This is a genomic window from Limosilactobacillus caccae, assembly GCF_900156885.1.
Classification (GTDB): domain Bacteria; phylum Bacillota; class Bacilli; order Lactobacillales; family Lactobacillaceae; genus Limosilactobacillus; species Limosilactobacillus caccae.
Map to the genome: position 1 here is coordinate 230220 of NZ_FTOY01000011.1, position 115343 is coordinate 345562.

Below are 115343 nucleotides of genomic sequence, written 5' to 3' on the forward strand. Positions count from 1 at the left end.
TAACGAAACTTCAGCACCATCCTGAGTTGGTTAAGCAGATCACTGCCCGCTACACTAACACGGTGATGATTTTATTTGATGATTCGCTAAAAATTGCTAATTCATCATTTTATTTTCCGGTTGACCGGCTGATGGTTAACCGCCTGGCAGGGGAATTTGTTGCCAAAAATGGTGACTTGCTTGAAGAATACTTTGCGATGACGAAGAGCACTAAGGCGAATTACCATGATGTATGGGCGACGACAAGCCATATTCCAGCAAAAAAGGTCTTTTTGTTAGAGTTATCATACGAATAGTCATAAAATGAACAGAGGCTAGGGAGAAATCGCTAGTCTCTTTAATGTTTTAAAATCGTAAATGAGCGTCGTGGTTGGGAGGAGAAAGAAGATGATCGTTTCATTAGCAGTGTTGTTAGTCGCTGCTGTAATAAGCAGTATTATTGCAAGTTTTATTCCACGCTTTTCAATTAATTATCTTAGCATTATTATCGGTGGCTTAATTGGCCTGATCATTCCCTTAAACCACCTGGTTGCACCATTTAAGTCTGAGATTTTTATGTATATTGTGGCGCCATTGATTTACTTTGAGGGACAGACAACACGGATAAATTTAATTGGGCAGGGCGTCCGAAGAATTATTGAAATGACAGTCCTGCTAGTTGTTGTGGGGATGACCCTAGCAGGATTATCCCTAACGATGCTGGGAATTCCCCTCGCGTTTGCTTTCCTAATGGGTGCCTTGAGTACGCCGACCGATGCGACGGCGACCGAATCAGTTTCGGAAGGGTTGATTGTCCCGCAACGACAGGAAACCTTACTGAAAATGGAAGCACTATTTAATGATGCGTCAGGGATCATTCTCGTTAGTGCAACAGCGCTCTGGGTTGAAAATGGCTATCTCAATTATCGTCAAACGGGGATTGAATTTCTTCGTTCTGCTCTTGGTGGGATAGTGGTTGGAATCTTAGCGGCAATTTTAATGATCAGTTTTCGCCAGCTCATCAATCGCTACAATTCGAGCGCAACTAATGCCCAAAACATGATCTTTATCATTGCCCCTTTCTTTATCTACTTTATTGCGGAAGAACTACATGTATCAGGGATTATTGCGGTTGTTTGTGCGGGCCTGATGCAAAATAGTGAGAGTGCACGGAGCAGGTTCATCACTTCCCGGCAGTACCATAACGGGATTGTTCTGATGAACTTAATGCGTGAGGTGTTAAATAATATTGTTTTTGTTATTCTTGGTATTTTAATTATCCGGATCGTGCAAGCGGACCTAATCAACGGGAATCCTAATTGGAAATGGGTTGCGATTGGGGCTATTTTATACTTGGCAAACGTGGTTGTTCGCTACGGGTACGGCCTAATGATAAAGCTAGGCTGGAAAGGGAGCCTTATTTTTGCGCTTGGCGGAGTTCACGGCGCAGTAACACTGGCGTTAGTCTATACGGTTGCTAAACGGGTTACTGATAGTCAGTTTGATGTACTCGTCTTAGCAGAAACGTTAATGATTATTTTAAGCATGGTGGTGCCGTCAGTTGTTTTTCGCTTTATTCTTAAACGTGACATCTCGGTTAAAGAGGTCAATGAGGAAACGAAGCGGTTGCGAAAAGAGATGGTTGCCCAAGGAGAGCTGGCAATTGAAAAGATTTACCTGCCTGCTGATATTCGGGAAAGTGTCTTATATGACATTCGTGACCAGAATGCTGCTAATTCGTTTAAGGAGTTTTGGCAGCAATGGGCGCAGGCAAGCCGGCGTGTTGAATGTGCACCAGAGGAGCGGGAGCTTGAACAGCGGGCCTTGCTGTGGGCTTTCCGGGCTGAACGGCAATACCTTGATATGGTGTCACAAAAGGAAAATTTGCGGCAGTATGTGTATGAGCTGTATAACGATGTGCTGCTAGCAGAATCAATTGTGATTGATCCGGATAATAACATTACTAAAAAATGATTGACAAATAATTGTAAATAACGTATAGTTTATCTTGTACGTTATTGCCCGCTGGTCAAATTGGTTAAGACGTCGCCCTCTCAAGGCGGAGTTACGGGTTCGATCCCCGTGCGGGTGATTTTTTTATTTCCTAATGCTTTTGTATCTGCTTAAAAGGTTGATATAAAGGCATTTTATTTTTGAAAAAATCATGCTCTTCTCCTGGCGGAAAAGTAATGGTGGATGACTGTTAGCGCGGTTTATCATGCAGTGCAAAGTTTCCCAGCGTTTCTTGCCAGTTGGTGCCACTAACGAGATAATGTAAAATATCTTTAATAAAAGGGTAAAGCATGTTACAAATGATTGTGGTATGATATAACATGGTTTTAACTTTGCCCATTAAAAGCAGTCACGATGGTTTATCTACCAGTGATTAGCTCCTTAACCGTATTTTGCTAGAGCGGAAAAGTCAGAGTGCTTGTAGTGGGGAAACGTAGAGTAGGTCTGGTAAGCCCAGATGTGGCTGTCAGATTTGTTGTCTCAGCGTCAAATTAGTAATTAATATTAAGAAAAGGACTAATTGATGCTATGATATATTAAGTTAGAGAAATAAATAGGGAGATATTGGTGAATAAATTATGCGAATAATGAATTTGATGATCGTATTAGCAGTTATTGCGATTGTCGTGTTAGCGGCACAATACATCTCACAGTTACGTAAAAATCGTAGCGGCAATAACTTCGTCAGCGGCGGCCGAGTATTTCTTAACTGGGTACTAGCAATTGTCCTGGTTGTGTGTGTTGTCGGGATCGGAGTTGGCAGTTTTCATTCTCACAGACAAGCAGCCAAGCCAGCGGAGAGTGAAAAGACAGAAAATGTTAAATATGTGTCATCAAGTGATGAAGCCTTAGGCGATGTATCCGTCCAGTTTGATAAGAAGGTCAAGATGGACGATAACGGCGAAGTAAAGGTCAAGTTCAAGGTATCACCACAGACAAAGCTAACGATTCGCGGTCATAAGACGAAGGGCATCGTTAAGGTGTTTAAGGCAAGCAAGGGTACTGAGATGGCTAAGCACAGTTACACCTTTGACGTTGCGGGCACCTATGACATCATTGCCCAGCGTGGTGATCAAAAGGTAACGAAGAAGCTAAAAGTTGAAGCAAATGACAACGATAATGCTAGCGATGACAGTTCATCATCAAGCAGTGTCGCAAGCAGCAGTTCTTCAACGGCATCAAGTACAACTGCAAATTCCTCATCATCTGCTGTTAGCTCTAGCTCTAATACTACCTCAAGTACTAGACGGTCTAATGATTCAGGAAATACTGGAACGTCAACGTCACGTAATTATGGGAATGGTTATAACCGGAATCCTCAGTCAGGAACAACTCCGCGGCCAGCACACCCTGGAAATGGTAATATTACCGGTGGTCCAGAGCAACCAGTTGACCCTGTTTCAGATGAGCCGTAATATGAATTAGTGAGAGACTTCACCCGTTTAGGCGAGTGAAGTTTTTATTATTTTAAAATCCAAGATTAATAGAGAATATAAAGGCACAACAAAAGATAAAATCTTCATATGATAGAATAATCATACGAAGATTTTGTTATCGGGTGACAAGGAACGGAAACCTTAGATTATCAAGCTTTATAACAGGGAGTTATAACCCCCAAAAGTCGTGGATTAGTTATCAATGTTGAAATCAAAAATAGAGAATACTATACTCAATAATGTAATATATAGTTATCAAAGTATAAAAGAAATCTAAGGGGGATTAAAAATGCTTGAGACAGATGAAAAACAAACAGGGGTAGTTAGTGTGGACCTTGTAACCACCGAGGCTGTCGGGGAAAACGTCACCGCTAAAAAGAGCATGTCTGCTTCAAGTGCTGCAACGGCAGTGTTAGGCAAAACAGCAGCAATGGAAGGAAGTGTTTCCGATTTTGCTGCCCGGCAAGCAACACTGAACGTTACAGAACCAGCAATTAAGAACAATCCAGTATTGGGGCCTTATCAACTGAACGATGAGGAAGGATTGCAGCACGGTACTTACCTGGAAGCAACTAACCAAGAAAGTCACAAGAAGAGCCGTTCACAAGCGAGCCGCTTTGAGATGAAGGAGATTGCTTCCCTTGTTAACTATAAGGCAGCCAGTGACTTGACTGGCTTTGGTCACGTGAAGAACACGACTGATGTTGCCAAGTCAATCGAAGTGGTTTACACAATGCCATCATTTGAAACAAACGCTAACAGCAATATCCAATTGGTAATTGATGGCGACCGGGTTAATGAATTTGATGGCTTACAATATAAGGATGAAAAGGGAAACGTTATCCCTGGCTTTGACATTACTTATAGTTACCAGGGACACGATGGTGAATATTCAACGATTGATACCCTGAAGCAACGCAATGACTTTAGCTGGGATAAGGTAACGGCAGTGATGGTCTTTGGTTCCTTATTGCCAAATAGCTCTTACCGGATTAGTTTTCCGTTTAAGTTCGTTAAGCGTGAAGCGGCGAATACGCTTGGCCAGGCTAATTACTCCCTTAATGAGTATGCCTTTTATGACTTAACTGCTAATAAGCACGTTAATTCCCGGCTTAACTTCCGTTTAAGTACACCAGTCTTCTCATTAAATGATTATGGTGATACCCGGTTTGCAGGGCTTTTTGAAGAAAATGATGAATGGCAACAACTGCCAGAAGATATCCAGCAGTCAATGCCAACTCTTGCAGAAGTTCCAGCTGTTATTAGTAACTTTAGCACCACAGCAGCACTACCTACTGCAGCGGTGGAGCAAGAAGAAAAGGTATTGTGGCAAGGGGGCTACTACTTCTTTGCCCTTGCTCCGGTACAAAATATCGTGCAAGAATATGGTTACTCCGTTAACGTTAATGAGACGGGGCGGCAGTTAATGACGGCCTATGCCTTTTCTGCTGATGTTGACCGGGCAGTTGAAAATAATCCGGAATTTACGCCATATATCGTTCTCCATCACCTATTACAAACAAAAGAATTTACGCTCAAGACTGAGAAGAAAGATAGCTGGACACATAATGATGCAATTGTGAAGGCGTGCGGCTTAACTGCTGAAAACGACGAATTCGCCGTTGATCCGGAACAAACATTTATTGTTGATGATTCTGAAATTGACGAAAACCAAGCTGGTGAATACCAACTTATCATCGGTTACTACCTTAATGGTAGCGAAGATGAAGAGATGCTGATTACCTGCCCAACAAAGGTCCGGTTAGTCGAAAACAAGCAGACAATCAACATTTACTACGTGGATATTGTTTCTGCTGAAGGAAAGAACAAGGATAATCTGCAACCAGCTGATGGGGCCCTTCTAAAGGAACATACCCAGTCCATGACTGGCAAAGGTGACACAAGCTACCATAACCAACTGTGGGGTGCAGCTTCCGGCTACGAGCTTTATCAGTATGATCCTGCAGCAGAAGATGGGACCTATGTCGGTGGCCAGCAAGCAAAGGACTACTACGTATACTTAACCCACAAGGTTGAAAAAGTTGCTGAAGAACATAAAATTACCCGGGAAATAACCTTCAACATGCCCGGTGGCGCTAGGCAGGTAGTTAAGCAAGTGGGCCTTATCCAACGTAATGGGATGGTTGATAAGGCAACTGGTGAAAAGAAATGGGGCGCCTGGACGAAGGCAACTTTGCCAGCAATTACCGCGCCTGCAGTTGCTGGTTATACCAGCGATGCGGTGGAAGCGGAGCCAGTTACCTTAACCAGTAAGAGCAGCAGCTTGATGGTTGATTACCAGCCAAAGAAGGCGCGTGTGACGGTCGACTTTGTTGATGAGCAAGGGAAGTTAATTTCCTCACAGACGCTTGAAGGGCAAACCGGCGAAGTAATTGACTTTACAGACCTGGATAAGGCCATTGAGTTAGCCGATGAAGGTTACACAGTGATTAAGAATAACCTGATCGGTGGTGCCCGCTTTACTGCTGACAGTGACCAAAAGTATGAGGTTGTCCTTAGTAATAAGAATGCTGAGGAACAGTTGGTATACGTATACTACATTGATGTTCCGTTCGAACAATTACCACTGGTTAAGCCAACGTCAGGTAAAATGATTGAAGCACAGACCCAAAAGTTCCAGGTCACGGAGGGTGATGACTACCATAACGACCTATGGGACTTTGCGAAGGCTGGTTATGACCTCTTCCAAGCCGATGAGGGCGCCACTAGTGGTAAGTATGTGGCAGGTAGTCAGGCACAGCAATACTATGTTTACTTAACCCACAAGGTGATTCCATTGGAAGACCACCACACTGTTGAACGGACGATTAACGTTGAAATGCCGGACAAGACGATGCAGGTTGTTTCACAAACTGCAACGGCCACTCGGGTTGGTTACCATGATGAGGTTACCAATCAAGATGTTTGGCAAGAATGGCAAAAGTCAGTCTTACCAGAATACCAGCCAGCTAAGTTAGCCGGGTATAAAGTTGACGGGGTAGCTGAAGTGGAAGTAACCCCCGAAAGCACTGATAGTGAAGAAAAACTTAGCTACGTTGCCCAGCCTGCCCACATGACGGTGAAGTTTGTTGACCAACAAGGGGAGACACTTACTGAAAAGAAACTGGTAGGAACTACTGGTGAGGCATTTGAATATGATCCTAGTGATGAAATTGAAGAATTCATTACGGAGGGCTACCAGCTGGTCGAAAACCAGCTCCCCGCTGACCAGCACTTTGCTGCAGGCACACAAACTTACACGATTAAGTTTAATAAGTTTGTTGCAGTTCAACCACACAGCGATGCAAAGATCGACGAAGTGACTGCTAATCCTGAAGAAGCAGTAGAAGAGACGCCGAAGACGGATGCCGAAAGTAAAAAGGGTATTTTCTCGACACTAAAGGGCTTCTTCTAGGACGATTACCGCTATTATCATGATATATAAAAAGCAAGAGATCAGATTGTTCATTGATCTCTTGCTTTTTATTATTAGCAATCAGTTCTCGTAATTACCAGTGACCGGGTTCATTTCCTGCAACTGATTGGTTGTGGGATCATACTGGTAGGTCCCGGTAAGGTGAGCGATGTTCGGGTCGCCACCTTCATTATTTCTTACTTCAATCTGGTAACTGTTGTCGTTATTTTTGTTGACATAATAATGATTGCCATCTTGTTGCACGCCACTTGTCTTGACAAAGTTTGTTAAGACTTGTTGGTCATTGTTGTGATTACTTACCGGCTGACTTGTGTTTGCCTGCTGGTCAGGATTAGCAGCTTGATTATCGGTAGTTGTGGCAGTTGCCTGTGGGGCTGCCTTTGCGGTATTTACCTTCTTTGCGGTCTTCGTCGAGGATTGCTTTACCACCTTTGCATTGGTAGTAGTGGTCTTACTTGTCGTGGGGGCCGCTGCGCTGTTAGCACAACCCGCTAACCCGAGCGCGGTTAAAATTACTAATGAACCTGCTAATGCTTTACTTGTCACTTTTGTCATTTTAATGACCCCCTCAAATTCTCTCTTATGGTTATTGACTTCATTTACATTATACCGCTTTTTGAAATATTTTTGTAACATTTTTAACTTTTTTGTTACATTGATTCCTGAAAACGCGACTAATTATTTCCTATCGCTGAGAGATAGGGTAAAATAAGGGCGTTTAAATAAGTGATAAGGAGTGGTCGCTGATGGAAAAGTATTCATTAACAATTACAAAACTGCGGCAAATGGTTAAGGAGGGGATCATCCCTGGAGTAAGCTATTTGATCTTTGACGGTTCCCGGGAGATTCGCGACGTGCAGGGACTGGCACAGGTGTACCCTGAACCGGCACCGCTAAAACCGGGAATGCAATACGATCTTGCTTCATTAACAAAAGTGGTGGGGACAGTACCCGTTATCGCAATGCTCCTTCAGCAAAAGCAGCTCCAGCTAGACGACCCGGTTAATAAGTACCTTCCAGAATTTACTGATTCTCGCCCAACGATCCGCAACCTCCTTACGCACACCTCGGGAATTAGCGGCTATATTCCTCATCGCAATGAATTAACGGCTCCTGCGTTGAAGCAGGCCTTCTTAACGGAAATGCATGTCGATGATACCTTAAACCGCCAGATTAGGTATGCCGATGTTAACTACCTGTACCTTGGCTGGATTATCGAACGAATCCTATCCCTTCCCGTACAGGACGTGATTGCCCAGCGGGTATTACAACCCCTAAAAATGACCGGAGCAAGTTTTACGCCGGCCCCCGAAAACTGTGTACCGACAGAGGTCCAAGCAAAGCGGGGAGTTATTAGGGGGAAAACTCATGATCCAAAGGGGTATATTCTCGGTAAAGATTGTGGCTGTGCAGGATTATTTGCCACCCTCGATGACTTGGCAAGATTCGGCCGGGCACTAATTGAAACAAACTTCGGGGGACTTCTGCACCCCGCGCTTGTTGACGCAATGTTTGTCGACCAGACCTTAATTCCGGGGCCACATTCGCGGTCGCTTGGCTGGAAACTGCTCCATTCCCGGGCCCGCGACAAGCACCTGTTGATTAGCCACACAGGTTTTACCGGGACCTGGATGGTTCTTGACAAGCAGACTGACCAGGGCTTTATTGTGTTGACTAACCGGGTTCACCCGACCGCCCAAAACCAAGAATACCTTGATGCCCGCGACCACCTGCTGGCAACTTATCTTAAAGAAAAAGAAAAAATTATGGAGTAAATATGCGTAATTGTGGATAAAATGGTCCGTAATATCTCCTTCGGTGGATATTTCGGAAGATTTCCTTATAATAATTATTTTCCTTTGCAAATAGTCCTACAAAAAGCGCAAAACGCCTTTTGACAACGCTTTCAGCTACCGATATGATGAAAGGAGAATAAATAAGGAGGGAGCTAACATGCAACAGCCAATCCATGTAATGTCAGAGATCGGAAAGCTGAAAACGGTGATGCTTCACCGCCCTGGTAAGGAGATTGAGAATGTTTATCCCGCAATCTTAGAACGGATGCTGGTTGATGATATTCCGTACTTGCCAATTGCCCAACAAGAACATGATTTATTTGCGAAGACACTGCGGGAGACGGGGACCGAAGTGCTGTACTTGGAAGATTTGCTGGCGGAGTCGCTCACTAGTCACCAGGAAAAAGAGGCATTCCTAGAAACGATTATTACGGAGTCAAACATTGGCCCTGGCCCAGTCCACGATGGTTTGCTGGCTGCCCTGCTTGACCTACCGCCGCGAAAAATGGTCGACAAGGTGATTGCCGGGGTTCGCAAAGATGAGATTAAAACCGCCCACACCTCGCTAGCTGAGCTGGCTGAAGAGCGGGATTATCCATTTTACCTTGACCCGATGCCCAATGTATATTTCACCCGCGATCAGCAGGCCTGTATTGGGGATGGGTTAACGATTAACCGGATGGCATTTAAAGCACGGCGGCGTGAATCCCTATTTATGGAATACATCATTAACCACCATCCCCGTTTTGCGGGCGAACAGATTAATATTTGGCGGAATCGTTACGCCAAGGGCCGCCTTGAGGGTGGTGATGAGCTGGTATTAAATGACCACGTACTGGCGATTGGTATTTCCCAGCGGACATCCGCAAAGGCAATTACTGAGCTAGCAGAAAGCTTATTTGCACATTCAAATTACGATACGATTGTTGCTATTCATATTCCGCATAATCATGCAATGATGCACTTAGATACCGTCTTCACGATGATTAATTACGACCAGTTCACTGTCCACCCAGCGATTCTCAGTGACCAGGGGCACATTGATGCCTTCGTCATGCACCCGGCAAAGGATGGGGAGATCGCGATTACTCATGAACGGGACTTACAGCAGGTTCTTAAACAAGTCCTCAACAAATCTTCAATTGATTTAATCCCTACTGGTGGTGGCGACCCGATCATTGCTCCGCGTGAGCAGTGGAATGACGGTTCCAATACCTTAGCGATTGCGCCGGGGGAAGTAATCACTTATGACCGTAACTATGTCTCCAATGAATTGCTGCGCGAACACGGCATTTTAGTTCACGAGATTCGGTCCAGCGAGTTATCCCGTGGGCGTGGTGGTCCGCGCTGTATGTCCTGTCCGCTCGTCCGGGAAGATATTTAAGCAGGGAAGCAACGAAGAAGGAAAGTAGTTTAACCTTTTTTCTCATTGCTTTTTCTTGTATTATTATTAGTATCAATGAATATTTAAAGAAGGGGACGCGAATGGATCGAAAGGGAAGACGTAAATTTATTGAACAGGTTGTTAACGACCAGAAGATTGAGACCCAGGACGAATTGCTGCGGTTGTTAGCGGACGCGGGGTTTGTCACGACCCAGGCAACAGTTTCGCGGGACATTCATGCGCTAAATATTGTGAAGGCCAATGACGGTAATGGGCACACTCATTATGTCCAGTTACACGTAAAGCCGGAGCATAATTATGACCGGCTCTACCAGGGAATTTATGATAATGTGCGGACGATTGAAACAGTCCAGTTCATCAACGTCATTAAAACGGCCCTCAACTCAAGCTATGCGACGATCCTAGGGGGGATGTTTGATGAGTTGGACTTGCCAGGAGTTGTGGGGACCCTGGCGGGAAACGATACGTTGATTGTAATTAGTAAGAATAACGATGATGCTAAACAAATCTATGAACTAATCACTAGCCATATGCGGTCCTAGTGATTGTGGAAAATTAAAAAGTGGCTGACGAAAAATCATCGTCAGCCACTTTTTTGTAATTACATTAGTTGGGATTTTAACTGGTCCATTTGGTAAATAACCACGGTTTCAATTAGCGTAATCAAGCTTACCAGCAGCACCGTAAAATGGGTGTTTGCGACGAATAAGAGGATGATTAATATCCACGAAAGCCAGTTCCACCGTCGCTCGTGTTGCATCACCCGGGTGAACTTGGGAGTAACCTTGGCTGGATTGTTGATTGCTAATTGCTGTAATTGGGAAAATAAGCGAACCTCCCAAAAACTTTCGAGTAAGAAAATAATGGTAAAGATAAATGTTAATAGTTGGTCCACAATTTCTCCTTAATTTAGAATGTTGCCTTAATCTTCAGCTCCCGCTGCTTGCTAAGGTCAGCGTCAGGATACTTATGCTCAAGGGCGGCCAGTAAGATCTTCTTAGCGATTTCACCATTTCTTGTCAGAATTGGACCGTGGAAGTAGGAACAGTAGGTGTTCTTATAAATGGCGCCCTCGGTGTGGTCTTCACCATTGTTACCATTTCCTGAAACAACTTCCCCAAGCGGCCGTTCACCTTTGCCGAGAAAGGTCCGGCCGTTATGGTTCTCAAAACCGTGGTATTCTTCCCCGGTTTCTTGATTCTTGATTGTGATATCCCCGATAAAGCGGTGGTTGTCCTGGCTAAGGGTATAGTGGTCAAGGATTCCAAGGCCGGGGATCTTTTCACCATTAGCCCCGATATAATAATGACCGAGTAACTGGTAGCCACCACAGATGGCAAGGACTGGTTTGCCAGTATTAATAAACTTCTCAAGCCCCGCTTTTTTATGTGGGAGGTCCTTTGAAACGACAAGTTGCTCGTAGTCTTGACCGCCACCAAAGAGGGCAAGGTCAAAGTCATCGGGGTTAAAGTGGTCATCAATACTGATCACCTTAACATCAATGTCGGCGTCCATTTGCTTTGCGTAGTATTTTAAGGCAATAATATTGCCGACATCACTGTAGGTGTTGAGTAAGTCGCCATACAGGTGGGCAAGTCGCAAGTGATACTTCGCCATTAGTCCATTCCTCCTTTGATGTAGCCCTTTTCCGCCAGCTGTTTCCGCAATTGTAAGACCGCCGTGTAGGTGGCAAGAATATAGACGTGTTCAGTTGGCATGTCCTTAATCTTATCGACGACCTTTGTCAGGTCCGGCTCGTGCCACATATTTTCGATTCCGGCCATCGTCAAGCGGGTAGTGATGTCCTTGTAGCGTTCGCCCCCGGTCATGTACTGGGGAATTTCGTGCTTCGTTAGTTTTTCAAAGTCGCCGTCCCAGATCCAGCTGGTATCAATCCCGTCAGCATAGTTGGCATTTAAAAGAAAGGCAAAACTAAACGGCTTGTCGTCAGTTTCGATCATGTCGAGGACCTGGTTTAAGCCAACCGGGTTCTTAACAAGGATCAGGGTAACCTGCTTGCCGTCGACGTTAATCACCTCTTGGCGGCCGAAGACCCGTTCGTCGGCTTCAAAGGCATCCTTAATCTGCTCCTGGCTGACACCGAGAAAGCGGCCAAGTGAATAGGCAGCCAGGGCGTTATAGATGTTATAAAGACCGCCAATGCCAATTTTGTACTGCTGACCGTCGATTTCAAAGGTCGAGTTAGTCGGTGTTAGCTTGCTAATCTTGGTGACGGCGTAAGTTAATTCCGGACGGTGGAATCCGCAGTGGGGGCAAAAGTAATTACCCAGGCCAGCGTATGTCCGCATCCGGTACTTTAAGATGTGCTGACACTTGGGGCAGAGTAAGCCGTCGGTATTCGCCGGGGCGTTAAACGCTTCTTTTTCTTCGTGGTTAAAACCATAGTAGATAACCGGGTTAGGTAAATCCTTACTATTAAAAAGCTGCTCATCCCCGTTAGCAATAATTGTTGCCTTAGGGGCTAATTTAACCCCCTGGAGAATCTTATCGTAGGTGGTGTAAATTTCACCATAGCGGTCCATTTGATCACGGAAGATATTAGTGAAGACAAAGGCAACCGGGGTGATGAACTTACAGACCTTAACGACATTGGCTTCGTCAACTTCTAAGACTGCTAACCCTTTTTGCTTTGGTCGGGGGGCAGTGATAAAGGTGGTTACAATTCCTTGTTCCATGTTGGAGCCGGTCGGATTTGTCAATACTTGATCGTATTTTTCACGCAGGACGCGAACGCTTAGAGCAGTGGTCAGCGTCTTCCCGTTAGTCCCGGTAACGATTACCAAGTCATATTTTTTACTAAAGGCTTGAAGAATGTTGGGATCAAGCTTAAGGGTTAACTTGCCGGGAAGTGAGCTACCACCATGCATAAAGGTATGTAGAAACCAGTAGCTCGACCGTCCAGCGAATTCAGCGATTGAACTTCGAACTGTCATGAATAAGTGCAATCCTTTCTGTTTGATATCTTAATTAGGTTAGTAATTTTTTGGTTGATTAAATCACCGTTTAATTTTAAGCTTTACGATGGTAAAAAGAAAGCGATTGACCCGAAATTATTATTCAGGAACGATAAAAGGGTGATCGGCAAGTAGAACTATTTAAATGTTAAGAATTTTTGGATATAATGAAGAGTACTATGCAAACAAAAAGGAGCAATCGTAGTGGCACAATTATTCTTTAAATACGGCGCGATGAATTCTGGTAAGTCAATTGATATTTTGAAGGTTGCCCATAACTATGAAGAACAGGGGAAGCCGGTTGTCTTGATGACCAGTGGGGTCGATGATCGCTCTGGTCGGGGCGTTATTGCCAGCCGGATTGGCCTTGAGCGTAAGGTCGCACCGATAATGGATGATACTAATATCTATGATTACGTCAACGAGATGGATCATAAGATTTACTGTGTGTTGATCGATGAAGCCCAGTTTTTAAAGAAAAAGCATGTCTTACAATTAATCAAAATTGTCGATGAGCTCAATATTCCAGTAATGACATTTGGCCTCAAAAACGACTTCCGGAATGAATTGTTTGAAGGGTCGAAGTACTTACTAATCTATGCCGATAAGATTGAAGAGATGAAGACAATTTGCTGGTTCTGTCCGCATAAGGCGACGATGAACCTGCGAATTAATAATGGCAAGCCGGTATATGAAGGTGAGCAGGTACAAATCGGCGGTAATGAGTCGTATTACCCCGTTTGCCGGAAACATTATTTTCATCCCCAACTAAATGATGGACAGGAGGAAAAGTAGAGAATGGAAATGGAAGAAATTTTTGACAAGCTCCAGGCAGTTGCTGACCGTTATGATGAATTAAACGAACTGATCAGTGACCCAGAAGTAATCGCTGATTCCCAACGGTTTATGAAGCTTTCTAAGGAAGAGGGGAGCTTGCGGGAGACCGTTGAAAAATACAACGAGTATAAGCAGGTAGCCCAGACCATTAAGGACGACGAGGAAATGTTGCGGGAGATTGACGACCCCGACCTGACCGCCATGACCAAGGATGAGTTAGCGGAAGCAAAGGAGAAGCAGGCAACGCTGGAAAAGGAACTAGAAGTCTTGCTGATTCCGAAGGACCCTAACGACGATAAGAACATCATCATGGAAATCCGTGGTGCTGCTGGTGGGGATGAGGCCAGTCTTTTTGCGGCCGACTTGTACAACATGTACCTCCACTACGCTGAAAAGCAAGGGTGGAACGTTGAAGTCGTTGATAAAAATGAAACCGAAGTCGGTGGTTTTAAAGAAATCGCCCTGATGATTACTGGTGATAAGGTTTACTCGAAGTTGAAGTTTGAAAACGGGGCCCACCGTGTTCAGCGGGTTCCAGTCACCGAGTCAGCCGGGCGGGTCCATACCTCAACCGCGACTGTCGGGGTTATGCCAGAAGCAGAGGACGTTGACGTTGACATCGATCCAAAGGATATCCGGGTTGACGTTTACCGTTCTAGTGGTGCTGGTGGTCAGCACGTCAACAAGACGTCATCAGCTGTCCGGATGACCCACTTGCCGACTGGAATCGTTGTTGCGATGCAAGATGAACGATCACAGCAACAAAACCGGGCAAAGGCAATGCGGATTTTGAAGTCCCGGGTATATGACTACTACCAACAACAAGAACAAAGTGCCTACGACCAAAAGCGGAAGGACGCAATTGGGACTGGTGACCGTTCCGAGCGGATTCGGACTTACAACTTCCCGCAAAACCGGGTTACTGACCACCGGATTGGCTTAACGTTAAATAAGCTTGATAAGATTATGGCTGGTGATTTGGATGAAATCATCGAAGCACTGATTGTTGCTGACCAGACGCAGAAGTTGGAGCAGTTGCGTAATGAGTAGTTTTACCGCGGGCAACTACTTTATGGCCCAGCGGTGGGCAAAAGAACAACTTGCGGGGACGGATGTTGATCCACAGGCCCCACAATTTTTGCTCCAGCAGCGTCATGGCTGGGATGCGACCCACTTATTACTACACAACCGTGACCAAATGCCAGCAGACGAAGTGACGTGGTGGCAAGATGCAATTAGGCGGTTGCTAAATCATGAGCCTGCTCAATACATTATTGGGCAGGCCCCATTTTATGGTCGCCTTTTTACGGTGAATAAGGATGTCTTGATTCCTGAAGCGGAGACAGCGGAGTTGGTTGACTGGGTTCTTGAAGAGATGCCAGTGCGGCCAATGAAAGTTCTTGACCTGGGGACCGGGAGTGGGGTAATTGGGATAACCCTTGCCCTTGAGAGACCGCAATGGCAGGTAACACTAAGTGATATTTCGTCAGCGGCAATTGCGGTTGCCAAGCGAAACATGGTCCGACAGGGCGTTGACTTAGCGATCATTGAGAGTGACCTCTTTGCAAACATTACTGACCGCTATGACTTAATTGTCACTAACCCGCCGTACATTGACCGCGATGATATTGCGGTAATGGATCAGGCGGTCTTAGAAAATGAGCCAGCCACGGCGCTCTTTGCTGACGAGCATGGTCTTGGCTTTTACCACCGGCTATTTGCCACAGTTGCTAGCCATCTCCAGCCGGGCGGCCAGCTCTTCGGTGAGACCGGCTATGACCAAGAAGAATCAATTCAACGACTACTGCACCAAGTTGATGCACACGCACAGATAAGGCCACGGCATGACGTGGCAGGAAAAATGAGGATGATACACGCATGGGATTTTTCAGACGCAGGAGGAAGATAGCAAGAATGGATACAAGAATTTATCGGCATGGTGAAATTGACCAGGCAGCCGCCGCAATTAAGCGCGGTGAGTTAGTTGCTTTTCCAACTGAAACTGTTTATGGCCTCGGGGCAGATGCCACGAATGCAGAGGCGGTCAAAAACGTTTACCTTGCAAAGGGCCGGCCAAGTGACAACCCGCTGATTGTCCATGTCAATTCAATTGCGATGGTTGAACAGTATGCGGCGGAGATACCGGCCAATGCCCGTAAGCTAATGGAAAAGTTTTGGCCTGGTTCGTTGACGATTATTTTAAAAATAAAGAAGCGAGCCCTTTCCAAGACGGTTACCGGGGGCTTGAATACAGTTGCTTTCCGTTTTCCTGACTGCCAGCCAACCCTTGACCTGATTGAAGCAGCAGGAGTGCCAATGGTTGGCCCGTCAGCCAATACTTCGGGAAAACCTAGCCCGACGACTGCCCAGCACGTTTACCATGACCTTCACGGTAAGATTGCCGGCATCCTCGATAACGGACCAACGCGGGTGGGGGTTGAATCAACCGTCCTTGATATGTCAACTGACCAGCCGGCAATCTTGCGTCCCGGGGCGGTTACCAAGAAGGACATTGAATCCGTTATCGGCTCAATTGATGTTAACCACCATAAGGTTGGCAAGCACGAAACACCAAAGGCACCGGGGATGAAGTACAAGCACTATGCTCCCAATGCCCAGGTTTACATCGTTGATAGTGAAAGCGACTGGGATAAAGTAGTTGCGTGGATCAAGCAGCAGCCATTCGATGTTGGAATGATGGCAGAAGAAAAAATCTTACAAAAAGAAGTCTTACCGATGAACGCCATCCAGTTTTCACTCGGTAAGAATGTCCAGGATGCTAGTGCGCGCTTGTTTGACGGCTTACGCCAATTTGATGACCAGCCAAATGTTAAGGCAATTGTCACCCAGGCATTCCCTGACCACGACCTTGGTGGGGCGTACATGAATCGGTTAAATAAGTCTGCTGGTGGTGTTCACTTTGACCCTAATGCGGTAAAATAAAATAGATGATAATGTTGCGGTTATTTTTCTCGTTGCTTTGGAAAAATAGCCGCTTTTTTAAGGAGATGGTATCAATGAACTATGCTGAAAAAGATCCCCAATTATGGCGAGCAATTGATCGAGAAGAACAACGCCAACAAGAGACGATTGAGCTGATCGCCTCAGAAAATATTGTTTCGGATGCGGTTCGTGAAGCGCAAGGTTCAGTCTTGACGAATAAATACGCGGAAGGGTACCCGAAGAAGCGCTATTACGGTGGTTGTGAATACATTGACCAGGTTGAACAACTGGCGATTGATTACGCTAAAAAGTTGTTTGGGGCAGAATACGCGAATGTTCAGCCTCACTCTGGTTCACAGGCAAACATGGCCGTTTACCAGGCCCTCTTAAAGCCTGGTGACACAATCCTGGGGATGGGGATGGATGCCGGTGGCCACTTGACGCACGGGGCAAAGGTTAACTTTAGCGGTAAGATGTACAAGACTTACGGTTACGGCCTTGACGCAACAACAGAAGAATTAAATTATGACGAGATCGCTGCCTTAGCACGCGAGGCGAAGCCACAGTTAATTGTTGCGGGGGCATCTGCTTACAGCCGGATTATTGACTGGCAAAAGTTCCGGGAAATTGCGGATGAGGTAGGCGCCTACTTGATGGTTGATATGGCCCACATTGCTGGCTTGGTTGCGACCGGTGCGCACCCGAGTCCAGTTCCAGTAGCAGATGTTGTGACGACAACTACTCACAAGACGCTCCGGGGCCCACGGGGTGGGATGATCCTTTCCAAGTCAGCTGACCTTGGCAAAAAGATTAATTCTGCTGTCTTCCCGGGAACCCAGGGTGGTCCGTTAGAACACGTAATTGCGGGGAAGGCCCAGGCATTTTACGAGGACCTGCAACCCCAGTATGCCGACTATATTGACCAGGTTGTTAAAAATGCGGCAGCAATGGCGGCCGTTTTCAACCAGACGGATGACATCCGGGTAGTATCTGGCGGAACCGATAACCACTTGCTAGTCCTTGATATAACCAAGACCGGTTTAACCGGTAAAGAAGCCCAAAACCTCCTCGACGAGGTTCATATTACGACAAATAAGGAGTCAATCCCCAATGATCCGCGAAGCCCGTTTGTAACAAGTGGGCTACGGTTGGGAACCCCAGCGGTGACGAGTCGTGGCTTCAAGGAAGATGACGTGAAAAAGGTTGCGGAAATTATCACGATGGTCTTGACCAATGCCACGGATGAAGAGAAGCGCCAAGCAGCCAGTGCAGCCGTCCATGAATTAACGACCAAGTACCCAATCGACTAGTTATTTTAGTAATATATGAAAAAGTTCTTAAGATTTTTTGTCAGGCCTTGCGTTTTCTGGTAGAATAGTGAAGAAATTCAAAGGAGTGTATTTTAGCATGGGTAAATTTGAAGTTATTGATCATCCGTTGATTCAACATAAGTTAACAATGATTCGGGATAAGAATGTGGGGACAAAGTTTTTCCGTGAAACGGTAAAGGAAATCTCAACATTAATGGCATACGAAGTCGCTCGTGACATGCCAGTAAAGGACGTTGAGATTGAGACCCCAATTGCTAAGACGACTCAAAAAGAACTAGCTGGGAAGAAAGTGGCAATTATTCCAATTCTTCGGGCTGGTTTGGGAATGGTTGATGGGATGACCAACTTAATTCCCGCTGCTAAGATCGGCTTTATCGGGATGTACCGTGACGAAGAGACGTTAAAGCCACATGAATACTTTGTTAAGCTGCCTAACGACATCACTGAACGACAATTATTTATTGTTGACCCAATGCTTGCAACTGGTGGTTCAGCCATGATGGCAATTGATGCATTGAAGAAGCGTGGCTGCAAAGAAGAAAACATGAAGTTTGCTTGCTTAGTTGCTGCTCCTGAAGGGGTCAAGGCTGTTCGGGAAGCTTACCCTGGCGTTGACCTTTATACGGCCGGCCTTGATGACCACTTAAACAAGGATGGTTACATCGTTCCTGGATTAGGGGATGCCGGTGACCGCTTGTTTGGGACCAAGTAAGCATGAAAGTTGTCCGCTGCTTGTTAGATAAAGAGCTAACAAGCAGCGGATTTTTTTATTATAAAGTGTTTTGCGCTGAAAAGGTTTTCACTTATAATAAGATTGGATTAGAAAAGAGGGATTGAGTTATGGTAACCCGAATTAACGGTATTGCAGCAAGTGATGGTGTCGGCATAGCGCCAGTCTACCTGCTGACGAAGCCAAACCTAAGTTTTGAAAAATACCATATTAGTGATGCACCGGCGGAAAAGGCCCGCCTGCACCATGCTTTTGATGAGATTGTTAGTGAATTAGCAAAGTTAAAGGACCGCCTGACGGGGAAACTCAGTGATGATGACTTGGCGATCTTTGATACTCATATTGCAATCTTAAATGACCCTGAAATGATCAAACAGGTAGAAAACCGGATCACTAACCAGCGACTAAATGCCGAGTCGGCGTTTGCAGAAGTCATTTCAAAGATGGTTAAGACCTTGCAGGCGATGACGGGAAATGAATACATGCAAGAACGGGCCACGGACTTTCAAAACATCCAAGACCAGGTCCTCGCCAAGCTTGAAGGAAAGGAACTACCTAACCTCCGTTCGCTTGACCATCCGGTGGTGGTGGTTGCCCACTCGATTGGGCCGTCAGATACTTCCCAGATGGATGCCCGCTTTGTCAAGGGGATTGTAACAGACCTTGGGGGGCGGACAAGTCACGCGGCAATTATGGCCCGGTCGCTCCAAATTCCCGCCATTGTCGGCTGTAGTAATATTACCGAACGCGTTGATAATGGCGACCAGCTGATTGTCGATGGCTTCGCCGGGACAGCCATCATTGCGCCGACACCGGATGAGGTTAAGAAGTACCAACGGGTTGCCCAGCGCTTTGCGAAAACTCGTCAGCAGTGGCAGCAAATGATTGACCAACCATCAGTGACGGCGGATGGTCACCGGTATAAGATTGCGGCCAATATTGGTTCATCTGCCGATATTCCGGCGGTTAACGAAAATGGCGCCGATGGGGTCGGCCTTTTTCGTACCGAGTTCCTTTACATGAAGAGTGACCATCTGCCAACCGAAGAAGAGCAGTTTGTGGCTTACCGGCACGCTGTTGAGCAATTAGCCGGCAAACGATTGGTTGTGCGGACCCTTGACATTGGTGGTGACAAGCCGTTGAAGTTCATGCCCCTGCCAAAGGAGATGAATCCCTTCTTAGGCTACCGGGCAATCCGGATTGCGCTTGATCGGCCAGCGATGTTTCGGACCCAGATACGGGCGCTGATTCGTGCGTCAGCATATGGTGATATTAGCATTATGTTTCCGATGATTACGACCCTTGAGGAACTATTGGCGGCAAAGAAGATTTACTTTGAAGAGCAGCGGAAACTAGCTGCTGACCATCCCCACATCGGTGAGAATATCCGCTTGGGCATGATGATTGAAGTCCCGCTAGCGGCGCTAAATGCTGACCGGCTTGCGGCAGAAGTTGACTTCTTTAGCATTGGGACTAATGACCTTATCCAGTACTGTTTTGCGGCCGACCGGGGCAATGATTCCGTTTCATACCTCTACCAGCCGCTTAACCCGACATTTTTGCAACTGATTAAGCATATCATCGATGCTGGCCATGCTCATGAGACCACGGTTGCGATGTGCGGGGAGATGGCTGGTGACCGCTATGCCTTGCCACTATTAATTGGGATGGGCCTTGACGTTTACTCGATGAGCGCCAGTTCGATTTTACGGACGCGGTCAATGATGAAGGAGTTAGATCGCCACAAGTGTGAACAGTTATACCAGACGGCAATTAGCGCTTGCGACACAATGCCGGAAGTAAAAGAACTGGTTAAACAGTGGCTTCTTGAAGGCTAGGCAAAAGGATTTAGGGAAAAGTTAAGTTTTTCCTTAAATCCTTTTTTTAGAGCTGCTTTAGAGTAGAATGGAAAACCGAAACAAAAGCTAAGCAAGCTTTAATGATGAGGAGATGGCAGGCAGTGGTTAAGCAATCGTGGACTAGGCAAAAGACATGGCTGCTAATTATCTTAGTAGTTGCCGGCATCGGCGCGATGCTTTTTACTAGTCACAATGAACAGCTATACCAGCGACCAATTGCGAAGGTAACTAGTGAACAAACTGTTGCCCGGCGGCAGACAAAGGATCAATTTCAAAATGTCGACCACCAAACGGACCAGCGATTAACGGTGACACTGATGAATGGAAAGTACCGCGGCCAGAAACTGACGGTCCAGAATACGTATAGCGACTCGCAGCCGATGGACCAGCGGTTTAGCGTGGGTGATAAGCTCTTCTTGAGCCAATTGCACCGGCAAAATGGCAAGTTAGTGGCGAATGTCAATGGTTATAAGCGGGATACGGTAATCGTCTTTCTTAGCTGGCTAGTCATATTGTTGTTACTGTTAACGATGGGCAAGGCAGGGTTGCTCGCCCTTGTCAGCGTTGTAATTAACGCCTTACTGTTCCTTCTTGCGATTAATATTGACCTGCAGCAAAATGGGCAGCACATAATCTTGCTGTTTAGTATTTTAGCGATTGTCTTCACCTTTATTAGCCTACTGCTTGTGCTCGGCTTTAGTAAACGAATGCTCGCGACGTTTACCGCCACGGTAATTGGAACCTTTGCGGCGATGGGAATTAGCCTGGTAGTCTTTAATTTGACCCACGAACGCGGGGTCTTTTATGAGTCGATGGAGTACGTCACCCAGGTACCACGGCCGTTGTTTTTAGCAGAAACTTTGCTCGGGTCACTGGGGGCGGTGATGGATGAGTCGAGTGATATTATTGCCACCCTCTTTGAACTAAAACGTCTTAATCCCCAGGTCACGAGGAAGCAGCTCTTTATGTCTGGGCGGACTGTCGGCAAGTCAATTATGGGGCCGTTAGTCAATGTGTTATTCCTCATTTTTATGGTCGACACGTTTACCGGAAGCCTGCTGTACATTAAAAATGGTAATTCCTGGGGTTATACGTATGCGATGAACATGAGCTTAGGGACAGTGCAGAGCCTAATTAGCGGTATCGGGATTGTTTTGGCGATCCCCCTGGTCAGTCTTTTGGGAGCATTATTATTAGGAAGGAGAGGGCAAGTATGACAACGATTACGGGTCTCGGCCTGGTATTAATGATTTTGATGATTCTGGTCGGTGGTAAGCAGGGGTGGACGGCCTTTTTAAGTCTCTTGCTTAATTTTGGCTTTTTGTATTTTGCAATCGTCCTCGTTGCCTTTCATGTGCCACCGTTGTTTGTGACGGTGACAGTTGGTGTGATTATCCTCGCCGTTACCATTTTCATGGGAGAAGACGATCTACGGACGACCGTCACGGCATTCTATGCTTCACTAATCGTGATGGCCTTTTTGCTGGGCTTAATCTTTTTTGTCGAGCACTGGGCAATGGTGCAAGGCTTTGGGACAGAAGATAGTGATGAACTAGAAGGGATGTCGATTTTAATTGGCATTAGTTACTTGAAAGTATCGGTAACCGTCACGATTCTCAGTACCCTGGGGGCAATTGCGGAAGCAGCGATGGCAATTGCTTCGGGGCTAACGGAAGTCCTTGAAAACCATCCGCACAGCAGCGACCAGCAATTGATAAGCAGTGGGATGTCAATTGGGCGCCAAATTATTGGGACCACATTTAATACCCTCTTCTTTGGCTTCTTTGGGGGCTTTTTAGCTCTATTTATTTGGTTTATCGGCCTCCACTATTCCTTTGGCACCATCATGAACAACAAGATCTTTGTGGCGGAGATGATTGAAATTTTAATTTCATTTATCGGGGTGCTAATTACTGTGCCAATGACAGCATGGGTGATGACTAAGCGGCGAAAAAACATTATTGATAACCCAACGAAAATTAAGTAGGATGCAGATAAAAAGTGGCCGTGGAGCGAGTGGCTCCATGGCCGCTTTTTTGATGATCATTGTAAAGAAGGGGAGCGTCTTTTGACTAGTAACGGTGAAGGATGCGCAAGTTAACCGGCGAAATTTGGTAGATGTTTAGCAGGACGAATTTCTCTTTTTGGTATAACTATTCACAGATGTTTTGTTGAAAAACAATTAGCAATAAAAAGTTCATCGGCATCACTGACAGCGCTTTCTTTTGGCCTTTATCAACCGATTAGCAGCGCTCGGCTTATCAATTATTTTTTTGAATTTTGTGTGAAATAATGATATATTAACATTCGTAACTTGGGCTAGTTCGTTATTTTTGCAACGTTCATCCAACTTACAAGCCAAATTATTGTTATAAGGAAAGAGGTGGAATATGAATGGGCGGTGATGCTTTAACTTTTAAGCTTTTCGGACTTACATTCAATACAACGAATATCGTGTCTGGACTGATTATCTACGCAATCGTGTTCTTCACTCTTTACGGGATGTCACGAAAGATTCAAATGAAGCCGACTGGCGCACAAAACGTTTTTGAATGGCTAGTTGATTTCACCAACGGAATTGTTCGAAGTCAGATGCCGGCATCTGAACAAGGTCATTATAGTTTCTTAGCCTTTGTTTTATTTGTCTTTATCTTCTTCGCTAACCAATTTGGGTTGATTTTCCAATTCCATTGGAATGACGCGGAAGTGCTTAGAAGTCCAACGGCAGATCCAGTTGTTACATTAACGTTCTCGTTGATGGTAATGGTATTAGCACACGCTGCTGGGGTTGCCCACAATGGTCTTGGTGGCTACCTGAAAGGGTACACGAAGCCATTTACGTTGATGCTTCCTGTTAACATCATTGAAGACTTTGCTAACTTCTTAACGTTGGGTCTCCGTATCTTTGGTAACATTTTTGCCGGTGAACTGTTGATGAGTTTAATTGCCAACATGGCATTCTCACATGGTGCCTTGACGATTATTCCGGGATTACTCCTGGAACTTGCATGGCAAGGATTCTCAGTCTTTATCGGTTCAATTCAGGCATATGTCTTTGTAACATTAACGACGGTTTATATTTCTCGGAAGATTTCCGAATAATAATCCCTAAGGAGGAATTTTAAAATGGCATTAGGAGCAATTGCTGCAGGACTCGCGGCTATGGGTGCCGCTATCGGTGGTGGTATCGGTGACGGTATCTTAATTGGACACACTGTCGACAGTATCGCACGTCAACCAGAATTACAAAGTAGATTACAAGCAACGATGTTTATTGGTGTTGGTTTGATTGAAGCCATGCCTATCATTGCCATCGTTATTGGCTTCCTTGTTATGAACAAGTAATTATAAATTGAGTTTTTAATTTTAGATAAGGAGGTGTCAATAGATGTTTGTAAACAGTGTGTTAGCTGAATCAAACAGTTTATACATTGGTGACTTAGTATTCTACATCGTTACATTCATCATCTTGATGTTATTGGTTAAGCACTTTGCGTGGAAGCCAATCACAGACATGATGCAAAAGCGTGCTGATAAGATCGCTAGTGACATTGATAATGCTGCTAAATCACGGGAGAGCGCGGAAAAGATGGCTGCCAAGCGGCAAGCTGAATTAAACAACTCTCGCCAGGAAGCTGCTGACATTGTAAGCAATGCCAAGAAGTCTGGTGAGACCCAACGTGCACAAATCGTTGAAGCAGCACAAAATGACGCGCAAGCTCTTAAGCAACAAGCACAAAAAGATGCTGAGCAAGCACGGCGTGACGCATTAAATGGTGCTAAGGATGACGTTGCAAACTTATCTATTGAGATCGCTACTAAACTCATTCAAAAAGAATTAAAGGCAGACGATCAAAAAGAATTGATCGATTCCTATATCGAAGGGTTGGTAAAACATGAGTCTTGATAAGAAGACAGTCGCTGAGCGCTACGCAAAGGCACTGTTTGAATTGGTCGATGAAGATAACGAACTCGATCAAACTTATCAAGAATTGATTGCTTTACGCCAAGTCTTTGAGGACAACGAGGGATTGGACGCCGCACTTGCTGGTGTTCAACTGTCACTTGATGAAAAGAAATCATTGATTGAGGATTTAAAGCAGGGTGCTTCAAAGTACGTTGCCAACTTGATCCAAATGGTTTTTGATTACGGCCGCATTGACTGCATGGTCGCAATTATTGATGAGTTTGAACGGCGGTATGACCGGAAGAATAAACGGATGCATGCTGACGTTATCACAGCGATCCAACTCGATAAACAACAACAAGATCAACTAAAGGCCAACTTGGCCAAGCGCTTTGATGCTAATGAAGTAGTGTTAAACGAACAAGTTGATCCAGAAATTTTAGGTGGGGTTATTATCCATGCTGATAACAAGACATTGGATGGTAGTCTCAGCTCAAAGATTAAGCAAATTCGTCGTTTACTAGTTAGATAAAATAGATCTTTTTTCAAAGAGGTGAGACCTTTATGAGCATTAAAACTGAGGAAATCAGTTCACTCATCAAGAAACAACTTGCCAACTACCAAGACAAAGTATCTGTCGAAGAAACGGGTACTGTTACCTATGTTGGTGATGGGGTTGCTCGTGCCGACGGCTTGGAAAATGCCATGGCAGGTGAGTTGCTCGAATTTAGTAACGGGGTCTACGGGATGGCGCAAAACCTTGAAAGTAACGATGTTGGTATCGTTATTTTAGGGGATTACACCGGCATCCGCGAAGGCGACACCGTTAAGCGGACGGGTCGAATCATGGAAGTACCCGTCGGTGATGCATTATTAGGACGGGTTGTTGACTCATTAGGTCGTCCAATTGATGGCTTAGGTGAGATCAAGACTGATAAGTCACGTCCGATTGAACGTAAGGCTCCAGGTGTTATGGAGCGGAAGAGTGTTAGTGAACCACTACAAACGGGGATTAAGGTTATTGATGCCTTAGTTCCAATTGGTCGTGGTCAGCGTGAATTGATTATTGGTGACCGGAAGACTGGTAAGACTGCCATTGCTTTGGACACCATCATTAACCAAAAGGGCCAAGACGTAATTTGTATTTACGTTGCAATTGGTCAAAAGGAATCAACCGTTCGTGCCAGTGTTGAAACATTACGGAAGTACGGTGCATTAGATTACACCATTGTTGTTTCCGCTAGTGCTTCAAACCCTGCGCCAATGTTATATATTGCGCCATATGCAGGGGCAGCGATGGGTGAAGAGTTCATGTTCAATGGCAAGGATGTTTTGATCATTTATGATGACCTTTCAAAGCAGGCCGATGCTTACCGTGAACTTTCCTTAATTCTTCGTCGGCCTCCTGGTCGGGAAGCTTACCCTGGTGATATTTTCTATACTCACTCACGGTTGCTCGAACGTGCTGCTCGTTTGTCTGATGACCTCGGTGGTGGTTCAATGACCGCTTTACCAATCATCCAGACGCAAGCTGGTGACGTTTCAGCATATATTCCAACTAACGTTATTTCAATTACTGACGGCCAGATCTTCTTGGATTCTGATGAATTCTACGCTGGTCAACGTCCAGCCATCGATGCCGGTACTTCTGTTTCCCGGGTTGGTGGTGACGCCCAGGTTAAGGCCATGAAGAAGGTTGCCGGGACATTACGTTTGGATATTGCTTCATACAATGAATTAGCATCATTCGCTCAGTTCGGTTCTGACTTGGATGCTGCGACCCAGGCTAAGTTAGCCCGTGGTCAACGGACGATGGAAGTCTTAAAGCAAGGCTTACACCAACCACTACCAGTTGAAGAACAAGTTGTGACATTATTTGCCCTTCAACAAGGATTCATTGATAAGATTTCAATGGACGATGTTCAACGTTTCGAAAGTGAATTGGCTGCATTTATGCATGCTAACCACCAAGACCTCTACGACAGCATCAAGAAGACTGGTAAGTTACCAGAAGGCGATGACTTGCTCAATGCCGTTACGGAGTTTGCAAACCAATTCCAACCTAGTGACAGCAATAAGCAAGCTGCCGAAGATAAGTAATTAAATGATGATTAGTCGAAAGGACGGTGAGATTTAGTGCCAGCTTCACTCGCTGCAGTTAAACACAAGATTGATTCCACGAAGAGTACTCGTCAGATTACTTCGGCGATGCAAATGGTTTCAACCGCAAAACTGAATCAAATTCAACACCACACTCAGACCTACGAAGTATATGCTGAGAAGGTTAAGCAAATGTTGTCTGATCTGGTTAAATCTCACAGCGCAACATCTGCAGCTTCGCAAGATGATGTTTACGCTGCACTGTTTAAAAAGCGCGCAGTTAAAAAGACTGGGGTGCTTGTGATTACGTCTGATCGGGGATTGGTTGGTAGTTACAACAGTAACATTATCAAACAAACCCTCGATATGATGGCTAAGCACAATCTTGATAAAGACAACACCGTTTTTCTGACAGTTGGTAAGACCGGGACAGAGTTCTTCAAAAAGCGGGGAATGAATGTTATTTACGAATACGCAGGAGTAAGTGACGTCCCAACTTACCGTGAGGTTCACGGGATTGTTAAGACAGCTGTACAAATGTATAATGACGGGGTATTCGATGAAATGTACATGGCCTTTAGCCACTACGTTAACCGGATTACTTCCCGGGTTATTATTCATGATGTTTTGCCAATTACCGAACACTCATTAATTGATGAAGAAGCTGTAACTGAAGAAGGACACGAGGAATTAACTAATTCTGACGTTACTTCTGCACCGGTTTCTGCTGAATATGAGTTTGAACCGTCAGATACGGAAATCGTTTCTGCATTGGTTGCCCAATATGCAGAAAGTTTGATTTACGGAGCGATTCTTGATGCGAAGACATCAGAACACTCCTCAAGTGCTAATGCAATGCGCTCAGCAACGGATAATGCTGATGACATTATCTCGACGCTCGAATTGCAATATAACCGAGCACGGCAGGCTGCAATTACCACCGAAATTACTGAAATTACCGGTGGGATGACAGCCCAAGAATAATATTTCTAACGTAGGAGGAAACAACATGAGTTCTGGTAAAGTTTTACAAGTTATCGGACCAGTTGTCGATGTTGAATTCCCCTTAGACGGAAAGCTTCCTGAAATTAACGATGCCTTGAAGATTAAGGAAAGTGATGACAAGGTCTTAACAACAGAAGTTGCCCTTGAATTAGGTGACGGGGTTGTTCGGACGATTGCCATGGACGGTACTGATGGTCTTCAACGGGGAATGGAAGTTGAAAACACTGGTGCATCAATTAGTGTGCCAGTTGGTGATGATACTCTGGGACGAGTATTTAACGTCTTAGGTGAACCAGTTGACAATGGACCCGAATTTGGTCCTGATGCTAAGCGGATGCCAATTCACCGTGACGCACCAAAGTATGATGACTTAAACAATGCCACTGAAATTTTGGAAACAGGGATCAAGGTTATTGACCTCTTAGCTCCATATGTTCGTGGTGGTAAGATTGGTCTATTCGGTGGTGCCGGTGTTGGTAAGACCGTTTTGATTCAGGAATTGATTCACAATATTGCCCAAGGTCACAACGGTATTTCTGTCTTCACAGGGGTTGGTGAACGGACCCGTGAAGGTAACGATATGTACTACGAAATGAAGGCTTCTGGGGTTCTCGAAAAGACAGCCATGGTTTATGGTCAGATGAACGAACCACCTGGTGCCCGGATGCGGGTTGCCTTGACTGGTTTGACCATTGCGGAATACTTCCGTGATGTTAAGGGCCAAGATGTGCTGTTATTCATCGATAACATCTTCCGGTTTACCCAGGCCGGTTCAGAAGTTTCTGCCCTGTTAGGACGGATTCCTTCAGCCGTTGGTTACCAGCCAACGTTGGCGACTGAAATGGGTCAGTTGCAAGAACGGATCACTTCTACCAAGAAGGGATCAATTACGTCTATTCAGGCCGTTTATGTTCCTGCCGATGACTACACCGACCCTGCTCCAGCAACAACGTTTGCCCACTTGGATGCGACGACTAACTTGGAACGGCGGTTAACCCAGATTGGTATTTACCCTGCCGTTGACCCATTGGCTTCAACTTCAACTGCCTTAACTCCTGAAATTGTTGGTAAGGAACACTACGAAGTTGCAACCCAAGTTCAGCACGTTTTGCAACGGTACCATGAACTTCAAGATATCATCTCAATCTTAGGGATGGATGAATTATCTGACGAAGAAAAGACGATCGTTGCGCGTGCACGGCGGATTCAAAACTTCCTTTCACAAAGCTTTAGTGTTGCTTCACAATTTACCGGCTTGCCTGGTAAGTATGTTCCATTGAAGGAAACAATCAAGGGCTTTAAGGAAATTCTTGCTGGTAAGTATGATGACCTGCCAGAAGAAGCATTCCGGTTGGTTGGACCAATTGAAGACGTTGTCGAAAAGGCAAATAAAATGAAGGCTGATACTGACGATAGTTCAGAAGATTAGGAGGGATAATCATGGCTGATAGTCAATTTAAGGTCACCATTATTACTCCTGATGGCACCGTTTATGATAATGATGCGGTCACGATGCTCGTGATGAACACTTCTGGTGGTCAGATGGGGATCATGGCTAATCACGTGCCATTAATCGCTGCTCTTGAAATCAGTACAGTCCGGATTAAACATTCCGAAGGCACTGATGAAGTTGCCGCAGTTAATGGTGGGATCATCCAGTTTGATGGTCACGATGCCTTAATCGCAGCTGATAGTGCCGAAATGCCTGAAGCAATTGACGTTGAACGGGCAAAGAAAGCGAAGGAACGTTCCGAAGCTGCCATTGCCAAAGCAAAGAAGAATAATCAGCAAGGGGACTTGGCTCGTGCCGAAGTTCACCTCAAGCGGGCAATTAACCGTTTGAATGCTGCTTCAAAACAACGTGGTATTTAGGCAAAATAACTTCAAAGATAAAGAGGCTAAGGGAAAAATTCACCCTAGCCTCTTTTATTTTGCTTAACATAACGTTAAGCTTTTTCGATAACGGCCACCAAAATCCTATGTTATGATAAGATTAAAATTAGTTTTTAAAAGAGGGTGATCGTTTGCAAATAATGGGCATTAAGGCGTTGATTGAAATTATTGTTCAATTTGCCTTTGTATGGCTATCGTTTGCTGCTATTCAGGGGATGCACTTTGAACGGTTCTTTAACCGACCACCACGGACGCTGCCGTTGCTGATCGTTTTGCTGGCGACGGGATTGGGCTACCTCTGTGCGACCTTTTTCCTGAGTATTCTTAGTGCAATTGGCAATTTAACCTACTTAATTCGATAGTTGATAGTGGAGGAACTTATGGAAAAAATAATTATTAGGGGCGGTCACCGGTTAGCTGGTCGGGTAAAAGTTGAAGGAGCGAAGAATGCGGTGCTGCCAATTCAGGCGGCCGCCATCCTGGCTTCTAGTGGAAATATCGTCCTAAGCAACGTACCACTCTTAGCTGATGTTGCGACGATGAACCAGTTATTGCGCTTTTTAAACTTAACAGTTGACTTTACCACCGAAAAGCATCAACTGGTAATTGACGCAACAGCCCCCGTGTCATCGGAGGTTTCCCTGGAATACGTTAACCGACTGCACGCATCAATGGTGGTGCTTGGTCCACTACTGGCCCGGACAGGGCATGCTAAAATTGCTTTGCCAGCTGGTGGCGTCGATGGCTCGCGACCAGTTAGTCTCCAAATAAAGGGACTGCGCCAGTTAGGAGCAGTTATTGAGCAGCAAGATGGTTTTATTGAAGCACATGCGGACCACCTGGTGGGTCAACGGATCTGCCTCGATTTCCCAAGTGTGGGAGCGACAGAGAGCATCATGATGGCGGCGACCCTCGCAAGTGGGATTACGACAATTGAAAACGCGGCTCGTGAACCAGAAATTGTTGATTTAGCTGCAGTTCTCAATAAGATGGGGGCCCGTGTCCATGGGGCAGGAACCGACGTTATCCGGATTCAGGGAGTTAACTTCTTGCATGGCTGTGAACATGTTGTTATTCCTGACCGGATTGAAGCGGGAACGTACATGATTGCCGCGGCGGTTACTAACGGTGACGTTGTTGTCGAAGGGGCAATCCCCGAGCATAATGCTGCCTTGATTGCGAAACTCGAAGAGATGGGGGTAACGGTGATAAGGCAAGATGATGGTATCCGGGTATTCGGGACTGCTGTCTTGATCCCTGCCGCCATTCAGACGCTGCCATACCCGGGCTTTCCTACTGACCTCCAGCCCCCAATGGCGGTCCTTCAGCTGTTGGCAAACGGGACTAGTAGCTTAGCGGAGACAATCTTTAAGCATCGCTTTGTCCACCTAAAAGAGTTACGGCGGATGAATGCGCACTTTCAGCTTAATGGGGACACGGCCGTTTTTAGCGGACCAACCCACTTTCGCGGTGCAGAAGTGGCGGCCACTGACCTCCGAACAGGCGCTGCATTAGTGCTTGCTGGTTTAGTAGCTGATGGACTTACCCAGGTGCAAAATCTCCAGTATATTGACCGGGGATACTACCATTTCGACCAAAAACTACGGCAGCTCGGTGCGGAGATTGACCGGGTTGATCGCGATGACAAAAATAGCCAATAAAATGAATGCGCCCAGTCAAGACTAAGCGCGAGATTGGGCTGATTTTGTGGTATAATTACGAACGATTAACGAGTTAAGTTGCAATACTTGACTAGCTAGAAGGAGAAGAAATAATGGCAAAGGATATTGGAATTGATTTAGGGACGGCCAATGTTTTGATTTACGTTCAAGGCAAGGGCGTTGTCCTAAATGAACCGTCAGTTGTTGCGGTTGATACAAAGACCAATAAAGTATTGGCTGTTGGGTCGGAAGCTTACCGGATGGTTGGCCGGACGCCAAGTAACATTCGTGCTATTCGCCCATTAAAAGATGGGGTAATCTCTGATTTCGATGTTACCCAAGAGATGCTTTCCTACTTTATCGGTAAGTTGAGTGTGAAGGGCTTTATGTCCAAGCCAAATATCATGATTTGCGCACCAACGAACATTACCGACATTGAACGCAAAGCAATCATCCAGGCTGCTGAACAATCCGGCGGCGGAAAGGTTTACCTCGAATACGAGCCGAAAGTTGCCGCGATTGGTGCGGGCCTAGATATCTTTAAACCACGGGGAAACATGGTTATTGATATGGGTGGTGGTACCAGTGATATCGCCATTCTTTCACTAGGGGATATCGTCTCAAGCCAGTCAATTCGGATGGCCGGTGACAAGATGAATGCCGATATTGCTAACTACATTAAGAACAAGCATGGCCTGGTAATCGGTGAGCATACGGCGGAAAAGATTAAGATGGATCTTGGGACCGCCTTGCGGGTAGATGACCCGGCAACGATGGATGTTCGTGGACGGGACGTTGCTAGTGGGATGCCAAAGCAAATCACGGTGAACGAAAACGAGATTGAAGAGGCGCTACACGATACGCTGGAACAAATTGTTGCAGCCGCTATTCATGTCCTCGAGACGATTCCACCAGAGCTTGCGAGTGACATTATCGATCGTGGGATCATGCTCACTGGTGGGACGTCGCTATTAAAGGGAATCGACCAGCTATTTAGTGCACGGTTAAAGGTGCCAGTTGTTGTTTCACAAGACCCACTAGACAATGTTGCTAGGGGTGCTGGTGAGATGCTTGAACGGATGCAAAAGACAGAACGAAAGAAGTAATGCTGAATGGTCAGGGGACTATGTAGATTGATCCGGTGGTACCAGCAGGGCATTTCTGCTAGGCGACCGCTAAGGGTTTGCCGTTATTACCCGAGTTGTTCGCAGTACATGATTGAGGCCTTACAACGCTTCGGTATGAAGGGCCTCCTATTGGGGATGGCGCGGATTTTGCGTTGCCAGCCATTTGTTCGTGGCGGCTATGACCCTGTACCAGTTCGCTTTACCTTTCGGCGTCAACGATATTAATGATTATTAAGGGTGAAAAAGTGTCAAAGAAAGATAAAAAAATTGAAGTCAGCGTTAAAGACATTGAACGGCGTAACCAGCCAGTCCAGCAAATCTTTATTGGTGAAAAGCTGATTGGTGAAGTTGTTACCGATAATGAACGATTCAAGGCTATGCTGATGGGCGATCAGAGCGAATTTTATGTTCGTTCACAAGAAGAGGGATTAGAAATGGTCCTTCAACAATATCATCTTCACCAACACTAGATTGGTGGACCATCCTCTTTGATTAATAATTCGTAAAGGAGTTTGGTAATGCAACGTTCACAAAATGAAGTAGAGAGTCGGATTGACTGGGGGATTATCTTTTGTGTCCTCTTGTTAGCCTTGATTGGGCTCGGCTCGATTTATGTGGCGGCAGTTCACGACCAACAACCAACTAGTGTTGCAAGACAAGTAATTACCCAGTTAGTGTGGTATGCCGTTGGGACGATTTTAGTGGTCGTGATCATGCAGTTTGACTCAGAGCAGCTGTGGAAATTAGCACCGATTGTTTATTGGCTGGGTGTTTTTCTCATGTTTGCTATCCTCGTGTTTTATAGTCGGGCGTACTACGCCAGCACAGGGGCAAAGAGCTGGTTTGCGATTGGGCCATTTACTTTTCAGCCGTCCGAAATAATGAAGCCTGCCTATATCCTGATGATGGGGCGGGTAATTACCACTCATAATAACCGCTATAGTGTCCATACGGTGGACTCTGATTGGCGATTAATTGGGACAATGTTTTTATGGCTGTTGCCAATTCTCGTTTCGCTTAAATTTCAAAATGATTTTGGGACGGGATTAGTTTTCTTCGCAATCTTTTGTGGAATGGTCCTTGTCTCCGGGGTTACTTGGCGAATTATTGTTCCTGCCGCAACGGCATTAGCGGTTATCGGTGGTTCGGCCTTGGCAATGGTGACGAGTACGTTTGGCCGGCGGATCCTTGAAAATATTGGCTTTCAGGCGTACCAGTTTGACCGGGTCGACACCTGGTTGCATCCGGAACAAGATACGACTAACCAGGGTTACCAGCTTTGGCAGAGTATCAAAGCAGTTGGTTCTGGGGGGATTACCGGGACCGGTTTTAATAACTCAAAGGTTTACGTCCCAGTCCGGGAATCAGACATGATTTTCTCCGTCATTGGGGAAAATTTTGGCTTTATCGGCGGGGTATTGTTAATCTTGATATACCTGTTGCTAATCTACTTGATGGTCCGGGTGACGTTTGATACGAAAAATGAATTTTATGCCTATATTTCAACCGGGGTTATTATGATGATCTTATTCCACGTCTTTGAAAACATTGGGATGAATATCGGACTCTTACCGTTGACGGGGATCCCGCTTCCTTTCATCAGTGCGGGGGGATCGTCGTTAATTGGTAACCTGATTGGGATTGGGTTGATAATGTCAATGCGTTATCACCACCATTCCTACATGTTTAGTAGTAACCGAGAATTTAGATAGGGAGGCCAAACAAGATGGCAAAAAACTACTTTTGGGTAAAAGAACAAGCTGATGGTAGCAAGTTAGTTGGCTTAAATGATCAGGGTCGTGATGACCTCGGAGCAATTAGCTTCATCGATGTTCCAGCAGCAGGGGCAAGCTTAGCAAAGAACGGCAAGTTTATTGCGGTTGAAGCTGAAAAGGCCGTTACCGATATTGATAGTCCGGTTGATGGGACAATCACTAAGGTAAATGAGGCCATCATTGATGATCCGGCAGGCCTTAATTCAACTGACGAAACACAAAACTGGATTGTCGAAGTTAAATAAATTACGCGGGGGTTGGTTAGCCAACCTCTTTTTTTGTGGCGCGGTTCATGTTATACTTAAGGTTCTAGGAAATCGGATAAAATAAAAAATTTAAGGTGGTATTTCACATGACCAAAAAATTACATATCGCATTATTGTTTGGCGGGAACTCCTCTGAACACGATGTTTCAAAGCGGTCAGCACACAATATCTATGACGCCCTTGATAAGGATAAGTACGATGTAAGTATTTTTATGTTTACCAAGGACGGGATCCTATTAAATAACGAAGAATCACAACGAATCTTCGACGGTGAACCAGAAGATAAGGTCGTTGAAGAGGCATATGCCAAGATGGATTTGACTAAGCCACTGGCCCCAATCATGGCATTGAATGAACTGCAAGATATTGACTTCTTCTACCCGGTCATCCACGGTAACCTGGGTGAAGATGGGACGATCCAGGGGCTCTTTAAGCTCCTTAATAAGCCATACATTGGCTCAAATATTGCAGCAAGTGCGATTTCCTTTGACAAGGACTTGACCAAGAAGATCCTTAGCGAAGCAGGAATCCGGAATACACCATACGTATTGGTTACGCCAGAGACGCGCGACCAATACCCTTGGACGCAGGTTGAAGAAAAGCTCGGTAACTTAACGTTTGTTAAGCCGGCTAAGCAAGGGTCATCAGTGGGAATTCACAAGGTTACCAATGCTGATGAGTACGAAGCAGCATTAGATGATGCCTTTAAGTATGACTACAAGGTATTAGTTGAGCAGGGGATTGACCACCCACAAGAAATTGAGATTTCAATCCTGGGGAATGAACACCCAATCGCTTCTAAATTGGGGGCTGTCCGGGTGCCAAAGGGTGATGCTTTCTATGACTATGACAATAAGTTTGTCGACGCTAGTGGGGTTATCTTTGAGTTACCAGTTAAGCTTCCCCAGTATTTAGTTGACGAAATTACTGATATGGCATTGAAAGCATACCGGGCGCTAGGAATGAAGGGGTTAGCCCGGATTGACTTCTTGGTTGATGCAAATAATGTGCCATACCTTGGTGAACCAAACACGTTGCCTGGTTTTACCAACATCAGCCTCTATCCACAAATGTGGGAAGTTTCCGGAATTTCATACTCGGAATTAATTGATCGGTTGATTCAGTTAGGCTTAGACGAATTTAAACGAAACAGCAAGATTCGTTATGACTTCCAAGAACTAGGGACAGAAAAAGTCGGTCAAAAGAAATATAACTAAGATTAGTAAACGGGGGCCAGTTGTGGCTCCCTTTTTCTATTAAAAAATTTTATAAATCCAATATATTAGTTTTACGGCGGTAGCTTTATATAATATAATGTTATATACAATGGCTTTTATAAAGCGGTACCAAGCTAATGGATATTAATTAACTTTCTTAACGCAATTGGCTAGTGGCAGGACCACTAGGGGGAAGCCACGCAACGAGTAAATGATTAATTCTATTAGTAAGATAATAGCTGTCACCACTGCTTTGATGGTATAATAGCAATCGGCAATGGTGCTGTCTATTAATATTTGAATTATTTTGAACTATTCACTATATAAGAATAAGGAAGGGAAAAAGATGAAACTCCGAGGAGACGTATTGAAACAAATTCGTCGAAAGCGCGGATTGTCTCAGACCGCCTTAGCTGAGGGAATTTGCACCCAAGCGACAATTAGCTTAATGGAAAAACAGAATCGTTTACCTAAGATGGATATTTTAACGGCAATTTGTGAGCGCTTAAACATCTCTTCTGATCGCATTGTCGAAAATGAAGTCAGTGGGATAAATGAAACCTTTAATCAAATTGTTGATAACTTAATTTCTCGTGATTTTGATACGGCATCAGCACTGTTAAAGAAGATTCACGTAAAGAATCTGGAGAGTGATTTTGATAAGCAGCGCTACTACTACCTATTGGGGATGGTTCAAGTAGAAAGCGACCAGCTTGATGAAGCAATTTTTAATTTCGAACTTGTCCTGACCCAGTTCGCCACCACGAGTGCTAATATCTACTTGGCAATGACGACTGCCGGGATGGCGCTAGCGTACTTAAAGCGGGGCGACCGTGAACGGGCTGCTCGGCTGACCACCCGGTCGGTTCGACTGATTGACAATAAAAAACTGATTGGGAGCCTCCACCAGTGGGCCTCAATTGATTGTCAGATTGCCGAATTATACCTCGCGCTCGACGACCCCGATAATGCAATTCACGTTGCTAACCAGGGGGTTGAACTTTGTCGGGAGCATGACTCATTGTTCCTGCTCGATGAACTATACTTAAACATCGGCCGTGCATACCTGGCAAAGGATGATAAGCAAAACGCCAAGGAAGCCCTTGAGGTGGCAAAGAGTTTAAGTATTGCCCGCAACGGCGAGGTAACAGAGCAGGGAATTTTAACAGCACTTGCCAGCATTGAGAATAACTAATAATCGGAATGGAGCGATTGCCAGTTTGGCGTCGCTCTTTTTTTATTTGCTAAAATTCATCCGAACAAATATGGGAGATAAATAACAAATATTGGCTCGCAATAAGCATTCCAGCACTTGTTTTGCAGATCAATAACCGTTTTGACCAGCTATCCGCACAAATATCAGCTAAAATTAATTTGGAATTCTTTTCACAAGCTTTTCGGACAACAATATAGTGCCACACCAGCAATCATCAAATAACTTTCCTACGTATTTCACAATTGATAAGTACTTATTTTTAAAATATGTATTGATTTGTACGTACAAATATACTATCATAATAATTGTTAAATGAAAGCGCGTTCATGTTAATGAAACATATTCTTGAATTTTAGGAGGATGAATGTCATGGCAAAAGCCGAAAAGAAAATCTCAAGTGCATTTATCTACTTCTTCGGATCATTTGGGGGAATCCTATTTGGTTACGATATTGGTGTTATGACCGGGGCCTTGCCCTTCTTACAGGCCGACTGGCACCTAGAAAATGCAGCAACCCTTGTTGGGTGGATCACTTCCGCTGTTATGTTTGGGGCAATCTTCGGGGGTGCCCTTGCTGGTCAGCTTTCTGATAAGTTTGGTCGGCGGAAGATGATTTTAATGTCTGCAATCGTCTTTATGGTCTTCTCCGTATTATCTGGGGTATCTCCAGACATGGGCGAAGCAAGTGCTTACTACTTAATTATTGTCCGGGCCCTCTTAGGGTTAGCCGTTGGGGCTGCTTCCGCCCTGGTACCGGCGTACATGTCAGAAATGGCGCCTGCTAATGCGCGGGGCCGGTTATCCGGGTTAAACCAGACGATGATCGTTTCGGGGATGTTACTTTCCTACATCGTCGACTTCTTACTCAAGGACCTTCCTGGTGAATGGGCATGGCGGTTAATGTTAGGGTTAGCTGCGGTTCCTGCCTTAATCTTGTTCCTCGGGGTTTTACGGTTACCAGAATCACCACGGTTCTTAATTAACCACGGTGATGAAGCTGGTGCACGTCAAGTCTTAACTTACATTCGGAAGGACACTTCTGAAATTGACCAAGAATTAAAGAGTATTAAAGAAACGGCTGCACAAGAAAGCCAAGCGAACAAGAAGGCTTCATGGTCAACCTTGTTCAATGGTAAGTACCGTTACCTCGTGATTGCCGGGGTGGGGGTTGCTGCTTTCCAACAATTCCAAGGTGCTAACGCGATCTTCTACTACATTCCATTGATTGTCGAAAAGGCGACTGGTCAAGCTGCTGCATCTAACTTAATGTGGCCAATTATCCAGGGGATCATCCTGGTTGCTGGTTCATTAGTCTACATGTGGATTGCTGAAAAGTTCAACCGGCGGACATTATTAATGCTCGGTGGGACGGTCATGGGGCTCTCATTCATCTTGCCAGCGATCCTCAACTGGATCATGCCAAACATGAACCCAATGACAATCGTTGTCTTCTTATGTATCTACGTTGCCTTCTACTCATTTACCTGGGCACCACTTACATGGGTATTAGTTGGTGAAATCTTCCCATTAGCTATCCGGGGCCGGGCATCAGGTTTAGCATCATCATTCAACTGGATCGGTTCATGGTTAGTTGGGTTAGTCTTCCCAATCATGACTGCAAGTATGTCACAAGAAGCAGTTTTCGCCATCTTCGGTGTAATTTGTATCCTCGGTGTTCTCTTCATCAAGACCCGTGTTCCAGAAACACGTGGTCACACCCTTGAAGAAATTGAAGCACAAGGGACGAAGCACGCAAGTAAGTAATCCTAGACTTAGGAGGAATATTTAATGAATTTACGTGAAACAGCTACGCAAATTGAAAACGGCCAAGCATCGTTAGGGATTGAATTAGGTTCAACCCGGATCAAAGCTGTTTTGATCAACACGGATTATGAAACGATTTCCTCTGGTAGTTATACCTGGGAAAATCAATTTAAGGATGGAATCTGGACGTACCCATTAGATCAGGTATGGGAAGGAATCCAAGCAGCATATTCCAAGATTAAGGCAGACGTGCAAAGCAAGTACCACGTTAGCTTAACTAAGATTAGTTCAATTGGTGTCAGTGCGATGATGCACGGTTACCTCCCATTTGATAAGAATGATCAGTTACTGGTGCCATTTAGGACATGGCGGAACAATATTACTGAAGAGTCGGCGGACAAGTTAACGGCATTGTTTGACTTCAACATTCCACAGCGGTGGAGCATTGCCCACCTTTACCAGGCAATCTTAAACGACGAACCGCATGTTAAGGATGTTGACTTCATCACCACCCTTGCCGGTTACGTACACTGGAAACTATCTGGTGAAAAGGTACTTGGTGTTGGGGATGCCTCCGGGGTATTTCCAATTGATGACCAGACCCTTTCTTACCGCCAAGACTTCCTCGATAAGTTCAGTGCATTACCAGAAGTCGCAAAGTTCCCGTGGAAGATTGATGAAATCTTGCCAACGGCGATCATTGCTGGGCACGGCGCTGGTAAGTTAACTGATGAGGGGGCCAAGCTACTTGACCCGAGCGGGACGCTTAGTGCTGGTAGTCTAATGGCTCCTCCTGAAGGGGATGCTGGTACCGGGATGGTCGGGACCAACAGTGTGCGAAAGCGGACCGGGAATATCTCCGTCGGCACTTCTGCCTTCTCCATGAACGTTCTCGATAAGCCACTGAAGAAACTCCACCGCGATATCGATATCGTGACGACTCCAACCGGGGAACCGGTAGCAATGGTCCACGTTAATAACTGCTCATCAGACATTAACGCCTGGGTCGGCTTATTCCGTGACTTTGCGGATGCCATCGGTGCCAAGATCGATACAAATACGCTGTATGAAACATTATTTGACTCAACGGTTCACTCTGACCCAGACGCCGGGGGCTTAATCAATTACAGTTACCTCTCTGGTGAAAACATTACCAAGATCCAAAACGGCCGGCCACTCTTTGTGCGGACGTCAAACAGTAAGATGAACCTGGCTAACTTCTTCTTGACGCAACTGTACGCTGCCTTTGCGCCATTAAAGATTGGGATGGACATTCTCCTTAATGAAGAACACGTCCAAACTGATGTGATGATTGCCCAGGGTGGTTTGTTCGGCACCCCTGTGATTGGTCAGCAAATCCTCTCCAACGCCCTGAACATTCCAATCACCATTATGAACACTGCTAGTGAGGGTGGTCCATGGGGAATGGCGGTCCTTGCTAAGTACGCTGAGACCGGTGCGAAGGAATCATTAGCGGACTTCTTAGATGAAGAGGTCTTCAACGATCCAGAAAGCATGACCTTAATGCCGGAACCGGCCGGAGTAAAGGGCTACGAAAGCTTTATCAAACGTTACCAAACTGGTTTACCAGTTGAAGCCCTTGCCGGTAAGGACATTAGCGAACGCGACGAGTAGAAAGGATGGATGCACGAAATGCTAGAAAAGTTAAAACAAGAAGTTTATGAAGCCAACATGAAGCTTCCTAAGTTAGGCCTTGTTACCTTTACTTGGGGGAATGTTTCCGGGATCGACCGGGAAAAGGGGCTTTATGTAATTAAGCCATCTGGTGTGCCATATGAAGAATTAACGCCAGATGACATGGTAGTTGTTAACTTGGATGGTAAGGTTGTTGAAGGGGACTTGAACCCATCAAGTGATACCCCGACGCATACCTACCTTTACAACCACTTCCCGAAGATTGGTGGGATTGTTCATACCCACTCACCATGGGCCGTTTCATTTGCTGCTGCGCACATGGATGTACCGGCAATGAACACTACGCACGCTGATACTTTCTACACGGATGTGCCGGCAGCAGATGCCCTTACTAAGGAAGAAATTGAAGAGGACTACGAAGGAAACACGGGGAAGGTCATCGTCCGTTCATTTAAGGAACGGGGCCTTGATTACGAAGCAACTCCCGCTGCCTTGGTAATGCAACACGGGCCATTTGCCTGGGGACCAACCCCGGACAAGGCGGTTTACAATGCGAAGGTGTTGGAAGTCGTTGCCGAGGAAGATTACCATACTCTTCAATTGAGTCGGGCAGACAATCACCTGCCACAGTACTTGCTTGACAAGCACTACTACAGAAAGCATGGGGCCAATGCTTACTATGGGCAAAACAATGCTCATTCTAAGGACCATGCGTCACACGCATAATTAATTTTGGTAGCTACATTTAAAAACTTATCACTAGAGCACAATAAGGAGTGTTATCTCATGAATATGAATACAGATTACGAATTTTGGTTTGTTACTGGTAGTCAATTCCTTTACGGGGAAGAACAATTAAAGTCCGTTGCAACTGATGCTGAAGACATCGTTAACAAGTTAAACGAGAGTGGCAAGTTACCATACAAGGTTGTTTTCAAGGGTGTTATGACCACTGCTGAAGGCATCACTGACTTCATGAAGGAAGCTAACTACAACGATAAGGTAGCCGGGATTATGACTTGGATGCACACCTTCTCACCAGCTAAGAACTGGATTCGTGGTACTAAGTTACTTCAAAAGCCACTACTTCACTTGGCAACGCAATACTTAAACGAAATCCCATACGACACAATCGACTTCGATTACATGAACTTGAACCAATCTGCTCACGGTGACCGCGAATATGCTTACATCAACTCCCGTTTGCAAAAGCACAACAAGATTGTTTACGGCTTCTGGGGCGATGAAGACGTTCAAGAAGAAATCGCTGACTGGCAAAACGTTGCGGTTGCTTACAACGAAAGCTTCAAGATCAAGATTGTTCGTTTTGGGGACACGATGCGGAACGTTGCTGTTACTGAAGGGGACAAGGTTGAAGCCCAAATGTTCCTTGGCTGGACCGTTGACTACTGGCCAGTAAGTGAATTGGTTGAATATGTAAATGCAGTTAGTGAAGACGAAATCGACAAGGCATACGCTGACTTAGCTGACAAGTACGAATTAGTTCAAGGTGACAACACGAAGGAACACTATGAACACTCAGTTCGTTACCAACTCCGTGAATACATCGCCTTGAAGAAGTTCATGGATGAAAAGGGCTACACTGGTTTCACTACCAACTTCGAAGACTTACACGGTCTTGAAGAATTACCTGGTTTAGCTGCCCAATTATTGATGCGTGACGGTTACGGCTTCGGTGCTGAAGGTGACTGGAAGTCTGCCGGAATGGACCGTTTGCTTAAGATTGCTGCTAACAACGTTGCTACTGCCTTCATGGAAGACTACACCCTTGACCTCCGCCATGGTCACGAAGCAATTCTTGGTTCACACATGCTTGAAGTTGACCCAACCATTGCTTCTGATAAGCCACGGGTTGAAGTTCACCCATTAGACATTGGTGGCAAGGATGACCCTGCACGGCTTGTCTTCACCGGTCGTGAAGGTAAGGCTGTCGACGTTACCCTTTCATACTTCAATGATGGCTACAAGGTAATTGGTTACTCTGTCGATGCCAACAAGCCAGAAGGCGAAACGCCACACTTGCCAGTTGCCAAGCAATTATGGACACCAACTGCTGGCTTGAAGCAAGGGGCTGAATTCTGGATGCACGCTGGTGGTGGTCACCACACCATCTTAAGCTTCAGCTTGAAGCCACAACAAATTAAGGACCTCTTTGAAATGCTCGAAGTTAAGGTTGACTTCTTAGACTAATATATTTCATTAACATGACCAAAAGGATTGCACTCGCCGAACCTCGAGACGGGTACAATCCTTTTTTAGGAGGAAAAATTAGCATGAAGACGGAAAAAGAAAAAATGCTGGCAGGGGAAGTATTCCAGGTCTACGATCCGCAATTAGTGGCAGAACGGGCACACGCACGGGAGATAGTGGAAGAGTTTAACGCCCTTGGCGAGACTGATCCGCAGCAAAGTGAGCAGTTAATCCGGCAACTCTTTGGTCACGTTGGCAAGGACTGTGAAGTTCACGCCCAGTTTAAGTGTGACTATGGTTATAACATCTATGTTGACGATGACTTCTTTGCCAATTACGATTGTGTCATGCTTGATGTCAGCCCAATTCGCATTGGCAAGCACTGCCTGCTGGGCCCCCGGGTGCAGTTATATACGGTTAACCACCCCCTTGACCCGCAGTTGCGGCGAAATGGTGCCTACGGACAGAGTTTTGATATTCGCCTAGGTGATGACGTCTGGGTCGGCGGTGGTGCCATTATTTGTCCGGGGGTAAGTCTGGGAAACAACGTAATCGTCGGCGCCGGCAGTGTTGTCACTAATTCCTTTGGCGATAACGTGATCATTGCTGGTAACCCCGCCCGTGTCATTAGGGAGAACCCGGTGAAGGAGTAAGAGCCTGAAAAGGGGACGACTGACTACGCGGTCTAGATTGCGACGAGTAATTGTCCTTATGAATAAGAAAAGCGCGGTTAGGATGAAGTGCCCTACAATTGTTAGACAAAAGTCTAATGATTGTGGAGGCACTTTTTTGTATGACCAAATATAAAGCGGAACTGAAAGCCCAAATCGTCCATGAATACCTTTCAACCTCTCAAAGTACTTATGATTTAAGTAAAAAATATAAAATTAGTGAACGACGTATCGCTGAATGGGTACAAAGATACCAGCTGAGCGGTGTCGACGCACTTAAAAAACGTCAACACAAACGAACATTCACCACTGATTTTAAATTAAATGTGATAGACTACTACCAAACTCATGAGGAATCAATGGCTGAAGTAGCGTCTCGATTTGATATTTTAGTAGCTCAAATCTCTACTTGGCGCTCACAATTTGCGCGAGACGGCATTACAGCCTTGAAGCCTCACCCGAAAGGTAGGCCGTCTAAAGTGAAACATACTAAGAAGCAGGTTCGTCAACTCGCCAATAAAAGTGAGTTAGAACGATTGAAGGAAGAATTAGCGAAGAAAAATCAAGAACTTTACGATACCAAGTTGGAGCGGGATATCTTAAAAAAATCGCTGTCCCTGTTCGGACCCTCAAAGCCAGAAAGAAAACCCAAATAGTGGATCAGATCAGGGACGATCAATCGCAACGCCCAAAGAAACAACGTTATAAGGTTGGCGATATTCTCAAAGCTATCGAACTGCCCAAGGCAACCTATCATGATGAACGTAACCGAATCGCTAATCATCATGATAAATATACTGAAGTAAAGAAAGTGATTCTTCAAATCGCGCAGCGATTTCAGTTTCGCGGGCGTTGGATCGCGGGCTATCGTCGTATTCAAATGGAACTAGATAAATTAGGAATACACTTGTCTGGTGATACGATTCGCAAGTTAATGCACGAATTAAACATTCAAGTAAGTTTATATAATCGCCATCGTAATGGTAAATATTCATCTTATCAGGGTACGATTGGTAAAATTGCGGATAATAAATTGAAACAAAAATTCAATGAGAAACGACCTTACCGTGTTATCCATACTGATGTAACACAGGTTCGCTTAGCAGATCGTCAATGGGCTTACATCTCAGTAATGATTGATGAAGCTAGTCAAGAAATTCTGGCCCTTCAGATTAGCAATAGCCCGAATAAGGATCTAATTACACGAACACTAAAAGAATTAATTAACAATTTACCTGATGCCGCTCACCCAATCATTCATTCAGATCAAGGGTGGCACTATCAGTTAGGTTACTATACCCAAAAATTAGCCGAGCATCAGTTTATTCAAAGCATGTCGCGCAAAGGAAACTGCTTAGATAACGCACCAGTTGAAAGTTTCTTTCACTTATTCAAGACTGAATTACTGGCTGGTTTCCCACCATGTAAAGACATCGCGGAATTAACCGAGCTTGCGCAAAAATATGTAGAGTATTTTAACAATGTCAGAATAACCTTAAAAACAAAAGGCATGACTCCAGTTGAATACCGGAATCACACCTTAGTAGCTTAATAATTTAATTTTGTCTAACTTTTGTCTTGCACTTCAGGATTTGCTCCTAACCGCGCTTTTGCTGTATTTAGAATTGATAATTAGTATTTAAGGTTGTATTCGTAGACAAGGGCAGGTTCCTTACCAACCCGGGTAAAGTCGTGAAGGGAGTTGATCTTCGCCATTTCCTGGTCGCTCAAGCTGAAATCATAAATATCGATGTTTTGTTTAATCCGTGCCTCGTGAACCGACTTCGGAATAAAGGCAACGCCGCTTTGTAAGTGCCAGCGCAAGACGACCTGGGCAGTCGACTTGTTGTGCGCGGCCGCAATTTCTTCGAGCAGGGGGTTGTTGAGGATTGTTCCCCGCCCGAGCGGACTCCAGGCCTGGGTAACAATGTTGTGGGCCTTATCGTAGTCGAGCAGGGGCTGTTGACTAAGGCGGGGATGGCGTTCAATCTGGTTTACTACCGGCATCTCGTGGGCCTGGGTTGCCAGGTATTGCAGGTGGATCATTTGGTAGTTGCTAACCCCGATTGAACGGGTAAGCCCTTCTTTTTTCAACTCCTCCAGGGCCGCCCATGTATCAAAGAATGCCCGTTCGATTGGCCAGTGGATGAGCAATAAGTTGACGTCATCGAGCTGCAGTTTATGCAGGGAGTCCTTAACCGACGCAATCGTTTGTTTGAAGCCCTGGTTTGGTTCGGCGACCTTAGTAGTGATAAAGAGTTCTTCTCTTGGCAGGGCGAGCTCTTTAAGGGCGGTGCCGACTTCTGCCTCGTTTTTGTAGAGCTGGGCAGTGTCAAAGAGACGGTAGCCAGCGTCATACGCGTACTTCATTGCTGAGGTAATCGTTGCCTGGTCCGTAATCTTATACATGCCAAAGCCTTCTTGTGGCATTTTTTGTCCATCTGCTAGGGTTAGTAAGTTTACTTGCTTGTTCATGTTATTTCTCCTTTGGGTGACTGGTTGATTCGCCGGTGACGATTGTTGGCTCATAGGTCTTTGATTCAACTTCATCCCCGTTGATCATGTGAAGGATCATCTTACCCGCATCTTCACCAAGCTGCCGCTTTGGGTGGTTTGCCGTTGTCAGGCTTGGCGAGATAATTTGGGCCATTTCATAGTTATCAAAACCGACAACTGAAATATCATCTGGAACAATCAGCCCCCGGTGCTCAAGGTGGCTGATGATATAAGTGGCAAGCTGGTCGTTGTAACAGGTGATGGCGGTAATGGCGGGGTTACCATTAAGGGTCATGTCGACCTTGTTAATGACACTATCGAATGAGTCGCTGGACTGGTACATAATGACGTTTGAGTCCGTCGTCGGGACCCCCGCTTCTTGGTAGGCTTGGATCATCCCGTTCATCCGGTCAACCCCTTGCTGGTCGTTGATTTGGAAAACCCCAATAATATTCCGGTGGCCAAGCTCAAAGAGGTACTTGGTCAATTCCTTTTCTGCGCCAAGGTCGTTGGTGAGAAGGGTGGGGAAACTAAAGCCCGGATAAGTTGAGTGGAAGAGGATCGTGGGGATCTGATACTCCTGGATCTGCCGGTAAAGGTCAAGGTTGGGATTAGGCATCGCACTTTCACTGGGTTCGATAATCAAGCCAGCAATCTGCAGGTCGAGCATGTTTAATAGTGACTGCCGTTCGCGGGCATGGTTATTAAGGGTGTTGCCGACAATCAGTGAGTATCCTTTTTCATTAACGACACTGTCAATTCCCGAAATGATTGACGGGAAGATATAGTCGGCCATGTGGGTACTGATGACGCCGATAATTTTATTTTTTTCATCCTTTGCCCAGTCGCGTTGCCAGTCCTGGACAAACATCCCCCCACCCTGGATGCGGTAAATATAGTGCTCATTTTCCAGGTCGCCAACAGCTCGGCGGATGGTGTAGCGGGAAACGTTGAACCGCTTCATTAAGTCGCTTTCGGTGGGCAGTTTTTCGTTGATCTTGTATTTGCCATCAATGATTTCGTTACGCAGTGTTTGCTTTACTGCTTCGTATTTAACTTCCACGGTGACTAGTGCTCCTATCTTTAAAGAATAAATAAATTAATGCACAAGCGCTAAAAAATGCCTCATACGATAGCGTTGTGCTAAAATATGAAGCATTTAACTAATTAGTGGTCTTAAATTTAGAACCGGCGCTTCTTTGGGTTTTCGATTGGCTTGTTATCGAGATCTGTCCGCACAACTAAGACATCACAAATGGCTGTCCGTGTAACAAATTCAGTAACTGAACCAATTAAGATCCGTTCAACGGCGTTTAACCCGGTGGCACCAATCATGATAAGGTCAGCACCCATTTCTTTTGGCACATCACGAGCGATAATAGTCTTTGGCGCACCGTATTCAATTGCGTAGTTTGCATTTTCTACGCCATTTTCCTTTGCGTAGTCAATGTACTTATCAAGTGTCTTCTTGGCAGTTTCAGTGACTTGCTCAACCATTGAAGTGTCAAAACTGGAGATGTTTTGGAATGCGCGAGTGTCAACAACGTGAAGTAAACGTAATTCGGTATCCTTACCATTCCGCTTTGCAACTGCAACGGCCTTCTTAAAAGCAAGTTCAGCTTCCTTTGAACCGTCTACTGGAACTAAAATGTGTTTGTATTCTTGTGCCATATTTTAGTGCCCTCCTTAAGCTTTATTTACCATTATTATACACTTTTAAGCGCTTCAGCGTAAAGCCGCATCAGTAAAACTTTAGCGTTTATTTATCTTCAAATCAGCTGCGATTGCAAAGGCCATCATTGTCTCTGCAATGCAGCCAATAACAACCATGCTGACGATAAAGGCGATGCTGTTGGTCCAGGCGGCAATGACACATAAAATACCGACAATTGTCATTACGATTCCCCACCCCTTCATTTGGCCGGGGAGGTAGTTGCTCTTTGTTGGGTCAAAGACTAAAAATGCCTTGTGGAGGTGGGTGAGGAGAAAAAGCCCTTCGAATAAGGCGACGAGGCCAAAGACAGTCATTAAAATTGATAGTAGCATAAGATCGTTCCAATCGTAGTTAGATAGTAAAAGAGGCTGGGCAGTTACCCAGCCTCTTGATATGTACGAAAACTCCGTCGGTGCCGTTAATTGTCATTCAGTGTTGACCTGTGTTTAAGACAGGTGGGGCACGGTCGTCTAATCTTCAACTACCAAGTGTAAAGGCATGCTGTCCAAAAGACTGAACACTAGCCCCAAAGTTATAAGACTGTAAGGCAAACCTGCGTTTAGACAACGCGTACACTACAGAATTTTCACCTATAATAATAGCATCTTTGTTTCCGATAAGCAATTATTTGCTTGGGTGGTGGTGACCATGCAAGGCCTGGTGCTGTGCCCGCCGTAGTTGCCAGTATTGTTGTCCTAAGGCGGTCTCAAAGCGGCCGTTTTGCTTTGGTTGGAAGTACTGGGCATCCTTAATCCGGTCAGGCAGGTATTGCTGGGCGACCCAGTCCTGGGGGTGGTCGTGAGGATAGTCGTAATCATTACCGTGCCCCAGTTTTTCCGCCCCCTGATAGTGGGCATCTTTTAAGTGGTCGGGGACATCGCCATAGCCCCCCTGTCGTACCTGGGCAATCGCTTCGTCAATTGCGCTGATCCCGGAATTGGACTTGGGGGAAAGGCAAAGTTCAATTACTGCGTCAGCAAGAGGGATCCGTGCTTCGGGGAAGCCAAGTCGCTCGGCTGCTTGAACGGCCGTGACCGCGCGCTGGGCAGCTGGCATGTTTGCCAGACCAATGTCTTCATATGCGATGACCATTAGCCGGCGGGCGATGATTGGCAAGTCACCGGCTTCGACTAACCGTGCGAGGTAGTGGAGGGCAGCGTCGGTGTCAGATCCCCGGATTGACTTTTGAAAGGCGGAGATGACATCATAGTGGGCATCCCCATCTTTGTCAGCCGTTAAGGCCTTTTTCTGGACGCTCTCCTCAATAATCGGCAGGGTTAGGTGGATTTTACCATCCTCGCTGGCGTCGGTTGACTTAGCCGCCAGTTCGAGGCCGTTAAGGGCACTCCGTAAGTCACCATTTGTGGCGGTTACTAGCTGGTCTTCGGCGTTTTCCGCCAGGTCAATTGGCATTGTTCCCAGGCCGCGTTCCTTATCTGCCAGCGCCCGGCGAACTGCAATCTTCATATCATCAACTGTCAGGGGATGGACAGGAAAAATCTGTGTCCGGCTACGGATTGCGGGGTTGATACTAATATACGGGTTTTCTGTCGTGGCCCCGATTAGGACGATCCGGCCGTTTTCAAGGTGGGGGAGGAGAAAGTCCTGCTTTGTCTTGTCAAGCCGGTGGATTTCGTCGAGCAAGAGGATAACGGTCCCACTCATCTTCGCTTCTTCAGCGACAATTTGCAGGTCCTTTTTGGTATCGGTTGCGGCGTTTAACTTGCGGAAGGCGTACTTGGTTGAGCCAGCGATGGCGCTCGCAATACTGGTTTTACCGGTACCAGGGGGGCCGTAGAGGATCATCGACGAGAGCATCTTTGCCTTTACCATCCGTGAGATAATCTTACCGGGACCGACCAGGTGCTGTTGGCCGACAACTTCGTCTAAGTTGCGGGGTCGCATCCGGTAAGCAAGTGGTTGTTGCATTTGTTAATCACGATCCTTTCTGTGAAAGAGATCATATAAAAAGCCGTGTTGCTGGTCTTTGTCGGCGGATGCTTCTTCACTTTGCGCAGCTTGTGGGTAGCGCTTGGCGACATCAACGGGGGACTGGTAGACTGCCTCTTTAGCGGCCACCACCACTGCTAAGGAGTCGTCATTTGTTTTGAATTGCGGATCAGTCTTCATTGTGAACTGTCCACCGGCCTGGGCAGCCGCCCGGACATAGGGGTGGATCTCGTCGTCAGGGAGGTTGCCGTTAATAAAGACGAGTTTACCGATCCCCCGGGCAAGTTCCTTTTGGACAGCGTCTGTCCAGTTATGCTGGCGGAGTTGGCTGACGCTAATGGTTAAACATACTCTTTCCCGAAAGGTGCCAAGATACTTGCGCTGTTCGTCTGGTTTGATTTTGGGGGTGCCGTACACCGCATTATCAATTCGTTGCTGGGCAGCGGACTTATCTTGTTCTGGCATAATATCGTCTCCTTTAACTTAGTTATGCTTACCATTCTACCATGAATAAGAAAAAGAAGCGGGGAGACTGTTTAGTAGGATAGGTAACAAAAAAGGACTGGGGAATGATTCTCCAGCCCAATTATGAGGTTAAGTCATTACTTAACGATTTCACAGAATTCAATTGTTTCACTGTTAGGTCCTTCGATGTTGAAGAACTTAATTCCCTTGTCCCAGAAGTCGAGGTGTTGGACTTCGCTATCCTTCAGGGTAAAGCCTTCTTCCTTGGCCGCCTTGAATGCTGCATCTGCATCACTGGTGTTAAGGGAGATGTGGTTGATTGCTCCGGTCTTGTGGACGGCACCGTCACCAGTCCAGATTTCTAAAGTTAAGTGGGCGTAGTGCATGAATACTACTTCGTTTCCTTGGTCGTCGGTGTCGAATTCACCGAGCTTTTTAAAGCCAAGCTTTTCCCAAAAGGCGATGGTCTTTGGCATGTCGTCTGTTGGAATTCCGATGTGTTGTACGTCGTCAAAGTAACCTGCTAAACTCTTGTTAAATGCCATGATAAAATCACTCCTATAAAATATTAATTACCAATATCAAGTGCCTGGTGCTTTAACTTCGGGAAGATGTAACGGTCTGCCCAACCGGTGATTGCCCCTTGGAAGGCGAGCGCAAATAATGTTCCCAACCCAAAGTTATAAATTCCACCTTGCATAAATGCGGCGATAATTGCCATGATTGTCGGTGGGATGTATGACATCCACATCGCGATGGTGGCATTACCGTGGCAGTAACGGAAACGGATGATCTGGAAAAGGTCATCGGCGGGGTGCAAGACGAGGTTAACCCGCTGGTAAATTGAAATCGCGGTCCCGATAAATGCGACCCCTAAGAAGTTAATGAACACATATAAGATGACCATTGGCAGCGTGGTGGCGTCAGGCATAATCCGGTTGAAAATGTCGGAGAACCACTGGATAAAAATGGAAAATGGTAACATGAAAATAAAATTACCACCGATCCGTTTCCAGTCCCACTTGCGCATTAAGATTGCGTTAAGGACGGAGGTTAACATCCCTAAGACCATGAATGCCCAGAAGAGGGTCATTGAGTTGTTACCGAGGACAGCGATCCCTAAGTTGTTTTCGGCAGCTGTCCAGTAAGCAGAACCCAAGAACTGCGGATGAACGTGTGAACTAGTAACAAGGGTTAACACGTTCCCCATTGAATTAATAACGATTGACAATGCAAAGAATGCCCAACTAGCGGATAATGAAATTGTCCGTTCGGCAACTTTACCTTGTACAGGAACTTTTTCTTGTTCCATTGTACTCTCCCTTCCAACTTGACCAATTAACTGGTGAAGTTATTCACTTTCTCTCTACGATGAACTAATTTACAACCTGAAAAAACGCTTGTCAAGCGCTTCACAAGGCCGATTGGCGCGTTTTTCACTATACCAAAAATATTGAAACGATTTACTGAAAACGCTAACATTTAATGGCGGAAAGAAATCGAAATCTAATTAGACCAATTTGCTGAAAAAGCTTACAAAAAATTTTGAAAGGGTGGTTTGAATGAAGATTATTATTGCACCGGCACGGACGATGAAGGTCGATTCGGATTCGCTCCCTTACCAGGGGATGCCCCAGTTCATTGACCAGACGCGGGAAATTCTTTCCTGGATGCGGAGCTTGTCTTATGATGAATTACACAAGTTATGGGAGAATTGTAGTACGACTTTGGCGATGAAAAATTATCGGTGGCTACAAGAAATGGACTTAAATCGTAACCTGACCCCGGCAATTATTGCCTTTACGGGATTGCAGTACCAGTATATGGCGCCAGATGTTTTTTCAGAAGACGGCCTGCGCTATGTCCAGGAAAATCTCCGGATCCTCTCCGGATTTTATGGCTTGTTGGGCCCGTTTGATGGGATCGTTCCCTACCGGCTGGGGATGGGGGATAAAACGAGCCTCGATGGCGGGAAGAGTCTTTATCAGTTTTGGGGGTCGCAATTATATGATGAACTGTACCGCGATAACCGGTTGGTAATTGACCTTGCCTCGGTGGAATATGAGCGGGCGGTGACGCCGTTTTTACAAGCGGGGGACCAGTTTGTCAAGTGTGTGTTTGGTGAGATGATTGATGGCAAGATCAAGCAAAAAGCGACCCTTGCGAAGATGGCCCGGGGAAACATGGTTCGTTACTTGGCGGAAAACCAAATTCAGACCCTTGCGGGGGTAAAGGAGTTTGCAGTGGCGGGCTACCGTTACCGCGAAAATTTATCGACTCCTAGTAGGTTGGTCTTTGAGTTGCAAAAATAATTTAGGAAACAAAAAAACACCCGTAACCAAACGATTACGGGTGTTTTTAGTTGGCAACAAGATTAGATCTTGTTGTAGAATTCAACGATAAGAGCTTCATCAATATCAGCGTTCATATCTTCACGTGCTGGAATCCGGTTAAGCTTACCTTCAAGCTTGTCAGCATCGAAGTCCACGTATGAAGGACGTGAAACAACGGCTTCAACCGCGTTCTTGATGATGTCCAAGTTCTTGGACTTTTCGCGAACGGCGATAACTTGACCAACCTTAACTTCGTATGATGGAATATCAACGCGCTTGCCATCAACAGTGATGTGACCGTGGTTAACTAATTGACGTGCTTGACGACGAGTAGTAGCTAAACCAAGACGGTAAACCATGTTATCAAGACGACGTTCAAGCAATGCCATGAAGTTGGCACCGTGAGTACCTTCCTTGATCTTGCCGGCGCGAACGAAGAGGTTTGAGAATTGACGTTCAGTCATACCGTACATGAAACGAAGCTTTTGCTTTTCACGTAATTGTGTACCGTATTCTGAAAGCTTACCGCGACGATCACGACCGTGGTCACCAGGAGCGTAAGCCCGACGTGCTAATTCCTTACCAGTACCTGAAAGTGATACGCCAAGACGACGTGAAAGACGCCAACTTGGACCAGTGTAACGAGACATAAATAAATTCCTCCAATAATTTTAGTTGGAGTAAAATAATCCGATTGTGAGCTTGGCATTCGTGCAGGCTGATTTGAATTTTTCACCCTTGCAGCTGGGTTACTAAAAACACCTATCGGCACCAGTCTGTTGACGAGCTTGCCCCTCACTGCTGCATTATTTTACACAAGGACTATCATACAATGGTTAGTGGCTACTAGTCAATTGTTTTAATTAATTCCTGACAAAATGTTTCTAGTTCGTCAACAATTGCCGGATCCGCAAACCGGCCCAAAACGGGAGCGTCGAGGTCGAACACCCCTTTTACCTGGCCGTTTTTAATTAGGGGAATAACTAATTCTGATTGGGCATCACTATCACAGGCAATATAACCGTTAAACTGGTGGACATCATCGACGACAACAGTTTCTTTCGTTGCTGCTGCAGTGCCGCAAACACCGGCACCCATTGCGATATGCATGCACGCCACCTTTCCCTGAAATGGTCCCAGCACCAATTCATTAGTTTGGGAATCATATAGGTAGAAACCGGCCCAGTTTAACTGGGGGATGGTCTGCATAATGAGGGCACTAGCATTGGCAAGATTAGCGGTTTGGTTATGTTCGCCAGCTAGGAGACTGCTTAGTTGGGCAGTTAATAATGATTTTTTGGCCATAAAATATCCTTCTTTCTTAATTCGCGTCAAGCATTACAGCTATGGTATGCTATAATTTTGATAGGATTATACGGTGATTTATTAGTAAAAATCAATCATAAAACAATAAATTTATAGTAGGTGGAAAAAGTGGTTTTTCAAATCTTGATTGGTATTTTAGTCATTATTGTCGTTGCGCTGGTCGCTTTATATGTTTTTCAGCGGCAAGCGGTAACTAAGATTAACGACTTAATGGTAAGTGAAAAGAAACTGGCCGACTTAAAGATTGACCAGCAAATAAAGAAGGCGAATACCCTGACCTTGGTTGGCGATTCCAAGAAGCAACTGGAAGCAATTAACAGCCGGTTCACTAAGCAGGTAAAGCCGGCGATTGAAGAGTTTAATAAGAAAACACCATTATTAATGGCGGAGACGCGGACAAGCAAGCTGTTGACGATCAACGGGGAGATCCGGGAGTTGCAGGCCGATCTTGCGACAATCACGGCCAACCTCCAGCGCTTGCAAAAGGAACTCCAGCACTTACAGCAGCAAGAGCACAGCCATAAGCAGGCACTTGACCAGATTAAGCAGCGTTACCGTAGTTTCCACCAACAATTAAACGAGAAGAGTTTTGAATACGGGGGGAGCGAGAAGAAGCTTAACGCAGAGTTAGATGACTTAGAAGAGCAGTTTGCTAAGTTTACGGACTTAACAAACAGGGGAGATTTAGAAGCCTCCCAGGAGATCTTGACAACCCTGCAGAGTAAAAACGAGCAATTTGCGGAAAAGCTGAAAAAGATCCCGAAGCTCTATAAGCCACTGGCAACCGAATTTCCTGGCCAGCTGGAAGAACTAAAGCAGGGGCATGAAACCCTGGTAAAGCAGGATTACCACTTTACGGAAAAGGACATTGCCAAGCAGATTGACCAACTCAAGGCCAAGCTGGACCAAACGATTGAGCAATTAAATGACCTTCAGTTAGACATTGTTGAACAGTCAAATAAGGACCTTAGCGAACAAATCGACCATCTGTATGCGGTAATGCAAAAAGAATTAGACGCCAAGGACGAGGCCCTTCACTTGATGGATGTGATGAAGGACTTTACCCGCCATGCTCAACGGCAAAATGATGAGTTGAGTGTCGAGCTTGACCGCCTAAGCCTTAATTACACCCTGACCAATAACGAACAGGAGACGGTGCGGGAATTAAATGAACAGATCCGCGCCATCTTCAAGCAGTACCGGGACGATGCGGAGGCAATTGCCAAAAAGCAGGCAATTTTTAGCCAGGTTCTTGACCGTGAAAAGAGCAACCAGACCAACCTGACAGAGATTGAAAAGAGTCAGGAAAAACTTAACGATGAGGTCGCCAAGCTCCAGACAGATGAACAACGGGCCCGGCAGATGCTGCAAAAGTATTCGGTTCAGATCCGGACAATCCACCGCCAGGTCGAACAACTAAACTTGCCAGGGCTGCCAAAGGATTACATGGATTACTTCTTCGGGGTTAGTGACGAGATTAAGAAGCTTGCTGACGAATTGAACGAATATAAGATCAATATGGATGAAGTAACGAAGCAGTTAATCATTGTGGAATCAGACCTCGACAACCTAAATGACAAGACTGACATCCTTCGGGACAGTGCGGAGTTGACCGAGCGCTTCTTACAGTACGCCAACCGCTTTAGTGACAATGATAAGATTACTGTTGCGGCTAAGAAGTCCCAAGAGTTATTCGACCGGTATGAATATACGGCTAGTCTGGAGTCGATTGCGACGGTGCTGGAAGAAGTCGAGCCGGGGAGCTATAAGCGAATTGAAGATAGCTACTACCGTGAAGTTGGCCGTGACTAGGCTGCAACCGACTAAATTTGTGAAGATAGAGGCTGGGAAAAAAGTCCTAGTCTAAAACTAAAAGCCGGACGATGAGCCATTTTTTGGTTCATCGTCCGGCTTTGTGTATACACAGGCTCTTCGTCAAGAAGTACTGATAGAAAAAATTAAATAACTTTTCAAGCAGCTCGTGCCAGACTTTTGGTATGGGCTGTTCTTTTGTTTTTCCAATTGATGGCAATGTATGAATTTGGTAAAGCGAGGAGAATACGTGCCCGAAAGTTGAAGAAGTTCCGGAAACCATAAGCAGTCCGCTTAATTACTTTGATTTTGTTGTTAGTTCCTTCAACTGGCCCGTTAGTATAGTTGTCATATTTGAAGCTAGTGATGATCTCTGCTTTGTGTATGCGCAAGGTCCGTTGAACTTTTTGAAGTGGTTGTGGCAGAAGGGTCCATTTAATAGCGAGAAGATGGTTGAGTTCTTTCTGATCGCGGTGGTTGATTGCGAGAATCAGGTCTTGGTAATAGCGATACGCCTGTCTTAGATCATCGTCGTAGGAAAGCAAGCGATGGACTACTTCAACGTCGGTTAATTGCGCATAGTGAAAGTTACGGCGCGACCAGTAATTATCGTATTTAAGGGAAGCTGATGGCGTTAAGATCAGTTTCCAGAAACGTTTTAAGGCCCGCCATTGATGAGTTCCTTTACCAGCACGATTCATTGCCTTGATTCTGATTTTGTTTAAGGCCCGGTATGCTTGTGCGACCACGTGAAAGTGGTCGGCGATAATTAACGCATGAGGGAAAAGCTCATGAATTAAATGACGATAGGGAGTATATAAATCAACAGTAACCGTTTGTACGGCCAAACGAGCGGAGCGATCATAGCGGAGAAAGTAGTTATATAAGTAACGGCTGCGTCGTGACAAAATAATGTCTAAGGTGCGTTTATTTTCAATATTCATTAAGATCATACTCATGTCACTGGGCGCAAATCGGCCAGATTTGAAGTCATCAAAGGCGATGTGGCGTGGTAACCAATGATAATTAGGCTTAAAGACTTGATCGAGGTTAGAAATGATGCGTCTGACAGTCCAATCAGAGACACCAAAAGATTTGGCAATATCAGTTTGCGATTCATTAGTTGATAATTGCATCATAATACGCTGTTTGACGGCTAAGGCGATGTGATGACGATATTTAAGATCAGTAACCTTGGCGAAATCAGTAACGGTCTTAGGACAATTTTCTGAAGGCTTACAGATATACTTCTGCTTGCGAATTGACCAAATGGTTGGCTTGTAGTGCAGCGATGGCCCTAAACTCCGCACAGTTTTAAAGCCATTCTTGCTCATTAATTGTCCGCAAAGAGGACAATGATGGGGATAACTTTGCGTAAGATGGACAACGATCAAGTTACCTTGATCCTCAATCGGGTTTTTGAAATGTTTGATATCAAGTTCAAGGTGGCGATCTTTAATTCCTAAAGCAATTTTGGTAGAATAATTCATGAAAGATGGTCCTTTCTTAAACGAAGACGGGGTCCAACCATCTTTCGTTTTTTTATTTTAAATTTTAAAACAAAATAAGCACCGATGTTAAATCCATCAGTACTTAAAATTGTAGACCCTATACACAGAAAATCGTTCCTGATATTATGTAATTACCACAAAACAAAAATAAAGGAATGATTTTCATGTATCAAAATTATATCACAGGACAAACTGAATTCGTATTAAACTTTGATTTTAACGTCCCTAAAACGCATTTAGTTCGGTTGATCGATGCCTTTGTCGACTCGATCCCGGCGGAAGTTTTATTATCAGAAAAAGTGGCGACTACCGGTCGCCCACTTTCACATCCGGCAATTATGCTGAAAATTTTATTATTTGCCTATGCTCGTCAAACATATTCGGGACGCAAGATTGAAACTATGCTGGTCGAAAACTTACCAATGCGGTGGTTAGCTCGCGATCATACCTATAGTTACCATACCATCAATAACTTCAGAAGTAGTCAACACGCTGCTAACTTGATCAAGCGTGCGTTTGTTTACTTCACGATGTCCCTAACTGATCATGGCTTGGTCAAAAAAGATGCTTTGTTTATTGATGGAACTAAGGTTCAAGCAGACGCTAATAAGTATTCCTTTACTTGGCGGAAATCAGTTGAGAAATATCATGCTAAGTTAAAGCAAGACATAAACGCAATGTATGATGAATTGATCGAGAAAAAGGTTATTCAGGCAATGAAACCAGAACTCATTGAATCATCAGAAGGCTTGGAAACGATGACTGATCAATTAGAAAAACAGATTGGGCAGCTCAACGAAGAAATAAAAAAAGAACTGAAAGTGATCAAGGGTGGTTCAGTTAAGAAACAACGACGTCGTTTCTTAAAAAAACTACATCGAAAACTTAAGCAAGATATGGTCCCGCGGGCAAAAAAATATGAGGAAGCTGAGACAGTCTTTCAGGGCCGTAATAGTTTCTCTAAAACTGATCACGATGCGACTTTCATGTGTATGAAAGAAGATTCAATGAAAAACCGCGAACTAAAGCCCGGCTATAACCTTCAGATTGCCACTCATAATCAATTTGTCCTTGATTATGCCTTGTTTAGTAATCCAACCGATACAAGGACATTAGTTCCCTTCCTCAAGCAATTCCATTGTTTAAATTTCTTTGAACACATTGTAGCTGACGCTGGCTACGGAAGTGAGTACAATTACACGACGATTATTGATCAATTTGAAAAACAACCAATTATTCCTTATACAACTTACCAGAAAGAACAGAAGCGCAAGTTCAAAAATGATTCAACTAAGCCACAAAATTGGCAGTACAACGCTAAAGATGACTATTATATAGACCATTTAGGCGTGCGTTTTGGTTTTGCTCGTTACAGTCAACGAACCGATCGGTACGGTTTTACGCGTGATCTTAAACTTTACCGTGCTGATAAACATCAATTATCGGCAGAGTTAGATCAACTAGCGAAGACTCCTAGTGGTCGTTTGCGTTACATCCAGGTCAATCCTACTTGGAACTATTTTAAAGCACAAGTCAAAGAAACCCTCTCTAGTGACGAAGGACAAGCAATTTATCGTCGACGCAAGTTCGACGTTGAACCTGTTTTTGGTCGCATGAAGAGGGATTTTGGCGTACGCCGAACCCACCTTCGCGGCCAACAGACAGTGGAAAACGATATTGGATTGGTCTTAATGGCCATGAATTTAACCAAGTTAGGCAAAATGATTACCAATTATCCGGCAATTTTAAAGAAACAAGTAAAAATCCGAACCACAATTTTTGTCAAAACAAAAATCATGGTTCGGATTTTCATATTTAGAGGCTTGAGGAATTTAGTTTTTTCCCGGCCTCTTGTTTTTTAAACTATAAAAAGGGGCTTTCCGTCAGCAGGGGGATTATTAATGCCGACCAGCCGATTTTCTGCTATAATATACAATCGTTTTAAGAAGAGTCGAATTCTTCAACAGTAACTCTGCCAAAGACTGTTGATTTTTGCAGGAGAGGTCGCTCATTTGCAACTTTCCTGCGGATTATTTAGGAAGGAAATCGGTAATGATCTATTTTGATAACAGTGCGACAACTAAAGTGTCACCAGAAGTACTTGATACTTATGATGCCGTTAGTCAAAAGATATGGGGGAACCCTAGTAGCCTCCACAACTTTGGTGAAAATGCCTGGAACTTGTTGGAGCAAGCCCGTCAGCAGATTGCCAAATTAGTAGGCGTCAAGCCTAGTGAAATTATTTTCACGAGTGGCGGTTCTGAAGGTGATAACTGGGTGATTAAGGGGACAGCCATGGCAAAGCACCGGTTTGGCAAGCACATTATTACCACAAGTGTTGAGCACGCTGCCGTTAAGAACCCGCTGGAGCAGCTTAAAGAACTGGGCTTTGACATCACCTACCTCCCCGTTGACAAGGAAGGACGGATTGACCCGGAAGATGTTAAGAAGGCGATCCGCCCAGACACGATTTTAGTGTCAATTATGGCGGTCAACAATGAGATCGGTACGATTCAGCCAATTAAAGAAGTCGGGGAGATCTTAAAGGATTACCCGAACATTCACTTTATGGTTGATGCGGTCCAGGCGATCGGTAAGGGGCTTGATTCACAAGTCTTTAGTGACCGGGTTGACTTTGCGACCTTTTCTGGTCATAAATTCCACGCCCCCCGTGGTACCGGCTTTGTCTACGTCAAGAGTGGACGGAAATTAGCACCCCTGATTGCCGGTGGTGGGCAAGAACGGAACCTCCGGAGTGGGACAGAAAATACGCCCGGGGATGTTGCCCTCGCCCGGGCGGTCCGCCTTGTAAAAGAGAACGAAAAGGCAGCGGTTAAGCAAGAACATGCAGTTAAGGAACGGATCTACGACCACTTAGCCAGCTTTGACCATGTCAAGTTAATCTCTGGCCGGGATAAGGGCTTTGCGTCCCATGTTCTCTGCTTTTCAATTGTCGGTGTCCGTGGGGAGACCATTGTCCATGCGTTTGAGGATAAGGGAATCTATATTTCGACGACTAGCGCTTGCTCCTCAAAGAAGCATGCGGAAGCCGGGACACTGGCAGCGATGAAGGTGCCAGAAAACATTGCAACCAGTGCGGTGCGGATCAGTCTCGGCGACCAGAACACTTTAGCAGAGGCTGACCAGTTTAACCGGACCTTTGACGAACTATACGCTGGTTTTAAGAAGATTATTGATTAGGGTGAAAGGAGGAAGCAATTTGCAATATACAGAAATTATGGTCCGCTATGGTGAACTATCAACCAAGGGCCACAATAAAAAGTCGTTCATCGACCGGCTGGGGGATAACGTCCGCCACGCCCTGCATAGCTTTGACCAGGTGAAGGTTCATGCCCAGCGTGACCGCCTGCACGTTGAATTAAACGGGGCAGACTATGACCAAGTTATGAACCGCTTAAAGCTTGTCTTTGGGATTCAAAACTTTTCTCCGTCGGTGAAGGTCGACAAGACTTTTGCGGCAACCGCCAAGGCTGCAGAGCAGATGATCGCAGAACAGGTCGACCAGCCGATCACGTTTAAGGTGGAGACCCGGCGTTCTGACCACCACTTTGAACTTGATACCTTTGAGATGAACAAGCAATTAGGGGGCTACCTGCTAGAAAAGTTCCCTGGCAAGCTAAAAGTTGACGTTCATCACCCCGACTTAACCTTGCGGGTTGAAATTCGCTTGAACGGGATCTACCTCTCAAGTGAAACAATCAAGGGTGCTGGTGGCCTGCCGGTAGGAACTGCTGGTAAGGGAATGATGATGATGTCCGGGGGAATTGACTCCCCAGTTGCTGCTTACCTCGCAATGAAGCGGGGCGTTTCGCTGGAAATGGTCCACTTCTACAGTCCGCCATACACTAGTCCCCAAGCCCTTGCCAAGGCCAAGCAGTTAACGGAAAAGCTAGCCAAATACAGTGGTAACATCAAGTTTATCCAGGTGCCATTTGCGGAAATCCAAGAAACGGTTAAGGAAAAGGTACCAGAAGGCTACTTGATGACGATCCAACGGCGGATGATGTTGCGGCTGGCGGCAGCGCTGATGGAGAAACGGCACGGCTTAGCAATTTTTAACGGCGAATCGCTTGGCCAGGTTGCCTCACAAACGATGGAAAGTATGGTTGCCATCAATGATGTGACGGCATACCCAGTATTGCGGCCGGTGCTTTCATATGATAAGACGGAGATTATCAAGATTGCTGAAGAAATTGGTACTTATGACCTGTCGATTTTGCCATACGAAGACTGTTGTACCGTCTTTACCCCGCCATCGCCGAAGACGCGGCCAAATGTTGAGCGGGCACGGGAATACGAGAAACGGCTTGACATCGAAGGCTTGATGAAGCGGTCATTAGCTGGAATCGAGATTACAGATATCCACCCTGGTGAAGACTTCTTGAACCAAAACGAAGACGTCTTTGCGGAATTGCTTTAAAATTACTTGACGACGCTAAATTATTTAGCTATGATACAAATTAATAAGCATTGACCGAAAGAGTAGTGAAGCGGTGCCGATCAGCGAGGCCCTGGTAGTGGGAGAGGGCTAGGTAAATACTTTATGAACGTAGCTCGGGAGCTGACATGCTGAACTAATAGTAGGGGTGTCCGGTTCATTTACCGTTATTAAATGATTAAAGTGGGGTGTCGGTTGACACTCAAATTAGGTGGTACCGCGTTAACTCGTCCTATCGTAGTGATAGGGCGAGTTTTTTTGGTTAATGCATAAAAATATGCTGCTGTTTGAAAGGAGTTTCTACTATGACAGAAAAAGAAATGTCTACCAAGTACGATCCTTCTGCCGTTGAAGAAGGACGTTACCAATGGTGGATCGATCAAGGCTTTTTTAAGCCAAGTGGTGATAAGAAGGCGCACCCATATTCCATTGTTATTCCACCGCCAAATGTTACTGGTAAACTACATTTAGGCCATGCCTGGGACACGACCTTACAGGATATGATCATCCGGCAAAAGCGGATGCAGGGCTATGATGTCTTATGGCTCCCCGGGATGGACCACGCCGGGATTGCCACCCAGGCAAAAGTTGAAGCGCGGTTGCGGAAGCAAGGGATTTCCCGCTATGACCTTGGCCGGGAAAAGTTTGTCCAACAGGTCTGGGACTGGAAGGATGAATATGCCGACATTATCCATAAGCAATGGGCTAAGATGGGGATTTCTGTTGACTATGATCGGGAACGCTTTACCCTTGACGAAGGGCTAAACAAGGCTGTCCGGAAAGTCTTTGTTGAACTATACAAGAAGGGCTTGATCTACCGGGGAACTTACATCATCAACTGGGATCCGCAAGCACGGACTGCCCTTTCTGACATCGAAGTGATCCACAAGGACGATAAGGGTGCCTTTTACCATGTTAAGTACCCATTTACTGACGGGACGACTTTTAACGGTAAGGACTACATTGAAATTGCGACAACCCGTCCAGAAACGATGTTCGGGGATGAAGCGGTTGCCGTTAACCCCCATGATGAACGGTACAAGGACTTAGTTGGGAAGCACATCCGTGTTCCACTGGTTGACCGGGAGATCGAAATTATCGCTGATGACTACGTAACCCCTGACTTCGGAACCGGGATGGTAAAGATTACCCCTGCCCATGACCCGAACGACTTTAAGGTTGGTAAGCGTCACAACTTGCCAGAACTCAATACAATGAACGAAGATGCTTCGATGAACGAAAATGCCGGTAAGTACGAAGGCATGGACCGGTTTGAAGCCCGGGAAGCAATCGTTAAGGACCTTCAAGACCAGGGCTACATGTTAAAGATTGACCCAATTGTTCACTCGGTTGGGCACTCTGAACGGACCGGGGTACAAGTGGAAGCGCGGCTTTCAACCCAGTGGTTTGTTAAGATGAAGCCACTTGCCGAAGCAGCCTTAAAGAACCAGGAGACTGATGACCGGGTTAACTTTGTTCCGGGACGGTTTGAACACACCTTTACCCAGTGGATGGAAAACATTCATGACTGGGTGATCTCCCGTCAATTATGGTGGGGCCACCGGATCCCAGCTTGGTATAACAAGAAGACTGGGGAAGTCTATGTCGGAATGGAAGCGCCACAGGATGCGGAAAACTGGGAACAAGATAAGGATGTCTTGGATACTTGGTTCTCTAGTGCATTGTGGCCATTTTCCACGATGGGGTGGCCAGACACTGATTCAGCCGATTTCAAGCGCTACTTCCCAACCAACACCCTGGTTACCGGTTATGACATTATCTTCTTCTGGGTATCACGGATGATCTTCCAATCCCTTGAATTTACCGGGAAGGCACCATTTAAGAATGTCTTGCTCCACGGGTTGATTCGTGACGAACAGGGCCGGAAGATGAGTAAGTCCCTTGGTAACGGGATTGATCCAATGGACGTGATCAAGAAGTATGGGGTTGACGCCTTGCGGTGGTTCTTGATTACTGGCTCAACGCCGGGGCAAGATATTCGCTTCTCATACACGAAGATGGACGCGGCCTGGAACTTTATCAACAAGATCTGGAATGCCAGCCGGTACGTAATCATGAACCTCGGCGACATGCCAGCGCCAACTCTGCCGGACAAGAGCAAGTGGGACCTCGCTGACCGCTGGATCTTAAGCCGGTTGAACGCCACCATTACTCAGGTTAACGACCAATTTGAAAAGTTTGAGTTTGGTGAAGCGGGCCGGGCACTATACAACTTTATCTGGAACGACTTCTGTGACTGGTACATCGAAATGACCAAGGAGAAGCTGAACAACGGGACTGACGAAGAAAAGGCGAATACCAAGAACATCCTTGGCTATGTCCTTGACCAAACCTTGAAGATGATGCACCCAATTATGCCATTTGTTACTGAAAAGTTATGGCAGTCAATGCCGCATGACGGTAAGTCAATCATGGTTGCTAAGTACCCAGTAGCTAATGCGGACCTTAATGATGATGATGCTACTGAACAGATGGGCAGCCTGATTGAAATGATCAAGGCGGTACGGAACATCCGGAGCCAGGCTAATGCGCCAATGTCGAAGCCGGTTGACATCCTCGTTAAGGTTGATAATGACCACCTCGGCAAGATGCTGACTGATAACCGGGATTACATCGACCGCTTCTGTCACCCAGAAAACTTAACGATTAGTAAGGATGTTCAGGCACCTAAACTAGCGATGAGCGGTATTTTAGCCGGTGCAGAAGTATATATTCCAATGGCAGAATTAGTTGACCTCGAAGAAGAAAAGGCGAAGATGAACGACGAAATTGCTAAGCTTGAAAAGGAAGTTCAACGGTCTGAAAAGAAGCTCGGCAATAAGAAGTTTGTTGATAATGCGCCAGAAAAGGTTGTTGAAGCTGAGCGGCAAAAGGCTGTGGAATGGCAGCAAAAGCTTGCTGCTGCTAAGGAACGGCTTGCGTCATTAGCCAACGCCTAGGTTAACTATTAAAGTGATAAGATTATAGACAATTAATGGCGATTTTATCTAGGAACTATTTAGTGCTAGACAAGTGAATAGAGTTGAAAGAAGCTGGTGTGACCAGCTTCTTTTGCTTTTATATGAAAATAAATTCATATATTGGTGATAAACAGTTATCGGACGATAAGAAAAGTATTCCCCGGTAATAGGGCATTTCTTTCGAAAATTGTTAATTTTTTCTTATATTTAGTCATTGTAAATGTTTATCACAAGTATTATGATTATAGGTGTAGAAACAGGAAACGGTTTCAACTACTATTATTTTCGATGTACTTCGGAGGGAGGTATTTATAATGACTATTCTTAGTCTGGCACGTTTCCAATTTGCCATGACGACGGTCTATCACTTCTTCTTTGTTCCATTTTCCATTGGGACAGCGTTTATCGTCGCCATTATGGAAAGCATGTATGTCAAAACAAAGGATGAGACATACAAGAAGATGGCGAAATTCTGGGGAAATATTTTCCTGCTTAGTTTTGCTGTCGGTGTTGTTACTGGTTTGATCCAGGAATTCCAGTTCGGGATGAACTGGTCTGATTACTCACGGTTTATGGGTGATATCTTCGGTGCACCTCTAGCTCTTGAAGCTTTGCTATCATTCTTTATGGAATCAACATTTATTGGCCTGTGGGTATTTACCTGGAAAAAGGTTAAGCCAGGGGTTCACCTGTTCTTCATCTGGATGACCAGTATCGGTTCTTTGACATCCGCATTATGGATTTTAACGGCGAACTCATTCATGCAACACCCAGTTGGTTATGCAGTTAAGAATGGGCGGGCCGAGATGGTTGACTTTGGCGCTTTGCTAAAGAACCCGCAATTATGGTATGAATACAGCCACGTTATCTTAAATGCGATGATGATGGGTGGTATTATTATCGCCGGCTTGACGGCCTTCCAACTGCTCAAGAACAAGAAGCTCTCAGAAGCTAACCGGATCTTCTACAAGAAGTCACTGCGGTTAGGACTCTTAGTTTCCTTGATCTTCTCTGTTGGTGGAATCGTTGCCGGTGACTTGCAGATGCAATACCTTATTAAGGAACAACCAATGAAGTTTGCGGCAACTGAAGACGTCTTCACGACTACTGGTAAGCACGCCCCATGGACAATCGTCGGGATTGCTGACATGAAGGAACACAAGGTAAAGGCAAACATTGATGTGCCTTACGCCTTGAGTATTCTTTCATACCACAAGACGACCGGGGCGGTTACCGGGATGAATGAGATTAATGCTAAGTTGCAAAAGCAATACAAGGACAAGTACGGTGAGGACATTAACTTCTACCCACCAGTAAACACCTTGTTCTACAGTTTCCGGATTATGTGTGCGGTTGGTGCCTGGATCTTCTTGGTATCACTTGTCGGCTTAATCATGACGCGTGAGAAGGCCAAGAAGGCACTGACTGAACGGCGGTGGGCCTTATGGTGCATTGCCATCACAACTTTCTTACCATTCATCGGTAACACTGCTGGTTGGTTTATTACCGAATTTGGTCGTGTCCCATGGACGGTTTACGGATTGTTCACCATTGCTGAGAGTGTATCACCAAACGTTTCGGTTGGTTCGTTGTTGACAACTAACATTGTCTTCTTCGTTCTCTTTACCAGCTTGGCAATTACATTGATTGGGTTAATCATCCGCGAATTACGGAAGGACCCATCAGAAGCAATTGAACCGAAATTCAAGAAGGTTCTCGATCCATTTGATAAGGAGGCGTTCTAAATGAGTGCTCTTCAATTATTATGGTTCGTCTTAATTGGTGTCTTGTTCGCCGGTTTCTTCTTCCTCGATGGTTTTGACTACGGGGTGGGGATGGCGGTTGAAACACTTGCCCATGATGAAAACGAACGTGATCAATTAGTTGAAACAATTGGACCAGTATGGGATGCCAATGAAGTATGGCTGATCACTGCTGGTGGTGCCATGTTTGCATCATTCCCATTCTGGTACGCAAGTCTATTTAGTGGTTACTACTTGATTTTAGCCTTTATCCTAGTTGGCTTAATTATCCGGGGAGTTTCCTTTGAATTCCGGGATAAGAGCCCGATGCCAAAGAAGCGTCGCTGGGATAAGGCATTAGCACTTGGTAGTGCAATGGTGCCATTCCTATTAGGGATTATGTTTGTCAGCATGATTCACGGAATGCCAATTGACGCCAAGGGTAACTTCGATGCCGGCTTCTTTGATTACTTTAACTGGATTTCAATTGTCGGCGGAATTGCCTTACTCTTATTGACCTACCTTCACGGAATTAACTACATTGCCTTGAAGACAACTGGTCCTGTTCAAGAGCGGGCACGTAACTACGCGCAATTCTTATACTGGGTCCTCTACGTTGGTGAAGTCGTCTTCGCAATCCTCTTGCTATTCATGACCGACTTCTTAAGCGTTCACCCAATTGGTACCCTTGTAATGCTTGTATTGATCGTTGCCACTTCAGTTTACGCGCACGCGGCGGTATTTAAGAACCGTAACATGGCAGCCTTCATTTCAAGCGGATTAACATTGGTATCACTTGTTGCTTTGATCTTTATCGGCTTGTTCCCACGAGTATTAATTAGTAGCATTAGCCCTAAGTATGACTTGCTTATTCAAAATGCTTCCTCAACGGAATACACACTAACGGTAATGACCATCGCAACTTGTTGCTTATTACCATTCGTTCTGGCATACACAATCTGGGCTTACTGGATTTTCCGTAAGCGGATTGCAATGCCAGCTATTCCGGAGGTTAAATAACAATTTATGATTGATAAACTACTCTTCAAGATAAAGGGGAGCAGGCAGATCATGATTAAGCTTGTGGGGCTTTATGTCCTGCAAGCTTTTCTTATCCTCGGCCAAGGATTAGGGCTTGCAGCATTGCTGACCGGTCTTTGGCAGGGACATTCCTTGGCTAGTCAGTTGACCTGGCTGCTAGTTTTTGCTGGTTGTTACCTATTGCGTCATGGCTCAACCGAGCTTGGTAATAGCTGGCTTGATAAGTATGCCCGGATGGCTGCCCAGGATTTTCGAAAGCAATTGCTAAAAAAAGTTTTTAACTTAGGACCGGCAATTGTGCAACGCGAGGGGACCGGTAACATGGTTACCTTAGCGTTAGACGGAATTAGTGAGGTTGAAAACTACATTCACCTGATTTACAGCAAGGTCATTAGTATGATGATTATTCCTGTTATTCTCCTGATCGTTTGTTTCTTCCTCGACTGGATATCAGGAATTGTGATGTTGCTTGTTTACCCGCTAATTGTCTTATTTATGATTATTTTAGGTTACGCGGCTAAGGCCAAGGCTGACCGCCAATACGCTGCCTTTCAGGTTTTGTCAAACCACTTCATTGATTCCTTGCGGGGAATTGATACCCTCAAGTACCTGGGGTTGAGCAAGCGCTATTCGCGGAGTATCTACCGGTCGAGTGAACGTTTCCGGAAGTCAACGATGAGCGTGATCAAGGTAGCGATGCTATCGAACTTTGCTCTCGACTTCTTTACGACCCTGGCAATCGCAGTGTTGGCGGTCTTCTTGGGCTTGCGGTTAATCAATGGGCATTTGCTACTATTTCCCGCATTAGCCATCTTGATCTTAGCGCCAGAATATTTCTTGCCGATTCGTAATTTTGCCAGTGACTACCACGCCACACTAAACGGGAAGAACTCGTTTCATGCCGTTTTACGGATCATCAACATGGATTTGCCGAAGAGACCACAAGTTGAACTTCACCCCTGGACGACGGGGGATGAGCTCCACCTTGAAAATGTTGAATTTGCCTATCCTCATGGGGAAAGCGAATTGCGCGATATCAACTTAACAGTAAGCGGGCCGCAAAAGGTCGGGATTATCGGGATGAGTGGTGCCGGCAAGACCACCTTGATCAACTTGTTGAGTGGCTTTTTACCACCAAAGAGCGGAAAAATGACCATTCAAGGCCAGAAAGTTGATACCCTTAACATCAAGAGCTGGCAAAAGCAGATCCTGTACATCCCACAGACACCATATATCTTTGCGGATACATTACGGAATAACATTGCCTTTTACACCCCAGGGGTGAGTGAAGAGCAGCTCCAAGAGGCCGTTCATGTCGTTGGCTTAGACCAGCTGGTCGCTGAATTACCAGCGGGGCTTGATACGATGATTGGGAATGGTCACCGGCCATTAAGTGGTGGTCAGGCGCAGCGGATTACCCTTGCCCGGGCATTCCTTGATGCTTCGCGGAAGGTAATGATCTTTGATGAGCCAACTGCCCACTTAGACATTGAGACCGAACTTGAATTGAAAAAGCGGATGCTTCCCCTGATGGACGGCCGGCTGGTCTTCTTTGCAACCCACCGTCTTCACTGGATGAAGCAGATGGATTATATCCTAGTCTTAAAAGACGGTCGCCTAGTTGAGCAGGGGACCTACCAGCAATTATTAGCTGAACAAGGCTACTTTACTGAATTAATGGATCAAACGAAGGGAAGGAGGGGCAACCATGAATAAAATTCCGTTGCTTAAGGCAATGAAGCACGACCAGTGGGTAAAGCCCTTCTTAAAGCGGTATAAGTGGACCCTTGTACTGGCGATTTCATTAGGAATTATTACTTTTATTTGTGCCGGCGGGCTGATGTTCACGGCTGGTTTTCTAATTAGTAAGTCAGCGACGATGCCGTTTAATATCTTGCTGGTCTACGTTCCAATTGTCTTAACCCGGGCCTTTGGAATTTTTCGGCCGGTGACAAATTACTTTGAACGGCTCGCCAGTCACAACTGGGTTTTTAAGATGACGTCGGCTTTTCGGAAAAAGCTGTACGATTCATTGGAACAAGACGCGGTTTTCTTCAATAGCAAGTACCGGATCGGCGATATCCTCGGGTTATTATCCGAAGACGTTGCCCACATTCAAAACTTGTACCTGCGGACGATTTTTCCGATGCTAGTTGCCTTTGGCCTTTACGCGATTATTGTGATTGCGATGGGCATCCTCTCCCCGTTGATGGGGTTATTAATGCTCGTCTTGTTTGGGCTGATTATCATTGCAATTCCTGTTTGGTCGGTACTGGTCAACGGTGCCCGGCAACAACTGGAAAAGCAGTATACGAATACCTTATACGCGGACTTGACGGATAACATCATGGGGATCACCGATTGGGAATTAGCAGGGCGCAGTGATGAGTACTTGACCCACCACCGCCATAGTGAAAAGCACTTATTGGCTTCCCAGCAGGCAAAGAAGAAGTTCGAACACCTGCGGGACTTTGTGTTGCAGGTAATGATCTTACTCGTGGTAATTAGTCTCGTAATTTGGGGCGCCAGTTATTTTGGTGGTCACTGGGGCGGTAGTGCCAACTGGATTGCAGCGTTTGTCCTCTGTGTCTTTCCGCTGGATGAAGTGCTCTCTAGCCTACCGACTGCTGCCCAGCAAACCAATGTGTACACTGATTCGCTCAACCGGCTGAACAAACTACCCCAGCCCGCAAAAGAAGAGACTAAGCCGGTAGAGTTAGCGGCACCATACACGATTAAGGCGGAAAACTTACAGTACCGTTATCCAGGAACGGAAAAGCTAATCCTCCGCGGGCTTGACCTAGAGATTAAGCCAGGTGAAAAGTTAGCAATTTTGGGCCGGAGTGGTGCAGGAAAGAGTACCTTTGCCAGCTTGATCCGTGGTGACCGCCAGCCAACTGCTGGTAAAATAACGTTGAACGGGGTAGCAACTGATGAATTTGGTGACGGGATTGCCAAGTACATCGGGGTCGTCCACCAGTCACCATACCTCTTTAATACCACCGTCCTTAACAATGTTCGATTGGGAAACGAGGACGCAACTGAAGACCAGGTATGGTCCGTGCTCGAACGGGTAGGCCTGGCTGCGATGGTTAAGAGTTTGCCAAAAGGGCTAGATACGATGGTCGGGGAAGCAGGGCTCCGCTTTTCTGGCGGGGAACGTCACCGGCTATCACTTGCCCGAATTCTCCTAAAGGATGCCCCAATTGTTTTGCTTGATGAGCCGACAGTGGGCCTAGACCCCATCACGGAACAGCAAGTAATTACCACCTTCATGGACCAATTAAAGGATAAGACCCTGATTTGGATTACCCACCACTTGCAAGGGATCGAAATGATGGACCAGGTTGTCTTTATCGAAGATGGGCAAATTGCAATGCAGGGTAGCCCGGCGGAATTGCAAGCAACCAATAAACATTATCGGATGCTAAAACAAGCCGATGAAGGGAATTAACGCAAGACTGTTTCTTTATTTCAAAGTATGTTTATAATTAATTATAATGTGATGAAGGGATGAGAAAAGATGAAGGAAGTTGTAGTATTAGGGGCTGGATATGCTGGCCTTAAAACAGTTGTTTTATTGCAAAAAAAGATAAAGGACAATGTTCATATCATTTTAGTTGATCGAAATGATTACCACTTCGAAGCAACGGACTTACACGAAGTTGCGGCGGGTACACAGACGCCATCACGGATTTCTTATCCAATCAGTGACGTTGTAAAGCCAAACATTACGACCTTTATCCAGGATGAAGTGGTTGGTGTTGACACCGCCAATAAGACGGTAAAGCTTGCTAAGCACGCCGAATTACTGCACTACGATTACTGCGTGGTTGGTCTTGGCTTCGTCTCAGAAAGTTTCGGAATTTCCGGGGTAGACGAAAACGCCTTCCCAATGACGGATGTCGACGAAGCAAAGACAATTTACAACCACATTATTGCTAAGATGCAAGACTACCAGCAAAGCAAAAACCCAGATGACTTGCACATCATCATCTGTGGTGGGGGCTTTACTGGAATTGAGCTAGCCGGCGCCTTGGTTGACGCCCGCCCAAGTTACGCAAAGATTGCCGGTGTTGATCCGAGTGAGATTAAGATTACCTTGATCGAAGCTTCAACCCGGCTGTTGCCAATGTTTAGCGAAAAGCTTGCGGACTACGGGGTAAACCTGGTTAAGAAGCTAGGGGTTCAGTTATTTGATGGCTCACGGATTTCACGGATCGAACCAGGTAAGGTTTACTACAAGCATGGTGATGATACTGAAGAACAGACCCAATCAGCTGGGACGATTATCTGGACAACTGGTGTCAGTGGGAACCCACTGATGGCCGAAGCTGGATTTAAGGAACGGCGGGGCCGGGTAATGGTCACTGACCACTTAAATGATCCGGACCACGACGATGTCTACATCCTAGGGGATGTTGCGGCGGTTATGCCACCTGATGGCAAGCGACCATACCCAACGACTGCGCAAATTGCCTTGGCAATGGCTGACTTTACGGCTGAAGACATTGCTAGCCGGATCAAGACTGGCAAGCGCAAAGCAAAGGCCTTTACCTACAAGTCACTTGGAACGGTCGCATCCGTTGGTAATACCCGCGGCTTTGGTGAGGCAATGGGCCATGAGATTAAGGGCTACACCGCTTCGGCAATGAAGAAGATTATCGCCGACCGCTCACTAATGGAAACCGGTGGGGTGAAGGAACTGTTGTCCAAGGGACGCTTTGACCTTTACCACTAGAATTAAGATGGCATTGCGGAGGAAGATATTACTTGCCCCGTGATCGCTGGATAATATTTGAAGCTGAAACAGGAGGCTGGGGAAAATGTTTTTTCTGGTCTCCTGTTTTATTGAATGAGGAGAAAATGATGATTGATAACTATGATGACGCGCTGGCCTTTATTCATGGCCGCGCAAAGTTTAAAAAGATCCCCACTCTTTCCCGGATGAAACAATTCTTAGCCGCACTCGGCAACCCCCAGGAGGGACTGAACTATGTCCACGTGACCGGGACCAATGGTAAGGGGTCGGTTGTGGCGATGATGCGGTCAGTCCTTTTGGCCAGTGGGCTAACGGTTGGCAGCTTTACCTCACCGTTTATTACTCGCTTTAATGAGCGAATCGAATATAACGGTGAACAGATTAGCGATGAGGAGCTGACAAAATTAACCCAGCGCATTGAACCCGTCGTTGCAAGGCTGGACGAGGAGCTGCCAACGGGGGGGCCAACTGAGTTTGAAATTGATACGGCGCTGATGTTTTGCTATATGGCAGAAAAGAAGCCGGATGTTGTTTTGCTAGAAGTGGGGATTGGTGGCCTATTTGATTCGACCAACGTCATTATTCCCCAAGTCAGTGTCATTACGACCGTGGGCTGGGACCACATGAAATACCTTGGTGATACACTAGCCAAAATTGCCACGCAAAAGGCCGGAATTATTAAGGACCAGGTGCCGGTGGTGGTTGGCAAGCTGCCATCAGAAGCACGAGAAGTAATTATTGCAGCTGCCCACCGGAAACATGCTCCCCTGTACGAGCTGGGGGATGCGTTTATGGCGAAGAAAGTCAATGGGCACCAATTTCAAGCGACGATTGACTACCGGGGCCCCGTGATAAAGCGGGGAAGGTTTGCGCTCGGGCTTGGTGGTGACTACCAGGTAGAAAACGCGGCAGTTGCAATAACGGCGGCACAAGTTTTTATGCAGCAAGTTGGGTTGCCAGTTGATGTTCAGGCCTTTAAGATGGGGATCAATGAAACAACCTGGCCGGGCAGGTTAGAAGTAGTAAGTGACGAACCGCTTGTCCTATTAGATGGGGCGCATAATTTACCTGGCATACAGGCCCTTGTGCAGACGATTCAGGATGATTTTGCCGACCGCGAGGTATACCTCTTAGTGGCGATTTTGGCAGATAAGCAGTACGACTTAATGCTTGGCGAACTTGCCAGCCTGGGCAACGTCCACTTGTTGGTGACTCAGTTTGCCGGTCCGGGGCCAAAACGACCTAGTGCGGACCTGGCGGCGATCGTAAAAGACATTCCCACAAAGTATCCTGTTGAGTACGCATCGGAATGGCAACTCGGCCTTGCTCAGTTAGCTGGTGAGATGAGTGCAGAGGATGTGTTGATCGTTACGGGCTCGCTTTATTTCATTTCCGATGTTCGACAACTTTTTAAAAATTAAAAGAAAAAAAGTGCAAAATCCAAAATTTTACGTATTTAAATAATAGCGAGTAATTTTAAAGGAGATTGTACTTAACATGGAAAAAGAAATGCAGAATGATTACGCAGCACTGGTATTGGCAAGCCTTCCCGCTAGTTTGGGTGACCAACGACAACAACTCTGCCAACAGTTTATCCGGAAGTGTCCGACCCCCTTTGCCCTTAAAAAGGCTAGCCGGGTAGAACGAGAGCAGATGCTTTCCTGGGCACCAGAGATGGCGACGGTGTTTGCAGCGATTGAGCTGGGCCAGCAGGTTGCCAAGAGTCACCAAGAAATTATCGGCCACGCCTACTCAAGCGTTGAGCTTGGGCGGGAGATGGTGGCGCATTTCCAAGGAGAGGAGCAGGAAAGGATCTGCGTCGCCTGCACGGATGTCCACAACGACATCATCGCCTGGAAGACATTATTTGTCGGTGGGCGGAGTGAGTGTGTCCTTTACCCTGACCGGATTTTTAACTATGCCTTGCGTAACTCAGCGCGCGGAATCATCATGATCCATAACCACCCGTCAGGGGACATTGAGCCGTCAGACCAGGACTATTCGTTTACCCAGCGGCTTGACCATGGTTGTGACATCATCGGTCTCCAGCTCGTTGACTTCATGATTGTTGGGCGGGACAAGTATTATAGCTGGCGTGAAGAGCGGTGTATCTAAAAGGTTAAAAAAGAATTAATTTCCGTGCTAAAAATACTTCCTTTCAGATTATTAATGTATATTAATGTTCGTATGTACCGGGTGGCTATGGTATAATATGCACGATATTAATTTGATTTTAAAGACGAAGGGAAGAAGCAGATTGCTAGGAATCGGAACAAAAAATCTTGGCATTGACCTTGGAACTGCTAATACGATTGTTTACCTCGAAGGTAAGGGGATCGTATTACGCGAGCCATCAGTTGTTGCCCGTAACACAAAGACCAACGAGGTGATTTCCGTTGGCACTGATGCGCGGGACATGATTGGGCGGACACCAGAGAGCATTGTTGCCATTCGGCCAATGAAAGATGGGGTTATCGCTGATTATGACACGACTGTTGCAATGATGAAGTATTACATTGACAAGACCCTTGGGAATAACGGCAAGCCGTACGTGATGGTTTGTGTACCAAGTGGAATTACCGAAGTTGAAAAGCGGGCCGTCATCGATGCTACGCGGGTAGCCGGTGCACGTGATGCTTACGTTATTGAAGAACCATTTGCAGCGGCAATTGGGGCCGGCCTTCCAGTAATGGACCCAACCGGGAGCATGGTTGTTGATATTGGTGGTGGAACGACCGACGTTGCCACAATTTCGTTAGGTGGGATTGTGTCCAGCCGTTCTATCCGGATGGCCGGTGACAAGATGAACGATGCGATTGTCCAATATGTCCGGCAACACATGAACCTCTTGATTGGGGACCGGACCGCCGAAAAACTGAAGTGGGATGTTGGTTCTGCATCAGTAGAAGCTGCTGAAGAGATGGGGACGACCCAGGTTCGCGGACGGGACCTTGTTACTGGTTTACCTAAGACGATGGAAGTTTCCGCTAAGGACGTTTCGACGGCACTTCAAGACGTTGTTGACAGCATTATTACTGCAATTAAGGGAACCTTGGAAGAGACTTCACCAGAAATCGCAGCGGATGTTATTGACCACGGAATTGTCCTAACCGGTGGTGGGGCCTTGTTGAAGCACCTCCCAGATGTTATTGCTGATGCAACAAAGGTACCAGTATTCATTGCCAATGATCCCCTCGATTGTGTGGCGATCGGTACTGGTGAATCACTAAAGAGTATTGATGTAATGAAGAAGAAGTAATCTTTCATTACTTAATTGAGAATTGTGAATGCGGTCAGATTGATCGTAAATCATCATTGGGATTAACTAATGATTGGCGGGGCTGGTCACTAAACATAATTGTTTAGCAGGCCCCGTCTTAATTACCTTGTGTATGCATTGGAGGAACAAAATGCAGAAATTTTTTTCCAATCGCCGATTAGTTCTTATTGTGATCATTTTAGTTGTCTGTTTTGGACTGATGGCCGGCTCGGTTTCGCTGCGTAATCGCCGCAATACCCCGCCTATTATCCAGCAGTTTGGCAATGATATTGTTGGCTTTGTCGACAGTGCCGTTGCCCTTCCAGTAAACTGGATGCAGACGAGCATCAGTTCCGTTAACGGGTTGATGAATACCTACGCGGAAAACCGGGAACTAAAGCAACAAGTAACTGAGTTAGCGCAGACCAAGGTTCGTGACCAAACCTTGGCCCATGAAAACAAGCAACTAAAGCAGCAGTTAAAGTTGAATAATTCAATGACCGACTATAACACGGTGACTGCGGCGGTCCTAATGCGGACGCCTTCTTCTTGGCAACGACAACTGGTCATTAATAAGGGCCAGTCAAGTGGAATTGAGAAGAACATGCCAGTGATGAGTGGTAGTGGCCTGATCGGTCGGGTGACGGAAGTAAATAAGACAAACAGTAAGGTCGAATTATTAAGTGATACTAGTGAGTCGTCAAACCGCTTTGCCATTACCTTGAACGGTAGTAATGGCAAGGTGGTCAACGGAATCATCACTGGTTATAATGCCTCCACTAATGAGCTAGAGATGGGGCAAGTGACCGCAAAGGCAAAGATTAAAAAGGGGACCAAGGTAGTGACCAGCGGAATGGGTGGTATCACGCCGAAGGGACTCTATGTTGGTCGTGTCTCCCGGGTCGGCAAGGATGATTATGGCCTGGCTCAACGAATCTATATCACTCCAGCAACGGACTTTAACGATATCAACATCGTGACAGTTGCTGAAGCTGCTTCACAGGAGTGATTACATTATGTATCGATTGTCACGACTAAAATATGTTTTCCCCATTGGCCTGTTTGTCAGCCTATTTCTTGACGGTGCCTTGAGCCATGTCTGGGCGCCACTATTTTTCCGCTATCCGTACTCGATGGTTAGCCAACTCGTTTTATTGTGGTTGGTCTTGTCATATTTCTTTGAAGATGACATTGAGATCCCCCTCATTCCCTTTGCAATTGCTGCGGGGGCGGTTTATGACCTTTACTTTTCCGGTATTCTCGGTCTATTTATCTTCTTGTACCCGTTGATTGTCGCGCTAACAAAAGTTTTAGCCCGCTACTTTAGTTCGTCGTTCTTATCGATGATCATGATCTTTTTTGTTGACCTGGTTGTCTTTGAGACGCTTAATTACTGGGCATATTACCTTATCGGGATTACCGACGTTGGCTTTGGTGACTACTTGGTCTTTACCTTAGCACCGACACTAGCGTTAAACTTGATCTATTTTGTCGTTTTATTTTGGCCAATCCGGGCAATGTACCGGTGGGGGCTTGATGACGGGCAAGTTTAAAATAGTTCTTGACATTATGAGAATTTCATTATAGGATACTAACAACATCATAAATGACAGTGAACAGACTAGTAGAACTTCATGAGCAGCAAAGAGAGTCCCGTTTGGTGGGAGGGGACCTGTTCAAAAGTTTGAATCACATCTGTGAGTTGGTCTTCTGAAGTCCTAAGTAGGAAGACCCGGGGAAGCCCGTTACAGCACGGAGTTTATTTAATGAACTCACTAAGGTTATTCTTCGTGAGAAGGTAACAAGATGAGGTGGAACCGCGGAAACGCCCTCGTAGCCAGTTGGCTCGGGGGCGTTTTTCTATTCCAGAAGATTAGATGAACTTGCCGAGATAGGTACTGTGAGGTGCCTATAAACTGAGGTGGAACCACGATTTGATCGTCCTCTAGGAAAGTCTTTTCCTAGGGGATTTTTGTTTACTGGTATTTGATAATTAATTAACTAAGGAGGCAATACAATGTCAATGCAATATATAAATGAAATCTTACCTTCATTATTTCAGGGAGCAGGTCTTACCCTCCAAATTTTCTTCTGGACGTTAGTCGGTTCTTTACCGCTCGGAATTCTTGTCAGCTTAGGGTTAACCTCAAAAATCCACCCCTTAAAGTGGCTCCTTGAAATTTACGTTTGGCTGATGCGGGGGACACCATTGCTATTGCAATTAATCTTTGTCTTCTATGGTTTACCAATTGTCGGAATCGTCTTTGAACGTTATGACGCCGCACTAGTTGCCTTCATCCTCAACTACGCCGCCTACTTTGCGGAAATCTTCCGTGGTGGTTTTCAGTCAGTTGACCAGGGGCAGTTTGAAGCAGCGAAGGTTCTTCGTCTAAGCTACTGGCAAACCCTTCGTAAGATTATCATCCCGCAAGTCGTTAAGATTGTTATCCCATCAATTGGGAATGAAGTGATTAACTTAGTTAAGGATTCATCATTAGTTTACGTAATCGGGCTTGGCGACTTACTCCGGGCCGGGAACGTCGCAACCGCCCGCGATGTCACCTTAGTACCACTGCTGCTTGTCGGGTTAATTTACTTAATTCTCGTCGGGATTTGTACTTTGGTCTTACGGCAAGTCGAAAAACGCTACGCATACTTTAAGTAGGGGAGGAGATCACTATGTTAGAAGTTCGCAATCTAAAGAAAAGTTTTGGCGGCCGGCAAATTTTAAACGGGGTTGACCTCACCGTTGAAGATGGCAAAATCCTTTGTATTGTTGGACCGTCTGGTGCTGGGAAAACAACGCTCTTGCGGTGCATAACTGGTCTGGAAAGCCCTGATAGTGGGGAGTTCTCTATTGATGGCCGGTCATTTAACCCCCAAGGGACCGAGGCAAATGACCGGGTGATTGGGGTTGTCTTTCAGGACTTCAAGCTTTTCCCCAACCTATCAGTGATGGAAAACATTACCCTTGCGCCAACGATGGTTTTAAAAAAGGATAAAACAGCCGCAACGGCAGAAGCTAAGCGGTTGCTTGATGAACTGGGCTTGGGTGATAAGGAGGACCTTTACCCCTACCAATTGTCAGGGGGACAAAAGCAACGGGTAGCAATCGCCCGGGCATTAGCGATGAAGCCAAAGATCTTATGCTATGATGAGCCAACCTCGGCCCTTGACCCGAACCTGCGGAAGGATGTTGCTAACATTATCCTGGGCTTGAAAAAAGACGGGATGACCCAGCTGATTGTTACTCACGATTTGGACTTTGCCGAGGACGTCGCTGATGATATTTTGAAAGTTAAGCCACTTGACCAGCAAAACTAAGGAGGGAGCAAGATGAAAAGATTTAAAGCTGTTTCGCTGATCCTTTTATTAATCGTTCCCCTTTTCCTTCTCGCTGGGTGTGAAAACCTTACTAGTCGGGCAAACACCCAGGATACGTGGAGCCGGATTCAACAACGCAAGCGGGTAATCGTGGGCCTTGATGATAGCTTTGTCCCGATGGGTTACCGGCAAAAGGACGGTAAGTTGGTCGGTTATGACATTGACCTTGCCCGGGCGGTGTTTAAGCAATACGGCATTAAGGTTGATTTTCAACCAATTGATTGGTCGATGAAGGAAACGGAGCTGAAAAACGGCACCATTGACCTCTTATGGAATGGTTATTCAATTAACCCTGACCGGGCAAAGAAGGTGGCCTTTAGCCGCCCCTATCTAAGGAACCGGCAGATTTTGGTAACCAAGAAGGCAAGTGATATTAAGAACCTGAATGATATGACGGGGAAGTCACTGGGGGTTCAAAGCGGGTCAACCGGGTTGACAGTGTTGGATGAAAAGCCCAAGCTCCTAAAAGACAAGATTAAAAACAAGGAGCCGATTCAATACGATACCTTCCCGAACGCCTTTATCGACTTGAACGCTAACCGTATTCAGGGGATTTTAATGGACGAAGTATACGCTGATTACTACATTAAGCACCAACAGAACAGCCGCGATTACCGGACATATGTAAGTAAGCAGTTGCCGATGGAATCATTTGCTGTCGGGATGCGCAAGGGCGATAAAACCTTGCAAAAGAAGATTAATGACGGCTTAGGGAAGCTCCAACAGAATGGCGAATTAAGAAAGATCAATGAGAAATGGTTTGGCCAAGATAGTAACTACCTCGGCCCAGTTAACTAGATAAACGGGATCGGTGGACTATTTCGCCGGTCCCGTTATCTTTACCGTGGTGCCGCCAGGAAATTAATTTGATAAATTGGCGAGAAATATAGTAATCAATTTGTAATTTAGCCGCTTTTAACGTATCATTAACCAGTACGATAATTCGATTGAAACTGGGTGGCAGCTAGGTAACCCCTTGCTGCACTTTTTATTGAAGGGAGAAAGAGACCGTGGATTTTAATCTTGCGCGTGGCGTGGATCTTCACATCATTCCCACAAAACAATTTAAGATGAATCACGTCTTAATAGACTTTGCGACCCCGCAAACACCAACAAACGCAACTGCGCGAAACCTGTTGGCTAACCTATTGGAGACTAGTACGCATCGTTATCCAACACAGACCGCCTTGGCACGCCAATTGGCAACCCTCTATGGCGCCTATGTCAACCTATTTGTCAATCGTCTGGGCACCCTCCATACGGTCCGTCTTCATGCGAGCTTTGTTAATAATAACTTTGTCCATGAAGACCTGTTTGCCCAGGTTGGTGAGCTAATTAATGAGATTTTATTTCACCCGTTAGTTGATGATGGTGAATTTGATGGACCGACATTCCGCCTGCAAGCGAACAATTTGAAGAGTGCCATCAAGTCGCTTTATGATGAAAAACAATTTCTTGCTAACCAGCGGTTGATGGACTTGTACTATCAACAGGATTCCGTAATGCGGATTCCTAGTTTTGGCCGGATCAATGACTTGGCAGACCTAACCGCTAGTAGCCTGGTTGAGACTTACCGGTCAATGATTGATCGCGATAAGGTTGATATCTTCGTCCTCGGGGATGTTGACCCCCAAGCGGCACAGCAAGTCTTCGCACGCTTGCCGTTTGCTGACCGTGACGCTGCATTGCCAGCACCGTTTTATCAGCAGCCAGCTTATGAGCTTGTCCAGCACCGGACCGATTACCAGCAGGTCAGCCAGGCAAAGTTTAATTTGGCATATCGGCTGCCAGTTTACTATCATGATGCTAATTACTATGCGGGGTTAGTCTTTAATGGCTTGTTTGGGGGAACTCCTTACTCCAAGTTGTTTACTAATGTCCGTGAGAAGGCCAGTCTTGCTTATTATGCTTCTAGCCGGTTCTTGCCGTTCAATGGGTTGGTGAGCGTCCAGACCGGGATTAAGGCTAGTGATCGGGACCAGGTTCGTGACTTGGTTCAAGCTCAATTAGCCGCTATCCAGGCAGGTGATTTTAGCACCGCAACCCTACAAGAGGTCCAGGATAGCCTGATTAACCAGTATCGGGCAGGGCATGATATTGCCGGCAATGTATTAGAGCAACAACTTGTTACGAGCTTATTTGGGCAAGCAAACCAGGACTTTGTAACACAGATCAAGGCCGTAACCAAGGATGACATTATCCGGGTTGCTAAGATGACGAAACTTCAAGCAGTTTATTTATTGAGTGGTGAAAAGTAAACAGATGGATAAACAAGTTTATCAAGAATTTAACCAGACAATTTATCGCCAACAGCTGGCAAATGGCTTAAAAGTGCAGCTTTTACCAATGGCCGGCTACCATAAGACTTACGCAATCTTAACAACTGACTTTGGCTCAATCGATAACCACTTTATCCCTTACCAACAAGACGAAGCGATTAAGGTGCCTGATGGGGTCGCTCACTTTTTAGAGCACAAGATGTTTGAAAAGGAGGACCACGATGCCTTTGACCTCTTTGGTAAGCTTGGTGCGGATTCAAATGCCTTTACCAGCTTTACCCAGACTAGTTACCTTTTTTCAACGACGAGTAACTTGCATGCCAATTTGGATGTCTTGCTTGACTTTGTTCAGGACCCGTATTTTACGGCACAGACGGTGAAAAAAGAGCAAGGGATTATCGGCCAGGAGATCCAGATGTATGATGATGATCCCGGCTGGCGCCTTTACCTTGGAATCCTTGGTAACCTCTACCCGAAGGACCCGATGAGAATTGATATTGCTGGGACGGTTGACTCGATCAGTCAGATCACTCCGGAGATCTTGATGGCGAGTTACCAGACATTTTACCAGCCAAGCAATATGAACCTCTTCTTGGTTGGTCAGCTGGATCCGGAAGAGACAATGGCGTGGATTGAGCAAAATCAAGCGCAAAAGACCTTCCCACCGGCGGAAGTGCCGCGGCGACTCTTTTCCTTAAACGACCCCACTGCCCACGATGTAATTCCATTTCGCTCATTGACGATGGATATCGTACGGCCGAAGGTGGTCGTTGGCTTGCGGGGAACGAAGCACTTCGATGACGGTCGCCAACGATTACACTATAAGCTGGCAATTGACCTGTTATTAGATGTCTTATTCGATGATACATCTGATAACTACCTCCGCTTGTACAATAATGAAACGCTGGATGATTCATTTAGCTATAATTTTGAGATGCAACGGGGATTTCACTTTGCTTACTTTAGTTCTGATACTAACCAGCTGGAACGTTTCGCTGATGAGGTAATCGCAATCTTAGAGAGCGCTGACCAGCAGATTGAAGCAGCCCGGACGCGGTTTGAAGGAATTAAAAATGCTGAATTAGGGCGGCTGATTGGCTTGCTCGATTCTCCTGAAGCAATTGCTAATCGCTATGCTGGTGACCTGTTTGCCGGGGCCAGTTTAATGGACGAAATTCAGTTATTAAAGTCAATTACGATTGATGATTTGTACCAGGTAGCAAATGAGTTTATTACCTCCCAAGGGATCTCGGTATACCAGGTAGTCCCCCAACACCAGTAGGGAACAGCTTTTCTTAAGATTGCTAAAATTAGCAATTTTATATTAGTGAGCATGATATAATATCCAAGAGTGAACATAAAGAAGAAAATGGAGATAGGACAATGAGTGAGAACGAGAACGAACAAAAGAAACTTGAAATCGGGAAGATTTTACGTAAAGCCCGGGAAGACAAGGGTTACACTCTTGATGACCTGCAACAAGTGACGAAGATTCAAAAGCGCTACTTGATTGCGATTGAAGATGAAAACTTTGATGAACTTCCTGGTGACTTCTATGTTCGGGCATTCATTAAGCAGTACGCCAACATGGTTGGACTAGACGGCAATGACCTTCTTCAACAATATGATGATCAATTGCCAAAGACAAAGACAGAAGAATATTCTGACCACCTTGCCCAGGCAGTTGAGACCCGGGCAAGTCAACGCAAGACCGTTAGCGGCAGTGTTGACAAGGTTAGAAACTATATGCCAACAATCATCATCGCCTGTGTAATTGTCTTAGTTTTAGCCGCTATTTGGCTCACCGCAATTGCCAGAAATAACCGTGATTCTTCCACCCGGATTGATAATAGTTCTGTATCGGTATCTGGTGAGAGCCGGAAGAAGGCTTCCTCTTCCGCCAAGAAGGAAAGCACCAAGAAAGAAAAGTCCGTTGCAATCAAGCTCCAGCAAACAAGCCGGAACAACAACAGTGTGGTCTTTAATGCGGATCAATTGACTAAGGATGCCGATTTAGCAATTAGTCCAACTGAAGACTCATGGCTACAGGTGCGGGCCAACAACAATACTTTATTAAACAAGACGTTGAAGAAGGATGAAAAGGCCAACTTAAAGATTAATAAGGACACTACTTCCTTAGTAATTATTGTTGGTAATGCGCGGGCCACGACAATGAAGATCGGTGGCCAAACGATCGACGTTACTGAAAATGGCCGTTACCAAAATACCCGGACAGTGACGATTAACTTTGGTAAGAATCAATCAAGCAGTTCTTCGCAATCATCCACGGCTACTAGTTCTTCTGCGGCTTCCCAGTCAAGTCAAGCTACTAGTAGCACAACCCGGCCATCAAATGCCAACAGTGGTCAACAACGGCCAGCAACCAACACGAGCCGGCCACAAAATACGAACCGCTAATTTTGTGAAGACAAAGGAGTTATAACATTGAATTTACCTAATAAATTAACAATTGTTCGCTTAATCATCATCCCATTTTTCCTATTATTAATGGTCTTACCATTACAGGGCTGGGGAGCAGTTAGCTTTTTGGGGGCAACAATTCCGCTTGCCCAATTGATTGCGGCAATCCTCTTTATCGCAGCAACCTTGACGGATAACCTCGATGGGCGGATTGCGCGGCGGGACCACCTTGTTACTAATTTTGGTAAGTTTACCGACCCGTTAGCCGATAAGCTATTAGTAATGACGGCCTTTATCGTTTTAACTGGAAATGGGATTGTTCCAGCCTGGGTAACTTCGATTATCATCTGGCGGGAATTATCAGTGACTGGGTTACGGCTACTGCTTGTTGAACAAAACGGGACTGTTTTGGCCGCCAAGATGCCCGGCAAGATTAAGACAACGACGCAGTTCATTGCGATTATCTTCCTCTTGCTCAATAACGTCATCTTTGCGTACTGGAACATTCCTTTTGGGCAAATTATGTTATACATCTGCCTGTTCTTCACAATTTACTCTGGGGTTGACTACTTCATCCAGGGCCGCGGTGTCTTTTCAGACGGATTTAAATAATAAAAAGAAGTTAGAAAAATTTTTTCTAGCTTCTTTTTATTTTTTTCGTGAAATTCATTATAATTTACGTATATATATTATAGGGGTGTAGATAATGGATGCAGAGATTATATCAGTAGGAACCGAGATTGTCCTCGGTCAGATTGTTAATGCGAACGCTGCTTACCTGGCAGATAAGTTGACCCGCCTAGATCTGCCGGCGACCTATCAGACAACGGTTGACGATGACCCGCAACGGTTGGTTAAGGTGATTAAGGGCGCGATGAAGCGGGCCAAGCTAATTTTTGTCTGTGGCGGCTTAGGACCGACGGCTGATGACGTGACGATGCCAACGGTGGCCAAAGCACTCGGGGTCCACCTTCATACTGACCAAGCTCACTGGAAATGGGTTAAGGATACTTTCAAGCAACGCCAAATTAAGATGGAGCCGGAAAATATTCGGCAGGCCCAGTACCCAGCTGGCGGTGAACCACTAGCCAACCCAGTCGGTTTAGCACTTGGCTGCTGGTTTGAGGCTGCTGGACGAGTAATTGTTGTCCTTCCGGGCCCACCGGCCGAATTTAAGGCAATGGTTGACCATAGCCTGCTTCCCAAGCTAGTAACGCATTTTGCGACCGGTAAGCAGATCGTTAGCCGGACCCTGAACTTCTTGGGACGCCCGGAAGCCCAACTGATGGAAGAAATTGCGGCTGCAACGAAGGACGACCCGCAAGTAGTGATTACCTCATACGTTCAACCAACGGCAATTCAGGTCCGGTTGACGGTGCGTGATTTACCGACAGCAGAAGCCAACCAGTTGATTGACCGGGCGCAGGCTGAGATTTTAGCGATCGAAGGCCCGTATTTCTTTGGAACCGGCGACGACCTAACCCTGGCGGCAGTAGTTGTTCAACTGTTAAAGGACCGCAGTTGGCACGTCAGTGGGGCAGAAAGCCTGACTGGTGGAATGTTTCAGAGTACAATTTGCTCCGTTCCGGGAGCGTCGAACGTCTTTAATGGGGGCTTTGTTACCTACGCGGCTAGTGCGAAGGAAAAACTACTCGGGATTCCGGCGGCGCTGATTGAGCAAAACGGGGTCGTTAGTTCGGCAACTGCGGCAGCGATGGCCGAGGGAAGTTCTCGCCAGATGAATGCTGAAGTCGGCATTGGCTTTACCGGAGTTGCGGGGCCTGATGACCTTGAAGGCCAACCAGCGGGAACAGTATGGATTGGTGTTGCGGTCAAGGGCCAAGCAACGGTTACCAAGCAGCTGCACCTGGCACCGTATATTGGCCGGCAAGCGATTCGGACATTAAGCGTTCAATATGGTCTCCAGATGATCTACGAAGCCCTCAAAAAATAAACGAACCATTGTTCGCATTTTTCTTGTTTTTTTAGTTAAAACTGTTATCATTAATTATCGGACATTCCGTTAAAAAGGAGGAATTTGATTTGGCTGATCAACGAAAGGCAGCACTGGATGTTGCAATCAGAAAGATCGAAAAGAACTTTGGTAAGGGTTCTATCATGCGCATGGGTGACGCAGCCGATATGAAGGTTGCCACCGTTTCCAGTGGCTCTTTGGCAATTGACAAGGCGCTCGGTGTTGGGGGTTATCCCCGTGGCCGGATCGTTGAAATCTACGGTCCAGAAAGTTCAGGGAAGACGACGGTTGCACTGCATGCTGTTGCAGAAGTACAACGGCAGGGCGGTACCGCGGCATATATTGATGCAGAAAACGCCCTTGATCCCCAGTATGCTGAAGCATTAGGGGTCGATGTTGATAACCTCCTCCTCTCCCAACCAGATACCGGGGAGGAAGGGCTTGAGATTGCCGACGCTTTGATTTCCAGTGGCGCCGTTGACCTGGTGGTTGTTGACTCAGTCGCCGCCCTTGTTCCTCGTGCCGAAATTGAAGGGGAAATGGGTGACGCCCACGTCGGCTTGCAAGCCCGCTTAATGTCACAGGCACTCCGGAAACTGTCAGGTGAGATTAACAAGACAAAGACGATCGCAATCTTTATTAACCAGATTCGTGAAAAGGTGGGGGTAATGTTTGGTAACCCTGAGACCACGACTGGTGGCCGGGCCTTGAAGTTTTATTCCACTATCCGGATGGAGATCCGGCGGGCCGAACAGATTAAAAATGGAACTGACGTAATCGGTAACCGGGCAAAGGTAAAGATCGTTAAGAACAAGGTTGCGCCGCCATTCAAGCGGTGTGAAGTTGACATCATGTACGGTGAAGGGATCTCCAAGACTGGTGAATTACTGGACATGGCGGTTGAAAAGGACCTTGTCAACAAGAGTGGAGCCTGGTACTCATACGGTAGCGACCGGATTGGTCAGGGTCGGGAAAATGCGAAGAAGTGGCTTGCCGAGCACCCAGATAGCATGAATGAGCTGATGGATAAGGTGCGGGTTGCTTACGGCATGGACCCCCTCAATGAGAAGGCGGAAGCTACTCCTGATAAGGCCGCTGATAGTGAAGAACCCAAACAAGAAACAATCGAAGAGGCAAGTAAAAAGTAGTTTTACCGTTGCCGAGTGAGACTGAGGGTCGTCCTTAGTCTCACTTTTTTAGTTTAAATGGCAACCGATTGCTTAGAATAAATTAATTGCGAAATTCAATAGTTGACACCTTCGGTAGGCAAGCTTAAAATTTAACTTGTGTGGTGTAAAGAAAATACATTACATGGTTAAATTAATTTATTTAGACCAACAACATAATAGTTGAAGCGGAGGTGAAATAATGAAGCTATTAATTTTCGCCGCGCTTGCTATGGTTGTCGGAATTATTGTCGGCTATGTGATTCGTAAGACTTCATACGAAAAACAGATCGCAGAAGCACATAATGATGCGCAAGGTATTATTGCTAAAGCAAAACAAGATGCAGCAACGGCGAAAAAAGAGGCAGTATTGGAAGCCAAGGAGGAGAGCCACCAGTACCGTGAACGAGTAGAAGACGAGTTAAAGCAACGTCGCAGTGAAGTTCAACGGCAAGAAGACCGGTTATTACAACGGGAGACCTCCTTAGACCACAAAGATAATGCCCTTGAAAAACGGGAAAATGCAGTTGGTGCACGTGAACGTAAGTTAGATCAAGAAAAAGAAAAGCTTCATCAATCTCAAGAAAAGGCAAACTCCTTAATTGACGAACGGCAACAAGAAGTTGAAAAGGTTGCCCAGATGTCACAAGAAGATGCAAAGCAGTTATTACTTTCTGAAGTAAAAGAACAGTTAAAGACTGAACGAGCAGTAATGATTCGTGACAGTGAACAAGAAGCGGAGTTGACGGCGGAACGAAATGCCAAGAAGCTAATCGTTGAGGCAATTCAACGGAGCGCGGCTGATGTTGTCTCGGAGACTACAGTATCAGTCGTCAACTTGCCAAATGATGATATGAAGGGCCGGATCATCGGTCGTGAAGGACGGAATATCCGGACACTTGAGACGCTTACTGGAATTGATTTGATTATTGATGATACGCCGGAAGCAGTCGTCCTCAGTGGTTTTGACCCTGTTCGCCGTGAAATTGCGAAGATCGCCCTTGAAAAGTTAATCCAAGATGGGCGGATTCATCCTGCACGGATTGAAGAAGCGGTTGACAAGGCACGAAAGCAGATGGATACGCAGTTGCGTGAGACGGGTGAACAAGCACTATTTGACTTAGGCATTCATTCGATGCACCCTGACCTTATTAAGACAGTCGGGCGGATGAAGTACCGGACCAGTTATGGACAAAATGTGTTGGATCACTCGGTTGAAGTTGCTAAGCTTGCTGGCATCATGGCAGCAGAGCTTGGTGAAGATGTCACACTTGCCAAACGAGCAGGACTACTCCACGATATTGGAAAGGCCATTGACCATGAAGTCGATGGTTCCCACGTTGAACTTGGTGTTGAGCTAACCCGCAAGTATAAGGAAAACAAGGTCGTTATCAATACGATTGCCTCACACCACGGGGATGTCGCACCGACCTCAGTTATTGCGGTCCTGGTTCAAGCAGCTGATGCAATTTCAGGTGCCCGGCCTGGTGCGCGAAGTGAGTCCCTCGAACAATATATTCAACGATTGAAGAAGCTCGAAGGCATAGCAAACAGTTATAATGGTGTCGACCATAGTTACGCAATTCAAGCTGGTCGTGAACTACGGGTAATTGTTAAACCAAAGAAGGTTTCCGATTTGCAGGCATCGACCTTGTCTCATGACATTAAGAACAAGATTGAAAAGCAATTGGAATACCCTGGTCACATTAAAGTGACGGTTATTCGTGAAGTACGGGCAGTTGATTATGCAAAGTAATAAATTGTAGCGAGAAGAAGACTGGGATTACGTCAGTCTTTTTCTTTTTTAAAATATTTGCTTAGCTAGTGAGGCTTTATCTTGCGCTTCCTTTCCGCAAAAAATATAATTGTATTATGTGCGACTAATGAACGAAGAAATGACTAATGAGGTGAAAGTTAGTGCCAAAGAAAACAACACCAATGATGGAACAATACCAAAAAGTTAAGGACCAATATCCCGATGCCTTTTTGTTCTACCGACTTGGTGACTTCTATGAACTATTTAACGATGATGCTGTGAAAGGGGCCCAGCTACTTGAGCTAACGTTAACGACCCGTAACCATAGCGCTAAAAACCCAATTCCAATGTGCGGGGTCCCCCACCGGGCAGTGAATAGTTACATCGACATCTTAATTGATAAGGGCTACAAGGTAGCGGTTTGTGAACAAATGGAAGATCCGAAGACCGCTAAGGGGATGGTCAAGCGGGCGGTTACCCGGTTGGTAACTCCCGGGACGCAGATGGACCTCAACGGTGAGCAAGCCCGTGATAATAACTACCTAGCGGCGGTCAGCAGACAAGCGGATAGCTTTAGCATCGCTTATACGGACTTATCAACTGGGGAGTTGAAAACCACAACGGTGAAGAGCGCTAATGAGACGATCAACGAGCTGGTTAACCTCCAGAGCAAGGAAGTGATTGTCGACGGCGAGTTACCAGCAGAACTGACCACCCAGTTTGACCACCGCAACATCTTGCAGTCCCACCAGCCAACGATCTTGAAAAATGCGGAGATCAGTTACCTAACGCAGGACCTCAACGATGATTCGCAAAAGCGGGTTGTCGGCTTGCTAGTATCCTACTTGTTGACGACCCAGAAGCGGTCACTGGACCACCTGCAAAAGGCAATTGCCTACCAGCCGAGCTCCTTTATGAAGATTGATCATTACTCAAAGGCCAACTTAGAATTGATGACCAATATGCGGAGTGGTAAGCGCCAGGGGACCTTAGCCTGGCTATTAGATGAGACTAAGACCGCGATGGGCAACCGGCTACTAAAGCGGTGGCTTGACCGGCCACTGATTGATCCCCAAGCGATTGCTGAGCGGCAGGATAAGGTTCAAGAACTGCTTGACCACTACTTTGAGCGGAGCAACCTCCAGCAAGAATTAATTAAGGTTTATGACTTGGAACGGCTTGCGGGGCGGGTTGCTTACGGGAGTGTCAACGGGCGGGATTTAATCCAGCTTAAGACTTCCTTGCAGCAAGTGCCGAAGATCAAGTACGTTTTAGAAACCCTTGACTCACCAGTCTTTGAAAAATTACAAAACGACTTGGACCCGTTAAGTGATATTGCCGGATTGATTGAGCAGGCAGTTGTTGAGGAACCGCCGATTGCAGTTACCGATGGAGGGGTCATCAAGGATGGTTATAATGACCAGCTAGACCAGTACCGGGATGCAATGAATAACGGTAAACAGTGGATTGCTGACCTCCAAGAGCGCGAACGCAAGTTAACGGGGATTAATAATCTCAAGATTGGCTATAACCACGTCTTTGGTTACTATATTGAGGTAACTAAGGGGAACCTCGATAAGTTGCCACAGGGGCGCTACGAAAGAAAGCAGACCCTGGTGAATGCAGAACGGTTTTCAACGCCAGAGCTAAAGGAAAAAGAGGCCTTGATCATGGGGGCTCAGGAGAAGTCCACCGCTCTCGAATACGACCTCTTTGTGAAGATTAGGGAGCAGGTAAAGGGGCAGATCAAGCGACTGCAAAAATTAGCCCAGAATCTGGCGGAACTGGATGTTTTGCAAAGCTTTGCGGTTGTCAGTGAAGACTACCACTTTGTCCGGCCAGCAATGAATACGGGACACGTCTTGAAGATTAAGGACGGCCGACACCCGGTTGTTGAAAAGTTTATGGGCCACCAAGAATATGTCCCGAACGATGTATTGATGGGGGATGACACGGACATCCTCTTGATCACCGGTCCCAACATGTCGGGGAAGAGTACCTATATGCGGCAGTTAGCGTTGATTGCGGTGATGGCCCAGATTGGGTGCTTTGTACCGGCTAAATCCGCAGAATTGCCAATCTTTGACCAGGTCTTTACCCGGATTGGGGCTGCCGATGATTTGATTTCTGGTGAGAGTACATTCATGGTCGAGATGATGGAGGCCAATAATGCCTTGATGCACGCGACTGACCGGAGTTTAATCCTCTTTGATGAAATTGGTCGGGGAACGGCAACCTACGATGGGATGGCCCTTGCCCAGGCAATCATTGAGTACGTCCACCAGCATGTCCGGGCAAAAACCCTCTTTTCCACGCACTACCATGAGTTGACCAGCCTAGAAGAAAGTCTCCAACGGCTTAAAAACGTCCATGTCGGGGCAACGGAGAAGGATGGCGAACTGGTCTTCTTGCATAAGGTAACTGCCGGGCCAGCGGATAAGTCCTACGGGATTCACGTGGCAAAACTCGCCGGAATGCCCGCTTCGTTACTTAACCGGGCGGACCAAATTCTGACTAAGCTTGAAAAGAAGGACGTCAAGTTGCCAGCGGCTGGTCCAACAAGCTACCCAAGCTCTTCAGCTGCGGTGACGCTCAATGAACCGCAGCCAGCAGCAAAAAGTGCCGCACCGGCGCCGGTCTTGGAAGAAGACAACGGGCAGCTAGAACTGTTTAAGACGGCCCCAGTAAAAAAGGAGTCGACCGTGGACCGGCGGATCCTGCACCAGTTGAAAGAATTAAACCTGATGGGGATGACCCCGATGGAAGTAATGAATCAAATCTACAAGTGGCAGCAAAAACTAAAGTAAGGTGAGAACTAATGGGAAAAATTCATGAATTGGATAATGTGCTCGCTGACCAGATTGCGGCGGGGGAAGTGATTGAACGACCAGCGTCGATCGTAAAGGAGCTAGTAGAAAATTCACTTGATGCCCATAGTCACCGGATTGATATTATTGTTGAAAATTCTGGCCTTGATAGTATCCGGGTAATTGATGATGGAGACGGGATAGCGAGTGACGATGTCGCCATTGCTTTTCGCCGACACGCAACTAGTAAGATTGCCTCCCGTCATGACCTCTTTAAGGTTCAGACGATGGGGTTTCGGGGGGAGGCCCTGCCGAGTATCGCCTCCGTTGCCGATGTCGTCTTAACCACTGCCCAGGTGGACCAACCAGCAGGGACAATGATTCATTTACGGGGAGGCAAGGTGGTCGCAACCCAGCCCGCTGGTGCCCGTCAAGGGACAGATATTAAGGTTACCGACCTCTTCTTTAATACCCCTGCACGGTTGAAATACCTTAAATCGCCCCAGACAGAGTTAGCCCGCATCACGGATATTATCAACCGTCTTGCCCTGGCGAATCCGGCGGTCGCCTTTAGTTTTAGCCATAATGGGCGGGAACTGTTTCGTTCCGCTGGTAACGATAACCTCCAGCAAGTGATTGCGGCCATCTACGGGGTGAAAACCGGCCGGAAGATGCTAGCTGTCAGTGGGGAAGACGATGATTTTCGGGTCAATGGTTTCGTATCATTACCAGAGCTGACCCGTTCTTCCCGCCAGTACATTACGATCACGATCAACCACCGCTACATCCGTAACTTTGAGCTAACGAAGGCGATTATTCAGGGCTACCAGTCAAAGTTGATGGTCGGCCGTTACCCGATTGCGGTAATCAATATTGACCTGGACCCGGTATTAGTGGATGTGAACGTCCACCCGGCGAAGCGGGAAGTCCGGTTAAGCAAGGAAAACCAGCTGACCACGTTGATTGCGAAGACGATTTTTGACCGGATTGCAGTTGAAAATTTAATTCCAGATGTCGATGCTGACCAGTTCATGCCGGCTGATGAGGACGTCGCAGCCCTTAACCAGCAATTAAAGGAAGCGGCACCGACCTACCAAGTTAACCCGCAATCAACGCCAAGCCCAACGCCGCAGGCAGCAGCACCTAGTTCGTCATTTGCCGACACGCCTGCCGCTGCTGAGGCTGATGATAGCGAGTTACCAGCACCGGTCGTTATCCACCATGCAGCAGAGTTAACTGCGCCGCTAATGCAGCAGTTTGACCGACGCTACCAAAATGAGGGCCAGGTAACACCGTTTGAAGCACCCCTAACCGCGCCTCACCAGGCCGCAAAGACAGGGAAGGTTGAAAACATTGAATTAGACGTGCATGACAAGGCGGACCCTGACCAGCAACGCTTTCCCCAACTCCAGTATATCGGCCAGCTCCAGGGGACCTTCCTCCTAGCCCAGGCAGGGGATGGCTTATACATTGTTGACCAGCATGCGGCCCAGGAACGGATCAATTACGAGTACTACCGGCAAAAGATTGGGGAGGTCAGCGCTGACCAGCAAAACTTCCTGGTGCCGCTGGTGTTAAACTATTCGACAGTTGATGCGCTGACAATTAACCAACACCAGGATGTCTTAGCAGCGGTGGGGTTAAACCTGGAGTCATTTGGGCAAAACAGCTTTATCCTTCGCTCGCACCCGACCTGGTTTAAGGAAGGGCAAGAAGAGGATACTGCCCGGGAAATGATTGACTGGATTATTAAAAACGGTAAGCTAACGGTAAAGGACTTTCGTGCAAAGACAGCAATTATGATGAGTTGCAAACGGGCGATTAAGGCAAACCACCACCTTGACGAACGGGAAGCCAAGGCATTATTAAGAAAGCTACCGCAGTGTGAAAACCCGTTTAACTGCCCGCACGGTCGGCCGGTAACTGTCCACTTTAATGACCAGGATCTCGAAAAGATGTTCAAACGAATTCAAGACTCACACGTTCCGTACGCTGATGATTTTGATGATCATGATTTTTAGTTTAGAGGAGGAAGCAGCTTGTACGAATATTTAACTGGATTAATTGCCGTTGTTGCTCCCCAGTACATTGTTGTTGATGTCAATGGGGTCGGCTACAAATTATTAGTCGCTAATCCTTACCGTTACCAGGTCGATGACCACAAAAAGGTGAAGGTGTATGTCTACCAGGCTGTCCGGGATGATGATATTTCCCTGTTTGGCTTTGTTGATGTCCAGGAAAAGAACCTGTTTATGCAGCTGATTAATGTTTCAGGGATCGGCCCCAAGAGTGCCTTAGCAATCCTTGCTAACCCGGACCACCAGGGCTTAGTTGATGCAATCACCAATGATAATATCAGCTACCTAACAAAGTTCCCCGGAATTGGGAAAAAGACGGCTTCCCAGATTGTGCTGGACCTTAAGGACAAATTGGCGAAGGAAGCTAATGGCGACCTCTTTAACCCTAGTCCGCTTAGCGCTAGCCTTACAACAAACCAGGCCCTAAAGGATGCCTTAGAAGCGTTAGCCGCCCTTGGTTATAAGGAACGCGACATTAAGAAGGTAGAAAAGAGCCTTGCTAAAGAAGATGAAATGGCGACAGATGAGTACCTGCGTCACGCCTTACGGTTGTTAAATTAGGAGGTGGATAAATAGTGGAAAAGGACCATGGTGTTTTATCAGACCAGCCAACTGGGGCTGAAGAGGACCAATTAGAGGTCACCCTTCGTCCGCAAAAGCTGCGTGAATATATTGGTCAACCCAAAATTAAACATGAGCTCCAGGTATACATCAAGGCTGCCCAGGCACGGGAAGAAGCACTAGACCACGTCCTCTTGTATGGCCCTCCCGGCTTAGGGAAAACGACGTTGGCAATGGTGATTGCTAACGAGATGGGTGTCAATATTAAGACGACTAGTGGTCCCGCAATTGAAAAGCCGGGAGACCTGGTAGCGTTATTAAACGAACTAAAGCCTGGCGATGTGTTATTTATTGATGAAATCCACCGCCTGCCCAAAGTTGTTGAAGAAATGCTCTACTCAGCAATGGAAGACTATTATATTGATATTGTGATCGGTGAGGGACCAACTGCCCACCCCGTTCACTTCCCGCTACCACCATTTACGCTGATTGGGGCAACCACCCGGGCAGGGATGCTGTCGGCACCATTGCGCGACCGTTTTGGGATCGTTGAGCACATGAACTACTATACAACAGAAGAGTTGACCAAAATTATCTTCCGTTCGGCGACGATCTTTAATACCAATATTGAAGACGAAGGGGCACATGAACTGGCTCTCCGCTCGCGGGGAACGCCACGGATTGCCAACCGGCTGTTAAAACGGGTTCGGGACTTTGCCCAGGTTGCTGGCCAGCACAGTATTGATTCGCCGATTGTTAAGAAAGCCTTGACCCTCTTGCAGGTTGACGATCGCGGCCTGGATGAGACTGACCGGAAGATGTTGTTGACAATGATTAACTTCTATCACGGTGGACCAGTTGGCTTAAAGACAATCGCTGCCAATATTGGGGAAGAAACAAATACGATTGAAGAAATGTATGAACCCTACTTGATCCAAATTGGGTTCATCAGTCGGACGCCGCGGGGACGGATGGTGACTCCCGCAGCCTATGAGCACCTGGGATTTACCTATCCCACCGATAAAAACTGATTGGGGAAAAGAATGAAAGAACTAAACTTTACAATTGAACAGACCGCTGCCGCCGCCCGTACAGGGCATGTCCATGTTAATGGCCAGGAGCTATCGACACCACAACTTGTCCATACTGGCGGTGAGCTCGGGAAGCTGACTGCCTGGCAGTTAAAGCGGGTTAACGTTGCCGCAATTAAGGTCAATGGCTTACCGTGGTGGCTGAAAGCTGACCACCAAGTGAACAGCCTTCCTGACCTCCACGACTTTTACCACTGGAATGGCTTGTTGTTGGTCGACCAGCAGACAAGGGTGGCATACCAGGCAGCAAAGCCACGCGGCCGGAAAAAGGATGGCGTTCGCTTTCACGATCCGGTCACGGGCCAATTAAAGTTTTATCAGCCGGCTGATGGGTTAGCTCTCCAGCAAGCACTCGGGGCTGATATCTACCAATCATTTGACCGGAGCGTTGACTACTATGCCCCCGTCGACGACCTTGCGGCAGGAGTCGAACAGACGGCTGCCTGGCTTCCTGCTACTAGCACCGTGGCCGGGCAAACCCTAGGAAAAATAACCGGTGGGGGGCTAAAAGACCTCCGCCAAAAGAGTGTGTCGGCTGTCCAGCAGGCCGGGATGGCAGGATACAGCCTTGCTGGGATACCGGCTGATTTGCCGGATAAGGAATTTAACCGGATCTTGAATGAGCTGGTTGACCTATTACCAGCAGCACACCTCCGCTACTTACCAACTTCTTCATCCTTGACCCAGCTGCTCATTGCAGTTTTGGCGGGAGTCGACCTGATTGATAGTGACCTAGCGGCAAAAAAGGCGGGCATGGGCGTTGCGCTAGTTGGTCCCCACCTTACAAGCCTCCACCTGGACCGGCAACACTTTGCAACGGACTTCACCGCCCTTGATGAAAAATGCCAGTGCCCAGTTTGCCAGGGGGGCTATCGGCGGGCAACAATCCACCAACTCGTTACTAGTAATGCAATTCTTGGTGAACAGTTGCTGCTGCAGCATAACTTGTTTGTCTTAGACCGGTTAATGGGTGAAATCCGTCAGGCGATTGAAGACCAACAATTGGAAAGTTTTATTCAAGAATTGCGGCAGAATCCTTAGCGGATATGGCTTTTTAAGGTGAAGTTTGTTAAAGTAAAAATGATTAACTTTGAAGGGATGATAGAACAGTGAATGTTTTAAGTAATTTTGTGCTGGGGGCACCTGCTTCCAACGGGGCAAGTAGTTATTCAGGAATCATCTTGATTATCTTGATGGTGGCATTGATGTACTTCTTCATGATCCGTCCACAACAAAAGCAACGGAAGCAACACCAAGAGATGATGAACGAGTTACACCCTGGTGATGAAGTCGTTACGATTGGCCGGATGCACGGAAAGATTGATTCAATCAATCAGAGTGACCGGACTGTTACCCTCGATTGTGAAGGAATTTACCTTACCTTTGATATGGTCGCAATCGCCCGGGTTGTAAAGCGGGCTGGTACTGAAGAAGAAACCACCAGTAAAGCTGCTGATTCAGCAAGTACGGCTGCCGATGAAACTTCAGCAGCAACGAGCGCCGAAGCAGTCGCAAGCAGTGCTGCTAGTGAAGAAGCGCCTGCAAGTAGTGCCGCGGATAGTGACAGCGCAGAAAAGAAATAATTACTAACAAAGTGAAGACGGGAATGAAAAATGCCGGTCTTCACTTTTTATTTTGGCGAATCCTTGGTGCTCAATCCAGTTTGTTGATATACTAAAGGGTAGCGTAAAATTTAATTGAATGAGGAGCGAGGATAATGGCAGATCCATTAGCAGCAATTTTTGAACAAATTAAAAAGTATAACAAGATTATTATTCACCGCCACCAGCGGCCTGATCCAGATGCAATTGGTTCACAAATTGGGTTAGCGGAGATTCTTCGTGCCTCATTTCCTTATAAGCAGATCTATACTGTCGGAAAGCATATTCCCGGCTTTGACTGGATTGGAGAGATGGACGAGATTGATGGGCAGACCTTCGATGACGCCTTAGTAATCGTCACTGATACCGCCAATGCTCCCCGGATCGATGACCGCCGCTTTGATAACGGGGATAAATTGATTAAAATTGACCACCACCCGAACGACGAGCCATTCGGTGACCTGATGTGGGTTGAGCCAGATGCTTCCAGCTGTTCAGAGATGATTTATGACTTTTACCAACACTTTGCAAAAGAATTGACATTACCACAGAAGGCTGCCCATGCCCTTTATGCCGGAATTATCGGTGATACCGGGCGGTTCCTTTATCCAGCAACGACGCCGCGGACGATGCTCGTTGCGGGGGCATTGATGGCCGCTGGGGCGAATGCGGCGGAAATCAGCCAGCACGAAAATGAGATTAGCTTACCGGTCGCGCGCCTTTCTGCGTATGTCTATGAGCACTTGACGATTTTGGATCACGGGGCAGCATACGTTATTCTGACCAACGATGTTTTGGCTAAGTTTGGCTTGACTGAGGCCGGGACTTCGGCCATCGTGTCCTTGCCAGGACGGATTCACGACGTTTGCGCCTGGGCAATCTTTGTTGAACAAGAAGATGAGCATTACCGGATCCGCCTGCGGTCAAAGGGCCCGGCCATTAACGAATTAGCTAAGCACCATGATGGTGGTGGACACGCACTTGCTAGTGGGGCAAAGGCAAAGGATGAAGAAGAAATCAAGCAGGTGATTGCAGAGCTTGACCAGTTGACGAGTGAATACCACAACCAGAAATGAAAGGAAAATACTTATGAGTAACATGACCTTTGCTGATTTTCAGTTAAAACCATACCTGTTAACAGCAATCAAAAAAATTAACTTCCAAAAACCGACGCCGGTGCAGGAAAAAGTAATTCCCGTTGTAATGGCGGGACAAAGTGTTGTCGGCCAATCGGCAACTGGTAGTGGGAAAACCCATGCCTTCCTTCTTCCGCTCTTTTCAAAGATTGACCCGGCAAAGCAAGAGGTGCAGGCGGTAATTACAACGCCCAGCCGGGAGTTAGCCTACCAGATTTACAGTGCGGCTAAGCAGTTGAACAAGTTTGCCGATGTGCCATTAACGATTCACAACTATGTTGGCGGCACTGATAAGCAGCACCAGCTTGACCAACTTGAACGGCGGCAGCCACAGCTAGTCATCGGGACCCCGGGGCGGGTGCTTGACCTGGTGAAGAGTCAGGCCCTTGATATCCATACGGCGACAATGTTTGTTGTTGACGAAGCAGACATGACCCTTGACATGGGGTTCTTGCACGAGGTTGACCAGATTGCGAGTCACTTCCCAGAAGACCTGCAGATGATGGTCTTCTCGGCGACGATTCCACAAAAGTTGCGGCCGTTTCTGAAGAAGTATATGGAAAATCCGGTAGTCGAAGAAATTCCGACGACGGCGGTTATTAATCCGGATGTTGATAATTGGTTAATGTCAACGAAGGGGCAGGACCGCAACCAGCTGGTCTACCAGTTGTTAACGATGGGGGAGCCCTACTTGGCCCTCGTCTTTGCAAACACGAAGGAACGGGTCGTTGAACTAACCCACTACCTTGAAGAACAAGGACTTAAGGTTGCCATGATCCACGGGGGACTGGAAGCCCGCCGGCGGAAGCGGACAATGCGGCAAATCCGGGACCTTGATTTTCAATACGTTGTCGCTACCGACCTCGCTGCCCGGGGAATTGACATCGATGGGGTCTCATTGGTGATTAATGATGACCTTCCGACGGACCTGGAATACTTTGTTCACCGGGTTGGCCGGACCGGCCGTAACGGGATGAAGGGCACCGCGATTACCCTGTATGAACCCGCAGAAGATGACTTAATTGCGAAGTTAGAAGAGCGGGGGATTAAATTTGTGCCGAAGCAGTTAAAAAATGGGCGGGTAGTAACCACCCACGACCGCAACCGGCGGAAGCACTATAAGCGGCGGCAAGAAGAGCTTGACCCGTCGATGAAGGGTTATGTCAAGAAGACTAAGAAGAAGGTCAAACCGGGTTATAAGAAGCGGATCAAGCGGGCGATTAAAGAAGATGAGCAGCAAAAACGGCGGCTTGAGCTTCGCCATAAGATCCGCAAGGCCAAGCGCGCCCGGCAAAAGCAGCACCGGCGGGAAAGAAATGCCCGTTGATTTTAAAGTAATTGTCGGCTATAATATGACTCGTTTGGGATATGCTAGTGCCAAGCAGAATTCAAGGGACAGCCGGGTTAGTGCGACGGCTGATTCTGCGGCACTAGTGCTCCCCATTCGGACAATTTGATAGTTAAGCTTGGGAAACCAAGAATTAAAGAGGTAAACGAAATCCATCGTTGCAAACAGAGTGGTACCGCGTCGTCCGGCGTCTCTGATCGCAAGGGTGGATTTTTGTTTTTAGAAAGGGCGATTTGATGAAAGAATTAAAAAAGCTGAACAGTGCGCAAGTTCGGCGGATGTACCTCAAGTTCTTTGAGGAACACGGCCACAAAATTATGCCAAGTGCTTCACTGGTGCCAGTAAATGACCCGACCTTACTCTGGATCAATTCCGGGGTAGCAACGATGAAGAAGTACTTTGATGGGAAAGTTGTTCCAGAAAATCCGCGGATGACTTCTTCCCAAAAGAGTATTCGGACCAATGATATTGAAAATGTCGGTAAGACGGCGCGCCACCACACCATGTTTGAAATGCTTGGGAACTTCTCTGTTGGGGATTACTTTAAAAATGAAGTTATTCCATGGGCATGGGAACTTTTGACTAGTGATGACTGGTTTGGCTTTGACCCCGAACGCTTGTACATCACCTACTACCCGAAGGACCACGATGCTTACAATAAGTGGCGCGAAGTCGGTGTTGCCGAGGACCACTTGATTGCGGATGAAGATAACTTCTGGGACATTGGTCAGGGTCCTTCCGGTCCAGACACTGAAATCTTCTATGACCGGGGACAGGAATTTAACAACCTGGCTGATGATGACCCAGAAAACTATCCTGGTGGTGAAAACGAACGTTACTTAGAAATTTGGAACATCGTTTTCAGTCAGTTCAACCACACGCCAGAAGATACTTACGAACCACTTCCGCATAAGAACATTGATACGGGGATGGGGTTGGAACGGGTTGTTTCGATTTTTGAAAACGCCCCAACAAACTTTGAAACCGACCTCTTTATGCCGCTGATTAAGCAGACTGAAGAATTTAGTGGAACGAAGAAGTATGGTGAAAGCAAGGAAGATGACATTCAATTTAAGATCATCGCTGACCATATTCGGACAATTACCTTTGCCATTGGTGATGGCGCCTTACCATCAAATGTTGGGCGGGGCTATGTCATCCGGCGGTTGCTCCGGCGGGCAGTTGTTGCCGGTAAGAAGTTAGGAATTGATGAACCATTCTTGGCCAAGATGGTGCCGACTGTCGGCAAGATTATGGAAGATTACTACCCGGATGTATTAAAGAATGCTGATTACATTGCCTCCGTGATCAAGTCAGAAGAAGACCGCTTTAGTGCAACCCTGAATGGGGGACTTAACCTTCTTAATGACGTGATCGCCGACGCCAAGAAGAGCGGGACCAACGAAATTGATGGGAAGACTGCCTTCAAGCTCTATGACACTTACGGCTTCCCAATCGAACTGACCAAGGAATATGCCAGTGATGAAGGGCTGACGGTTGATGAGGCTGGCTTCCAGGCAGCCATGACTGAGCAGCAGAACCGGGCACGGAATGCGCGTGACATGGATAACGGGATGGGTGTCCAAACTGACTTGTGGACGGACTTCAAGGACGAAAGCAAGTATGTCGGATACACGGACCTAACCGTCAATGATGCCAAGGTAATTGGGTTAGCTCACGATGGTCAGCAAGCTGATAAGGCAGAACCGAGTGATGAAAACATCGAAGTGATCTTTGATGTGACTCCATTCTATGCGGAAATGGGGGGCCAAGTCGCTGATACTGGTGACATCATTGATAATTACGGTAAGCAAGTCGGCCGGGTTGTTGATGTTCAACATGCGCCCAACCAGCAAAACCTGCACCGGGTTGAACTGACAGCACCGCTTAAGAAGGGGGCCCGCTACAAACTGGTCGTTGACCGGATTCGCCACCTCAAGATCGAAAAGAACCACACTGCTACGCACTTGCTTGACCAAGCCTTGCGGAACGTGCTCGGTGGTCACACCCAACAAGCCGGATCATTAGTCGAGGAGCACTACCTGCGTTTTGACTTTAACCACTTTGGTCAAGTAACGGCAAAGGACCTTAAGGCGGTTGAACAGATGGTTAACGAACAAATCTGGAAGGAAATCCCCGTTAAGACCGTTGAAACAGACATTGATTCCGCTAAGGAAATGGGGGCAATTGCCCTCTTCTCCGATAAGTACGGTGATAAGGTCCGGGTTGTTAAGATTGGGGACTACAACACCGAATTTTGTGGTGGGGACCATGTTAAGAACACTAACGAACTAGGCCTCTTTAAGATTGTTTCTGAAGGGGGAGTCGGCGCAGGTGTTCGCCGGATTGAAGCTGTTACTGCAAGTGATGCCTTTAAGTTCTTGCAAGACCGTGATGACTTACTGACCCAGGTCGCAGGAGACCTGAAGGTTGCCCAGATTAAGGAAGTACCTCACCAGGTTAAGACATTACAAAGCGAGCTAAAGGCGGCCCAAAAGGAAAGCGAAGCATTGCAGGCAAAGATTGCCGCTCAACAGGCTAATAATGTCTTTGAAGATGTTAAGGAAACTAAGCAGGGAAGCCTAATTGCTGCTGAAGTTAAGGTTGCCGGAATGGGCCAATTACGGCAATTAGCTGATACTTGGCGGGCCAAGGCACTCTCTGATGTCCTTGTCCTTGCAACCGCTAATGACGGCAAGGCTAACCTATTAGTTGCAGTGAGTGATGATAAGGTTAAGGATGGCATCAAGGCTGGTGACTTGATTAAGGCCATTGCGCCCGCAATCAATGGGGGCGGTGGTGGCCGGCCGAACCTTGCCCAAGCTGGTGGAAAGAACCCGGCTGGAATCCAAGATGCTCTAAAGCAAGCGGTAGAATACTTGGAAAAATAAGCAATTAAAGATCGGGATTACCCCGGTCTTTTTTACTGGCCGAAATTAGATTACTATTTACTTACAAAAGGCGCCTGTAAATTGAGCTTTCTTGTGGAATATAGTAAAATAGAAAGTCGAATAGAATATCTGGAGGTGACGAGTGATGGCTACAAATGATAAAACGATGTTCTTTGATTTTGGTCAAGAACGTCAAGAAGACATTAAACAAACGCTTAAGACGGTATATGAATCATTAGAAGAAAAGGGGTACAACCCGATTAACCAGATTGTGGGGTATCTTTTGTCAGGTGATCCGGCATACATTCCGCGTTTAAACGATGCGCGTAACTTAATTCGTCAGCATGAACGTGACGAAATCATTGAAGAACTCGTGCGGTCATACCTGAAGAATAATGGTGAGACTAAATGAGGTTAATGGGATTAGATGTCGGGTCTAAGACGGTTGGAATTTCGGTTAGTGACCCCCTCGGTTGGACGGCCCAGGCGGTTGAGATTATTCCAATCGACGAGGAAAATGAAGTCTTTGGCATTGACCGGGTAGCAGAGTTAGTCCAAAAAGAGCAGGTTGCTGGGTTTGTCATCGGCCTGCCAAAGAACATGAATAACACAGAAGGCCCCCGGGTCGAAGCATCACAGCATTACGGTGAGCTGTTGCAAGCACGTTTTCCAGATATTCCAATTGATTTTCAAGATGAACGGCTAACAACAGTGGAAGCACACCGGATGCTCGTTGAAGAGGCTGATATTTCACGGGCCAAGCAAAAAAAGGTAATTGATGAAGTCGCGGCGACGTTTATCTTGCAGAGTTACTTAGACCGTCATGGCCGCCTTGTCGCAAAATTAAAATGAGGAATTATTATGAGTAAACAACAAGAAAACAACGAAAACTTAATTACTTTGATTGATGAAGATGGTAACGAACAACTATTTAAGGAATTGTTCACCTTTGACTCCGATGACTACGGTAAGTCATACATCTTTATTTATCCGGCAGAACAAGAGAATGACGAATCAGTTGATATTCAAGCTTACATCGTCACTGATAATCAGGATGACGACGGCCAGGACCTTGTTCCAATTGAAGATGATAAGGAATGGGACATGGTTGAAGAAGTCTTAAACACATTCCTTGATAACGATGGTAATTTTAAAGCTTAGTCTTCACAACTAAATCAAAGTAATAAAGGGAACTGCGAAGTAGATGTCGCAGTCCCTTTATTCTTTAAGAACGAAAATAGGGGCACCAGGATGGTTTTAACAACATTTATTATCTTAATTTTATTAGGCTGCTTTATTAATGGCCGGCGACGGGGACTGTTGGCGATGGTTTTAATGCTCGGAACTTATATCATCGCCTGGCTGGTCGCCCGGCAAGGGACCCAGCTGGTCGGCAGTTGGCTAAAGTCCTTTTTGCCACCGATTGGCGAATCAGCAACTTTTTCTGCCAACTTGTTAAACAATATCAATAGCAACCTGTTCTTTTATAACGGGGTTGCCTTTATGGTAATTTTTACCGCAGTATCAATTATTTGTCATTGGGGGATTCGTCAATTAAACTGGATAAGACACCTCCCAATTATCGGCACAGTTGACCAACTGGTTGGCGGCCTGATTTCTTTTTTAATCGGTTATGTGATTATTTATGTTGTCTTGATTGTGATGCAGCTGTGGCCAGGGGAGTGGTGGCAGCTGCAGATTGCCAATTCTGGGTTAGCCCGTTTTATCATCACGCAGACACCAGGGATGGCGCAGTTAGTGATTCATACTCTTATTTGAGGAGGATAAAATGAACGATAAAATTTTAGAAACACTTGAATTTGACCGGATTAAGGGCCAGCTTGCCCAGTACTTAGTTTCAGCGGCTGGACAGCGGGAATTAGCAGCCCTTCGTCCGCAAACAGATTACCAAGCAGTACAGGACTTATTGGTTGAGACGACGGACGGGGCCGATATCTTACGGCTAGAAGATGGTATCCCGATTCCCCAACTAGCGAACATCAAGCCGCAGTTAAAGCGGTTAAAAATTAAGGCCAACCTCAACGGGACAGAACTTGCCCAGATTACGAAGGTATTGCAAACCAGCATGAGCGTGAAGAACTTTTTTGACGAGATGCGGGAGAAGAAGGTGCGCTTGCGGGTCTTAAACGACCAGGTAGACCAACTAGTAACGATTCCGTCAATCACCCAGCGCTTAACCCGGTCAATTGACCCCGATGGGCGGATTAATGATGAGGCGTCAGCAAAGTTGCATGGAATCCGCCAACTGATCACCAAGACGGAGACGATGATCCACCAGCAAATGGAAAACTACACCCGGGGGAAGAATGCCAAGTACCTGAGTGAACCAATCGTGACATTACGGAACGAGCGGTACGTAATTCCGGTAATTGCCCGTTACCGCAACAAATTTGGCGGGGTCGTCCATGACCAGAGTGCCAGTGGCCAGACCTTATATATCGAACCGGCTGCCGTTGTTGACTCGAATAACCGGTTACGGCAAGCACAAATCGAAGAACGGCAAGAGATGCGGCGGGTCTTAATGGAACTTTCAAAACTGATTGCCCCGTACCGGCATGATATTGGGCAAAACGAGACAATCCTTGGCCACCTCGACTTTATCAATGCAAAGGCACGCTGGGCACATGATACTAAGGCCACCCTCCCATTGTTGAGTAAGGAGAACCATGTTTTCCTTCGCCAGGCACGTCACCCGTTGATTGATCCCCAACGAGTAGTGGCCAATGACATTAAGATTGGGGACGACTACCAGGCAATTGTGATTACCGGGCCAAACACCGGTGGGAAGACGATCACCTTAAAGACATTAGGAATTATCCAGCTGATGGGGCAATCCGGCCTCTTTATCCCTGCTAATGAAGGCAGTACAATTGGCATTTTTGATAATATTTTTGCTGATATCGGGGATGAGCAGTCACTGGAACAAAACCTGAGTACCTTCTCTGGGCACATGGACGGGGTTAAATCAATCCTTGAGCAAATCACCGACCAGAGTTTGATCTTACTCGATGAGCTGGGTGCCGGGACTGACCCGAAGGAAGGGGCAGCGCTCGCCATGGCGATTCTCGATGAGATTGGCGCCAAGGGGAGTATGGTTGTCATTACGACCCACTATCCGGAATTGAAGATTTACGGCTATGACCGGGCAAAGACAATCAATGCTAGTATGGAATTTGACCAGGAAACCCTGCAGCCGACTTACCACTTGCTCTTAGGGGTACCGGGACAGTCTAATGGGCTGGAGATTGCGCAACGCTTAGGGATTTCCTCGACAATTATTGATGAGGCGCGTGCGCTGGTCAGCGATGACAGCCAGGACCTAAATAAGATGATTGGTGACCTCGTTGAGCAACGAAAGAAGGCCCGGGAAGAGAGTGAACGGCTTGCCAAGCTGGTAGCAGAAAATAAGCAGACCCAGCAAGAACTAACTGAAAAGCTCGGCCGCTTTAATGAGCAACGGGATAAGCTATACGAACAGGCGCGTTCGAAGGCCAACCACCAAGTATCAATGGCGAAGAGAAAGGCCGACCGTATTATCCACCATCTCCGCCAGCTAGAAGTTCAGCAGGGGGGCCATGTAAAGGAGAACGAGTTAATCGATGCGCAGGGGAAATTAAATGCCTTGCACCAAGATAATCCGCGTCTGCGGCATAATTCTGTCTTACAGCGGGCCAAACAAAAGCATGACCTGCATAAGGGGGATGCCGTCCTCGTCAAATCCTATGGCCAGTATGGTGAACTGCTTTCCAAGCGGGGAAATCATAAGTGGGAAGTTCAAATTGGAATCCTCAAGATGGCAATTGATGAACGTGATCTTGAAAAGGTCGCTAAAAAAGACCTTCCCCGGGAAAAAGATGCCCAACGGCGACCACGGGCGGCGGTTCACACGACCCAGACGAGGAAGACCTCTGCACGTTTAGACCTGCGTGGTCACCGTTATGAACAAGCGATGAGTGAGCTGAGCGACTTTATCGATCACGCCTTGCTAAATAACTTATCGACGGTCACGGTTATCCACGGTAAGGGAACCGGTGCATTGCGGAAGGGGACCCAGCAGTACCTCCAAAGCAATCCGCGGGTGAAATCATTTAGCTATGCGGCACCAAATGCTGGTGGCGATGGGGCGACAATCGTTAACTTATGATTTGCAAGCAGGGAAAATGACATCTGAAAAGGGATTTGTTAGAATAACGATATTAGGATTAAGGAGGAACTAAATAATGGCTGTAAATGTAACAACTGACCAAAGCTTTGAACAAGATACTGCTACTGGTGTTACCTTAACGGACTTCTGGGCTACCTGGTGTGGTCCATGTCGGATGCAATCACCAGTTGTCGATGCATTGTCAGAAAAGATGGCAGATGTTAAGTTCTTTAAGATGGATGTTGACGAGTATCCTGAGACTGCCCAAAAGTTCAGGATCATGAGTATCCCAACCTTACTGGTTAAAAAAGATGGTGAAGTCGTTGACCAGATTGTTGGTTACCACAGCGAAGACCAATTAAAGCAAATCCTGCAACAATATTAGGCGGACTCCTTTGTTGATCAAAAAAAGACTAGCGAGAATTTTTCGCTAGTCTTTTTTAGTGGAATCTTTAGCTGCCTCCTCTTTCTTTCCCTTCTTTTTGCGCTTCAAGCCGAAGAGGGAGGTCTCTTTTTTATCGTGGGGTTCTTTGTCAGGGCGGTCGATGTCGATAAAGGTTACCATTTCAGTGTGCTCGTTGTCTGCGGAGCTCAGGGGGTCATTTTGCACTAAAATTTCAACGTAGTCACGGTGGAGGTCAAAAACTTTTGACTCGGCAACAGTGCCAAGCTGAAATTCAATTTCCTGGGCGAGAAAACCACATTCAAGGCCAAAGGAGGTTTCCTCATCGTTGCGTTGGATCCGTTCCTTGACGATTGGCCCCGTTAACCGCCAAATTTGGCTCGTGTTACTCTTCTTCCGTTGGACTAAGCGGCCAAAGCCAAGTTGATTGGTCAAGTAGATTAAGTCCTCACTGGTAGCGACGGGGTAGACCCGGGCAAGGTCTTTACCGATCCAGTAAAGCATCTCGTCCGTTTCCTTTCCTAGGATCGCGGGTAAGATTACATCCCGCATTGTGCCAGCTGCTAACCCCTGATGACCCTGAAGTAACTGGTTATATAATTTTTGACTCATAATCAACTCGCTCCTTTTTAGCAATCATTCTTATTATACTTAAAAATAAGGATCTTAATAGGTCAAAAAGAGAAAAACTTGCAAAATATTACGGAGAAAAGGATAATATAGTTTCAAAGCTTTAAACGTTTTAACTTTAACGAGGTGTCAAAGAATGGATAAGCGACCAATTGGGATTATGGATTCTGGCTTGGGTGGCCTGTCTGTTACCCGGGTATTACGTGATCAGTTGCCGGCAGAATCAGTAATATTTGTTGGCGACCAGGGACATTTCCCTTATGGGACCAAGACTAAGGAACAGGTCCAGCGTTTTGCATTGGCAATTGGTGAATTTTTAGTAGCCCAGCAGGCAAAGTTAATGATTATTGCCTGCAATACAGCAACGGCGGCGGCATTACCGCTCTTGCAACAGCAACTACCAATTCCCGTAATCGGCGTTATTGAGCCGGGGGCAATTGCGGCGACAAAGCATGGTTACCAAAAAATTGGTGTTATTGGGACGGAATCAACAATTAAAAACGGGGCATATGAACGGACCCTGGCAAAGCTGGCCCCTGATTTGACGGTGATTAGTCAGCCTGCCCAGCCGTTGGTGTCAATTGTTGAACACGGGCAGACCGGGACCAAAAAAGCCCAGCAGGCGGTTGATCGTGAATTGGCAGTTTATGATCACCAGCAGATTCAGGCATTGATCCTGGGATGCACCCACTTCCCATTTCTGCAGCAGGAGATTAGCAATAAGCTAGGGGACAATGTGCGACTGATTGATCCGGCCTTTGAAACAATTAGCCAGACCAAGGACTTACTTACTAGCCGTGGCCTGTTAAGTGATGGTCGCAAACCAGCGATTGACTTATATTCAACGGGGGACGTAAAAGACCTCGTTGCCGGCGCTGACAAATGGCTGCCAGATGGTTATACAAGGTGTCAACACCTTGACTTAAGGGAGGACTAGGGAATGAAAACAATCGTGATTGCAACGAAGAATGCGGGAAAAGCGCGGGAGTACCGGGAGATGTTAGCGCCGCTGGGCATCACCGTAAAGACGTTAGCGGACTTTCCACCAATTAAGATTGACGAGAACGGGCAGACCTTTGAAGAAAATGCGACGATTAAGGCCAAGACCGCAGCGGCAGCGTTAAATTTACCAGTGATGGCCGATGACTCTGGCCTGGTTGTCGATGCCCTTAATGGCGCACCTGGTGTTCATTCTGCCCGGTATGCGGGTGACCATGATGACCAGGCGAATAATGCCAAATTATTGGCGGAACTAGCCACTGTTCCGGATGAGCAACGGACAGCTCATTTTCATACGACCATTGTGGCAATTAAGCCGGATGGCAGCAAACTGGTCGCCAATGGCCGGGTTGATGGCCACATCCTTCATGAGCTGACTGGTAAAAACGGTTTTGGCTACGATCCGTTGTTCTACGTTGACGAACTGCAGTGCGCAATGGCAGAATTGACAGCCGCCCAAAAGAACCGGGTGAGTCATCGTGGCCGGGCACTGCGGGAATTTATGCAAAAATTTAATGATTGGTGGGCTTGATTATGAAGGCATTGATTATTAGTGACAACCACCGTGACCAGGAAATCTTAAAGCAGGTTGTTGCTGAAATGGCGCCGCAAGTAGACGTCTTGATTCACTGTGGGGATTCAGAACTATCACCGACAGCCGTGCCGATGCCGCAGTTTGCCGCTGTTAAGGGGAATAATGACTACCGCCTTGACTACCCCAACGAATTACTTGTCCAGGAGGGCAGTGAACGGATCTTTACGACCCACGGCCACCTGTACCGGGTTAATTCGTCGTTAACGCCATTGATGCTAAAGGGGGAAGAAGTCGGGGCGACGATTGTTTGCTACGGCCATACTCACCAGTTAGGCGTGGAATACGACCACGGGATGTTAATCATTAATCCGGGAAGCATTAGCCTTCCCCGGGGGAAATATGCTGGACTAGGTGGCACCTTTGCGATTGTTGATGCCCAGCCGACCCGGTTTGTCGTTGACTTCTATGATCGGCAAATGGCAGCTGTTTCGCAACTGCATTGTGAATTTAACCGGCAATAAGGAGTATGTGATGATTGATCAACGGCTGCAAGCTTTATTAATGGCAAATAAGCAGAAGTTTATGATCCCAGCGAGCCTCGTGGCAACGGTTAATCAGAGCAACAGCTTGGATCATGCATTTTTGCTCCTGACTAAGAACCGCTACGCCAAGATTATTGTTGTTGATAATAAGAACCATTATTGTGGGCAAATCTCTTTAGCGATGATTACGGAAAAGATGCTTGGGACGGCAACGGTCAATACGGATTGCCTTTCACAACTAGTTGTCGGTGACGTAATGCAAACTGACGCTCCCGTGGTGACTGACCCGGAAGATATTGAGACGAACCTCCACCTGCTAATTGACCAGTCATTTCTCCCCGTTATTGATCATGACCGTAATTTTATTGGGATCGTGACTCGGCGGGAGTTATTAAAGGCGGTCAACTACATGGTCCATAACTTTTAGCCGCCCGTGGTTGGCGAAGTGCATAAGAGATTTAAAATAAAAGGCTGGTGAAAAAATTTTTCACCGGCCTTTTATAATAGCTTCAGGATGGTCATTAATTATTTTTTAGGAGGGCACTGATCGTTTTGATTACCCCACTGTGGTTATTATCAATGGTTGTTGTGTGTGCTGCCTGCATCTGAATTAGTGGCTGGGCATTTTTCATTGCGTAACTACGGTCAGTCATCGCCAGCATGCCGAGATCATTTTCGTTGTCGCCAAAGGTCACGATTTCATTTGTCTGCAGGTGGAAGTGGTCCTGCAAAAGGGAAAGGGCATTTTGTTTGGTAGCGACGGCACTGCCGATTAGGTCGGTGTTAAAGCCTGAGTTTTCCATAATCAACGACGGGGGCAAGTAGCCGTCAAGGGTGGCTGCTACCTTTTGCAAGTTGATATGGTTAGCAAAGTTGATTGAAATCTTGGTAAATTGTTCATCAGGCTTAGCCGAAAAGATTTGTCGAATATTTTCCACTCGCTCCACTTGCTCATAAAAAAGTTTGACGATGGCAAAGTCGTGATCACTCATCTGCTGGTCGACGTATGAGGTGGTCGGGGTAGAAACAACTAGCTGGTTAATATCTTTTGGCCCGTAGAAGCGGTCTAATACGTGGATTACCCGTGCCAGCGCCTCGCGGGTGATGGGAAAGTCCCGGTATAATTTTTGTCCAAGGTGGATAACTGAACCGTTTTGGGAGATGAAGCTCATTTTATCAATGTAGGGTTTGAACTCCCGTTGAAGGCGGGCAAAGCTTGACCCGCTTGCGGCAACGAAGTAGATGTTGTGGCGCTGTAATTGGTGAAAGACCTTTGCAAAGAGTTGCTGGTCATAGGTATGGTCGTCACGAAGAAAGGTGCCGTCCATGTCCGTGGCAATTAATTTAATGCTCATTAAAAACTCCTCCTTCCCAGGCTAGTGGGATCTCATTTGCCCGTAATTCTTTGAGGTAGGCTGCTAAGAAGTGACTAGCGACAGCCGATTGTTCCCCGCTAACGGCAGTAATCGTGACCCGGAATACAAGGGATCCATCCGGGTTGACAACGGGGCCAACCACCACCGGGTTAGCCTGGGCATCCTTATATTCGGGGACCAGCTTGTCGTTGACCTGGTTAACAACGTCTTCAACCTGGTTTAGGGGGGTCTTGGAAGTAATGTGAATGTCAACGTTACTTACCATGTTGTTCCGGGAAAGGTTTTGCACAATCGTGATGTTACGGTTGGGGATGTAGTTTAATGTACCGTCTGAACTGGTGATTTGGGTGGTCCGGATCCCCAGCGCGGTGACGGTCCCCTTGATCTGGCCGATTTGGACGGTATCGCCAACGTCTAATTGTTGTTCAAGCAGGATGAAGAAACCAGTCACCACGTCACTAACAAATCCCTGCGCCCCAAGCCCGAGGGCCAGACTGAAGATTCCGGCACCGGCAAGCAGGGTCCCCACAGGTACACCAATTTCAGAAAGAATTGCGTATAGTAAGAAGAAATAGCAGGTGTAACGGTAAATGTTTAAGGCGAGGGTCCGGACGGTCGCCATGCGGTTGCTGTTTTTGAGCAGGTTGTACTTGGTTGATTCCTGGAAAAGGTGGACGATGATCAGTTTCCCTAACCAGAGAATAAACATGAACAACAGAAAGGTCAGGATAATTAGCAAAAATTTACTCAAGATTTGCTGTGACAATTCGTGCCATGACAAGTCAGTAAACGCCTTTCGGACTTGCTCTAGTTGTTTAGTTGTTAGTGACGTTGCGCCGATACTCATAAAAAACCTCCAATAAAAATACTAATAAATATTCTAACAGGGAAGAAGGGCCGCTGTCGACCATTCTCGATTGTTGTTTTGGGCGATTTTATGATATTCTTAGTACTGAATAATCAACCATGAAATTAAAAGGAGGGGTTGGCAGATGACTTTTGGTCAATTAGCAGGGCTGATTGCTGCAATTGCTTTTCTTATCTTGGTTATCTTTGCATGCATCCTGTTAAACCAGCTGAGTAAGACGATGAAGGAAACGAATAAGAGTATTTCGACCCTTACGCGTGACGTTCATTATCTCAGCCAGGAGATGGAAGATGTTTTAAGTAATACTAATACGTTACTGGATGACATCAACCATAAGTCAGAACAACTGGACCCAGCGATTAAGGCAGTTGCAGAGGTCAGTCAGAGTGTTTCTGATGTCAATGATGCATTGCGCAAGATTACAGAAAAGTCGCATGAACGGCGCGAAAAGATGCAACTGGATCGGGGAATCTTTAAGATGGCCGGTAAGACAGTGATGATGGGCGCGTTTAATAAGTTTAGACAACGCCGTAAGCAAAAGAAGGGAATGACGACTGATGAGTAAAAAGTTACTTGCAGGAATGATGCTGGGTGGCGCTGCTACCTATGCAGCATGGAAGAAGATGGCACCGGTAAAGAAGGAAGCATTGAAGCAAAAGTTTAATGATACCTTTAACCAGGTGGCCGATTATGTTACTGACTACACCCTTGATGCATTAGACATTGTTGATGGGATGATGAGTGATGCAAAGCTTAACGATAAGGTTAGCGGGGCTGCCGATGCGGTAAGTAACGTTACCAGCAAAGTTAAAGGCGGCGCTAGCAAGGTTGTTGACAAGATGACTAACGATGACTTTGACCAACAAACTGCTGATATTCGTGAAGAATTAGCTAAGAGTGGCGAAACAGACGCTGCAGATGACGATATTGTCATCGACGCAACAAGTGATAAGAAGGACGAAGAGGAAGAAAAATAATCCTTATCGAATATAAAACGGCTGAGAATTTCTCAGCCGTTTTTTATTACTTTGGGAAAGTTTGCAATTCTTTGCTGGTGTGGGTGAATGGTTCACAGCCGGTAGTGGTAATGTGGACGCAGTCTTCAATCCGAACACCGGCAAAACCAGGAATATAGATTCCCGGTTCAATTGAAAAGCACATACCAGGCTCTAATACCAGGTCGTTGCCTTCCATGATTGATGGGAATTCATGTTCACTGCTACCCATCCCGTGGCCTAGCCGGTGGATGAAGTATTCACCATAGCCGGCCTTCGTGATGATGTCTCTGGCAACTTTGTCAAGTTCCGCAGCGGTGATTCCTGGTTTAGCTGCTGCTTGGGCGGTTAACTGTGCTTCTAAACAAACCTGGTAAATATCTTTTTGCTTTTCGTTTAGGCTGCCGACCGCAATGGTCCGGGAAGCATCACTGATGTAGCCCTCAAAGATCGTCCCGAGGTCAAAGAGGACTAGTTCATTTTCCTTTACCTTGTTGCCGGAAGTTGCCCCGTGTGGTTCCGCGGCATGAGGGCCGGCTTGAATGAGGGTGTCAAAACTCATCTTATTAATGCCGTGCTGCTTAAGGGCGTATTCAAGGTCAGCGGCAATTGCCTGTTCACTTTTGCCGACTTCAACAGCGTTAAAACCGACTTCAAAAGCAAAGTCAGCCCACTTACCAGCTTCATTTAACTTGGCTATTTCGTCCTCGCTCTTGATCATCCGCATTTTTTCAATGGTGGGGGTCAAGTCAGTGTTAAAGTGGGCATCAGGGAAGACTTGCTCCAATGACTGCAAGCGGTCAACGGTCAGTGAGCCCTTTTCAATCCCCCAGTTAACCGGGTTACCAGCTAACTGGTGAACGTGGTCAGCGATTAGGTCAAAAGGATGTTCATGGTCAAGGTAACCATAAACCGGGAATGACCACCCGGTCCCCTTAATTGCCTCGACTTCAAGGGCCGGGGCAAAGAGGAAGGGTTCGTGGTCACTAAAGATGATCAGGGCAAGGACCCGTTCAACGGGGTCGCTGTAAAAGCCGGTTAAATAGTTGATTGTCATGGGGTTGCTAATGTAGGCGGCATCAAGGTGTTGTTCGTTGATGATCGTCTGTAATTGGTTAAGCTTTGTCATGCTGTCACTTCCTTAACAAATATTGCATGTATTATATCATAATGTTACAAATTGAAAAAAACGCCTGAAAACGTTTGCCAATTAATAGCGAATCTGCTATATTAATTGGGTTATGAAAAAAGATGAAAACATAGTATGACAATAAAGAAAGGGCTATCTTATGGAAAAACAATCAGTAACAATTTACACGGTTGCCCGTGAAGCACGCGTATCAATGGCAACCGTTTCCCGGGTAGTAAACGGGAATCCAAACGTCAAGCCAGAAACACGGCAAAAAGTTTTAGACGTTATTAAGCAGTTAAACTACCGGCCAAATGCAGTTGCCCGGGGGCTAGCTTCAAAGAAGACGACCACGGTGGGGGTAGTGATTCCAAGTATTACTGACCCTTACTTTGCAGAGCTTGCGCTGGGAATCGATGATGTTGCAACAATGTATAAGTACAACATTATCTTAACTAACTCGGATTCTGACGATGAAAAGATCTTAAAGGTTGTGCGGAACCTGCTTGCTAAGCAAGTTGATGGGATTATCTTTATGGGGCATGACATTTCAGATGAGTTACGCAATGAGTTTGACAGCACCAACACACCGGTCGTGGTTGCTGGTTCGATCGTTAATGACCCTAACCTGGCTAGTGTGCGGATTGACTACAAGGCTGCAGCAAAGCAGGCAACTGACTTCTTGCTCAACCATGACCACCAAGAGGTTGCTTACGTGACGGGGCCACTTGATTACTCAATCAACGGTGGTGAACGTTTAGAAGGGTACAAGCAAGCACTTGAAGATAACAAGCTAGGCTTTAATGATTCATTAGTATACGCAACAGACGGCTCCTACAAGGCTGGTTACGACCAAGCAAAGGACTTAATTGCGAAGGGGATCAAGGCGGCTTACGCAACTGATGATAGCCTAGCAGCCGGCTTATTGAACGGGTTAACCGATGCAGGGGTAAACGTTCCGGCTGACTTTGAGCTGGTATCTTCAAATGACACGACTTACGCCAAGCTTGTGCGCCCAACCCTTACATCGATTACCCAACCCCTCTACGATATTGGTGCAATCTCAATGCGTCTGTTGACGAAGTTGATGGATGGTGAGGATAGCAGTGAAGATGAACAAAATATTATCCTTGCCCACGGTTTCATTGAACGCCAATCTACCCGCAAGTAGGGTGTGATTGAATGACTACCCGTAGTGAATTACGTGCAAAACGGCAACAAGAAGAGGGGCAGATAGAACCAGCGCCAACAGAGCAGGTAGAGCCAACACCGGCCCCAGCAAAGACTGGTCACCACTTGTTCTTTCGTTTCTGGGGGATCATGTTTGTCACCTTACTGTCGTTGGCCCTCTTGCTGAATGGCACGCTTTTAAATAAGGACTTTGTCAAACACGAGATTACCACTTCTTCATTGGAGACGGTGATGTTAGACCAGGTCAACAGTAGTTTAACCCAGTACGGGATTCCAACGACGGCTTTACAAAAAAGCGATGCTGATAAACTGGTTGAGCAGGCAGTTGACCAGGTATATTCAGGGCAGAAAATCAGCCTTGACTTAACGCCGGTGGTCAATAATGTTAACTCATCGGTCAATTCCCAGCTGGCGCAGTTCGGGCTGTCAACGTCAATGCTACCGGCCGGAAGTAGTGCGACAGTTGCTAGCAATCTTAATGCGGCGGTCAACAACCAACTGAATACTCCCCAAGTAACCGGGCTGATTACCGGGATAAAAATCGCCAAGGTGGTAGTTAACATTACTTTACTAGTCAGTGCGATTATGCTAGTCGTGTTAGTTATTAAGGCATTCTTGCAGCATCACGGATTGGCAAGTTTCAGTTGGATTAGTTTGCTTGGGATGGTGGTTTTGCTGGCGGTTATCGCTGCAATTAAGGCAATTGCAACGCAGGTTGGTGCGCAATTTTCTGACATCAGCCCGTTTATTTCCCAGCTTACCGATGATTTTGCCCAGCGGGGGATGACGTATGCATTCTTGCTGGCGGGAGTTGCAGTTATCTTATTTGCCCTCCGGATTGGGAAGCAAATTTGGCAACCCCATCGTTAGTCTTGAATTAAAAACAAATATTTGCTAAAATTTATCTGTTTGTATCACAATTAATAAAGAAAAGAGGAGTCAGTAATGTCAGGACA

109 protein-coding genes, 1 tRNA gene and 2 other annotated features (2 of these 112 cut by a window edge) are annotated in these 115343 nt (G+C 46.3%); of the genes, 91 read left to right on the forward strand and 19 right to left on the reverse strand.

What is annotated here, in order from left to right:
* The 5 genes from CZ502_RS07170 to CZ502_RS10695 form a co-directional block, all read left to right on the forward strand.
* Window positions 1–296, forward strand: partial view of a hypothetical protein gene (locus tag CZ502_RS07170; protein ID WP_076461044.1) — the 3' portion only. It extends 34 nt beyond the left edge of the window; the window shows 296 of its 330 coding nt (coding positions 35–330); the start codon falls outside the window, past its left edge; its stop codon occupies window positions 294–296.
* 91 nt (window positions 297–387) lie between these two features.
* On the forward strand, window positions 388–1953 hold the full coding sequence (locus CZ502_RS07175; RefSeq protein WP_076461046.1) for a cation:proton antiporter: 1566 nt from the start codon (window positions 388–390) through the stop codon (window positions 1951–1953).
* 45 nt (window positions 1954–1998) lie between these two features.
* Window positions 1999–2071, forward strand: a tRNA-Glu gene (locus CZ502_RS07180).
* Between the two features lie 499 nt (window positions 2072–2570).
* Complete coding sequence (locus tag CZ502_RS07185; RefSeq protein ID WP_143457279.1) at window positions 2571–3407, forward strand: hypothetical protein; 837 nt, start codon at window positions 2571–2573, stop codon at window positions 3405–3407.
* A 310-nt stretch (window positions 3408–3717) separates the two neighbouring features.
* Window positions 3718–6843 (forward strand): mucin-binding protein, encoded by a 3126-nt coding sequence (locus CZ502_RS10695; protein WP_076461050.1) that lies wholly within the window; start codon window positions 3718–3720, stop codon window positions 6841–6843.
* An 81-nt stretch (window positions 6844–6924) separates the two neighbouring features.
* On the opposite strand, the gene CZ502_RS07195 is transcribed toward CZ502_RS10695, so the two are convergent.
* Entirely contained in the window at window positions 6925–7419 is a 495-nt protein-coding gene (locus CZ502_RS07195) for a hypothetical protein (RefSeq protein ID WP_076461052.1), read from the reverse strand.
* Between the two features lie 191 nt (window positions 7420–7610).
* On the opposite strand from CZ502_RS07195, the gene CZ502_RS07200 reads away from it, so the two are divergent.
* The 3 genes from CZ502_RS07200 to CZ502_RS07210 all read left to right on the forward strand — a co-directional run bounded on the left by CZ502_RS07200 (window position 7611) and on the right by CZ502_RS07210 (window position 10607).
* A complete protein-coding gene (locus CZ502_RS07200) occupies window positions 7611–8639 on the forward strand; it encodes a serine hydrolase domain-containing protein (RefSeq protein WP_076461054.1) in 1029 nt (342 codons plus the stop codon).
* Window positions 8640–8817: 178 nt separating this feature from the next.
* Window positions 8818–10044, forward strand: a complete 1227-nt coding sequence (arcA, locus tag CZ502_RS07205; protein WP_076461056.1) for an arginine deiminase — start codon at window positions 8818–8820, stop codon at window positions 10042–10044.
* A gap of 101 nt (window positions 10045–10145) precedes the next feature.
* Window positions 10146–10607, forward strand: a complete 462-nt coding sequence (locus CZ502_RS07210) for an arginine repressor (RefSeq protein WP_076461058.1) — start codon at window positions 10146–10148, stop codon at window positions 10605–10607.
* Window positions 10608–10666: 59 nt separating this feature from the next.
* On the opposite strand, the gene CZ502_RS07215 is transcribed toward CZ502_RS07210, so the two are convergent.
* From CZ502_RS07215 to CZ502_RS07225, 3 genes are read right to left on the reverse strand one after another with little or no spacing between them, the layout of a single operon-like run.
* Window positions 10667–10960 carry a hypothetical protein gene (locus CZ502_RS07215; RefSeq protein WP_076461060.1) on the reverse strand — a complete coding sequence of 98 codons (294 nt, stop codon included), beginning with the start codon at window positions 10958–10960 and terminating at the stop codon, window positions 10667–10669.
* Between the two features lie 14 nt (window positions 10961–10974).
* A complete protein-coding gene (locus CZ502_RS07220) occupies window positions 10975–11682 on the reverse strand; it encodes a type 1 glutamine amidotransferase (RefSeq protein WP_076461062.1) in 708 nt (235 codons plus the stop codon).
* Window positions 11682–13019, reverse strand: coding sequence for a Mur ligase family protein (locus tag CZ502_RS07225; RefSeq protein WP_076461064.1), 1338 nt, complete (start codon window positions 13017–13019; stop codon window positions 11682–11684). Before CZ502_RS07225 ends, CZ502_RS07220 begins: the two co-directional genes overlap by 1 nt.
* 225 nt (window positions 13020–13244) lie before the next feature.
* On the opposite strand from CZ502_RS07225, the gene CZ502_RS07230 reads away from it, so the two are divergent.
* The 33 genes from CZ502_RS07230 to CZ502_RS07390 all read left to right on the forward strand — a co-directional run bounded on the left by CZ502_RS07230 (window position 13245) and on the right by CZ502_RS07390 (window position 44761).
* The gene (locus tag CZ502_RS07230; protein ID WP_076461066.1) at window positions 13245–13835 is read left to right on the forward strand and encodes a thymidine kinase; all 591 of its coding nucleotides are present in this window, start codon (window positions 13245–13247) and stop codon (window positions 13833–13835) included.
* Between the two features lie 9 nt (window positions 13836–13844).
* The gene (prfA, locus tag CZ502_RS07235; RefSeq protein WP_200804237.1) at window positions 13845–14927 is read left to right on the forward strand and encodes a peptide chain release factor 1; all 1083 of its coding nucleotides are present in this window, start codon (window positions 13845–13847) and stop codon (window positions 14925–14927) included.
* Window positions 14920–15786, forward strand: coding sequence for a peptide chain release factor N(5)-glutamine methyltransferase (gene prmC / locus CZ502_RS07240; protein ID WP_076461070.1), 867 nt, complete (start codon window positions 14920–14922; stop codon window positions 15784–15786). Before prfA ends, prmC begins: the two co-directional genes overlap by 8 nt.
* A 5-nt stretch (window positions 15787–15791) precedes the next feature.
* A complete protein-coding gene (locus CZ502_RS07245) occupies window positions 15792–16820 on the forward strand; it encodes an L-threonylcarbamoyladenylate synthase (RefSeq protein ID WP_076461072.1) in 1029 nt (342 codons plus the stop codon).
* 74 nt (window positions 16821–16894) lie between these two features.
* Window positions 16895–18130, forward strand: a complete 1236-nt coding sequence (gene glyA / locus CZ502_RS07250; RefSeq protein WP_076461074.1) for a serine hydroxymethyltransferase — start codon at window positions 16895–16897, stop codon at window positions 18128–18130.
* A 97-nt stretch (window positions 18131–18227) separates the two neighbouring features.
* Window positions 18228–18863 carry a uracil phosphoribosyltransferase gene (gene upp / locus CZ502_RS07255; RefSeq protein WP_076461076.1) on the forward strand — a complete coding sequence of 212 codons (636 nt, stop codon included), beginning with the start codon at window positions 18228–18230 and terminating at the stop codon, window positions 18861–18863.
* Between the two features lie 128 nt (window positions 18864–18991).
* On the forward strand, window positions 18992–20719 hold the full coding sequence (gene ptsP / locus CZ502_RS07260) for a phosphoenolpyruvate--protein phosphotransferase (protein WP_076461078.1): 1728 nt from the start codon (window positions 18992–18994) through the stop codon (window positions 20717–20719).
* A 122-nt stretch (window positions 20720–20841) separates the two neighbouring features.
* Window positions 20842–21957 (forward strand): YibE/F family protein, encoded by a 1116-nt coding sequence (locus CZ502_RS07265; protein WP_076461080.1) that lies wholly within the window; start codon window positions 20842–20844, stop codon window positions 21955–21957.
* On the forward strand, window positions 21954–22727 hold the full coding sequence (locus CZ502_RS07270; RefSeq protein ID WP_076461083.1) for a YibE/F family protein: 774 nt from the start codon (window positions 21954–21956) through the stop codon (window positions 22725–22727). Before CZ502_RS07265 ends, CZ502_RS07270 begins: the two co-directional genes overlap by 4 nt.
* Window positions 22728–23134: 407 nt before the next feature.
* Window positions 23135–23842: a F0F1 ATP synthase subunit A gene (atpB, locus tag CZ502_RS07275; RefSeq protein ID WP_076461085.1), complete on the forward strand. Its 708-nt coding sequence runs from the start codon at window positions 23135–23137 to the stop codon at window positions 23840–23842.
* A gap of 24 nt (window positions 23843–23866) precedes the next feature.
* Window positions 23867–24085 carry a F0F1 ATP synthase subunit C gene (gene atpE, locus CZ502_RS07280; RefSeq protein WP_003666561.1) on the forward strand — a complete coding sequence of 73 codons (219 nt, stop codon included), beginning with the start codon at window positions 23867–23869 and terminating at the stop codon, window positions 24083–24085.
* Between the two features lie 43 nt (window positions 24086–24128).
* On the forward strand, window positions 24129–24647 hold the full coding sequence (gene atpF, locus CZ502_RS07285; protein WP_076461087.1) for a F0F1 ATP synthase subunit B: 519 nt from the start codon (window positions 24129–24131) through the stop codon (window positions 24645–24647).
* Window positions 24637–25179, forward strand: coding sequence for an ATP synthase F1 subunit delta (gene atpH, locus CZ502_RS07290; protein ID WP_076461089.1), 543 nt, complete (start codon window positions 24637–24639; stop codon window positions 25177–25179). The genes atpF and atpH overlap by 11 nt, the downstream gene beginning before the upstream one ends.
* Window positions 25180–25211: 32 nt before the next feature.
* Window positions 25212–26747 carry a F0F1 ATP synthase subunit alpha gene (gene atpA / locus CZ502_RS07295; RefSeq protein WP_076461091.1) on the forward strand — a complete coding sequence of 512 codons (1536 nt, stop codon included), beginning with the start codon at window positions 25212–25214 and terminating at the stop codon, window positions 26745–26747.
* 36 nt (window positions 26748–26783) lie between these two features.
* Entirely contained in the window at window positions 26784–27731 is a 948-nt protein-coding gene (locus CZ502_RS07300; protein WP_076461093.1) for a F0F1 ATP synthase subunit gamma, read from the forward strand.
* Window positions 27732–27756: 25 nt separating this feature from the next.
* On the forward strand, window positions 27757–29181 hold the full coding sequence (gene atpD / locus CZ502_RS07305; RefSeq protein ID WP_076461095.1) for a F0F1 ATP synthase subunit beta: 1425 nt from the start codon (window positions 27757–27759) through the stop codon (window positions 29179–29181).
* Window positions 29182–29192: 11 nt separating this feature from the next.
* Entirely contained in the window at window positions 29193–29624 is a 432-nt protein-coding gene (locus CZ502_RS07310) for a F0F1 ATP synthase subunit epsilon (protein ID WP_076461097.1), read from the forward strand.
* 161 nt (window positions 29625–29785) lie between these two features.
* Entirely contained in the window at window positions 29786–30007 is a 222-nt protein-coding gene (locus CZ502_RS07315; RefSeq protein ID WP_083673350.1) for a DUF1146 family protein, read from the forward strand.
* Between the two features lie 18 nt (window positions 30008–30025).
* A complete protein-coding gene (murA, locus tag CZ502_RS07320) occupies window positions 30026–31306 on the forward strand; it encodes a UDP-N-acetylglucosamine 1-carboxyvinyltransferase (RefSeq protein WP_076461101.1) in 1281 nt (426 codons plus the stop codon).
* A gap of 113 nt (window positions 31307–31419) precedes the next feature.
* On the forward strand, window positions 31420–32412 hold the full coding sequence (locus CZ502_RS07325; protein ID WP_076461103.1) for a rod shape-determining protein: 993 nt from the start codon (window positions 31420–31422) through the stop codon (window positions 32410–32412).
* 6 nt (window positions 32413–32418) lie between these two features.
* Complete coding sequence (yidD, locus tag CZ502_RS07330) at window positions 32419–32658, forward strand: membrane protein insertion efficiency factor YidD (RefSeq protein ID WP_076461105.1); 240 nt, start codon at window positions 32419–32421, stop codon at window positions 32656–32658.
* A gap of 20 nt (window positions 32659–32678) precedes the next feature.
* Window positions 32679–32903 (forward strand): DUF2969 domain-containing protein, encoded by a 225-nt coding sequence (locus tag CZ502_RS07335; protein ID WP_076462336.1) that lies wholly within the window; start codon window positions 32679–32681, stop codon window positions 32901–32903.
* A 48-nt stretch (window positions 32904–32951) separates the two neighbouring features.
* Entirely contained in the window at window positions 32952–34145 is a 1194-nt protein-coding gene (locus tag CZ502_RS07340; protein WP_076461107.1) for an FtsW/RodA/SpoVE family cell cycle protein, read from the forward strand.
* A 14-nt stretch (window positions 34146–34159) separates the two neighbouring features.
* Window positions 34160–34453 (forward strand): glycine cleavage system H family protein, encoded by a 294-nt coding sequence (locus tag CZ502_RS07345; RefSeq protein ID WP_076461109.1) that lies wholly within the window; start codon window positions 34160–34162, stop codon window positions 34451–34453.
* 107 nt (window positions 34454–34560) lie between these two features.
* Complete coding sequence (locus tag CZ502_RS07350; protein ID WP_076461111.1) at window positions 34561–35691, forward strand: D-alanine--D-alanine ligase family protein; 1131 nt, start codon at window positions 34561–34563, stop codon at window positions 35689–35691.
* A gap of 346 nt (window positions 35692–36037) precedes the next feature.
* Window positions 36038–36886, forward strand: coding sequence for a helix-turn-helix domain-containing protein (locus tag CZ502_RS07355; protein ID WP_076461113.1), 849 nt, complete (start codon window positions 36038–36040; stop codon window positions 36884–36886).
* A 381-nt stretch (window positions 36887–37267) separates the two neighbouring features.
* Window positions 37268–38671, forward strand: a complete 1404-nt coding sequence (locus tag CZ502_RS07360; protein WP_438267733.1) for a sugar porter family MFS transporter — start codon at window positions 37268–37270, stop codon at window positions 38669–38671.
* A gap of 24 nt (window positions 38672–38695) precedes the next feature.
* Entirely contained in the window at window positions 38696–40306 is a 1611-nt protein-coding gene (locus CZ502_RS07365) for a xylulokinase (RefSeq protein WP_076461117.1), read from the forward strand.
* 18 nt (window positions 40307–40324) lie between these two features.
* A complete protein-coding gene (locus CZ502_RS07370; protein WP_076461119.1) occupies window positions 40325–41053 on the forward strand; it encodes an L-ribulose-5-phosphate 4-epimerase in 729 nt (242 codons plus the stop codon).
* Window positions 41054–41113: 60 nt separating this feature from the next.
* On the forward strand, window positions 41114–42538 hold the full coding sequence (gene araA, locus CZ502_RS07375; protein WP_076461121.1) for an L-arabinose isomerase: 1425 nt from the start codon (window positions 41114–41116) through the stop codon (window positions 42536–42538).
* Between the two features lie 83 nt (window positions 42539–42621).
* Window positions 42622–43191: a sugar O-acetyltransferase gene (locus CZ502_RS07380; protein ID WP_076461123.1), complete on the forward strand. Its 570-nt coding sequence runs from the start codon at window positions 42622–42624 to the stop codon at window positions 43189–43191.
* Window positions 43192–43331: 140 nt separating this feature from the next.
* On the forward strand, window positions 43332–43865 hold the full coding sequence (locus CZ502_RS07385) for a helix-turn-helix domain-containing protein (protein WP_076459537.1): 534 nt from the start codon (window positions 43332–43334) through the stop codon (window positions 43863–43865).
* Window positions 43865–44761: an IS3 family transposase gene (locus CZ502_RS07390; RefSeq protein WP_076459536.1), complete on the forward strand. Its 897-nt coding sequence runs from the start codon at window positions 43865–43867 to the stop codon at window positions 44759–44761. Before CZ502_RS07385 ends, CZ502_RS07390 begins: the two co-directional genes overlap by 1 nt.
* An 80-nt stretch (window positions 44762–44841) precedes the next feature.
* Here the strand turns inward: CZ502_RS07390 and CZ502_RS07395 are convergent, their stop codons facing one another.
* The 8 genes from CZ502_RS07395 to CZ502_RS07435 form a co-directional block, all read right to left on the reverse strand.
* Window positions 44842–45684: an aldo/keto reductase gene (locus CZ502_RS07395; RefSeq protein WP_076461125.1), complete on the reverse strand. Its 843-nt coding sequence runs from the start codon at window positions 45682–45684 to the stop codon at window positions 44842–44844.
* A 1-nt stretch (window position 45685) separates the two neighbouring features.
* Complete coding sequence (locus CZ502_RS07400) at window positions 45686–46768, reverse strand: GntR family transcriptional regulator (RefSeq protein WP_076461127.1); 1083 nt, start codon at window positions 46766–46768, stop codon at window positions 45686–45688.
* 119 nt (window positions 46769–46887) lie between these two features.
* Window positions 46888–47376 carry a universal stress protein gene (locus CZ502_RS07405; RefSeq protein ID WP_076461129.1) on the reverse strand — a complete coding sequence of 163 codons (489 nt, stop codon included), beginning with the start codon at window positions 47374–47376 and terminating at the stop codon, window positions 46888–46890.
* Window positions 47377–47457: 81 nt separating this feature from the next.
* Complete coding sequence (locus CZ502_RS07410) at window positions 47458–47751, reverse strand: hypothetical protein (protein ID WP_076461131.1); 294 nt, start codon at window positions 47749–47751, stop codon at window positions 47458–47460.
* Between the two features lie 292 nt (window positions 47752–48043).
* A complete protein-coding gene (locus tag CZ502_RS07420; protein WP_076461133.1) occupies window positions 48044–49348 on the reverse strand; it encodes a replication-associated recombination protein A in 1305 nt (434 codons plus the stop codon).
* Between the two features lie 3 nt (window positions 49349–49351).
* Window positions 49352–49834 carry a YueI family protein gene (locus CZ502_RS07425; protein WP_076461136.1) on the reverse strand — a complete coding sequence of 161 codons (483 nt, stop codon included), beginning with the start codon at window positions 49832–49834 and terminating at the stop codon, window positions 49352–49354.
* Between the two features lie 137 nt (window positions 49835–49971).
* Window positions 49972–50379, reverse strand: a complete 408-nt coding sequence (locus tag CZ502_RS07430; protein WP_076461138.1) for a VOC family protein — start codon at window positions 50377–50379, stop codon at window positions 49972–49974.
* Window positions 50380–50402: 23 nt separating this feature from the next.
* Window positions 50403–51146, reverse strand: coding sequence for a DUF6198 family protein (locus tag CZ502_RS07435; RefSeq protein WP_076461140.1), 744 nt, complete (start codon window positions 51144–51146; stop codon window positions 50403–50405).
* Between the two features lie 250 nt (window positions 51147–51396).
* On the opposite strand from CZ502_RS07435, the gene yaaA reads away from it, so the two are divergent.
* A complete protein-coding gene (gene yaaA, locus CZ502_RS07440) occupies window positions 51397–52146 on the forward strand; it encodes a peroxide stress protein YaaA (RefSeq protein WP_076461142.1) in 750 nt (249 codons plus the stop codon).
* 62 nt (window positions 52147–52208) lie between these two features.
* Here yaaA and rpsD read toward each other — a convergent pair whose 3' ends face one another.
* Together rpsD and CZ502_RS07450 are read right to left on the reverse strand one after the other, a co-directional pair.
* Complete coding sequence (gene rpsD, locus CZ502_RS07445) at window positions 52209–52817, reverse strand: 30S ribosomal protein S4 (protein WP_076461144.1); 609 nt, start codon at window positions 52815–52817, stop codon at window positions 52209–52211.
* Between the two features lie 196 nt (window positions 52818–53013).
* Window positions 53014–53472 carry a GAF domain-containing protein gene (locus CZ502_RS07450; RefSeq protein ID WP_076461147.1) on the reverse strand — a complete coding sequence of 153 codons (459 nt, stop codon included), beginning with the start codon at window positions 53470–53472 and terminating at the stop codon, window positions 53014–53016.
* Window positions 53473–53601: 129 nt separating this feature from the next.
* Between CZ502_RS07450 and ezrA the strand changes: the two genes are divergently transcribed.
* A complete protein-coding gene (gene ezrA / locus CZ502_RS07455; protein ID WP_076461149.1) occupies window positions 53602–55305 on the forward strand; it encodes a septation ring formation regulator EzrA in 1704 nt (567 codons plus the stop codon).
* A 158-nt stretch (window positions 55306–55463) separates the two neighbouring features.
* Here ezrA and CZ502_RS07460 read toward each other — a convergent pair whose 3' ends face one another.
* The gene (locus CZ502_RS07460) at window positions 55464–56795 is read right to left on the reverse strand and encodes an ISL3 family transposase (RefSeq protein WP_076460150.1); all 1332 of its coding nucleotides are present in this window, start codon (window positions 56793–56795) and stop codon (window positions 55464–55466) included.
* 185 nt (window positions 56796–56980) lie between these two features.
* On the opposite strand from CZ502_RS07460, the gene CZ502_RS07465 reads away from it, so the two are divergent.
* The 39 genes from CZ502_RS07465 (at window position 56981) to trxA (ending at window position 106104) form a co-directional block, all read left to right on the forward strand.
* Window positions 56981–58678 (forward strand): IS1182 family transposase, encoded by a 1698-nt coding sequence (locus CZ502_RS07465; RefSeq protein ID WP_076461151.1) that lies wholly within the window; start codon window positions 56981–56983, stop codon window positions 58676–58678.
* A gap of 190 nt (window positions 58679–58868) precedes the next feature.
* Window positions 58869–60017 (forward strand): cysteine desulfurase family protein, encoded by a 1149-nt coding sequence (locus CZ502_RS07470; protein WP_076461153.1) that lies wholly within the window; start codon window positions 58869–58871, stop codon window positions 60015–60017.
* Window positions 60018–60036: 19 nt separating this feature from the next.
* A complete protein-coding gene (gene thiI, locus CZ502_RS07475) occupies window positions 60037–61257 on the forward strand; it encodes a tRNA uracil 4-sulfurtransferase ThiI (protein WP_076461155.1) in 1221 nt (406 codons plus the stop codon).
* 41 nt (window positions 61258–61298) lie between these two features.
* Window positions 61299–61513, forward strand: a binding site (T-box leader).
* A 67-nt stretch (window positions 61514–61580) separates the two neighbouring features.
* Window positions 61581–64235: a valine--tRNA ligase gene (locus CZ502_RS07480; RefSeq protein ID WP_076461157.1), complete on the forward strand. Its 2655-nt coding sequence runs from the start codon at window positions 61581–61583 to the stop codon at window positions 64233–64235.
* A 335-nt stretch (window positions 64236–64570) separates the two neighbouring features.
* Window positions 64571–66001 (forward strand): cytochrome ubiquinol oxidase subunit I, encoded by a 1431-nt coding sequence (locus CZ502_RS07485; protein ID WP_076461159.1) that lies wholly within the window; start codon window positions 64571–64573, stop codon window positions 65999–66001.
* A complete protein-coding gene (gene cydB, locus CZ502_RS07490) occupies window positions 66002–67018 on the forward strand; it encodes a cytochrome d ubiquinol oxidase subunit II (protein WP_076461161.1) in 1017 nt (338 codons plus the stop codon). It abuts the gene before it with no gap.
* A gap of 6 nt (window positions 67019–67024) precedes the next feature.
* Window positions 67025–68755, forward strand: a complete 1731-nt coding sequence (gene cydD, locus CZ502_RS07495) for a thiol reductant ABC exporter subunit CydD (RefSeq protein ID WP_076461164.1) — start codon at window positions 67025–67027, stop codon at window positions 68753–68755.
* Complete coding sequence (gene cydC / locus CZ502_RS07500; RefSeq protein WP_076461166.1) at window positions 68748–70493, forward strand: thiol reductant ABC exporter subunit CydC; 1746 nt, start codon at window positions 68748–68750, stop codon at window positions 70491–70493. Before cydD ends, cydC begins: the two co-directional genes overlap by 8 nt.
* A 69-nt stretch (window positions 70494–70562) precedes the next feature.
* Entirely contained in the window at window positions 70563–71780 is a 1218-nt protein-coding gene (locus CZ502_RS07505; protein ID WP_076461169.1) for an NAD(P)/FAD-dependent oxidoreductase, read from the forward strand.
* A gap of 128 nt (window positions 71781–71908) precedes the next feature.
* Window positions 71909–73222, forward strand: coding sequence for a bifunctional folylpolyglutamate synthase/dihydrofolate synthase (locus tag CZ502_RS07510; RefSeq protein ID WP_076461172.1), 1314 nt, complete (start codon window positions 71909–71911; stop codon window positions 73220–73222).
* A 76-nt stretch (window positions 73223–73298) separates the two neighbouring features.
* Entirely contained in the window at window positions 73299–73916 is a 618-nt protein-coding gene (locus tag CZ502_RS07515) for a JAB domain-containing protein (RefSeq protein WP_076461174.1), read from the forward strand.
* 142 nt (window positions 73917–74058) lie between these two features.
* Entirely contained in the window at window positions 74059–75060 is a 1002-nt protein-coding gene (locus CZ502_RS07520) for a rod shape-determining protein (protein WP_076461176.1), read from the forward strand.
* 151 nt (window positions 75061–75211) lie between these two features.
* The gene (gene mreC / locus CZ502_RS07525) at window positions 75212–76069 is read left to right on the forward strand and encodes a rod shape-determining protein MreC (RefSeq protein ID WP_076461178.1); all 858 of its coding nucleotides are present in this window, start codon (window positions 75212–75214) and stop codon (window positions 76067–76069) included.
* Between the two features lie 7 nt (window positions 76070–76076).
* A complete protein-coding gene (mreD, locus tag CZ502_RS07530; protein ID WP_076461180.1) occupies window positions 76077–76613 on the forward strand; it encodes a rod shape-determining protein MreD in 537 nt (178 codons plus the stop codon).
* Window positions 76614–76663: 50 nt separating this feature from the next.
* Window positions 76664–77009 (forward strand) — a binding site (T-box leader).
* Window positions 77010–77077: 68 nt separating this feature from the next.
* The gene (locus CZ502_RS07535) at window positions 77078–77725 is read left to right on the forward strand and encodes an amino acid ABC transporter permease (RefSeq protein WP_076461182.1); all 648 of its coding nucleotides are present in this window, start codon (window positions 77078–77080) and stop codon (window positions 77723–77725) included.
* Between the two features lie 14 nt (window positions 77726–77739).
* The gene (locus CZ502_RS07540; protein ID WP_076461184.1) at window positions 77740–78384 is read left to right on the forward strand and encodes an amino acid ABC transporter ATP-binding protein; all 645 of its coding nucleotides are present in this window, start codon (window positions 77740–77742) and stop codon (window positions 78382–78384) included.
* 12 nt (window positions 78385–78396) lie between these two features.
* The gene (locus CZ502_RS07545; protein ID WP_076461186.1) at window positions 78397–79242 is read left to right on the forward strand and encodes an amino acid ABC transporter substrate-binding protein; all 846 of its coding nucleotides are present in this window, start codon (window positions 78397–78399) and stop codon (window positions 79240–79242) included.
* A 212-nt stretch (window positions 79243–79454) separates the two neighbouring features.
* Window positions 79455–80702: an EF-P 5-aminopentanol modification-associated protein YfmF gene (gene yfmF, locus CZ502_RS07550; RefSeq protein ID WP_076461188.1), complete on the forward strand. Its 1248-nt coding sequence runs from the start codon at window positions 79455–79457 to the stop codon at window positions 80700–80702.
* A gap of 4 nt (window positions 80703–80706) precedes the next feature.
* A complete protein-coding gene (yfmH, locus tag CZ502_RS07555) occupies window positions 80707–82005 on the forward strand; it encodes an EF-P 5-aminopentanol modification-associated protein YfmH (protein ID WP_076461190.1) in 1299 nt (432 codons plus the stop codon).
* Between the two features lie 101 nt (window positions 82006–82106).
* A complete protein-coding gene (locus tag CZ502_RS07560) occupies window positions 82107–83141 on the forward strand; it encodes a helix-turn-helix domain-containing protein (RefSeq protein ID WP_076461192.1) in 1035 nt (344 codons plus the stop codon).
* 27 nt (window positions 83142–83168) lie between these two features.
* Window positions 83169–83756: a CDP-diacylglycerol--glycerol-3-phosphate 3-phosphatidyltransferase gene (gene pgsA, locus CZ502_RS07565; RefSeq protein ID WP_076461194.1), complete on the forward strand. Its 588-nt coding sequence runs from the start codon at window positions 83169–83171 to the stop codon at window positions 83754–83756.
* Window positions 83757–83850: 94 nt separating this feature from the next.
* On the forward strand, window positions 83851–85098 hold the full coding sequence (locus CZ502_RS07570) for a competence/damage-inducible protein A (protein WP_076461196.1): 1248 nt from the start codon (window positions 83851–83853) through the stop codon (window positions 85096–85098).
* An 89-nt stretch (window positions 85099–85187) separates the two neighbouring features.
* Window positions 85188–86267 carry a recombinase RecA gene (gene recA, locus CZ502_RS07575; protein ID WP_076461199.1) on the forward strand — a complete coding sequence of 360 codons (1080 nt, stop codon included), beginning with the start codon at window positions 85188–85190 and terminating at the stop codon, window positions 86265–86267.
* 220 nt (window positions 86268–86487) lie between these two features.
* Window positions 86488–88041, forward strand: a complete 1554-nt coding sequence (gene rny / locus CZ502_RS07580; RefSeq protein ID WP_076461201.1) for a ribonuclease Y — start codon at window positions 86488–86490, stop codon at window positions 88039–88041.
* Between the two features lie 161 nt (window positions 88042–88202).
* The gene (gene mutS, locus CZ502_RS07585; RefSeq protein ID WP_076461203.1) at window positions 88203–90848 is read left to right on the forward strand and encodes a DNA mismatch repair protein MutS; all 2646 of its coding nucleotides are present in this window, start codon (window positions 88203–88205) and stop codon (window positions 90846–90848) included.
* A gap of 11 nt (window positions 90849–90859) precedes the next feature.
* On the forward strand, window positions 90860–92869 hold the full coding sequence (gene mutL / locus CZ502_RS07590) for a DNA mismatch repair endonuclease MutL (RefSeq protein ID WP_076461205.1): 2010 nt from the start codon (window positions 90860–90862) through the stop codon (window positions 92867–92869).
* A gap of 18 nt (window positions 92870–92887) precedes the next feature.
* Complete coding sequence (gene ruvA / locus CZ502_RS07595; protein ID WP_076461207.1) at window positions 92888–93487, forward strand: Holliday junction branch migration protein RuvA; 600 nt, start codon at window positions 92888–92890, stop codon at window positions 93485–93487.
* A gap of 14 nt (window positions 93488–93501) precedes the next feature.
* Entirely contained in the window at window positions 93502–94518 is a 1017-nt protein-coding gene (gene ruvB, locus CZ502_RS07600) for a Holliday junction branch migration DNA helicase RuvB (RefSeq protein ID WP_076461209.1), read from the forward strand.
* Window positions 94519–94530: 12 nt separating this feature from the next.
* A complete protein-coding gene (locus tag CZ502_RS07605; protein WP_076461211.1) occupies window positions 94531–95619 on the forward strand; it encodes a tRNA-ribosyltransferase family protein in 1089 nt (362 codons plus the stop codon).
* Window positions 95620–95687: 68 nt separating this feature from the next.
* The gene (gene yajC, locus CZ502_RS07610) at window positions 95688–96161 is read left to right on the forward strand and encodes a preprotein translocase subunit YajC (protein ID WP_076461213.1); all 474 of its coding nucleotides are present in this window, start codon (window positions 95688–95690) and stop codon (window positions 96159–96161) included.
* 134 nt (window positions 96162–96295) lie between these two features.
* On the forward strand, window positions 96296–97255 hold the full coding sequence (locus tag CZ502_RS07615; protein WP_076461215.1) for a DHH family phosphoesterase: 960 nt from the start codon (window positions 96296–96298) through the stop codon (window positions 97253–97255).
* 13 nt (window positions 97256–97268) lie between these two features.
* Window positions 97269–98642 carry a DEAD/DEAH box helicase gene (locus CZ502_RS07620; RefSeq protein ID WP_076461217.1) on the forward strand — a complete coding sequence of 458 codons (1374 nt, stop codon included), beginning with the start codon at window positions 97269–97271 and terminating at the stop codon, window positions 98640–98642.
* Between the two features lie 257 nt (window positions 98643–98899).
* The gene (gene alaS / locus CZ502_RS07625) at window positions 98900–101554 is read left to right on the forward strand and encodes an alanine--tRNA ligase (RefSeq protein WP_076461219.1); all 2655 of its coding nucleotides are present in this window, start codon (window positions 98900–98902) and stop codon (window positions 101552–101554) included.
* A gap of 145 nt (window positions 101555–101699) precedes the next feature.
* Entirely contained in the window at window positions 101700–101966 is a 267-nt protein-coding gene (locus CZ502_RS07630) for an IreB family regulatory phosphoprotein (protein ID WP_003666685.1), read from the forward strand.
* Complete coding sequence (gene ruvX / locus CZ502_RS07635) at window positions 101963–102406, forward strand: Holliday junction resolvase RuvX (protein ID WP_076461221.1); 444 nt, start codon at window positions 101963–101965, stop codon at window positions 102404–102406. Before CZ502_RS07630 ends, ruvX begins: the two co-directional genes overlap by 4 nt.
* 9 nt (window positions 102407–102415) lie before the next feature.
* The gene (locus CZ502_RS07640) at window positions 102416–102715 is read left to right on the forward strand and encodes a DUF1292 domain-containing protein (protein ID WP_076461223.1); all 300 of its coding nucleotides are present in this window, start codon (window positions 102416–102418) and stop codon (window positions 102713–102715) included.
* A 90-nt stretch (window positions 102716–102805) separates the two neighbouring features.
* Window positions 102806–103333, forward strand: a complete 528-nt coding sequence (locus CZ502_RS07645; RefSeq protein WP_076461225.1) for a CvpA family protein — start codon at window positions 102806–102808, stop codon at window positions 103331–103333.
* Window positions 103334–103343: 10 nt separating this feature from the next.
* Window positions 103344–105719, forward strand: a complete 2376-nt coding sequence (locus tag CZ502_RS07650; protein WP_076461227.1) for an endonuclease MutS2 — start codon at window positions 103344–103346, stop codon at window positions 105717–105719.
* Between the two features lie 76 nt (window positions 105720–105795).
* Window positions 105796–106104 carry a thioredoxin gene (gene trxA, locus CZ502_RS07655; protein WP_076461230.1) on the forward strand — a complete coding sequence of 103 codons (309 nt, stop codon included), beginning with the start codon at window positions 105796–105798 and terminating at the stop codon, window positions 106102–106104.
* Window positions 106105–106149: 45 nt separating this feature from the next.
* Here trxA and CZ502_RS07660 read toward each other — a convergent pair whose 3' ends face one another.
* Entirely contained in the window at window positions 106150–106734 is a 585-nt protein-coding gene (locus tag CZ502_RS07660) for a YslB family protein (RefSeq protein WP_076461232.1), read from the reverse strand.
* Window positions 106735–106888: 154 nt separating this feature from the next.
* Between CZ502_RS07660 and murI the strand changes: the two genes are divergently transcribed.
* Genes murI through cbpB form a run of 4 tightly spaced genes read left to right on the forward strand, consistent with a single transcriptional unit; the run spans window position 106889 to window position 109255 of the window.
* Window positions 106889–107689, forward strand: a complete 801-nt coding sequence (gene murI / locus CZ502_RS07665) for a glutamate racemase (RefSeq protein ID WP_076461234.1) — start codon at window positions 106889–106891, stop codon at window positions 107687–107689.
* A 3-nt stretch (window positions 107690–107692) separates the two neighbouring features.
* The gene (locus tag CZ502_RS07670) at window positions 107693–108283 is read left to right on the forward strand and encodes an XTP/dITP diphosphatase (protein WP_076461236.1); all 591 of its coding nucleotides are present in this window, start codon (window positions 107693–107695) and stop codon (window positions 108281–108283) included.
* A 2-nt stretch (window positions 108284–108285) separates the two neighbouring features.
* Window positions 108286–108807 carry a metallophosphoesterase gene (locus CZ502_RS07675; protein ID WP_076461239.1) on the forward strand — a complete coding sequence of 174 codons (522 nt, stop codon included), beginning with the start codon at window positions 108286–108288 and terminating at the stop codon, window positions 108805–108807.
* A 10-nt stretch (window positions 108808–108817) separates the two neighbouring features.
* Complete coding sequence (gene cbpB, locus CZ502_RS07680; RefSeq protein ID WP_076461242.1) at window positions 108818–109255, forward strand: cyclic-di-AMP-binding protein CbpB; 438 nt, start codon at window positions 108818–108820, stop codon at window positions 109253–109255.
* A gap of 94 nt (window positions 109256–109349) precedes the next feature.
* On the opposite strand, the gene CZ502_RS07685 is transcribed toward cbpB, so the two are convergent.
* Both CZ502_RS07685 and CZ502_RS07690 read right to left on the reverse strand, forming a co-directional pair.
* Window positions 109350–110183, reverse strand: a complete 834-nt coding sequence (locus tag CZ502_RS07685) for an HAD-IIB family hydrolase (RefSeq protein ID WP_076461244.1) — start codon at window positions 110181–110183, stop codon at window positions 109350–109352.
* Entirely contained in the window at window positions 110173–111051 is an 879-nt protein-coding gene (locus tag CZ502_RS07690; protein ID WP_076461246.1) for a mechanosensitive ion channel family protein, read from the reverse strand. The genes CZ502_RS07685 and CZ502_RS07690 overlap by 11 nt, the downstream gene beginning before the upstream one ends.
* A gap of 145 nt (window positions 111052–111196) precedes the next feature.
* Here CZ502_RS07690 and CZ502_RS07695 point away from each other — a divergent pair, with 145 nt between their 5' ends.
* Together CZ502_RS07695 and CZ502_RS07700 are read left to right on the forward strand one after the other, a co-directional pair.
* A complete protein-coding gene (locus CZ502_RS07695) occupies window positions 111197–111637 on the forward strand; it encodes a DUF948 domain-containing protein (protein WP_076461248.1) in 441 nt (146 codons plus the stop codon).
* The gene (locus CZ502_RS07700; RefSeq protein ID WP_076461250.1) at window positions 111630–112049 is read left to right on the forward strand and encodes a hypothetical protein; all 420 of its coding nucleotides are present in this window, start codon (window positions 111630–111632) and stop codon (window positions 112047–112049) included. Before CZ502_RS07695 ends, CZ502_RS07700 begins: the two co-directional genes overlap by 8 nt.
* 46 nt (window positions 112050–112095) lie before the next feature.
* Here the strand turns inward: CZ502_RS07700 and CZ502_RS07705 are convergent, their stop codons facing one another.
* Window positions 112096–113196 carry a M24 family metallopeptidase gene (locus CZ502_RS07705; RefSeq protein ID WP_076461253.1) on the reverse strand — a complete coding sequence of 367 codons (1101 nt, stop codon included), beginning with the start codon at window positions 113194–113196 and terminating at the stop codon, window positions 112096–112098.
* A gap of 160 nt (window positions 113197–113356) precedes the next feature.
* Here CZ502_RS07705 and ccpA point away from each other — a divergent pair, with 160 nt between their 5' ends.
* The 3 genes from ccpA to CZ502_RS07720 all read left to right on the forward strand — a co-directional run.
* Complete coding sequence (ccpA, locus tag CZ502_RS07710; RefSeq protein ID WP_076461256.1) at window positions 113357–114367, forward strand: catabolite control protein A; 1011 nt, start codon at window positions 113357–113359, stop codon at window positions 114365–114367.
* Between the two features lie 11 nt (window positions 114368–114378).
* On the forward strand, window positions 114379–115257 hold the full coding sequence (locus CZ502_RS07715) for a hypothetical protein (protein WP_076461259.1): 879 nt from the start codon (window positions 114379–114381) through the stop codon (window positions 115255–115257).
* A gap of 75 nt (window positions 115258–115332) precedes the next feature.
* On the forward strand, window positions 115333–115343 hold the 5' end (the start) of the coding sequence (locus tag CZ502_RS07720) for a YebC/PmpR family DNA-binding transcriptional regulator (RefSeq protein ID WP_076461262.1). The gene runs 736 nt beyond the window's last position; 11 of the gene's 747 nt are visible here — the first part of the coding sequence; its start codon is at window positions 115333–115335; its stop codon lies off the right edge, out of view.

What these genes read in the sequence shown, in the direction of transcription:
- CZ502_RS07175 (WP_076461046.1), top strand. Translation starts at nt 388, where the DNA reads ATGATCGTTTCATTAGCAGTGTTGTTAGTCGCTGCTGTAATAAGCAGT.
- CZ502_RS07185 (WP_143457279.1), top strand. Translation starts at nt 2,571, where the DNA reads ATGCGAATAATGAATTTGATGATCGTATTAGCAGTTATTGCGATTGTC.
- CZ502_RS10695 (WP_076461050.1), top strand. Translation starts at nt 3,718, where the DNA reads ATGCTTGAGACAGATGAAAAACAAACAGGGGTAGTTAGTGTGGACCTT.
- CZ502_RS07195 (WP_076461052.1), bottom strand. Translation starts at nt 7,419, where the DNA reads ATGACAAAAGTGACAAGTAAAGCATTAGCAGGTTCATTAGTAATTTTA.
- CZ502_RS07200 (WP_076461054.1), top strand. Translation starts at nt 7,611, where the DNA reads ATGGAAAAGTATTCATTAACAATTACAAAACTGCGGCAAATGGTTAAG.
- arcA (WP_076461056.1), top strand. Translation starts at nt 8,818, where the DNA reads ATGCAACAGCCAATCCATGTAATGTCAGAGATCGGAAAGCTGAAAACG.
- CZ502_RS07210 (WP_076461058.1), top strand. Translation starts at nt 10,146, where the DNA reads ATGGATCGAAAGGGAAGACGTAAATTTATTGAACAGGTTGTTAACGAC.
- CZ502_RS07220 (WP_076461062.1), bottom strand. Translation starts at nt 11,682, where the DNA reads ATGGCGAAGTATCACTTGCGACTTGCCCACCTGTATGGCGACTTACTC.
- CZ502_RS07225 (WP_076461064.1), bottom strand. Translation starts at nt 13,019, where the DNA reads ATGACAGTTCGAAGTTCAATCGCTGAATTCGCTGGACGGTCGAGCTAC.
- prfA (WP_200804237.1), top strand. Translation starts at nt 13,845, where the DNA reads ATGGAAGAAATTTTTGACAAGCTCCAGGCAGTTGCTGACCGTTATGAT.
- prmC (WP_076461070.1), top strand. Translation starts at nt 14,920, where the DNA reads ATGAGTAGTTTTACCGCGGGCAACTACTTTATGGCCCAGCGGTGGGCA.
- CZ502_RS07245 (WP_076461072.1), top strand. Translation starts at nt 15,792, where the DNA reads ATGGATACAAGAATTTATCGGCATGGTGAAATTGACCAGGCAGCCGCC.
- glyA (WP_076461074.1), top strand. Translation starts at nt 16,895, where the DNA reads ATGAACTATGCTGAAAAAGATCCCCAATTATGGCGAGCAATTGATCGA.
- upp (WP_076461076.1), top strand. Translation starts at nt 18,228, where the DNA reads ATGGGTAAATTTGAAGTTATTGATCATCCGTTGATTCAACATAAGTTA.
- ptsP (WP_076461078.1), top strand. Translation starts at nt 18,992, where the DNA reads ATGGTAACCCGAATTAACGGTATTGCAGCAAGTGATGGTGTCGGCATA.
- CZ502_RS07270 (WP_076461083.1), top strand. Translation starts at nt 21,954, where the DNA reads ATGACAACGATTACGGGTCTCGGCCTGGTATTAATGATTTTGATGATT.
- atpB (WP_076461085.1), top strand. Translation starts at nt 23,135, where the DNA reads ATGGGCGGTGATGCTTTAACTTTTAAGCTTTTCGGACTTACATTCAAT.
- atpE (WP_003666561.1), top strand. Translation starts at nt 23,867, where the DNA reads ATGGCATTAGGAGCAATTGCTGCAGGACTCGCGGCTATGGGTGCCGCT.
- atpF (WP_076461087.1), top strand. Translation starts at nt 24,129, where the DNA reads ATGTTTGTAAACAGTGTGTTAGCTGAATCAAACAGTTTATACATTGGT.
- atpH (WP_076461089.1), top strand. Translation starts at nt 24,637, where the DNA reads ATGAGTCTTGATAAGAAGACAGTCGCTGAGCGCTACGCAAAGGCACTG.
- atpA (WP_076461091.1), top strand. Translation starts at nt 25,212, where the DNA reads ATGAGCATTAAAACTGAGGAAATCAGTTCACTCATCAAGAAACAACTT.
- atpD (WP_076461095.1), top strand. Translation starts at nt 27,757, where the DNA reads ATGAGTTCTGGTAAAGTTTTACAAGTTATCGGACCAGTTGTCGATGTT.
- CZ502_RS07310 (WP_076461097.1), top strand. Translation starts at nt 29,193, where the DNA reads ATGGCTGATAGTCAATTTAAGGTCACCATTATTACTCCTGATGGCACC.
- CZ502_RS07315 (WP_083673350.1), top strand. Translation starts at nt 29,786, where the DNA reads ATGGGCATTAAGGCGTTGATTGAAATTATTGTTCAATTTGCCTTTGTA.
- murA (WP_076461101.1), top strand. Translation starts at nt 30,026, where the DNA reads ATGGAAAAAATAATTATTAGGGGCGGTCACCGGTTAGCTGGTCGGGTA.
- CZ502_RS07325 (WP_076461103.1), top strand. Translation starts at nt 31,420, where the DNA reads ATGGCAAAGGATATTGGAATTGATTTAGGGACGGCCAATGTTTTGATT.
- yidD (WP_076461105.1), top strand. Translation starts at nt 32,419, where the DNA reads ATGGTCAGGGGACTATGTAGATTGATCCGGTGGTACCAGCAGGGCATT.
- CZ502_RS07340 (WP_076461107.1), top strand. Translation starts at nt 32,952, where the DNA reads ATGCAACGTTCACAAAATGAAGTAGAGAGTCGGATTGACTGGGGGATT.
- CZ502_RS07345 (WP_076461109.1), top strand. Translation starts at nt 34,160, where the DNA reads ATGGCAAAAAACTACTTTTGGGTAAAAGAACAAGCTGATGGTAGCAAG.
- CZ502_RS07350 (WP_076461111.1), top strand. Translation starts at nt 34,561, where the DNA reads ATGACCAAAAAATTACATATCGCATTATTGTTTGGCGGGAACTCCTCT.
- CZ502_RS07355 (WP_076461113.1), top strand. Translation starts at nt 36,038, where the DNA reads ATGAAACTCCGAGGAGACGTATTGAAACAAATTCGTCGAAAGCGCGGA.
- CZ502_RS07360 (WP_438267733.1), top strand. Translation starts at nt 37,268, where the DNA reads ATGAATGTCATGGCAAAAGCCGAAAAGAAAATCTCAAGTGCATTTATC.
- CZ502_RS07365 (WP_076461117.1), top strand. Translation starts at nt 38,696, where the DNA reads ATGAATTTACGTGAAACAGCTACGCAAATTGAAAACGGCCAAGCATCG.
- CZ502_RS07370 (WP_076461119.1), top strand. Translation starts at nt 40,325, where the DNA reads ATGCTAGAAAAGTTAAAACAAGAAGTTTATGAAGCCAACATGAAGCTT.
- araA (WP_076461121.1), top strand. Translation starts at nt 41,114, where the DNA reads ATGAATATGAATACAGATTACGAATTTTGGTTTGTTACTGGTAGTCAA.
- CZ502_RS07380 (WP_076461123.1), top strand. Translation starts at nt 42,622, where the DNA reads ATGAAGACGGAAAAAGAAAAAATGCTGGCAGGGGAAGTATTCCAGGTC.
- CZ502_RS07385 (WP_076459537.1), top strand. Translation starts at nt 43,332, where the DNA reads ATGACCAAATATAAAGCGGAACTGAAAGCCCAAATCGTCCATGAATAC.
- CZ502_RS07395 (WP_076461125.1), bottom strand. Translation starts at nt 45,684, where the DNA reads ATGAACAAGCAAGTAAACTTACTAACCCTAGCAGATGGACAAAAAATG.
- CZ502_RS07405 (WP_076461129.1), bottom strand. Translation starts at nt 47,376, where the DNA reads ATGGCACAAGAATACAAACACATTTTAGTTCCAGTAGACGGTTCAAAG.
- CZ502_RS07410 (WP_076461131.1), bottom strand. Translation starts at nt 47,751, where the DNA reads ATGCTACTATCAATTTTAATGACTGTCTTTGGCCTCGTCGCCTTATTC.
- CZ502_RS07420 (WP_076461133.1), bottom strand. Translation starts at nt 49,348, where the DNA reads ATGCAACAACCACTTGCTTACCGGATGCGACCCCGCAACTTAGACGAA.
- CZ502_RS07425 (WP_076461136.1), bottom strand. Translation starts at nt 49,834, where the DNA reads ATGCCAGAACAAGATAAGTCCGCTGCCCAGCAACGAATTGATAATGCG.
- CZ502_RS07430 (WP_076461138.1), bottom strand. Translation starts at nt 50,379, where the DNA reads ATGGCATTTAACAAGAGTTTAGCAGGTTACTTTGACGACGTACAACAC.
- CZ502_RS07435 (WP_076461140.1), bottom strand. Translation starts at nt 51,146, where the DNA reads ATGGAACAAGAAAAAGTTCCTGTACAAGGTAAAGTTGCCGAACGGACA.
- yaaA (WP_076461142.1), top strand. Translation starts at nt 51,397, where the DNA reads ATGAAGATTATTATTGCACCGGCACGGACGATGAAGGTCGATTCGGAT.
- rpsD (WP_076461144.1), bottom strand. Translation starts at nt 52,817, where the DNA reads ATGTCTCGTTACACTGGTCCAAGTTGGCGTCTTTCACGTCGTCTTGGC.
- CZ502_RS07450 (WP_076461147.1), bottom strand. Translation starts at nt 53,472, where the DNA reads ATGGCCAAAAAATCATTATTAACTGCCCAACTAAGCAGTCTCCTAGCT.
- CZ502_RS07460 (WP_076460150.1), bottom strand. Translation starts at nt 56,795, where the DNA reads ATGAATTATTCTACCAAAATTGCTTTAGGAATTAAAGATCGCCACCTT.
- CZ502_RS07465 (WP_076461151.1), top strand. Translation starts at nt 56,981, where the DNA reads ATGTATCAAAATTATATCACAGGACAAACTGAATTCGTATTAAACTTT.
- CZ502_RS07470 (WP_076461153.1), top strand. Translation starts at nt 58,869, where the DNA reads ATGATCTATTTTGATAACAGTGCGACAACTAAAGTGTCACCAGAAGTA.
- CZ502_RS07480 (WP_076461157.1), top strand. Translation starts at nt 61,581, where the DNA reads ATGACAGAAAAAGAAATGTCTACCAAGTACGATCCTTCTGCCGTTGAA.
- CZ502_RS07485 (WP_076461159.1), top strand. Translation starts at nt 64,571, where the DNA reads ATGACTATTCTTAGTCTGGCACGTTTCCAATTTGCCATGACGACGGTC.
- cydB (WP_076461161.1), top strand. Translation starts at nt 66,002, where the DNA reads ATGAGTGCTCTTCAATTATTATGGTTCGTCTTAATTGGTGTCTTGTTC.
- cydD (WP_076461164.1), top strand. Translation starts at nt 67,025, where the DNA reads ATGATTGATAAACTACTCTTCAAGATAAAGGGGAGCAGGCAGATCATG.
- cydC (WP_076461166.1), top strand. Translation starts at nt 68,748, where the DNA reads ATGAATAAAATTCCGTTGCTTAAGGCAATGAAGCACGACCAGTGGGTA.
- CZ502_RS07505 (WP_076461169.1), top strand. Translation starts at nt 70,563, where the DNA reads ATGAAGGAAGTTGTAGTATTAGGGGCTGGATATGCTGGCCTTAAAACA.
- CZ502_RS07510 (WP_076461172.1), top strand. Translation starts at nt 71,909, where the DNA reads ATGATTGATAACTATGATGACGCGCTGGCCTTTATTCATGGCCGCGCA.
- CZ502_RS07515 (WP_076461174.1), top strand. Translation starts at nt 73,299, where the DNA reads ATGGAAAAAGAAATGCAGAATGATTACGCAGCACTGGTATTGGCAAGC.
- mreC (WP_076461178.1), top strand. Translation starts at nt 75,212, where the DNA reads ATGCAGAAATTTTTTTCCAATCGCCGATTAGTTCTTATTGTGATCATT.
- mreD (WP_076461180.1), top strand. Translation starts at nt 76,077, where the DNA reads ATGTATCGATTGTCACGACTAAAATATGTTTTCCCCATTGGCCTGTTT.
- CZ502_RS07535 (WP_076461182.1), top strand. Translation starts at nt 77,078, where the DNA reads ATGTCAATGCAATATATAAATGAAATCTTACCTTCATTATTTCAGGGA.
- CZ502_RS07540 (WP_076461184.1), top strand. Translation starts at nt 77,740, where the DNA reads ATGTTAGAAGTTCGCAATCTAAAGAAAAGTTTTGGCGGCCGGCAAATT.
- CZ502_RS07545 (WP_076461186.1), top strand. Translation starts at nt 78,397, where the DNA reads ATGAAAAGATTTAAAGCTGTTTCGCTGATCCTTTTATTAATCGTTCCC.
- yfmH (WP_076461190.1), top strand. Translation starts at nt 80,707, where the DNA reads ATGGATAAACAAGTTTATCAAGAATTTAACCAGACAATTTATCGCCAA.
- CZ502_RS07560 (WP_076461192.1), top strand. Translation starts at nt 82,107, where the DNA reads ATGAGTGAGAACGAGAACGAACAAAAGAAACTTGAAATCGGGAAGATT.
- CZ502_RS07570 (WP_076461196.1), top strand. Translation starts at nt 83,851, where the DNA reads ATGGATGCAGAGATTATATCAGTAGGAACCGAGATTGTCCTCGGTCAG.
- rny (WP_076461201.1), top strand. Translation starts at nt 86,488, where the DNA reads ATGAAGCTATTAATTTTCGCCGCGCTTGCTATGGTTGTCGGAATTATT.
- mutL (WP_076461205.1), top strand. Translation starts at nt 90,860, where the DNA reads ATGGGAAAAATTCATGAATTGGATAATGTGCTCGCTGACCAGATTGCG.
- CZ502_RS07605 (WP_076461211.1), top strand. Translation starts at nt 94,531, where the DNA reads ATGAAAGAACTAAACTTTACAATTGAACAGACCGCTGCCGCCGCCCGT.
- CZ502_RS07615 (WP_076461215.1), top strand. Translation starts at nt 96,296, where the DNA reads ATGGCAGATCCATTAGCAGCAATTTTTGAACAAATTAAAAAGTATAAC.
- CZ502_RS07620 (WP_076461217.1), top strand. Translation starts at nt 97,269, where the DNA reads ATGAGTAACATGACCTTTGCTGATTTTCAGTTAAAACCATACCTGTTA.
- alaS (WP_076461219.1), top strand. Translation starts at nt 98,900, where the DNA reads ATGAAAGAATTAAAAAAGCTGAACAGTGCGCAAGTTCGGCGGATGTAC.
- CZ502_RS07630 (WP_003666685.1), top strand. Translation starts at nt 101,700, where the DNA reads ATGGCTACAAATGATAAAACGATGTTCTTTGATTTTGGTCAAGAACGT.
- ruvX (WP_076461221.1), top strand. Translation starts at nt 101,963, where the DNA reads ATGAGGTTAATGGGATTAGATGTCGGGTCTAAGACGGTTGGAATTTCG.
- CZ502_RS07640 (WP_076461223.1), top strand. Translation starts at nt 102,416, where the DNA reads ATGAGTAAACAACAAGAAAACAACGAAAACTTAATTACTTTGATTGAT.
- CZ502_RS07645 (WP_076461225.1), top strand. Translation starts at nt 102,806, where the DNA reads ATGGTTTTAACAACATTTATTATCTTAATTTTATTAGGCTGCTTTATT.
- CZ502_RS07650 (WP_076461227.1), top strand. Translation starts at nt 103,344, where the DNA reads ATGAACGATAAAATTTTAGAAACACTTGAATTTGACCGGATTAAGGGC.
- trxA (WP_076461230.1), top strand. Translation starts at nt 105,796, where the DNA reads ATGGCTGTAAATGTAACAACTGACCAAAGCTTTGAACAAGATACTGCT.
- CZ502_RS07660 (WP_076461232.1), bottom strand. Translation starts at nt 106,734, where the DNA reads ATGAGTCAAAAATTATATAACCAGTTACTTCAGGGTCATCAGGGGTTA.
- murI (WP_076461234.1), top strand. Translation starts at nt 106,889, where the DNA reads ATGGATAAGCGACCAATTGGGATTATGGATTCTGGCTTGGGTGGCCTG.
- CZ502_RS07670 (WP_076461236.1), top strand. Translation starts at nt 107,693, where the DNA reads ATGAAAACAATCGTGATTGCAACGAAGAATGCGGGAAAAGCGCGGGAG.
- CZ502_RS07675 (WP_076461239.1), top strand. Translation starts at nt 108,286, where the DNA reads ATGAAGGCATTGATTATTAGTGACAACCACCGTGACCAGGAAATCTTA.
- cbpB (WP_076461242.1), top strand. Translation starts at nt 108,818, where the DNA reads ATGATTGATCAACGGCTGCAAGCTTTATTAATGGCAAATAAGCAGAAG.
- CZ502_RS07685 (WP_076461244.1), bottom strand. Translation starts at nt 110,183, where the DNA reads ATGAGCATTAAATTAATTGCCACGGACATGGACGGCACCTTTCTTCGT.
- CZ502_RS07690 (WP_076461246.1), bottom strand. Translation starts at nt 111,051, where the DNA reads ATGAGTATCGGCGCAACGTCACTAACAACTAAACAACTAGAGCAAGTC.
- CZ502_RS07695 (WP_076461248.1), top strand. Translation starts at nt 111,197, where the DNA reads ATGACTTTTGGTCAATTAGCAGGGCTGATTGCTGCAATTGCTTTTCTT.
- CZ502_RS07700 (WP_076461250.1), top strand. Translation starts at nt 111,630, where the DNA reads ATGAGTAAAAAGTTACTTGCAGGAATGATGCTGGGTGGCGCTGCTACC.
- CZ502_RS07705 (WP_076461253.1), bottom strand. Translation starts at nt 113,196, where the DNA reads ATGACAAAGCTTAACCAATTACAGACGATCATCAACGAACAACACCTT.
- ccpA (WP_076461256.1), top strand. Translation starts at nt 113,357, where the DNA reads ATGGAAAAACAATCAGTAACAATTTACACGGTTGCCCGTGAAGCACGC.
- CZ502_RS07715 (WP_076461259.1), top strand. Translation starts at nt 114,379, where the DNA reads ATGACTACCCGTAGTGAATTACGTGCAAAACGGCAACAAGAAGAGGGG.